The organism is Proteus sp. G2669 (genome assembly GCF_009915245.1).
GTDB lineage: Bacteria > Pseudomonadota > Gammaproteobacteria > Enterobacterales > Enterobacteriaceae > Proteus.
Window position 1 is genome coordinate 173,015 of record NZ_JAABLX010000050.1, and the last position, 115,343, is coordinate 288,357.

Sequence of the window (115,343 nt, forward strand, 5' to 3'; positions counted from 1 at the left end):
GCACTGGCTGAACCGTTCTTACTACAAAAGGTAAACTGGTAAAAGCCATCGCAACAGCGATACCAATCCATGTGTTAATTACTTTGATATCAAATTTATCTAACACAAAGCCATACCAACCTTGCGTTGAAAACAGAGTAGCGAGCGTTAATCCTGCAACCGCAGTAGGTAAAGCAAAAGGCAAGTCCATTAAACCATCAAGTAGTTGTCTACCTGGAAAACGGTAACGTGTAATGATCCACGCAAGCAACATGCCAAAAATAGCATTAAAAATACTGGCAACCGCAGCCGCAAGTAGTGTGACTTTATACGCGGCAACAATTTGGGGATGCGTTATGACGGCCCAATATTGCGCCCAGCTCATATCAGAAAGTTGCACAACCAGCGCACTCATTGGTAATAGTAAGATCAAGCAGGTATAAAACAGTGTTCCGCCTAAGCTTAATCCAAATCCCGGTAATACTCGTTTACTGGTTGTGGTAAACATTATTGACGTCCTTGCGCTAATAACTTGTCAAGCATGCCATCAGTTGTGAAATGCGTTTTCATCACGTTATTCCAGTCACCAAATATCTCTTCAACGGTAAATAAAGATGTTGCTGGAAATTGTGCTGCTTTTTGAGCCATAACAGCTTTATCATTCACGCGATAGTTAAATTGCGTGATGATCTCTTGTGCTTTAGGACTGTATAAATAATTGAGGTAAGCTTTTGCCAATGTTTCTGTGTCATTACGTTGCACATTTTTATCAATCCAAGCGACTGGAAACTCAGCTAGAATATCTACGGGTGGCACAATAACTTGATATTCATCTTCACCATATTGCTGGCGAATATTATTAACTTCGGATTCAAAACTGATCAGCACATCCCCAAGACCACGCTCAATAAAAGAGGTTGTAGCGCCACGCCCTCCTGTATCAAACACTTCAACATTTTTAAGGAACTTTTTCATTGCTTCTTGGGTTTTCTCATCATTACCATAGGCTTTTTCAAAAGCTCCCCAAGCAGCTAAATAGGTATAGCGCCCATTACCTGATGTTTTTGGATTAGGGAAAACCACTTTGACATCTTCGCGAGTTAAATCCTCCCATGTCGTAATATTTTTAGGATTACCTTTGCGCACTAAATACGCCATAGTGGAATAATAAGGTGAGCTATTATTAGGAAGACGTTGTTGCCAATCCGCAGGAATAAGCTTGCCTTTATCATGCAGAATTTGCACATCGGTCACTTGGTTATATGTCACTACATCAGCAGGTAGCCCTTGCAATATCGCAAGTGCTTGCTTAGAAGAACCCGCATGAGATTGTTTGATAGTCACTTTGTCATCAGGATGCTGTGCATCCCACTGAGTTTTAAAATCACTATTTAGCTGTGTGAATAACTCTCGCGCAATGTCATAAGAGCTATTAAGTAATTGAGCAGCCCCTGCATAACTGCTGACAACCAAAGACAATGCTGTAGTTGCTTGTAATGCAAAGGTTCTGATTGTGTTTTTCTTCATCAAAAGTACCCATCATTGTAAGTTTTATTCTAATGGTTACTTTATCGGCTTTATTTATAACAGTGTAGTTAGCTTTTGTTATTTGATATAACTGAAAGCTATTAAAATTGAGTAAAACGCAAGCTAATTAATTAAATTTACGTCAATAGGAATTAATGTGAAAAAAATTCAGACAAAAATGCCTGCGATTAAAGCAGGCATTTTATCAATAAAAAATTATTTAATGCTTGGCAATTTATAGTGCTTTTAAGACTTCATAAGATGGAGCAAAGTAATAACTTCCTGTAACAGGCTTACTCATACGTAATAAGTCATCGTGTTTACCATCTAATTCACCAAACATACTTAGTAATTGCTGTTCAATATTATATAAACGACCACAATAAGCTAAGAAATATAAACCATGTTTACCACTTGCAGTACCGTAAGGGAGGCTGTGACGTAAAATTGCTAACTCTTCGCCATCTTCTTCAATCACAACACGAGAAACATGAGATGTGACATTACGTTCTGATTCATCAAGTTCAACACTGTCTTTTTTAGTTCGACCGATCATTTTTTCTTGATCTGATTCACTAAAACGAGCCCATTTTTTTAGGTTATGCTCATAACGCTGAACTAAAACATAACTACCACCAGCATCTACACCATCATTAATCAATGCAACACCGTAGCGTTCATCATCTTGTGGGTTTTCAGTACCATCAATAAAACCACTTAAATCACGCTCTTCTATCCAACGGAAACCATGAATTTCTTCTTCAACTTTAATCACATCCCCAAAAGCTGCAATTGCCGCTTGTGCCAATGAAAAGTTCACATCATGGCGCATAGATTGAATGTGAATAAGCAGATCACGTTGTGTCGCTGGTGCTAAACCTTTACCTAATGGGCGAAAAGGTTTTAGCTCAGGAGCACTGTTTTCATCTGATAATTTTTTCCAAAGATCAGAGCCAAATGCAACAACTGCGCCTAATGACGCATCAGGAAATTGCTTTTGTAAATCAGATAATGATTGCATAAATTTCTGACATCCTTGACGCAGAAATTCTAATTCACCCACGACCATTGCTTCGATAAAAAGACCAAATTTACTATGTGCGACTAAAATGCCACTTTGTGCATGAGACATATTGCTTCCCTAATCAATAATCAAAACGCTCGGAATAATGTTAATTATATCGAATATTTTTTTCCGAAGATTTGCCTTTTAACAAATATCAGACAGTCTGATTATAAAATCTTCCATATATTATAGAGAATAGCGTGTAGGCGTTTTGTTCTGCCAAATAATTTGCGTTAACGTCCAATTTGATAAAACTTCATCCGGTGGCATCAATCCATCAGGACCATCCCATTGTCCACTAAAGACATAACTCACCGATTTAGCTTCTGTGGATTGACATAAAATTGTTCTCTGTTTTTCATCCTTAGGGCCTTTGCTGCATGCACCAAAGGCTTTTTTATAGATATCTTTAAATGGTGTACCAATAGTTGTACCCCAATCTGTCGTTGCCTTGGCATCAAAGACTTCTATTTTCTCTACTGTGCCTTTTTCTTTGCCGTAGAAAGCCACTTGAATTTTATTATCATCTAGGCCCTGAACAACGACGATAATATCATTGCCTTGCATTTCCATACCTTCACGATAATGAAAGCGACTTCCTAACTCATTCTTAATATCATTTTCTGTAATTTTTGTTGAGTTTGTAATATTACCTAATCCATTAGCGGAAACGGTTAGCGTATCATTTGAGAACCAATTCATCGGATTTAGTGCAGAAAAAGACATTCCTCCCATGGATGAACAGCCACTTAATAGCAAAACGCTTGTGCTTAAACACAAGGGTAACCAAAATTTAGGCATCATTTATTTCTCCGTTAAACTTTTTCATCACTCATTAAAATAGATATTGATGTCATTAGGCACACCTTATCTTACTCTTTACCGCACCTCAATCATCAGACTAAAACACCCACAATAAATTAGCATAACAAAGTATTACCTAATTTAACGTCGAATAATCTCATGAAAAAGAAAGCCTAGTTACGACCCTTTACATCACGGTTTGTTCCACAGAAAAAGCAATATCAGATTTTACGTATAAAATAAGGGAATAAAGTGTGGGATAAAAATAGAGAAACAGAAAAGGCAAACACAAAAGTAAGAGTAACCCTCAAAATATTGAGGGCTTATGTCATGTTAGAGATCAAAATCCTGATCGACAATTAATCGTTTAGTATAAGTTGTACTTTCTTGGTTTTGATCTTCATACAACAGCTTTTCAAACATAAAAATCGTTGCATCATTTTCTTCTGGTACAACTAATGTAATTTGTGGGCATCCTTTCGCGATCAGTTTTTTTTCTAATCGAGAGATCAATGCATTCGCAATGCCTCTGCCACGAAAGTCTGGGTGAACCCCTAAATAGTATAAAGATCCACGATGACCATCGTAGCCTCCCATTACACTCCCCACTAGTTCACCAGCCACTTCTGCAATCAGAAATAAATCAGGTGAATGGTTTATTTTTCTTTCAATATCAATTTCGGGATCGTTCTCTGGCGAAATTAAATCGCAACGTTCCCAAAGTGTAATAATTGCCTCAAAATCATCTTGGCGAAATACACGTATTTCCATGGTTTTGCCTGTTATTGTTCATACAAATCTGAATTTATTATCGCTTGTTTGGTTTATGAATCAACTTGAAAATGAGAACATAGACAATATGGAGTTCTATTTTTAATAAATATGATAAAAATTGTAGGTTATTATGAATTTACCTGATATTCATCGCGTTAAAGAATTTTTCTTATCACTACAAGATACGATTTGTCACTCTCTTGAAAACATAGACCAAAAAGCTACTTTTCAGCAAGATAATTGGGAAAGAAAAGAAGGTGGTGGTGGCCGTACTCGCATTTTAACCAATGGCGCACTTTTCGAACAAGCAGGTGTTAATTTTTCACATGTCTATGGTGAGTCACTCCCTAAATCGGCAACAGCACATCGTCCTGAATTAGCCGGACGCCGTTTCCAAGCAATGGGTGTTTCATTAGTTATTCACCCTCTTAATCCTTATATTCCTACCTCTCATGCTAATGTGCGTTTTTTTATTGCTGAAAAAGAAGGTGAAGATCCCATTTGGTGGTTTGGCGGTGGTTTTGATTTAACACCTTATTATGGATTTGAAGAAGACGTTATTCATTGGCATAAGGTTGCTAAATCTGTTTGTACCCCTTTTAGTGAAGATTATTATCCACGTTATAAAAAATGGTGTGATGATTACTTTTATATTAAACACCGCAACGAACCCCGTGGTGTCGGTGGGCTTTTCTTTGATGATTTAAATACACCAGATTTTGACCATTGTTTCGAGTTTGTTCAATGTGTCGGCCTTGGTTATATTGATGCTTACTTACCTATAGTTGAAAAACGCAAATCAATGCCTTGGGGAGAGCGTGAGCGCCAATTCCAACTCTATCGCCGTGGTCGCTATGTTGAGTTTAATTTAGTGTGGGATAGAGGAACTTTATTTGGCTTGCAAAGTGGTGGAAGAACAGAGTCTATTTTGATGTCTATGCCACCTTTGGTCCGTTTTGAATATGATTATTCGCCTGAGCCAGATACTCCAGAAGCAAAGCTATACAGTGACTTTTTGATCCAAAAAGAGTGGGTATAAAGAAAATAAATCATTAAAGGTACAGCCACACGCGACCGCCAAAATATAACGTGCTGATAATGACCTTAAACTATCAATACTTAAACGTTATATTGATGCGATAGGTAGCATGCTTACCATTGATATCACATTACTTAATGCTGAAAAAAACAACCCTGAATTTATTATAAATTCAGGGTGTTTAATTCATTTTTAACTTGTTTTGTTTAACTAACTAAAAGTCAATTAAACAAAAAGGCCAGTAATCCTGTAACTTTATTTTTATTTTCCCAGCCTTCTCCTCTCATACAGGTATTAAAATAATCCCTACGCTGCCATTCATTCGCATCTGAAGGAAAAGATGTCCCTGCCCCTGAAGTTGAAATATCTTTACCATTTATTTTCATTGGAGCAAAAGAAGGCTGACTTGAAGCCACATATCTCGCAGGATATCGTGCATTGGCTTCTTGCATACACATATTTTTAGCGATATCTAAAGGAGATGGTGTGCTGGTGTTTGCTTCCCATTTTTCAGGTGTTGCACAAGCAGAAAGCATAAAAATTGATGCAATGATAATTGTTTTTTTCAAAATAATAGCTCATTAAGACGAATAGGAATCAATTACATTTTAAATTATTATTTGAAAAATTAAATTAAGTTTTTATGAAAAACATATCATTATATGATAATTAAATTAAAAAAATTAATGAAATCAATATCAAATAAGGAGTAACACCTTGTTTAAATGATGCTTTTTTTATTCTTCAAATAACTCATCAGGGCAATCTGAAATAACATCAAAGCCTAAATAATAATATAAGTGATATTTTTTCAGATTATCTTTATTATAAATATGTATTCCCTCAGAGCTATAGCAATTCGTTATATTCACTTTGTTTTCATTAAAGGTAATTTCAACTTGCTTTAAAACACCTGTGATTTTAACTGCATTTTCTTGCTTAGGGTTATTAGGGTAAATAACAGATACTGACAACTCATCCATAAAATGTGCAAGTTGCATCGTTTTTTTATTATAAATAAATGTATAAGTTATTTTATCGTCAACAGGATCATAAACCACATTGTGCTTGTCTGAAATGGTAAAATCTTCACCTTTTAATGATAAGCAACGATCGTTGTTTTTATCTGTAAGATCATTAAAGCAAGTATAAACAGATTGCCCTGTAAGTATCGCTTTATCGGTGTATAAAAAAAGTCCATCTTCTTTATTAGAAACGAGTCCAATAGAAAAATCATCCGAACCATTGCTACTAAAAGCAACATGTTGATATCCCAAAAGAATAAAAAGAAGAATAACTCTAAGCATAGATATTTCTCAAAAATAAGAAAGGAACACCAGTTTTATAGCTGGCAGTGATAAATATTTTTATAAATAATAGAGACTAAATTATCTTAGCGATGTTAGCACGTCAATAATAGAAAGAAAGCAGCCAAAAATAATGCTTAGAGATAAAAAAAACTGAGTTCATTATAAATTGAACTCAGTTTTTATTTTGGTACTAAATTAACTTATTTTGATTTCTTCAAATGTGACATTAAACGCTTACGTTTACGCAACTGAGATTGTGTTAATTTATTTTTCTTATCCGCATAAGGGTTTTCACCCTCTTTAAATTGAATACGGATTGGCGTCCCCATAACTTGCAGAGTACGACGGAAATAGTTCATCAAATAACGCTTATAGCTATCTGGTAAATCAGTTACCTGATTACCATGAATAACTACAACAGGTGGATTATAACCACCAGCGTGTGCATATTTCATTTTTACACGGCGTCCACGAACAATTGGTGGCTGGTGATCATCTTCAGCCATCTTCATGATACGAGTGAGCATTGATGTACCTACGCGACGCGTTGCACAGACATAAGCTTCTTGAATAGATTCAAAAAGATTACCTACACCACTACCATGTAATGCAGAAATAAAGTGAACTCGCGCAAAGTCAACAAAGCCCAGTTTAAGATCAAGCATGGCTTTTACTTGTTCACGATCGTCTTGTGTCATGCCATCCCATTTATTAACAGCAATCACTAATGAACGACCCGCATTCAAGATATAACCTAGTAATGAAAGATCTTGGTCTGAGATACCTTCACGCGCATCAATAACTAACAATGCAACATTAGAATCTTCAATCGCTTGCAGCGTTTTGATAACAGAGAATTTTTCTACAGTTTCTTTCACTTTGCCGCGCTTACGAACGCCTGCTGTATCGATGATGATATATTCTTTATCATCTCGTTCCATAGGAATGTAGATACTGTCGCGGGTTGTACCGGGCATATCGTAAACAACAACACGATCTTCACCAAGCATACGATTTGTCAGCGTCGATTTACCTACATTAGGGCGACCAACAATCGCCAATTTTACAGGTAATGTAGAAGGATCGAAGTCATCTTCTTCCTCTTCTAATGCTTGTGCTTCTTGCTCAGCTTCTAATGCAGCCCAATATGCTGCATTCTCTTCTTCTTCAGTCAGCTCTTTTTCTTCTTCAACCACTTTTCCTGTAATCGGTAATAATGCTTGTTCAATTAATTGAGCCACACCACGACCATGAGAAGCCGCAATTGGGAAAATTTCACCTAAACCTAAAGAATAGAAATCAGCTAATGCTGTATCAGTATCAATACCGTCTGTTTTATTCGCAACTAGATATGTTTTTTTCTCAACACCACGAAGATGTTTGGCAATGCCTTGGTCTGCTGGCATTAAACCGGCACGTGCATCCACTAAAAAGAGTACAACGTCGGCTTCTTGAATTGCCTGTAATGATTGTGATGCCATATGGGTTTCAACACCCTCTTCAGCACCATCAATACCACCAGTATCAATAATAATAAACTCTTCGCCCTCTAACTCTGCACGACCGTATTTACGGTCACGAGTGAGGCCTGGAAAATCGGCAACTAATGCGTCTCTGGTGCGTGTTAGTCGATTAAATAACGTGGATTTACCCACGTTAGGGCGCCCTACTAAGGCAATAACGGGTATCATTTTTTGATGCCTCATAAAAATACAATCATAATTCTGATTGTATTTTACATGTAATTACTAAAAAGACGAAACGGCTCCTTTAAAGGAGCCGTAAAATAAATAGATTTGTCAGTAATTAATTACCGACTATAAAGATAAAGCTTACCGTCACGAGCTTGGATCATCAGTTTATCATTTACCGCTTGAGGACGACTTAATAAACCAGAGCTATTCACTTCGTTTTGTGCAATGAATTTACCTGTCGAAGTATCAATCCAATGGAGATAACCTTCTGCATCACCAACCACTAAATAGCCATCAAAAATAGCAGGTGCGGTTAAATTACGATGCAATAAATCTTCTTGTGTCCATAATGTCACACCATCAGATTTACGAACAGATAAAACTCGGTCATTTTGGTCAACAAGGTAAAGATTATCACCTAATAGCACCATATCATTGACTGAACCTAAATCGCGTTTCCAAAGAATTTGTCCAGAACGCATATCAAGGCTAACTAAGCTACCGTTATATGCCATTGCATATACTGTATTTTCATCAATAATAGGTGTCATATCCACATCATTTAATCGGCTAATTTCTGTTGAGCCTTTAATTTGTGAAATATTTTGTTGCCAAATCAGCTGTCCTTGAGAAAGGATAACTGCACTGACACGGCCATTATCTGCACCAATAATTGCAGCACCATAAGCGACAGCTGGCGCAGATTCACCACGAAGAGATAATGATGGGGTATCTAAATTAACTGTCCATGATATTTCGCCAGTTAATAAATCCAATCCTTGCAATAAGCCATTGCTGGTATGAATAAGCACTAATCCATCACTAACAACAGGTTTTGAAATGGCTTCCCCTGCAACATCGGTTTCCCAATCAATAGAACCATTATCAGTATTTAGCGCATAGACTTTGGCTTTTTCAGTTCCCACAAAAATACGAGTACCTGAAACAGTCAGCCCACCAGAAAGTAATGCGGATTCATTAGATGAAAGAAAACCGGTTTTAATAGAGAGATCTTGTGACCAAAGCTCTTTACCTGTTTCCAAATCTAACGCTTTAACTAAACCATGGCGATCAGCGACATAGACAACTGGGCCATCCCATGTTGGTGACAAGTGAGAATAGTATTTACCAATACCATTTCCAACTGATTTGTCCCAAACAGCTCTAGGTGTAAATTGGCTCTGCACCTCAGGTAATGGAGACATTGTCACATTATCCTGTTCACTAGAACACCCTGCCAATAAAGCAGATGCTAGTAGACCAACCAGGAGAGTTTTACGCAGTTGCATGTCTGAAGATCCCTTTAATTGGATAAATTATTGAGTTTAAGTTCAACCAGTGAGCGAATAGCACCCGCATTTTCATCTGTTAATGCGCTACGATAAGCCGTTGCTGCACCTGCATTATCGCCTTTTTTCGCTAATACATCACCACGGATATAATTTTTCATTCCATTCCATGCTTTGCCTTTCACTTGCTCTAACGAAATCAAAGCTGTATCAGTTTTATCTAATGCTAATTGTACGCGAGCTAAACGAAGATTAAGCATATCTGCAAATGCATCATTTTTTACTTTTGCAACAGCGGTTGTCAGATGACGCTCACCATTAACTAAGTCATTAGCATCAATAGCAATCTGTGCAAGTTCTAATGACGCTAATGCGCCATAAATATCATTTGTATCTGTAACAAATTTTTCGGCTAACGCAATATTTTCAGGGGTCGGTTTAGCGAGTGCTTCACTCACTGTTGCAAAAGCCCCTGCACTTTCTTGCAGGCGATTTGTTTGATGTGATTGCCAATATTTCCAACCAAACACACCACCAAAACCAATAACTGCAGCTAAAACAATGGTTAAACCGTAATTTTTTATAAACTGTTTAATTGCATCAACTTGTTCGTTTTCGGTGCTATAAACTTCCACAAGTCTCTCCTTAACCTAATAACAGAGTCAATTGCTGAGCTAGCTCATTACGAGCAACGATTGTTTGTTCTCCTGAACGCAAATCTTTCACTGCAACGGTGCCAGCATTAATTTCATCTTCGCCTAAAATCAATGCAATTTTAGCGCCTTGTTTATCGGCACGTCCTAATTGCTTTTTAAAGTTACCGTTACCGTGATTCGTCATTAGACGTAAGGTTGGTAATTGGTCACGAATTTCTTCAGCAAGCATTAATGCTGCGCTTTGGCTCTTCTCACCAAAAGAAGCAAGGTAAACATCAGCCACATTAGTGTCTGCAACAAATTCAGGGTTAACCGCTTGAACTAATAAAATCATGCGCTCCATACCCATTGCAAAACCCACCGCTGGTGTTGGATGTCCGCCAAGTTGCTTCACTAGACCATCGTAACGCCCACCGGCACAAACTGTGCCTTGTGATCCTAATGCGCTGGTAACCCACTCAAAAACAGTACGGTTATAATAATCTAAACCTCGCACTAAGCGCTGATTAACGCGGTAGGTAATACCCACAGCATCTAGTAATGCACAAAGACCATCAAAGTGCGCTCTTGATTCGTCATCAAGATAATCGAAAAGTTCAGGCGCATCATTCAATAAAGTCTGAATTTCTGGATTTTTTGAGTCTAAAACGCGTAATGGGTTAGAATACATACGACGTTTGCAGTCTTCATCTAGCTTATCTACATGCTGCTCTAAGAAAGCAACTAACGCTTCACGGTATTTAGCACGCGCTTCTAATGAACCAATCGAGTTAAGTTCTAATGTTACATGTTCTGCAATACCTAACGCTTTCCACCAGCGCGCAGTTAACATAATTAATTCCGCATCAATATCTGGGCCTTGTAGACCAAAGACTTCTGCACCTAACTGGTGGAATTGACGATAACGACCTTTTTGAGGGCGCTCATAGCGGAACATTGGCCCTAAATACCATAAACGTTGTTCTTGGTTATAAAGCAAACCATGTTCGATACCTGCACGTACACAGCCCGCAGTATTTTCTGGGCGTAACGTCAGGCTTTGCGCATCTTCACCACGATCGGTAAAAGTATACATTTCTTTTTCAACAACATCAGTGACTTCACCAATTGCTCGCTGAAATAGAGGGGTATGCTCTACGATAGGTGTTCTGATTTCACTAAAACCATAACCCGCTAAAATTTGTTTTAGCGTATTTTCGATTTTCTGCCATACACGAGTGTCAGCAGGTAGATAGTCGTTCATACCACGAATGGCTTGGATTTTTTGTGCCACTTTTCTTCTCTAATAGTTATTAGTTGATTGTTAGGCTGATTATAGAAGCGAAATCAATCAGTATTCAACGTGAAATCAATAGTAAAACTGGCTCATTGATTAATGAGCCAGTTTTTTGAGTGTTATTTATCCAATTGATTTATATTTATACGCATGCTGTCATCAAGCATTGACGCTTTAGCGCGGATCTTCGCTTCTAATAAATCAATCATATTACCATTATCAAGACGTTCTTTTTGTCTTACGCCATCTTCATAAAAACCACTGCGTGTTTTAGCACCAGTAACGCCTAAAGTTGATACCTCAGCTTCACCAGGGCCATTAACAACACAACCGATAATAGAGACATCCATTGGAGTGATAATATCTTCTAGACGTTGTTCTAATTCATTAACTGTTCCAATAACATCAAATTCTTGACGGGAACATGTCGGACACGCAATAAAGTTAATACCACGAGAACGAATACGTAATGATTTTAGAATATCAAAACCGACTTTAACCTCTTCAACAGGATCAGCCGCTAATGAAATTCTTAATGTGTCGCCAATACCTTCTGATAATAAGATCCCTAAACCAATAGCCGATTTAACTGATCCTGCTCTTGCTCCACCGGCTTCAGTGATCCCAAGATGTAAAGGTTGATCAATTTTTTTCGCTAATAAGCGATAAGAATCTACGGCAAGGAAAACATCAGAGGCTTTTACACTAACTTTAAATTGTTCAAAGTTCAGTCGATCGAGAATATCGACATGACGCATTGCTGATTCAACTAACGCTTCAGGTGTAGGCTCTCCGTATTTCTCTTGAATGTCTTTTTCAAGTGAGCCTCCGTTTACACCAATACGAATAGGAATATTATAATGGCGAGCACAGTCAACAACTTGACGAATACGCTCTTCACTACCAATATTACCTGGGTTGATACGCAAGCAATCAACGCCATATTCAGCGACTTTTAATGCAATACGATAGTCAAAATGAATATCAGCTACTAAAGGCACATTAACCTGTTGCTTAATTAATTTGAATGCTTCAGCAGCATCCATTGTAGGTACAGAAACACGAACAATATCCACCCCAACACGTTCCAGAGATTTTATCTGGCGAACAGTCGCTTCTACGTCTGTTGTTCGTGTATTCGTCATCGACTGTACAGCGATAGGTGCGCCATCGCCAACAGGAACATTACCTACATTAATTCGGGTCGATTTGCGACGAATAATAGGTGATTCTTTATGCATTGATTAATTCTCCCATGCTTCCATGCTTGCTCAAATGTGTAGTCAGATTAAGCGCTCGGTACTGTTATTTTTGCTATTTTTCCAGTAAAACGACTTAAATCAATTGATTCACCATTAAACTGTAAGCGAGTAACAGAAGGTGCGCCTATTTTTAGTTTATAAGGTTGCTCACCATCAAATTCCAAACGATCACCCGCTTTCTTAATACCATTAAATAAGATTTTATTTTGAGCATTACGAATTTCTAACCAACACTCACCATCAAACATTAACACTAATTGGTTTGCTATCTCAGGCGCTTGTGATGATGTTGATTCTTGTGTTGAATTTGCACGAGAAGTTGTTGATGTTGTTAACGGCGATACCGGTAATGGAACTGTTCTAACTTCTGTAGGTGCAGGTGTTGTCGTTTCAATTGTTGGTGACGTAGCAACATTACTCCCCTGAGTATCGACTAATGGCGATGCAGGTACTTGTAAATTATCACCTTCAGATGTTGACGTATTATCTAAGGTTGCTAATGGAGAATCTACCGTATTGGTGTTTTCTTGTGTACTATTTTGCCCTATGTCTTGTGATGCCATAGAGACTAATTCTTGTTGATCCGCCTGATGACCTTGCCACCACCAAACACCAACGAGTGCGACCATTACAATGACAATCACCCATGTGATTTTCATCAGCCAACCCTCACGTTTTTTGTGACGCTTACCTAATGAATAATTTTGTGTGGTTGTCATCCTAATTTGTTTCACCGGCGCTTGTTGGTCGATAAAACCAAGGATGTCTTTTTCAGGAACGCCAACTAATTTGGCGTAAGAACGCATATATCCGCGTAAGAAGGTTGGTGCAATATCAGAAGAAACGGAATCTGTTTCAATTTCGCGAACTGTTGATAACTTCAAACAAAGTCGATCAGCAACAGTTTGTTGTGTTAGCCCTACTTTTTCTCGTGCCTGACGTAAAAGTTGACCTGCTGTTAATTTCACTTCTTCGGTTTTGTTTTCAGTATTCATTAGCAATCTAGGCACTGTGGCTATTGGATGTTTAACATTGATGAACTCGCAAAAGCACAAAGTACTTTAGCGTATCACCGCGAATTTTTTGATATTTTATGAAAACTTTGCTGACAGACCAAATAATCTGGCGGTATATCCTCAATTAACACACTATTATTGTTTAATAGTTTTTGTTCACAAAGGAAATTACCATAAAGCCTTAATACATTAACATTTACTGGCTTCGACTTCATCGCTAATTTGTAATAATCTAACGCTTGAATAGAATTCCCTAGTAACTGCGATGTTAATGCCATTCCTAAATTAGCTTCAGGGTGATTTGGCATCACCGATAACACTTTTTGGAAATGATATTGTGCGGCTTGGTATTGCCTTTCAGCTAAGTAAGCATCACCTAATTGTAAACGTGTCAATACTGCAACACGTTCTTGATTGGCTGATGATTGACAACCTAGTGTCAATAACATCAAGCCAATAGTTATAATTACTGATGATATCCTTATCATCGTCATATTCCTTAAATATATTCATCCTTGTTCTCTCTACTTTGCAATTATGTAATACACTTCACAAAGAAAGAGATATCCAACTGTATCAGACTGCTTTTACTGAAATTAGTTCACCTTGTTGGCGTTTTTTCAGCGTACGTTTTGTGCGGTCAATAACATCACCCGCTAATTGTCCACACGCTGCATCAATATCATCACCACGCGTTTTGCGTACAATCGTTGTGAAACCATACTCCATTAATACTTTAGAGAAACGATCAATACGGCTATTAGAGCTACGTCCATATGGCGCGCCTGGGAACGGGTTCCATGGAATTAAGTTAATTTTACATGGTGTATCTTTTAAAAGCTCAGCTAATTGGTGAGCTTGTTCTGTGCTATCATTAATATGATCAAGCATGACATATTCAATAGTAACACGTCCCTGGTTCGCATTTGATTTAGCAATATAACGGCGAACACCTTCAAGAAACATTTCAATATTATATTTCTTGTTAATTGGTACGATTTCATCACGAATATCATCGGTTGGCGCATGTAATGAAATAGCTAACGCTACATCAACAGCATCACCTAATTTATCTAATGCAGGTACAACACCTGATGTAGATACAGTGACACGACGTTTAGATAAACCAAAACCAAAATCATCCATCATGATTTCAAGAGCTGGAATAACATTATTTAAATTCAGTAATGGCTCGCCCATTCCCATCATAACAACGTTAGTAATAGGACGACGCCCTGTCTCTTTTAATGAACCAATAATTTTAGCAGCACGCCACACTTGCCCAATGATTTCAGACACTTTTAGGTTACGGTTAAAACCTTGCTGTGCAGTTGAGCAGAATTTACACTCTAAAGCGCAACCGACTTGGGAGGAAACACATAACGTTGCACGATCATCTTCTGGGATATACACAGTTTCGACTTGTTGATCGCCAACTTTAATTGCCCATTTAATCGTGCCATCAGTTGAACGTTGTTCTTCAGAAACTTCAGGTGCTTTAATTTCAGCAATTTCTTTTAATTTATTGCGTAACACCTTGTTGATATCTGTCATTTGATCAAAATCGTCATAACAGTAGTGATACATCCACTTCATAATTTGGTCAGCACGGAAAGGTTTTTCGCCCATAGAGACAAAAAGCTCTCGCATCTGTTTACGATTTAAATCCAACAGATTAATTTTAGTTTTTTGATTCACAGTATTTTCTTTAGAAACAGCGACAGAAGCGCTTGGCGCTGGGGTGGTAGATTGGGTCATGACATTGCCTCGTTGTTACACTATGCGGCCTGCATTAGCATGGATGCTAATGGGATACTTATATATTTGTATAATTAAACAATAAATAAAAACGCCCTGTTAATAATCAAACAGGGCGTCGCATTGTACTGTTTTTCGCGTAGAGATGCTAATAAATTAGCGCGCGCAAACTTCGTTTTCAGTGAAGAAGTAGGCGATTTCACGAGCAGCAGAAGCTTCTGAATCTGAGCCATGTACCGCATTTTCAGTAAAGCTGTCAGCGTAATCAGCACGTAATGTGCCTGCTAATGCATTGTCTGGATTAGTTGCGCCCATCAGATCACGGTGACGTTGGATCGCATTTTCACCTTCTAACACTTGAACCATAATTGGGCCAGAAGTCATAAATTCAACTAAGCCATCAAAGAATGGACGGCCTTTGTGCTCTTCATAAAAGCCTTCAGCTTGTTCGCGAGTTAAATGCAACATTTTAGCGCCAATGATGCTAAAACCTGCACTTTCAAAACGGTGGTAGATAGCACCGATAACATTTTTTTTCACTGCGTTTGGTTTGATAATAGAAAATGTGCGCTGAATAGCCATGTCTTACCTCTAAATTATTTTATTAATGATAACTTTTGTTATCTCTTTTATCGCAAATCATGGAAAAACGAATCAAAAACCGCATTCCCTGCAAAAAATAAGGGCTCGATTATAGGAGGATAAAAATGAATTGCACAGATTGAATAGCCTTTTTTTTTAAAAAACTGTGGCAAAAAAGTTATAAATTATCGATCTAATCACATTTTTAACGTTTCCCATGCTCAAACTGAAAAATGATAATAAAAAAGAACCGTAATGAAACGCTATTAATCATCCTTTTATCTTTATTAAAAAGCGTATTTTAGTTAAAAATCACTCGTTTATCTCATCGTTTCAGTTTAACGGAATATAAAATTAACCATATCCGTTTGACCACTTAAATCAAGCACCGATAATTGGTATTTACCTTGTTTCTCTAGTAAATAAGAGAACGTTTCACCATTTTCAGTCTTCCCTATTTGTTCACCATTTAAAAACCACCATTGCATACCACTTCCACCTTGCGTAGAAACGGTTATTTCAAGATTAGTTTCACCAGGTAATGGTCTTAGTAAATCACCCGCACGAATACCCGAAATAAACAAGGGAATAATGTCCTCTTTAATTGGTGGACAAGTTTCAGAAATCAGTGGTAGTCGTTTTGCTCTATGCTCTTTTTCAGGCAACCATGCTTCTAATGCTATCGGCCATAAGGCGATATCTTTTAACTCTGCATTAGGGCAATTAGGCCCTGTGCGTTTACCTTCATTATCTAACCAAATTTTTTCGTTGATCCCCAAAATACCTTCTTGGTTATCATTTAATAAAGTTGGTGGAATGGTGTTATCTAAGATCCAACTTCGACGACTGACTCTACAATTGCTATCTTCTTTTGGTAGTGCCTTACCTGTTGGCCAACAAATGGTTGCCGCCGTTACACTACTAGGACGTAGATCTGTCGGTGGACGCTGTTTATTTTGATAGAAATAGCCTGTGAGTAAGTTATTGACTTGATTCATAATAGGTACCGCTGTTGCAAAACCAAATTGTCCTACAACCGGAGTGCCATCTGGCCTCCCCACCCAGACTCCAATGGTATAACGTGCATTTACTCCAATAGACCATGCATCACGATAGCCATAACTGGTACCAGTTTTCCAAGCCAAAGGAACAACGGGGGAAATAGTACTATCTGGACGAGGTCTGGCTTCTCCAGCCAAAATACGCCTTGTGATCCACGCAGAACCCGGTGACATTAATACCCGATTTTCGATTATCTGCTCTGGTTTAAAACGTAAAGGTGCTGTTTTTCCTTGCCTTGCCAACGCACTAAAGGCGGAAACAAGTTCATCCATACGTGTTGCTGTTCCCCCTAAAATCAGAGCTAAATTAGGTTCTGAACCATAAGGAAAGCGCATTTCAAGATGATTATGCCGCAATTTTGCTGCAAATTTCTTGGCACCATACACCTCAATAAGTTGTACTGCTGGTAGATTCAAAGAACGACTTAAGGCTTCGCTGGCACTGACTGCACCATTGAAACCAGAGTCAAAATTACCGGGGCGATAATTATCAAATCGACGAGGTACATCTTGTAAGAGTGATTCCGCATGAATAAGCCCTTCATCTAATGCAAGTGCATAAATAAAAGGTTTTAATGTTGAACCTGGCGAGCGCCATGCGCTGATCATATCAACATGACCAAAGCGCGAATTATCATTAAAATCCGCAGAGCCAACATACCCTTTCACACTCATATCCGTATGATCAACCACTAAGATGGCCAAGGATGTTTTATCGGCTAATTGATACTTCCATTGATTGGCAATATCTTCAAGTTGTCGTTGAATATTAATATCAATCGTTGTTGTAATAACAGGCTCTCGCTTTTCGTTATACATACGACGAGCAAGCAATGGTGCCAATTGTGGCGTCTGTCTTGGTGCTAATAAAACCTGTTCTTCTTTTATTTCATCAACTTTTTCTTGTGACCATATCTGATATTCTGCCAGCCTATCTAGCACTTTATCGCGAGCAGCTTGAGCTCGTTCAGGGTATCTATCAGGTCGCAAACGACTTGGTGCTTGCGGTAATACCGCCATTAATGTTGCTTCACCTGCAGACAAATCAGCGGGCGATTTACCTAAATAAGCCCAACTTGCCGCACCAATACCTTCTAAAGTACCGCCAAAAGGTGCTCTATTGAGGTAAATCTCCAAAATTTCGTCTTTTGAGTAATACCATTCTAATTGCAAGGTACGCCAAAGCTGTTTGATTTTTCCACTCAAAGTTCGAGAATGTGGATCAATCAGTCTAGCCACTTGCATTGATAATGTACTTCCCCCTGAGACAATCCTTCCTGAGCTCAAGTCTTGCCATGCGGCTCGTAATATTGCCATTGGGTTAACACCTGGGTGTTGATAAAACCAACGGTCTTCATAGGTGATAAGAGCATCTAAATATTCAGGAGAAACATCTGCAAGTTTGACATGATAACGCCACACCCCCTCTTTATCAGCAAAACGCCAAAGAGGTGTACCATCTTGTGCCGTGACAATAGTTGCTATTTGAGGTTCAGGATCAGGGAGAGGCCAAATTTTGTCTGCCATCCAGACTAAAATGGGGGTCACAAACAGAAAAATAATGATAACAGCAATAAGCCGTTTATATCCTAGTTTCATTCAATCACTCAAAGGAAAAAGCCCTTTCCGAAGAAAGGGCTACAAGATTTAAGGAACAATATCAATCTTGGTTTCTGTTGAACCTATTGCTCGCCAATAAGGCACATACATTGATTCAACTTGTGGAGGTGGTACTTGATAGCTACCCGGTGTAACTGCTCTTGCTAAATAGAGTAATGTTGTCGGACGATATCTATCTACAGAAACTGCGGCAACAAAGCGATCATCACGATATTCAAGGTGCTTAATATTCGCTTGCCCCATATCGTCGATAAACTCCTGTAAGTCGGCAGCACTATCACTCAAGCTTGCACTGCTTGATGCTAAGTTTTGGTTTTCGATTTCAAGACCTGCTGGTAATAAATCAACAACCAAAGCATCAGGTACATCTCTATCTGCTGAAACCTCTAGTTTCACGACCAGCATTTCACCACTTTGTAAACGATTTGGATGAACGCGATTTCCTTTTAAATCGTAGTAACTACGATGAACATTTAACACATTACTATAAGGTGCTGGAGCTACTTTTGGATAGCCTACGATATTCATGCGAGAATAAATCGCAGCACCACCACGGTTGTTTAATTCCAACCCTTCTTGTAATTGCGTTGATGTTAATGTTTCATTCACCGCGCGATCGCTACTGATTGCAGGGACTTGACGATTTACAGCGACTTCCCAAGGTTGCTCAGACATATTAATAAAGAAGCGACCCGCAAGATATAAAGAGTTGCTTTCTTGTGTTGAGAACCATTCACGACTCATTAAGTTATCTGATAACGTAATCATACTTGCATCACGAGATTGTGTTTCAAGATTATTTTCACTTAATAAAGCAATAATTAACGCTTGGTCACGAATAACACTACCGTAATCACCTAACCCATAATTATATTTACGAGTTGTTGTCACACCTTCTGCAATTAAACCTTCTGCACGGCTGTTATCACCCATCAGTTTCAACGCAATACCTAACTGAACTAACGCCAAACCACTACCGGCATCATTTCGTTCAAGGTAAAGACGACGTAATTCACCTAAAGGTGCTTTTTGCTGATTCGCTAATACAAGAGCTGCATATGCTCTGGCAGAGAAACGGGCAGCATCTTGGTTAACCGCATATTCATAGTTAACTAAGCTTTTATCTTGTAAATAGCGTAATAAGCGATCATTAGCACGTTTTAATGGTTCCGCCGGAACAGCATAACCTTGTTGTGAAGCGCGGAATAAGAAGTCAGTAGCATAGGCTGTTAACCAATACTCTTCACGCCCATCTTGGCTCCATAAAGAGAATCCGCCCTCTGCTTTTTGCATTGTCAGCAGGTGCGCAATACCTTTTTCAATTGCCAATTTTCTATCCGCATCAGTTTGCGTTTTAATTCCTAATTGCTTCAACTCTTTTTCTGTTGAATATAAAGAAGGATAAAGCCCACTGACGGTTTGTTCTAAGCAACCATAAGGGTAAGCAAACAACTCTCTTACATAACGTGAAATTTGTAATGGAGGACGACTTGTCAGTAATAATTCACCTTCAAGCGTTGAGTTATTAAAACGATTTAAAACGTCTGTTGGCAAGCGCCACGTCTCACCATCTTGTAACGTACTTGCATAATGAAGTGTTTCTGCCGGATAAGCAGGACGAACGCCTATATTCCATGTGTTGTGGTAAGGCTTAATTTCTTCACCGGGTACTTTAATACCATAAATAGACAGTGAGAATTCGCCTTGACCAAAGCCATGTTTTGCTTTTACTGGGATCTGAACTTGGGTACGTTCACCTTTCGTCAGCGATACTGTTTTACTTTCTGCACCACCTAATCCTACCAGACCAGAAGCGGTGTAATTTAACGTAATAGATTGTGCATCATCCGTTAGATTGGTTAAATCTAAAGATAACAGCGCATTATCACCACCCGCCATAAATCGAGGTAATGAAAGTTGAGTCACTAAAGGTGCTGCAATAACCACTTTACCTTCTTGACTACCGAATTTATCAGCTGTCCAAGCTTGCGCCATTAAACGAACTTCGCCATTAAATTCAGGAATAGGTAAAGAAACTTCACCCTCACCTTGGGCATTTAATTTTACAGGTGCTGTTTGTTGAGCAATGATTTGCACATCAGTTAATGGTTTTTTACCACCACGAGATAGCGCGGCAGCTTCACCACCATCACCACCAAAGCGTAAGTTCGCTAAACGACCCTGCCCTTCAATTAATTGTCCATAAACATCATATTGATCGATGCTGTAACGTTTACGACCAAAGAAAGCATCGTAAGGATCAGGTGTTTTATACTCTGTAATATTTAATACGCCCGTATCTACCGCAGAAACCAATACATTAATATTTTCAGGTAATGGCTGACCTGCAACTGGATTCGCTTTAATGCGGATTTTTAAATCTTGATTTGGACGAATTTTTTCAGGTGCATCAAGTGAAATATCAATACGGCGATTTTTATCCTGTAATGGTAAATGTAAAATACCAACAGCACGTTTTACAGTCGCTTGTTTTGACGTATCACCAGGTCTTACAACAACAGATGTCAGATAGAGATCGTGTCTTGCCCACTCTTTATTAATCGGCACTTCAACATCGAGTCCTTTTTCTGGCACATCAATTTCTTGCCACCATAAAGGCCCATTACTTGATTCTAATAAGACATAGCCTTTACCCGGATGAGGAGCAACAATATTTAACTTCACTTTCTCGCCCGGTAAATAACCGTCTTTATCCAGTTTAAGTTTAACTTGGTCAGGTCTTACTGCACCTGTTCCACCAGTGTTATCCATCCAAGAATAACCCGCCCAGAACCGTAAACTACTAACTAATTCTGTTTTAGGATCGACCACTTCAATACGATATGAACCCCATTCAACCGGGAAGGCCACTTTTGCTGTGCCATCTTTCGCAATCTTGATTGTTTGCTCATCCATTTGCAGATCTTTTTCGTTATAGCCAGATTCCCAGCCATTCGAACTAGACCAACGCCAGTAATAATCATGACGTTCATAGATAAACTTCACTTTGAGATCGTTAGCAGGTAGCTTTTTACCGTCTTGGTCTGTATAGACAATTTCAAATTCAGCCATTGAATTTTCATCAACGCTGTAACCTGATTTATATTTGTCTGTACGGTAGTCATAAACTTCTTTTTTAGGGAAGACTGGACGAATGCCAGCAAGATGAGTGGCTGGCCAAACAGCTTGTTGATAACGGCGAGTAACCGGACGGCCACCTGCTTCGAGCAAGCTTGCTTGTAAAATAATATTAATTGGTGATTTCAGTTCAGCATAGCGATCACTATCAACACTTAATTCACCTTGTCCATCAGAGTCTAAATTAAGTTCAAACTCATCCAATAAGCGACTGAAGTTTTCATCTTTTACGGCACCAAATTCATAGCCAGGTAATTTACTGACCGCTTCACGAGAGGCTTTTAAGAATACTTGCCCTTGTAAGCGATTATCGGCCGCTGGCGCGCCATAGAGATAACGCCCTTCAAGATCAAAATAAGCATCATTGCCACTAAGTAAAATGCCTTTTTTACCCGTAATAACTAATGCCATACGTTCTGGCATAAAATCTTCGACCTGAAATTCATAGAACCGAGGAGTACCATCGCCTACATCAAAACGTAAGGTACGTGTACCAGTATTTTCATCAGCAGGAATAGCTAATTTTAACTGGTAAAGTCCATTTTCAGGTTGCCATACAAAACTACGTGACACTTGGCCATCTGTTTTGAGTAAATCCACTTTAACGGGCTGCTCTTTAATTGGATTACCGTCGCCATCACGCAGTAATGCATTAACAATTAAAGTTTCACCTGGACGATAAAGATCACGAGGGCCAAAAGCAAAAAACTGTTTGCTATAACCTTGAGGGCCACCGATATCAAACTCAGAAAGATCAAGCGCAGGTTTACGCAAATCAATCATACTAGTTTGACCATCACGAATAGCCATTAATAAACGCGCTTTATCACTTTTCTCAAGTGTGGCATGTCCTTGGCTATCTGTTTGTGCTTTGGAGATTAAACCACCTTTTTCATCTAATAAGCGGATTTCTACTTTATTTAACGCAGAACCATTTTTAAGTGATTGGGTGAAAACATCTAACGAATCAAGGTAGCTGTGCATCGACAATCCGATATCACTAAAAGTGAATACCGTAGCCGGCACCGTATAAGAGTATTTACCGGCTTGTTGCATTACAGCAATATAGGCGCCTTCTTTTTTCAGGGCATCTATTGATTTTAACGGTAATAATACGTTTTCACGGGTATTTTTTTCTGTATTTAACTCAAAACGACCGGTATAAACCAAATCAGCTTGAGATAAAAATTCATCAGATTCCCAATAGTTAATGTTGGAACGACTTTCCCATTGCGTTAAGAATTGAGCCAATTGCTCGTCCTTTACACGGAAAAAGTTAACATCCACTTGATCTACATTTAAGGCAATAATAGGTAAGCCTTCAGCAGCATCAAATGGTAATAACGATCCTTTACTGGTAAATCCAACTGAAGGGAAAATTTCTTCTGTGGTTAATTTCTGGCTAAAAGGCGTTGTTAATGTACGCTCATTAATACCTTTGATTTTTTCATCAATGGTCAAATTCAATTCTGTTGATGGTGGTAAATGACGAAAACGCAACTCCATCAAGTTGTCTGATAACTCCCACGCTCCTTCCAGTTTTCCTTTTTTGGTATCAACAAGATGAATAACGTTATCAAACTTTTGGTCTGGATCAAGTGGTACAGAGAAAGTCACCACCATAGTACTTGCACCATCACGTTGCAGTTCTGATGCATCTAATACAGTGACATCTTTTCCTGCAAAACGCATAGCCAATTCATCACGAACTTCTTTGCTTTTTAATGCAGTTTCATTATTCGTTTTTGTTGTAACTGCTGATTTTTCGCTAGTTTGAGTGGCAGTATCTGGTGCATTTTGAGCTGTATTTTTTTGCTCAGTTGTTTGTACGTTTTGCGCTTTGTCTGTTGATGACGAGCTTTCATCAGCTTTGTCATCACACCCACTCAGTGCCAACGCAGACGCCAATACCACAGCAAGTGAGCACCAACGATAGCCTCTCTTTTCTGTATATTGTCTAAATTGGTTTTGATTCATATCCATTTCCTTTAAATTCAACCCCTGAATAATGCGATGTTTTATGCAGGCCGGGCAGAGATAATATAGATTTTTCTTTGTTCTAATAAGATAAAAAATAACAATATTGACTATATTTTATCGAAAATAATGAAGTTCTTTACAGGCAAAAGTCGCCCTATTTTTACATTAAAAATAAAGATCTGATAAAACAATGCGTTACATAAAAATGCAAACAATTTGCTAAATTAGTCAACTTTCTATTATAGGATAAAAAAAAGCGATATCTGATGAGATATCGCCTAAATTTAAAGGGCAAAATTAACTATCCAAATTCACTATCGGGATGCCTTTTCTTAAAAATCCCCCAAGTTTGCGTTGATAAAAAGGTGATACGTGATGGATCATAAAATGGCTCACACCTTTTTCCTCTTTATTCACAAAACAAAAATCTAAGGATTGCCCTTCTTCTAAATATTCAAAAGCTGATTCAGCCGCTTGTGGGAGTATCTGCGCAATCACATCTTCTTCGCCAGTTATCTCTAAACCAATAAGATAAAATTCCTCTTCATTATCTTGCTCCTGAGCATTAACAATAAAGGCACGGCGGATTGGTTTATGTTCACCAAAAAATTCGCTAAGTGCGGTTGTTAATTTTTCAGGTTGTGGTTCTAAAACACTTAACTTCAACGAAGAACCTTCAACAGAAACAATTTCTTGTGTCTCAAATTGTTCAGATACACCCATTACAAACTCCAAATCCAATAACGTTTATTATTTTGCTTTTGCTAATAACAGATTTGCGATAGAACGCACGCCATAACCTGTCGCACCGGCAGCCCATTGTTCTACAGACGATTTTCTGTAAGTTGCTGAACAGTCGATATGTACCCAACCTTTTTTATAGTTAGTGACAAAATGCGATAAGAAAGCCGCGGCTGTACTTGCTCCCGCAGTATGCGAAGGCGCTGCAATATTATTCAGATCAGCAAAGCTTGAAGGCAATTGGCTACGGTGAAAATCAGCTAATGGTAAACGCCAGAACAACTCATTTTCTTGTTCAGCACTTGTCAGTAATTCAGCCGCTAATTTATCATCGAAACTTAATACTGAATGATAGTCATTACCCACAGCAACTTTAGCTGCGCCTGTTAATGTTGCAGCATCAATGATCAGTTCTGGAGCAATATTACTTGCATCAATTAAGCCATCAGCTAGCACTAAACGGCCTTCCGCATCTGTATTCATGATTTCGACTGATTTACCATTACGGTAACGAATGATATCACCCAGCTTAAAGGCATTACCGCTAACCATGTTATCTGCGATACATAGCAGTAGTTTCACACGTTTATTTAAACCACGAGTAATTGCTAATGCTAAAGCACCCGCTAACGTTGCTGCACCACCCATGTCTGCTTTCATTGAATTCATAGATGATGAGGGTTTGATGCTATAACCGCCTGAATCGAAGGTGATACCTTTACCTACTAGACATGCAAATACAGGAGCATTGCTATCTTGAGTCGGATTAAAATCTAATGCTAAATAGACAGGATCACGAGAAGAACCGCGACCTACAGTATAAATTCCGGCATAGTTTTGATCGCGCAGATCGGCGCCTTTAGTGATCTTATAGCTGATGTCTTCTTTGCCAAGACCACAGAAAAGATCAACAGTACGCTGTGCCAGTTGCTCTGGGCCTAATTCTTCAGCCGGCGTATTAATTGTGTCTCTAACCCAATCAACGATACGAATACGTGATTCTAATTCGTGTTTATCCGCTTCGCTTAATTGTGGCCATTCGATAGAACGAGCGCCTTTAGGTGCTCTAAAACCTAACCAAAAAGCCCAGCTACGCTCTATATCCCAGCCTTCACCAACAAGAGCAACATTACGAATACCTTGGCTATCAACTTTACGTCCACCACGCTGAATCGCGCCTAAACGGTTTTCTTCCGTTAAATGGATTGTCATGCCTGTTTCGCTAGTGCTAATTAGTGCTTTATCACCCCAACATGCTGCTGCAGGTTCATTAGACAGCATGATAGGCATAATTTGTTTATTCATTTATTATCTCACTTATTATTACTGGTGACAGTTAACCTATTCAGACTACCAGATATTTACCTTTTAGCGTGATCAATTTACTGCAAAAATCCAGAGACCACTATCATCATCAATTTATATTAGGCTCTTGCATTGTCTTCTTCGGAATATCTCTCATAACAAAAACCCAAGGCATCCCTCTTTAGAGTTATTTATAACGTGATTAATCTATTCAATGCAGACGCCATAATGCAAAAAGACCAGCAATTAGCCAGTCTTTTCAATTTATAATGCAATCAATTATTCAAATTCATCAAGCCAAACAAGCAAAATGGCTTCAAGAATTTTTTCATTAGATTTTTGTGGATCATCATCAAAACCGTCTAAATTACAGATCCATTGATGCATATCTGTAAAGCGCACAGTTTTAGGATCAGTGTCAGGGTAAAGATCAAATAACGCTTCCCCTATTTCACGAGTATCACTCCATTTCATACTTGGCTCCTAAAATTAGTGCTCTCTTGCATGGTTAATCGAATATTTAGGGATCTCAACGACTAAATCTTCGTCAGTCACTTTAGCTTGGCAACTTAAGCGACTTTCAGGCTCTAAACCCCATGCTTTATCTAACATATCGTCTTCAAGCTCAGAGCTCTCTTCCAGTGAATCAAAACCTTCACGCACTACACAGTGACAAGTTGTACATGCACAAGACATTTCACAAGCATGTTCAATCTCAATACCATTGCGTAATGCAACATCTAGAATAGACTCACCTTCTGTTGCGTCAACAACAGCACCTTCAGGGCACAGTGTGCTATGGGGTAAAAATACAATTTTAGGCATAGTTATATCTCGTCCACAGAATGACCTGCCAACGCTTGACGAATAGATGAATCCATTCGACGCGCTGCAAAATCCTGAGTTTGCTTATCCAGTAGTTTAATCGCGTTTTCAATGGCAACAGGATCTGTTCCTTCAACGCTCTCTATTAAGGTATCTACAACTTTGTCGATAGCGGTTTTCTCATCTTCATTTAGCAGATGAGCATCTTCTTCTAATGCCGCGGTTAAACTTTCTAACACACGTGCTGCTTCGACTTTTTGCTCGGCTAGGCGACGAGCTTGTAAATCTTCTTGGGCATTTTCCATCGAAGATTGGATCATCTTAGCGATTTCAGTATCACTAAGACCATAAGAGGGTTTGACTTGTACTGAAGCTTCAACACCCGTTGATTTTTCCATCGCACTGACACTAAGTAAACCATCAGCATCAACTTGGAATGTCACACGAATATGAGCACCACCTGCAGCCATCGGCGGAATACCACGTAATGTAAAACGTGCTAGAGAACGACAATCACTAACCAATTCACGCTCACCTTGAACAACATGAACGCTCATTGCCGTTTGACCATCTTTGAATGTCGTAAATTCTTGCGCTCTCGCAACAGGGATCGTGGTATTACGAGGGATCACTTTCTCAACTAATCCGCCCATCGTTTCAAGACCAAGAGAAAGTGGAATAACATCTAGCAATAGCATTTCACTATCAGGTTTATTACCCACTAAAATATCAGCCTGAATTGAAGCGCCAATAGCGACAACTTTGTCAGGATCGATAGAGGTTAGTGGTTCACGTTTAAAATAGTCGCCAACCATTTGACGAACTAATGGAACTCGTGTTGAACCTCCAACCATAACCACTTCTAAAACTTCATCAATGTCAACATCTGCATCTTTTAAAGCACGACGAACAGACAACAATGTACGCTTCACCAACGATTGAATTAATGATTCAAACTCAGCACGAGTAATTTCACCTTTCCAACCATTAATATTGATATCAACAACATCATTATCACTTAATGCAATTTTAGTTTCTGATGCTACATCCAGCAGTTGGCGTTGTAATATCGCATCTTTTTGATGGCCAAAACCTGCGCGCTCTCTTATCCAATCCGCCAACATCATATCAAAATCATCGCCACCTAAAGCGGTATCACCGCCGGTTGCCAAGACTTCAAAAACACCCTTGGTTAAACGTAAAACGGAAATATCAAAGGTACCACCGCCCAAGTCATAAACAACAATGGTGCCTTCTTTTCCTGAATCTAAACCATAAGCAATAGCAGCGGCTGTTGGTTCGTTTAATAAACGTAAAACATGCAACCCTGCACGGCGAGCCGCTTCTTTTGTACCTTGGCGTTGAGCATCGTCAAAATAAGCAGGAACAGTGACCACAACACCATCAAGTTCACCACCTAATGATTGCGTTGCACGTTCTGCCAATGTTTTTAAGATGTCAGAAGAGACTTGAATAGGATCGACAATACCCGCTGCTGTTTTAATTAACGGTAAACCATTGTCATTTTCATGAAAGTGATAAGGAAGATTTGGATAACGGCTTGTCACATCACTTAGTGAGCGACCCACCATTCTTTTAATTGAACTTATCGTGTTAGCAGGATCTTTTTCTGCGTCTTTTTTAGCATTCCAACCAACGTTGATATTATCAACTTGATACTGCACAACAGATGGCAATAAATAGCGACCTTCGTTGTCTGAAAGCGCTTCGGCTTGCTCACTACGTACAGTGGCAACTAATGAGTGTGTCGTTCCTAAATCAATACCTGCGGCAAGTCTACGCTGATGTGGTGCAGGTGTTTGACCTGGTTCACTAATTTGTAATAATGACATAACAATTTCCCTTAAAAACCATCAAACAAGCGTTCTTCAAGTTGCTCTACTTGCTCTTTTAATTTTGCAAGAAAACGTAATTTTCTCACATTATCCGCAGCAATATCCCAAGTTTGGTTATCTAGCATTTTAACCATTTCATCATGGCGTAAAGTGTACATTTTCTCTAAACGCGCAGAAAAATCAGCTAACAAACTTTCGGCATCAGCACTGTGCTCAATGTTATCCAGCTCTTCACGTAATGAGAGTTGCTCCATTAAAAATGCAGTATCGTGCATTGTTTGTTGCTCATTGGCAATGTCGATACCGTGTAATGAGAGCATGTATTCAGCTCTAGAGAGTGGATTTTTTAAGGTTTGATAAGCCTGATTGATAGTCGAGGCAAACGAGATAGCTTGAACCTGTTCTTTATCAGATTTACCAGCAAAGCGATCTGGGTGATACTGACGTTGCATATCTTGATAACGTGTAGCAAGCTGCTGTTTATCAATATCAAAACGATTAGGCATGCCTAATAGTGTGAAATAGTCCATACATCTACTCTTGGATTAATTAACGTTAATACCGTGTTTTAACACAAATTACACGGTGAAGCTTTCACCACAACCACACTCATTGGATACATTGGGGTTGTTAAATTTGAAGCCTTCGTTTAATCCTTCTTTGACGAAATCAAGCTCAGTTCCATCTAAATAGACCATGCTTTTACCATCAATGATAACTTTCACACCTTTGTCTTCAAAAACAGTATCTTCGTCATTGATGACATCAGCAAATTCAAGAACATAAGCCATTCCAGAACAACCAGATGTTCTTACGCCTAAACGCAAACCTTCACCTTTACCGCGATTAGACAGGAAAGAGCGAACACGATTAGCGGCGGATTCTGTAAGGGAAATTGACATGGCACACCTCACTCATAAAGAACGAAAGCGGATACTGAAAAAAAGTTTCAGCATCCGCCAATATTTTATTTTTTTATTATAAAAGACAATTACTTGCCTTGGCGTTTGCTTTTATAGTCTGCAATCGCTGCTTTTATTGCATCTTCTGCAAGAATTGAACAGTGAATTTTCACTGGTGGTAATTCTAATTCTTCTGCAATTGCAGTGTTCTTGATGGATTCGGCTTCATCTAATGTTTTGCCTTTCATCCATTCTGTAACCAGTGAACTTGATGCAATCGCTGAACCACAACCATAAGTTTTAAAACGCGCATCTTCAATTACGCCGTTATCATCAACTTTGATTTGCAATTTCATGACGTCACCACAAGCAGGTGCGCCTACCATACCACTTCCTACAGAAGGGTCGTTGTTATCAAATGAGCCCACGTTACGAGGGTTTTCATAATGATCAATTACTTTATCGCTATAAGCCATGATTTAACTCCTGAAAACGTCTGATTAATGGTGAGACCATTCGATACTGTTGATATCAACACCTTGTTTATGCATATCCCAAAGAGGCGAAAGATCACGTAGGCGACCAATAGCACTGTGGATTTGTTTAATTGCATAATCTATTTCTTCTTCTGTTGTGAAACGACCCAGAGAGAAGCGAATAGAACTGTGTGCAAGTTCATCAGTTAACCCTAAAGCACGCAGTACATAAGAAGGTTCTAAACTTGCTGAAGTACAGGCAGAGCCTGAAGAAACAGCAAGATCTTTCAGTGCCATCATTAATGATTCGCCTTCAACATAGTTGAAACTTACATTAAGAATATTTGGCGCAGTGTGTTCTAAAGAACCGTTGATATAAACTTCTTCAATATCTTTAATGCCATTCCATAAACGTAAACGTAATTCGTTTAAGCGTTTAGTTTCATCAGCCATTTCTTCTTTCAAAATACGGTAAGCTTCGCCCATACCTACAATTTGGTGAACGGCTAATGTACCTGAACGCATACCACGTTCATGTCCACCGCCATGCATTTGTGCTTCTAAACGAATGCGTGGTTTACGGCGAACATAAAGTGCACCGATCCCCATAGGACCGTAAACTTTATGCGCAGAAAGAGAAAGTAAATCAACTTTTAACTTAGAAAGATCAATAGGTAACTTACCAACGCTTTGCGTTGCATCTACGTGGTAAATAATCCCTTTGCTACGGCATAGTTCACCGATAGCAGCAATATCTTGTACAACACCAATTTCGTTATTTACATGCATGATAGAAACTAAAATAGTGTCTTCACGCATTGCTTCTTCAAGTTCTTTCAGGTCAATCAGACCATCACTTTTTGGTGCTAAATAAGTGACTTCAAAACCTTCACGCTCAAGTTGGCGACAAGTATCTAAAATCGCTTTATGTTCGGTTTTTGAAGTGATGATGTGCTTACCTTTTTTCTGGTAAAAGTTAGCAACACCTTTTAGTGCGAGGTTATCAGCTTCAGTTGCACCTGATGTGAATACAATTTCACGAGGATCAGCACCGATTAAATCAGCAATCTGATTACGTGCAATATCAATAGCTTCTTCTGCTTGCCAACCAAAACGATGTGAACGAGAGGCTGGGTTACCAAAAATGCCATCAATAGTTAGGCATTGCATCATTTTTTCAGCAACTCGTGGATCAACAGGAGTGGTTGCTGAATAATCTAGATAAATGGGTAATTTCATTGCTCACTAACTCCAAAGACGACGGATCTTCTTTAATAATTTTGTTTTTGCCTACCTAGAGATCGCCGTTAAACTCGCATATTAACAATGGTTTCTTGTAAACGACCATTAATAGCATGGCGTTTTTCATTGTCTTGACGATCGGCGACATCCATAACCTCTTCGTTATTCACTAACTCTTCAAGGCTGATACTGCTTAGGAAACTGGTTATACGATCACTTAAATCACGCCACAAAGTATGAGTCAAGCAACGATCGCCACCTTGACAACCTTCTTTGTTACCCTGACAGCGGGTAGCATCGACAGATTCATCAACCGCAGAAATAACTTGAGCAACAAAAATTTGCCCAGCATCACGGCCTAATAAATAGCCGCCGCCAGGACCACGAACACTTGCAACTAATTCATTTTTACGCAAACGCGAGAAAAGCTGCTCAAGATAAGAAAGGGAAATCCCTTGACGCTCTGAAATATCGGCGAGGGGAACAGGGCCTTGCTGTGAATGCAATGCAACATCAAGCATTGCAGTAACTGCGTAACGCCCTTTTGATGTCAGTCTCATAACAAATACTCCGTGGTGAACAATAATCAAATTGTGTCATTCCCGAGTAATTTAGTCAACTATTTATCCGAGTGTTTTAGTCAAGTATTATACTCAGCCCAAAATTGACTTAAGTTAATCAACTTTGCCCTCTATTTCTTAGCCCATTTCTCAACTGACGTTAGAATACCACGTAAGATATGGAGCTCTTGTGTTTCTGGGCGTGCACGCGTAAATAGACGACGTAAACGGCTCATGACCTGTCCTGGATGTTTAGGGCGAATAAAGCCAGACTCGTTAAGCACCTGTTCTAAGTGAACATAAAAACGTTCAATATCATCTGCTGGTGGATAATCAATCTCTGATGGGTTATTTTCCTCTTGTTTTTCTTCTTGGGCAAGTGCTGCCATACGAATTTCATAACAAACAAGCTGAACTGCCATCGCTAAATTTAAAGAACCATATTCTGGATTAGTCGGAACATATAGATGAAAGTCACATTTTTGTAATTCTTCATTGGTTAAACCTGTGCGTTCACGACCAAAAATAACCGCAACTGGCTTATTTTTAGCTTCCATAACACAACGCTCACCACATTCACGGGGAGCAAGCATGGGCCAAGAAAGCGTACGACTGCGAGCACTTGTTCCAATCACTAAACCACAACCTTCAATCGCTTCATCGATACTATTAACAATACGTGCATTGCCAATAACATCACTTGCACCTGCTGATAGGGCAATAGAGTGTGAATCTGGTTTTTCTTTCGGATTAACAAAATAAAGGTTGGTCAATCCCATGGTTTTCATAGCTCGAGCTGTAGAGCCCATATTGCCTGTATGTGAGGTCTCTACAAGGATGATGCGAATATTTTCTAACATTGATTTCTTGTTAATTGCTTTGTGATCCATCTATTTTATCACAAATGTAGCCAGAAACACGAATGCCTGTTATACTCTCGCACGTTTTTTATCCCCGTTCTTTAACATCTTGTGGAAGATAACCATGCATCCGATGCTGAATATTGCCATACGTGCCGCACGTAAGGCTGGTAATTTAATCGCCAAAAATTACGAAAATCCTGAATCTGTAGAAACTAATCAGAAAGGTACCAATGATTTTGTCACTAACGTTGACCGTGACGCAGAACAAGCAATCATTGAAATCATCCGTAAATCTTATCCAAAACACACCATTATTACGGAAGAAAGTGGCGAGTTACTCGGTGAAGATCACGACATACAATGGGTTATTGATCCACTTGATGGCACGACTAACTTCATTAAACGTCTTCCACACTTCTCTGTTTCTATTGCTGTACGCATTAAAGGCCGTACTGAAGTGGCTGTTGTTTATGATCCTATGCGTAACGAATTATTCTCAGCCGTTCGTGGTCAAGGCGCTCAATTAAATGGTTATCGTCTGCGTGGCTCTAATGCCCGTGATTTAGATGGTGCTGTTCTTGCAACTGGTTTCCCATTCAAAAGCAAACAACATTCAGCCGCTTATATGAACATGTTAAGTAAACTGTTTGTTCCTTGTGCTGATTTCCGTCGTACAGGTTCAGCTGCATTAGATTTAGCTTATGTTGCCGCTGGCCGTGTTGATGGCTTCTTTGAAATTGGCTTAAAACCTTGGGATTTCTTAGGTGGTGAGTTAATTGCTCGTGAAGCAGGTGCTATCGTTTCTGACTTTACTGGTAATCATGGCTATCTCCAAACAGGTAACATTGTTGCTGGTAACCCTCGTGTTGTTAGAGCATTATTAGCTGAAATTCGTAGCGAACTCACAGATGCGTTAAAACGTTAATTTGTCAGTACAAATAACGATAAAAATATAACGAAAAAGGCCATCACTGAAATGTAATGGCCTTTTTTCTCACCTATCCATTTCTTATTATATTAATAATGCATTTACTGATAATTTGCTGATTTCTAGCGCTATCTTGTCCAGTAATTGCGATGTTATTTCTTGCTTATCAATACGTAATAAAAATGCTTTTCGGGCTATCACAAATCCTAGTATTTGCCCAATCATCGCATGAGCACGAATAGTAGTGGTTAATTTATCGCAATCTTTATCTATTAATTCAATAAGATGGGAAAGTCTTATATGAAAAGGTTCTATGAGATTATGATAAATTAATTCATAATTTTCAGTTGGTTCTAACTGTTCCCGTAAAATCAATTGACTATAATAATGGCGCTCTGGTGCTAATAACGCTCGCGCTAATCCCGTCATCAATAAAGGAATTAACTCAGCAAATAATTCATAATTAAGTTTATCTTCTTTTAATATACGCTGAAGTTTATTATCAAATTGGTCAAAATGAATTTCTGAGGCTAATTCTGTCGCAATATATTGAATAACAGCAGTATACACGCCAAGTTTCCCACCAAAATGATAAGGAATTGCTGACTGATTAACACCAGCATCCTGCGCAAGTTGTCGCGTTCTCAACCCGCTAATTCCATGTAGCGCAAAAAGTTTAATCCCTTCTTGTATTAACTTTTCTTGAGTCTGTTCTGTACTTATCGCGGTTTTACTGGTGTTTTTCATTATTTGTTAACTATTTTATATTTGGCTTATAGATCAGCACGCATTAATTGTGTTGAGTTTGAATTTAACTCAATCCCTTTACTTTTACCAACAACAACCGTACCACCTAAGTTACATAAGTGATGACCGAAGCCACAGTTAGGCTCAAACGCAAACGTCATGCCTTCTTGTAATACAAGCTCTCGTCCCGGATTTGGTAATCGTTCAATTTGTTTATAGCGACTCGCTAATGGCAATGATTCGATACCTGGAGCAGTACCAAACCCAATAGGTCCGTATGGATTGATACTATGGATAAGTGGATGCACATGCCATCCTCCTGATTTTAATAATGGTTTTTCCATTAAATCAACCACTTCACCAAAAGTAATCCCCGCCTTTAAATGTTCAACACCTATTTCATAGCATTCACGAGCAACCAAAGCGGCTTTTTCTAAGTTTTCGTGAATTTTACCTACGGCAACAGCAGCCTGATGTTGTGTTTCATACATTCCATATAAAGCAAAAATTTCTGATAACACAATATCACCAATTTGAATTTCACGAGGTGCTTGTGAACGATATTGCCAAGCTGGGGGCCCCCAACCGATATATTCAGAACCTGATCCCATTAGAATTTCAGCCGTAAATCCACCTCTTGATAAGCAAGTTGCAGTAATGGCGGCCGCAAGATCGGCTTCTGTCGCTCCAGGTCTAGTGGTGACTCGCATTGCTTCACTCATTGCTTCACCAATAGCGGCTGCATATCTTACATGTGTCAGTTCTTCTTCACTTTTAACCGATGCGCGCTTAAAGAAATCACGATACACACAGCTAAATTTCGCATGAGGGAATGCATCTTTAATACCGTTTAGAGTATTAAATGGCATTGCACCATCAAAATAGAATGGAGGATAAGGCTCTAAACCAATAACACCAATATGTGCATTTTGCTGTACACCCATTTCTTTCAGAAATTGAGCAATATTACGCCCTGTTTTTCCTACAACAAGATTATCTTCATCTATCCATTGCAAATCACCGCGTAATTTTGCCTGCATATGATCAGCGATCATCATTGGAGCAAAAGTGACAATTAAGGGTTTTTTATCTTCATGAAAAATAACAACTGAGCCTAGTCGATCATTTGTAAAATAGTGATCAATACAAAATGGTGCAGGTGCTGCGGATTCTCTATCACCATAGATAATCAATGTCTCTAACTGATTATCTTTCATAATATCTCTAGCTAATTGCCAGCGTCTGTCTCTTTCTTGTAAAGAAAAACTCGCTGGGATCACCGATTTATTGTTCATAATAATACTCTCTCTGCATTAATTCATTTGAATGAATTAAATTTAAACCTAATATTTGAAATGGTCAATTATTCTTTTGATCAAAAAATGCGCTTTTAAAAGGAGAAAAAAAAGATCTGCAATATCAGAAACATTACAGATCTTAATTTTTATGAAATAAAAGAATTAGGTATTTTGAGGTTGTACTTTGGGTCTGATAAACATCGCTGGGATCGTTAATGCTGCCATTAACCAAAAGATCAACGATTCTTGATTTGGGAGTTTTTCATATAGCCAGCCCGATATAATCGTCATAATGGCTATACTTCCTCCCATTGCTAAAGCGGAATACACTGCTTGCAGACGAATAATTTCGTGTTCTTGGCGGGCGCTAATAAAACGCATTGCAGCTAAATGACATACTGTGAACGTACCACTATGTAAGATTTGAACGACAATAAGTGCGGGTAATGCGGTAAAACTTCCCATTAATCCCCAACGTAAAAGCCCTGCAAAAGCAGAAAGTAGCAGTAGATCTCTTGCACTCCACCGGCGGAATAAACGGTGACTGAGCATAAAAACGATAACTTCAGAAACCACACCTAATGACCAAAGATAGCCAATTGTTGCAGTGTCATACCCAGCCTTTTCCCAATAAAGCGCGCTAAAACCATAATAGGCTGCATGTGCGCCTTGTAGTAGAGAAACACATAACAAAAAGCGCCAAACAGGCCCATCAGAAATGAGTTTCATAAAAGACACATTACTCTGTTTTGCTTTTTTGACCTTTCCTTGAGGCATGACTTTAGGACGAAGCATCGATGTAAGAAATAATGCGAGGGTACTGGCAATCAACCCATAAAGAATGATGGGATGCCCAAAAGCATCAATTAAAATCCCCAACAATGATGAACTAATAATAAAAGCAATAGAGCCCCAAACACGGATTTTTCCATAATCAAAGGGGAACTGTTTTTGCCAAGTTCCAGCCAAGGAATCCCCTAAAGGCACCATAGGTGAAAAGAATACGTTAAATCCAGTCATCACAAAGAATAGCCATGCCCAATGGCTGCCCATCATAAATGCAACAGTAAAGAGTAATGAGAGAAAGGCGAATAGTCGTAATGCTGTGATAAGTTTTGATGGATCTTTTACTGCAGGCGTTAAGATAAGGCTACCGACAAAACGTGCAGTTAAACCTACACCTAATAACAGACCTATCATCGCAGGATCGACACCCTCTCCTTTTAGCCATATTGACCAAAAAGGTAAAAAGATACCGTATGAGAAAAAATACGTAAAATAATCTAAGGCAAGCCACAGTGTTGATGGAATAACCATCCAATCCCCCATTTTTAAGATGCAAAAAAACCCGCCAAGAACAAGTTCTCGAAGCGGGCTTGTACAACGGGTTTTATTATATCGTTACAAACTTATGCGTAAACTGGAAATTTAGCGCAGATATCCAAGACTTTTTGTTTCACTTTTTCAATGTTCGCTTCATCATTGATATTATCAAGGACATCACACATCCAACCGGCTAATTCACGAGCTTCCGCTTCTTTAAAACCACGACGTGTAATTGCAGGAGAACCGATACGAACACCAGAAGTGACAAATGGGCTACGTGGATCATTTGGTACACTGTTTTTGTTAACAGTGATATTTGCACGACCGAGCGCTGCATCTGCATCTTTACCTGTAATATCTTTATCAACTAAGTCTAATAAAAACAGGTGGTTTTCAGTTCCGCCAGACACTACTTTATAACCGCGTTCTAAGAAAACGTCTACCATTGCTTTCGCGTTTTTAGCAACTTGTTGCTGATAAACTTTAAATTCAGGTTCCATAGCTTCTTTTAATGCAACCGCTTTACCCGCGATAACGTGCATTAAAGGGCCACCTTGAGAGCCAGGGAACACTGCTGAGTTCAGTTTTTTGTAGAACTCTTCATCTCCGCCTTTAGCAAGGATAAGGCCACCACGTGGGCCAGCTAATGTTTTATGCGTTGTTGTTGTAACAACATGTGCATGAGGAACTGGGTTAGGATAAACACCCGCAGCAATCATACCTGCAACGTGCGCCATATCAACAAACAGGTAGGCACCAATGCTATCTGCGATTTCACGCATTTTTGCCCAATCAACCAAACCAGAATAGGCAGAGAAACCACCAATAATCATTTTTGGTTGATGTTTTTTAGCTTGAATAGCGATATCTTCGTAATCAATTTTACCTGATTCATCAATACCATAAGGTACGATATTATATAGTTTACCAGAGAAGTTAACTGGTGAACCATGAGTCAAGTGACCGCCTTGTGCTAAGTTCATACCTAAAACAGTATCACCCGGTTTTAACAATGCCATATAAACAGCCGCATTCGCTTGTGAACCTGAGTGAGGCTGTACGTTAGCATAGTCAGCACCAAATAATGCTTTTGCACGATCAATTGCCAGTTGCTCTACAACATCCACATACTCACAACCACCGTAGTAACGTTTACCCGGATAGCCTTCAGCATATTTATTTGTCAGCTGAGATCCTTGCGCCTGCATAACACGAGGACTGGTATAGTTTTCAGAAGCAATAAGTTCGATGTGCTCTTCTTGACGAGTCACTTCACCTTCCATTGCATTCCATAATTCTGGATCGTAATCAGCAATATTCATTTCACGTTTTAACATTCAGATCTCCTGACTCAGCTAACTTCACTAAAGACAAACTCCCATACGGGAGAAAGAATGGCATACAGTGTAAACTCTTTTTCTTCATTGAGATAGCCCCTAATGAAAAAACACGCAATCGTTTGCCATTCAATTATAACAGCACCTTATTACTTTTTAACAACCTCATTTTATCCTGTGCTTATTCCTCTTTTTGAGGCACATCTCGCCTTATTATGCAAACACCCCGCATCATTCTCTAAGATTTGAGATTTTTTGTTAAAAAATAAAAACAGTTATTTACAAAATAATCAAAAAGCGATAAGTTGCATATAAAATGCAATTTATAAAAATTCACAATAAACTGAAAATTTTTCAGGAGCAATTATGTTAGATGCACAAACTATCGCGACAATTAAATCAACAATTCCTCTTATTGCTAAAACAGGCCCTGCATTAACCGCACATTTTTATGATCGAATGTTCTCTCGTCATCCTGAATTAAAAGATATCTTCACCATGAGTCACCAAAGTAGTGGCGCTCAACGTGAAGCCTTATTTAATGCGATATGCGCTTATGCAATTAATATTGAAAATTTACCTACAATTTTACCGGCAGTTGAAAAAATCGCACAAAAACACGTCAGTTTAAATATTCTTCCTGAGCATTATCCCATCGTAGGTGAGAATTTATTGGCTACAATTGATGAAATGTTTAATCCCGGACAAGAAGTGTTAGACGCTTGGGGCGCCGCTTATCAAGTGTTAGCAGATGTTTTTATTAATCGTGAAGAGCAAATTTATCAACAAAAAGAACAAACAAGCGGTGGTTGGAGAGGATTACGAGCTTTTAAAGTCACACATAAAGTAAAACAAAGTGATGTTATTACCAGCTTTGAATTAGCGCCTGAAGACGGCCTTGATATTACACCTTATCAAGCTGGGCAATATTTAAGTCTTTATATCCGTGATGAACGTCTTGAAAACCAAGAAATACGTCAATATTCATTAACTCAATCTTCAAATAATAAAACATACCGCATCGCAGTCAAACGCGAAGAGAAAGGTATTTTATCGAATTTTCTTCATGACCATATTCAAGAAGGGGATACTGTACAAGTCGCCGCACCAGGGGGGGATTTTTATTTAGAGGTATCACCAACAACACCTGTTACATTAATTTCAGCGGGTGTGGGTTTAACCCCCATGTTATCAATGTTACACACACTTTCTGCTCATCAAGCCAATGTTAATTGGTTACATGCTGCTGAACATGGAGGTGTTCATGCCTTTAAAAGTGAAGTTCATCAAGTCGGTAGTAAACTTCCACATTATCAACAAGCAGTTTGGTATCGCACACCACGACCTGAAGATGTACAAAATCAAGAATATCAATTTGAAGGTCTAATGACATTAAAACAAGTTGAGGATTGGATAAGCATTCCTGATATGCATTTCTATTTTTGCGGACCATTACCTTTTATGCAGTCTGTTGCAAAACAACTTATTGAATTAGGTATTAATCGTGAAAAATTTCATTATGAATGTTTTGGCCCTCATGCTGTTATTATGCAAGATTTATAATCAATAAATAATCAAACCATTAAAACAAAGCTTTAAAATAGAATAATGAAAAAGCGCTGATAGCATCATATTTATCAGCGCTTTTGTTATTTAGATCATACTATTTTTATGGTTGATATTTATTTTCAATCGTAGCAGGAATAACATGATCTTTAGCAGAAAAACCGTACCAAATAACACTAATTAGACAGAGTGTATAACCAAATAATTCAGATCCCTCTTCCACCATGTTTTTAACAGTGCGGTTATAATCCTCACCTAATAATTTAGACCATAATATTCCCATACCAAATAGACGAGAGAACAACAAAATACATAATAGGCCTGCAACTAACATTCCATGGCTTGGATGAGTAATAAAGTGAATTAAGCCTTTTAATGTTCTCTTACCTTCTCTGATCGCAATAGCAATACTAATAAACGTCACCGTTAGAGCAAACCAAACCCAAGAGCCGTGTGCAATCTGATCAAAAACACCATCTAACTCACGAATTAAAATACACAAGAAAAAGCCCATAATTAGAGTGAACGCTCCCCGTTGTTCACTGTCTTGATAGGCTTTAACAAAAAAGAATAAGCAAATCATTGCGACAATAGTTTCTTGGCCTAATTCAGTTACTGACGTTTCTGAAATACCATTATCAAAAACAAAAATATCAAGAAATATAAATCCCGTAGTGATAGCGATTAACACTGCTGCACATAAAAATAAAGCAAGACGCTTTAATAAATAATTAAACATTATTTTGCCCATACCTTAATGATTTTTAATGTCGATGATAATAGCTTTACTTAAAAGTTATTGAATAACATTTTGTGCCTTAGAATTTATAAAAAATAGTAAAATAAATTGTTAATAATCATCAATAGACTTGCATAAGATATAAATAGCATTTTAGGTAAAACATAAAAAAATTAATTATGCGCAAGAAAATGAAAAAACCCGATATTTTGATTAAAAAATATCAGGCTTTAATAAAAATAAATAATGTAACTAGTTAGCTTAAGTTTGAACAATAATTAAATAGCTTCTTCGTCTTGCTCTCCAGTACGAATACGAATAACACGATTCACATCAAAAACAAAAATCTTACCGTCACCAATTTTACCTGTTTGTGCTGTTGTCATAATTGTATCTACACAGGTTTCAACAATTTCGTCAGCAACAACAATTTCAATTTTTACTTTAGGTAAAAAATCGACCATGTATTCCGCACCACGGTAAAGTTCAGTATGCCCTTTTTGACGACCAAAACCTTTCACTTCAGTTACGGTCATTCCAGTGATACCCACTTCACCAAGCGCTTCTCTTACATCATCTAACTTAAACGGCTTAATTATCGCTTCAATTTTTTTCATCGTATTATCCTGCTATTACCAGTTGTGGCGACCAAAACCGCTTGTTATTGGGTATCTGCGATCTTTACCAAAATTACGACTTGTAATACGTGGCCCGACAGGGGCTTGACGTCGCTTGTATTCATTAATATCGACTAATTTTATCACTTTACGGACCGTTGCTTCATCAAATCCAGCGGCAACTAAATCAGAAACAGATTTATCCTGTTCAACATAACCTTCAAGAATAGCATCAAGAATGTCATAAGGTGGTAAATTATCTTGGTCAGTTTGCCCCGGCGCTAACTCTGCTGATGGTGGTCTATCAATCACACGTTGAGGAATAGCCGGTGAAAGTGTATTACGATATTTAGATAGTTCAAAAACTAATGTTTTAGGGACATCTTTTAACACATCAAAGCCCCCCGCCATATCACCATACAATGTGGAGTATCCCACAGCGGATTCACTTTTATTGCTTGTGGTGAGCACTAAACGACGGCGTTTATTTGACATCGCCATCAAGATCACCGCGCGACAGCGAGCCTGTAGATTTTCTTCTGTAGTATCAGCGGCAGTATCTTTAAACATAGGTGCTAACTGTGCCATAAAGGCATCAAACATGGGTTCAATAGATACCGTATCGAATTCGATACCTAATAAATCTGCTTGTTCTTTGGCATCATGAATACTCATTTCAGAAGTATAACGAAAAGGCATCATAACCGCTTGAACACTCTCTTTTCCTAATGCATCAGCAGCAATAGCAACCGTTAATCCAGAATCAATCCCTCCAGATAATCCGAGAATTGCCCCTTTAAAACCGTTTTTAGTGACATAATCACGCGTTGCAAGCACTAATGCTTGATACACTTGCGCTAAAGGTGAAAGTTCTGGTGCGGGATCTACCATTGGGATAATCGTTAATTCATCAAGCTCTACAACTGCGGTTTGCTCATCAAATGCAGCTAAACGATGAGTGATCGTGCCTCTTTCATCAAATACTTTAGAACAACCATCAAAGACCAGCTCATCTTGACCGCCAATTTGATTAAGATAGATCACTGGAAGATGCGTTCTTTGACAATGCTCTTTAATTAACTGTGTACGGACATGGGGTTTTTCACGGTTATATGGCGAGGCGTTAATAGATAAAACAAGATCTGCCCCTGCTTGTTTTAATGCATCGATAGGCTCATTAATCCAGATATCCTCACAAATTAACAAACCTAAGTGGTAACCTTTAAATGGCACAACACAACGTTCATTTCCTTGTTGGAAATATCGTTTTTCGTCAAACACACCGTAATTAGGTAATTGTTGTTTGAAATAACGTGCTTGTAACTCACCTTTATAGAAAAATGAGAGTGCGTTATAAATTTTGCCGTTTTGCCACCAAGGATGTCCAACAACAATTGCTGTTTTTTTACTTGCTTGTTCTAAACGCGTAAGTTGTGTTTCACAGCGTTGCTGGAAATCAGGACGAAATAGCAGATCTTCAGGAGAGTAACCGCATAACGCCAGCTCAGAAAACATGACCAAATCGGCCTCTTCTTGCGCTTTAACGGTAGATAACATGCGTTCACAGTTACCTTCTATATCGCCAACAACCCAATTGAGTTGAGCCATTGCGAGTTTTAATTTACGACTCATAAAAATTAGTCTCTCCGCTATCTTTCGCATTAAAAGAAAGCTAGTTTAAAAATATATTCGTTATCTGAAAAGGTTATTCTTTAAAATCATTCGCATCTAGCTCATGACGGGATAACAATTTGTAAAACTCAGTTCGATTGCGTCCTGCCATGCGTGCCGCTTGAGTCACGTTGCCTTTCGTCATTTGCAGTAACTTTCTCAAATAAGTCATTTCAAAATGCCCTCTTGCTTCAGCAAATGTGGGTAACGCGGTATTTTCACCCTGTAAGGCTTGTGTCACTAAAGCTTCACTAATAACTGGAGCTGTCGTTAAAGCGACGCATTGTTCAATCACGTTAACTAATTGACGCACATTTCCGGGCCAACTTGCTGTCATCAAGCATTTCATCGCATCAGTGGAAAAACTTCGGACAAAAGGCTTATGGCGTTTAGCTGATTCGCGTAATAGGTGATTTGCAAGCACAGGAATGTCTTCAGCTCTCTCACTTAATGTAGGAATTCGTAGATTCACCACATTTAAACGATAGAACAAATCTTCACGGAATTCATTACGCTCCATCGCTTTAGGTAAATCACGATGTGTGGCAGAAAGGATACGGACATCAATATCAATATCACGGTTGCTTCCTAATGGGCGAACTTTTCGCTCTTGCAAAACACGTAATAATTTAACTTGTAATGCCATTGGCATATCGCCAATTTCATCTAAAAACAGTGTACCGCCTTCAGCCGCCTGAAATAGACCTTCACGACTACTTACAGCTCCTGTAAAAGCACCTTTCGCATGACCGAATAGTTCAGATTCTAAAAGTTGTTCTGGTAAGGCGCCACAGTTAATGGCTATAAAAGGCTTTTTGGCTCTAGGACTTGCACGATGAATAGCTTGAGCAAGAACTTCTTTACCTGTACCACTTTGGCCATTAATAAGTACACTGACATCAGATTGTGCGACTAACTTTGCTTGCTCTAATAAACGTAGCATTTGTGGGCTACGCGTCACGATATCTTTTGACCACTCTTCATCTGAAACCGTGGTCACTAATTCCAGCGCTTCATCAATTGCCTTATAAAGTGCATCTCGATCAACGGGTTTAGTTAAAAAGCTAAATACACCTTGTTGTGTTGCTGCAACGGCATCAGGAATAGAGCCATGAGCAGTTAGAATAATGACTGGCATTCCGGGTTGCTGGCGCTGTATTTCAGCAAACAATGCCATACCATCCATTTCATCCATGCGCAGATCGCTAATAACAAGGTCTATTTTTTCTTTTAAGAGAAGTTTTAGTGCTTCTTGCCCACTTTCAGCGGTGAAGATATGAAAACCTTCACTTGTTAACCGCATACCAAGTAACTTTAATAACCCAGGATCGTCATCGACAAGTAAAAGATTTGCTGATTTATGGCCAGCCATGCACATTCTCCTTATTTAGATCCTGCTTCAGTCGGTTTAGCATCCTGTTTTTCTATTTCAGTTTTAACAGGCTCAGGTTTAACCACTTCAGGTTTTGCAGATTCTGGTTTTGAAGGTTCGGGTTTAACCGCTGTTGCAGAAGGTGTTTTTTCCTCACCCTTTGTTTTTTCTGTTATCGATTGTGTATGTGTAGAAGTAGACTTTTCAGTCGGTTTTTCAACGACTGGCTTTTCAACAACTGTTTTTTCTGTTTCAGGGGATGTGGTTGCTACACTCTCCGTTAAGTCTTCATTTTGTGATAACGAATCAACAGAGCCACTTTGTTTTCTATTCGATAACTGCCTTTCAATTTGGGTAAGGCTTTCAAGCTTCTTCAGTGTGATATTCAGTTCATGCTGTAATGCATTATTCTCTTTTCTTAGGGTATCTATTCTATTATCTGTTTCTGTAGTTAAACGACGATAACGATTTTTTTCTTCTGCTAAAGAGAGAATGAGTGTTTGATTTTCAATCCATGTTGATAATAAAACACGCATAGAACTTGGAAATTGTAGCTTATAGCTTTCTAGTAACACTAATTGTGTTCGACGATCAGCAATCGTCATACCAGCACGCTCTAATAAAATGCTTTTATAAAATGCATCATCCCAACCTGTAACGACAACACTATTTGCTTGGCGTTGTGCTTCTGTAGTCATAATGCGATTCGTACATTCAATTGTGCGTAACCAATAAAGTGCATTATTAATGCCTTCATCATAAAAAGCGCTTAATGTTTTACATTCAGCCCAGCGGTAATCAATTGTTCTTTGTTTAACAACGGGTACATCAGGCTCGGGTTCTAACGACGCAGTGAGCGACTTTGGTGTACAGCCCGAAAGAACCAGTGGAAGCATAATAAACAAGACACACTGTTTCCAATTTAATGCGATCTTTCTAGTTGATGCAGGAGCCATAGATAACGGTTCAATACCAAGCATCTGTTTATTTATTTTTTTATACTCATGATGAGGAGATGCTTGTATTAGTGACCTGATTTGCATTATTTATTCTCAGAAAGTAGCGGTAATTCAATACGAAAACAGACATCGGCATAGTCAGAAGGAACAACACTTAATTCACCTTCCATTCTTTTGATACAGTCATGAGCAATGCTTAAACCTAAACCACTTCCTTTTACAGCACCTTTGCGTAGTAAAGAACCTTGAAAAAAGGGCTCAAAAATCATTTTTTGTTCAGATTCAGGGATAGGCGTTCCTTTATTGGCTATATCAATCACTATCTTCTGTTCAACTTGATAACTAGAGATCCAGATATTACCTGATTCAGCACCATAGTGCACCGCATTCGAATAGAGATTGTCGATAACTCGTGATAATAATGTCGCTTCTGCTCGACATTTTGTCAGATTAAGTGAAATTATCGTTTTAATCTCTTTTGCTCTAGCAGGTAAGCTGTGTGCTAATACCACATCATTCACTAAATGAGTTAAATCGACCTCTTCAATTTGCTGAGGAACCTCAGAAAGTTTACGATTATAATCAAGTAGTTGTTCAATCAATAACTGTAACTGTTTACTACTATTATCAAGAATAGAAACCACTTCTTTTTGATCGAGCGTTAAAGGACCCGCAACTTCATCAGCTAATAATTCTGTACCTTCTCGCATACTAGCAAGTGGCGTTTTTAACTCATGAGAAATATGACGTAAAAACTCATGACGTTGTGATTCAAGCCATGCTAATCGTTCACTTAACCAAATAATACGTTGAGCTAACGATCGAAGCTCTCTAGGCCCTTGAAAAGAATCCAAATTGTTACTAAGCGTTCGCCCTTCTCCCAATCGATTGATCATCTTTTCAATTCCCTTAACAGGGCCGATGATCATTCGTGTAAATAGTGCGATGAGGATCAAACTGAATACGAACACAATAAGACTTTGCCAGCCGAAATAACGTCCTTTCTCAGCAATTGCCATTTGTAACTGTTCGCCACGGCTAAAGATAATCTCTTTTGTTAGCATTACTATACGATTATTGGCATAAGAGAACTGCTCAAGAGCTTGTTGCATATCTTTCGTAGGTTCACTGCTTTCACACTGAATAGACTTTAGCTTTTCAAGTGAAGAATTAAGCACGTCGGCTTCTTTAGATGAAGAAAGTGGAATTATGGTTTGTTGTAATGTTGAGAAGAGTTTGGTGTATTGCTGATAGCGTTGTTGGTACATATCATCATCAGTCTTATCACGTAAAACACAATAACGACGATAGTTTCCTTCCATCTCAATAGCTAAATTTCGCATAACTTCACTGCGTTCAGTATCAGCTAATGCATTTTTATTAGTAATTGCTGCTTGATTACTTAATTGATCGAGACTTTGATAAGCTTGATAAGCAAGGACAAGTAAAGGTAATAGCACCATCCAAAATGCCATTATCACGAGCTGTCTTAAAGAACGAGGAAAAATACGCCACTTTTTCAATGAAATCATCTCAACACCTATTAGAGTAATGCGATGCTACATGACTTGATAACAAGAAAAAAGTCCGACATTAGAAAATCAGGTGAGGATAACAAACACAAGCGAGAAAATATGACAGGCTCTAGAAGTGGGAGAGCGGAATATCTTACTGAGATATTCCGCCCGTCAAAATTTCATCTCTTTTCTCTCTAAAAGAGGATGAAGGTGGTGCCTCACTCCACGTGTCGCCCTGTGTTTGATAAGGTCCGAAGACGAGTATCATGATGTTGGACGGTAGGCACCTTACTCTGGCGTCATTCCTGGCTTATGTGGTATGTTCCCACCCATATTGTGGACCGACATAAAAAGTTGAATGAGCAACTGATTTATATAATGCACAACGCGTGCCAACTTTTCAAGAATAACATTAAGTAATTGAAAGCAAACAAGAAATAAAAACACCTCTATGATATTTTAATTACGTCTCTCTTTTATCTAGTTATAAAGTAACCAAGCTGTCTCCATATCCAGACAGAGTTACCCCATATTTTATAAATGCTTATATTTCAATGAATTAAGTGTCGCCAAAAAGAGACAAGCTAATGACTAAGTGTCGTTGTTTTTACACAATAAAAAATAATGCCTTTATTATCAATACAATAAAGCCTCTCACTAAGTAGAGGCTTTATGTATTTACTACTAAGATAATTTACTACTAATTAATCAAACTGCTTCCTTGCATTACGGAATAGTCGCATCCAAGGGCTATCTTCACCCCAGTTATCAGGATGCCAAGAGTTACTGACCGTTCTAAATACACGCTCAGGATGAGGCATCATAATAGTTGAACGTCCGTCCTTTGTTGTGACAGCCGTGATCCCTTTTACTGAACCATTAGGATTTAATGGGTATTGTTCTGTTGGTTGACCATAATTATCAACAAAACGTAATCCCACTAAATTTTGTGCCTCTAATTGTGCTAATTGTTCAGCATGACGAAATTCCGTAAAACCTTCCCCATGAGAAACAGCGATAGGCATTTGTGAACCCACCATGCCTTGTAGCAATAATGATGGGCTTTCTGTCACTTTGACCAAACTAAAGCGAGCTTCAAAACGCTCAGAACGGTTGCGAACAAAACGAGGCCATAAATTCGCCCCCGGAATAAGTTCAGATAATGTTGACATCATTTGACAACCATTACAGACACCAAGCGATAAGGTATCTTGGCGTTCAAAGAATTGAGTAAATTCATCACGTAAACGAGAATTAAATAGAATAGATTTAGCCCAACCTTCACCTGCACCTAATACGTCACCGTAAGAGAATCCTCCGCACGCCACCAGCACATCAAAATCACTTAATGAACGTCGTGACGAATGTAGATCACTCATATGAACGTCAATGGCATCAAAACCAGCTCGGTCAAAAGCTGCCGCCATTTCAACATGAGAGTTAACGCCTTGCTCTCTTAGTACAGCAATACGAGGGCGACTTCCTGTTGCAATATAAGGAGCTGCAATATCTTCGCTTGGATCAAAGGTTAAATGTACATTTAACCCCGGATCATTGATGTCCTGTTTTGCCTGATGTTCTTCATCAGCACACTCAGGGTTATCGCGTAAACGTTGCATTTGCCATGTTGTTTCAGCCCACCAAAGACGTAGCGTACTGCGTTTTTCATTATAAACTTCAGTTTCACGACTTTGAATTACAACGGCATCATCTTGTGTTGCTTGACCTAAATAGTGTAAGCAATCGGCTAAACCGCATTGGGTAAATAATGATTCAACTGCATCTTGATGTTGAGCACTAATTTGGATCACGCCACCTAGCTCCTCATTAAAGAGTCCCGCTAAGATATCTTCATCATAAGCACTAATATCAACATTTAACCCACAGTGACCAGCAAACGCCATTTCTGCAAGAGTGACAAATAAACCGCCATCAGAGCGATCATGATAAGCCAACAATTTGCCTTCATTGACCAATTGTTGCATCACATTAAAGAATTGTTTTAGCTGTTCTACATTACGAAGGTCTGCGGCTTTTTGACCTAACTGGCGATAAACTTGTGCTAAAGCTGTCGCACCTAATGCGTTATGTCCATTACCCAGATCAATCAGATATAAACGGTTACCTGATTGTGTAGATAATTCAGGCGTTACCGTTTTACGTACATCTTCAACGCGAGAGAATGCAGTAATAACTAAAGAAAGCGGAGAGGTAACTTCTTTGTTTTTTCCATCTTTATCCTGCCAACGTGTTTTCATTGACATAGAGTCTTTACCAACAGGAATAGTGATACCTAACTCTGGGCATAACTCCTCACCAATAGCTTTCACTGCATCATACAAACCTGCATCTTCACCAGGATGCCCCGCTGCCGACATCCAATTAGCCGAAAGCTTAATGCGATTAAGTGCTTCTACATCACAGCCAGCCATATTTGTTAACGCTTCGCCGACAGACATACGTGCAGATGCGGCAAAATCTAATAGTGCGATTGGCGCCCGTTCACCAATCGACATTGCCTCACCATAATAGCTATCTAATGTTGCTGTGGTAACAGCACAGTTAGCAACAGGTATTTGCCAAGGACCAACCATTTGATCACGAGCAACCATGCCTGTTACAGTGCGGTCACCAATGGTAATTAAGAAGGTTTTTTCTGCCACGGTAGGTAAATGAAGCACTCGATAAACAGCATCTTTTAAATCAATATCTTTACGATCTAGATACTCACCTTCTGTTTTTTGTGATTTCACATCACGTAACATTTTAGGCGCTTTACCTAATAATATGTCCAATGGCATATCAATGGGTTTATTATCAAAGTGTGTATCGTTTAATACTAAGTCACGCTCTTGCGTTGCTTCACCAATTACAGCATAAGGTGCTCTTTCACGTTGGCATAACGCATCAAACAGAGGCATTTTTTCTGGTGATACTGCCAACACATAACGTTCTTGAGATTCATTACACCAGATTTCAAGTGGGCTCATCCCCGGCTCATCATTTAAAACATCACGCAGTTCAAAACGACCACCACGACCACCATCATTGACTAATTCAGGCATCGCATTAGAAAGACCACCAGCCCCTACATCATGAATAAATAAGATAGGGTTATCATCACCCAACTGCCAGCAACGATCGATAACTTCTTGGCAACGTCGCTCCATTTCTGGATTGTCACGTTGAACAGAAGCAAAATCTAAGTCCGCATCAGATTGCCCTGAAGTCATAGAAGAAGCCGCACCGCCGCCCAGACCGATGTTCATAGATGGGCCACCTAATACGATCAACTTAGCGCCAACAGTGATCTCCCCTTTTTGAACATGGTCTTCACGAATATTACCAATGCCACCAGCTAGCATAATTGGTTTATGATAACCGCGAATTTCAACACCATTATGGCTATTAACTTGTTCTTCATAAGTTCTGAAATAGCCTAGTAATGCAGGACGACCGAACTCGTTATTAAATGCGGCACCACCCAGTGGACCTTCTGTCATGATGTCTAATGCATTAACAATACGCTCTGGTTTGCCAAAATCTTCTTCCCAAGGCTGTTCAAATCCTGGAATACGCAGGTTAGATACTGAAAATCCTACTAAACCCGCTTTAGGCTTAGCACCACGCCCCGTTGCACCTTCATCTCGAATTTCACCACCAGAGCCTGTTGCAGCTCCCGGCCAAGGTGAAATCGCTGTTGGGTGGTTGTGTGTTTCTACTTTCATCAAGATATGTACGGGTTCTTGATGATAATGGTAATGCCCTTTTTCAGCATCTGGATAAAAACGTCCAGCAACCGACCCTTCCATAACCGCCGCATTATCTTTATATGCCGACATGACATAATCAGGAGTTTGCTCAAACGTATTTTTAATCATTTTAAATAATGATTTATCTTGCGCTTTGCCATCAATAATCCAATCTGCATTAAATATTTTATGGCGACAATGTTCAGAGTTGGCTTGTGCAAACATATAAAGCTCAACATCAGTTGGATTACGCGCTAAACGATTAAAAGCATCGACTAAATAATCAACTTCATCATCAGCAAGTGCTAATCCCATTTCAATGTTTGCTTTAACAAGCGCATCTTTACCTTTAGCAAGCACATCTATCGTTTTTAATGGTGCTGGCGTTTGCTCTGCAAACAGTGCATTCACATCTTGATAATTTAAGAAAATGGTTTCCATCATTCGGTCATGAATCAAACCATAAAGCTGTTGCCATTGAGTTTCTGTCATCGTATCGCCTTCAATAAAGTAAGCGATACCACGTTCAATTCTGACCACCTTGGATAAACCACAGTTATGTGCAATATCTGTTGCTTTAGAAGACCAAGGTGAAATCGTTCCAGGGCGAGGTGTCACCACTCGCATTTCCCCAACAGGCTCATGCTCTGTTAATGAAGGCCCGTAATGTAATAATTGGCTTAATTTAATCTGGTCATCTTCAGATAACTGCCCTTCCACTTTTGCGAAATGAACAAATTCCGCATATATACCTTGTACAGGAAGGTCATTTTCCTGACATTGAGTGAGTAATTTATTAATACGAAACGCGGATAAAGCGGGGGAGCCACGCAGGATTTCCATAGTATTGAGTTCTCTCTTTTAGCAGCTAGCCTGATCAATCATTCAGGGGAAACGCGCCTAGTATAATAGAATAACCGCTCAGACGAAACCGTTTGCGTGAACAAAATAACGGCATTTAACTTAGTGTGTTTTAATGATTAATTGGTGTAATCAAGTTGCGTATTACCAATATGTTAAGCAAAATGCTCGATTACTGGAAATTTATCCATGTTAAGATAACGACTTTACACACAACAACAAACAACGTTAACGAGAAATAACCTATTGAATAATATAAGGATAAACTATTTCGTTATCGTTATCATAGCGCTCTTTTCAGCGGCAATTATTGCGTTGAATATTACTTGGCCCGATAGGCAAAAAGCGCAGATAAATAAGATTTTATCTCGTGGTGAGTTAAGAATTAGTACGATGCCGTCACCATTGATAACGATGAACGATAAAAAGGACCCCGTAGGTTTCGATTATGAATTAGTGAAACGCTTTGCTGATTATCTGGGCGTGAAGCTTGTCGTTAATATGCGGACAAATATCAACCAAATGTTTGATGATCTGGAGAACAATAAAGCAGACTTTATCGCAGCTGGATTACTTTACAACAAAGAGAGATTAGATACGACACGTAGTGGACCTGCTTACTTTTCAGTGTCTCAGCAATTAATTTACCGTAAAGGAACATTAAGGCCACGTAGCTTTGATGCTTTAGATGGACGCCTTGTCGTCACAGCAGGATCAGCCCATGCAAGCTTATTGCGTACACTAAAAGAAACGCAATACCCTGAGCTTGAGTGGGAAGAATCAGACAATCAAACAACCTCTCAACTACTTGAAGCGCTATCAGAAGGTAAAATTACCTATGTTTTAGCCGACTCAATCAGTGTTGCGGTACAACAACGTATTCACCCTAATGTTGCCGTAGGATTTGAAGTCACTGAAAGTCGTCCTCTGACATGGTATTTACCTGATAGTGAAGATAATAGTTTGTATGCCGCTATGCTAGATTACTTTAACCAATTATCTCAAGAAGATGTATTAGCACGATTAGAAGAAAAGTATTTTGGTCATGTAGGTTCATTTGATTACTTCGACACTATCTCTTTTATTACTGCAATTGATTCCATTTTGCCAAACTATCAACCTCTTTTTGAGAAATATGCGGATACCTTTGATTGGCGATTATTAGCAGCAATGGCATGGCAAGAATCACATTGGGATCCTCATGCAACGTCACCAACAGGCGTTAGGGGGCTTATGATGCTAACACGCCCTACAGCATCAAGTATGGGAGTCACTGATAGGCTTGATCCTGAAGAAAGTATTCGTGGTGGTGCTCAATATCTTAAACATCTTCTTTCTCGTTTACCTGAGTCTATCCCTGAAGATGAGAAAATTTGGTTTGCATTAGCCGCCTACAACATGGGCTTTGGTCATATGCTTGACGCCAGAAGGCTGACCGAACAACAAGGCGCAGATCCTGACAGTTGGTTAGATGTGAAATCAAGATTACCGCTACTTAGTCAGAAAAAATATTATGTTGACCTCCCTTATGGCTACGCAAGAGGACATGAAGCTTATCGCTACGTTGAGAATATTCGTCGATATCAACTGAGCCTTGTAGGCTATCTCCAAGCTAAAGAGAGTAAAAACAAGATCCTATCTAAAGACAAAGAAAGCACTGAAGGTGCGGATCAAGAGACATCATCATTAACATTAACGCAAGAATCATCTCGTTATTAATGATGTACTACATACCGTTCAGCCTCTTTTATAGAGGCTTATTCTAGGCTTAACACATTTACCCTGCCATTCCTGATATCCCATAGCAGATTTTCCCTCTCAATATCTCCTTAATATTTTCTTAATATTAAAAATTGTTACATTTTCCCCTACCTTTATTTAACCAAAGTTGGAAAAAAATCGTGTTAATGAATGGTAACACTCATTAGTTAAATCACTCACTCGATGAGTAAAATGTATCAAAAACAGCCCAACAAGTCTTTTTTTGACTATCAGAATAGGTGAAATATAAGAAAAAATTAACTTAAATACGTAGGAATTATCTCATTAGTTATTGTTCATTTTATGATTATTCTTTTTGGAAAACTTTTTTTTCGATAAAAATTAACCTAATATCTATGTTATTAACATATAACCCTTTGAATTGTATGCATTATGATAATCTATAATTGATTTTATTAATTTTCTTAAAGTAATGTTAATAATATCAATTTCTATAAAGTTAAAACAATGTTAATTATATTGTCTATTAAATTTATCTGCCTGATAAACTTTTTTACCCATAAATTGAGTAATAAAAAGAATAAATCTATATAAAATTCTATTAATGTGGAATAGGCCAGATTAAATCTGAAATTTGCGGAAACTGACAAAACGTTATATCAAATAGAATGCCTTTGTTGATATCATATAAACCAGTCATTATTCGAAACAACTCGAAATATAATGCAAATCAATTTTTATATTCCGACATTAATATTATTTTTTCATAAATAATAATACGCACGATCTTCAAGGGATTATCTATAATGAAACTGAGTAAAATTGCTTTAGCTGCTGCTTTAGTATTTGGTATTAATTCTGTTGCAACTGCTGAAACTTCTACACCAAAAGTTGGCGCAACTAAAGGCGAAATTCAATTAAAAGGTGAAATTGTTAATTCAGCTTGTGGATTAGCAGCTTCTTCAAGTCCAGTTATTGTTGATTTCAGCGAAATCCCAACATCTGCATTAGCAAATATGCAAAAAGCGGGTAACGTTAAAAAAGATATCGAATTACAAGACTGTGATACTACCGTAGCAAAAACAGCAACTGTTAGCTATACACCAAGCGTTGTTAATGCAACAAACAAAGATTTAGCATCTTTCGTTTCTGGCTCAGCTTCTGGTGCGGGTATCGGTTTAATGGATGCTGGTAGCAAATCAGTTAAATGGAATACAGCAACAACGCCAGTACAATTAGTTAATGGTGTTTCAAAAATTCCATTCGTTGCTTACGTTCAAGCTGAATCAGCAGACGCAGCTGTAACTCCGGGTGAATTCCAAGCCGTTATCAACTTCCAAGTTGATTATCAGTAATCGTTTTATTTATTTAAATTAATTAAATAATAAATTAATTACTGCATTAACGCAGAGGATTTCCTCTGCGTTAAATTTGATAAAACACTTCAATTTAATAAAAAATAAAAATAAAAAGTAATTAAATAAATATTCATTATTTAATTAATTAGTTTCTATTTAATTAATAATTAGGCGTTTATTCATGTTAATTTCTTATTTTCACAGCACAATATGGAAAAACATTTGTGCCATTTTGCTATTGTGCTTAGCGTTTTTCGCTCAAGCCGAGCAAGATGATTCTGTGGAATTTAACATTCACATGTTAGATGCTGAAGATAGAGATAATGTCGATCTGTCTCGCTTTGCAACTTCTAATTACATTATTCCTGGTATGTACTATTTGGATATCCGTATAAATGGACGTGATTTCCCTCGCCAAAACATTAATTATGTTGAAGTAAAACCTAATTATTCTGTTGCTTGTATTGACCCTTCTCTTCTAAAAAAATTAACCATTAACGAAGAAAATCAAAAATTTATCGAAGAAATTTCCCCTGATTGCTTCAATATCAATCAATTACCTGGTATCTCCATCAAAAATGATGGCGGTATTCTTGATATTGTTATTCCTCGTTCATTAATGAAATACGAAGATGCAGACTGGACTCCTCCCGAATTATGGGACCCAGGTGTATCAGGGGTGTTACTTGACTATACCTTAACAGGAACATCAACACGTCCTAATAAAGGTAACAATAACAACTCGCTGACAGGCTATGGGCAAGCGGGTATTAACTTTGGTGAATGGCGTTTACGCGCTGAATACCAAGGAAATTATTCATCTGAATACTCATCAAACAATAGCTTTGATTGGAATCAGATCTACGCCTACAAACCACTGCCCACTCAAGCAGCTAAATTAACGTTAGGTGAAACGTATTTAAATTCCCAAGTTTTTGATAGTTTTCGTTTTACTGGTGCCAATATCCAAAGTGATGAAAGAATGTTGCCACCATCTTTGCAAGGTTATGCACCAGAAATTCATGGTATTGCAAATACTAATGCTAAAGTTACCGTCACTCAAAATGGTCGCTTAATTTATGAAACCACTGTTCCTGCTGGCCCTTTTGTTATTAAACATTTACAAGATACGGTACAAGGTCAATTAGATGTTCGAGTGGAAGAACAAAACGGCAAAGTAAACGAATTTCAAGTGCAAACAGCTAATTTACCGTATATGACACGCCCTGGTTCAGTGCGTTATAACACATCAATCGGTCAGCCATCACTCAACAACCATAAAATGCAAGGCCCTATTTTTTATCAAGGTGATTTTTCATGGGGAATGAATAACACATGGTCACTGTATGGTGGTGTTTTATTAACAGCTAAAGATTACAATGCGTGGTCATTAGGTTTAGGTCACGATATGGGGCGCCTAGGTACGCTTTCTGGTGATGTAACTCAATCTTATAGCCAAACCTATGATAATGAAAATATCAACGGAATGTCATTCAAACTGAACTATGCGAAAACATTCGATGAATACCATAGTACAATTACTTTTGCAGGCTATCGTTTTTCAGAGAAAACATTCCGTTCTTTTTCTCAATATATTGATGAGCGTTACAACGCTATCAATAACAATGGTTATGAAAAAGAGATGTATACCATTACTGGTAACAAAACTTTCTGGGCTGATGATACTGAAAAATCAACAACACTTTATCTTTCTTATCGTCATCAAAATTATTGGGATAAAAATACACAAGAACAATATGGTGTAACGGTAAGCCGTAACTTTTCGATTATGGGTATAGAGCAGATTAACACTAACTTGTCTGCATTCCGTACTCAGCATAAAGGAAATACTGATGACAGTATTTCTTTCAATATTTCAGTTCCATTAGGTAGTGGCAAAAATATAGGTTATAGCCTGCAAGACAGTAACGGAAAAGTGAACCAAATGGCCTCTTATTCTGATAATAGCAATTATAATAATTTGTGGCGTGTCCGTGCGGGGTTAAGTTCAGACCATAAAGCCAATACTGATGGTTATTATCAACACCGTTCGCAATATGCTGAAATTAACGCTAATGCAAGCTATCAACAAGATAATTATGTTGCTGTAGGTGCGACAGTAAAAGGCGGATTTACAGCTACTCGTCATGGAGCTGCATTACATAGTAGCAGCATGACATCCAGTACAGCTCGAATGATGGTTGATACAGATGGCGTCCCAGGTGTGCCGTTTAATAACCAAAGTACGACAACAAATCTATTTGGTATTGGGGTAATTACTGACTTAACCAGCTATAACAACGTTGATGCGCGTATTGATGTTGATAAAATGGATTCAAATATTGAAACACATAAAGCCATCACCTCCACAACATTAACTGAAGGGGCTATTGGTTACTACACATTCCCAGTGCGTCAAGGTGAACGTCTAATGGCTATCTTACAAACAGCTGATCAAAAATATCCGCCGTTTGGTGCTGACGTCACTAATAAAGATGGTGAAAATATGGGAATGGTGATGGAAGAAGGCCTAGTTTATATTGCGGGTGTTAACCTCAATGAATCATTAAACGTGATCTGGGGTGGTAAAACCCAATGTACGATTACGATCCCGGCAACCATTAACGATCCACTAAAACGTGAATTGTTATTATGTCAGTGATTTTAATGAACAAAATGAATTACTAGAGATAAATGTATGAACTCATTCAACACACTTAAAACACTTTTTTGCGGTTCACTACTTGCATTAAGCATGGTGAATACAACACAAGCTGGTGTGTCATTAGATAGAACACGGATCGTGTTAACTGGTAGTGAAAATTCAGCCAGCGTAAATTTAAAAAATACTAGCCCTGATATTCCATTTTTGGCTCAATCATGGGTTGAAAATGAACATGGGCAAAAAATTGCCTCTCCTTTAGTGGCGCTTCCTCCTTTACAACGTCTTGATGGTGACCAAAAAGGGGTTGTAAGAATAACTAAAACTGCAGAGATTGGGCTTTTGCCACAAGATAGAGAATCATTGTTTTATTTAAACGTTCGTGAAATTCCACCAGCACCAAAACAAGCGAATGTGTTGCAAATGGCAATGCAGTCACGAATCAAATTATTCTATCGACCTACGGCTATTATTCCTGAAAAACCGGGCATGGTTTGGCAAGATCAGTTGGTATTTAAGAAACAAAATAATCAATTTATCGCAGAAAATCCAACACCTTACTACATCACTATTATTGGTCTTTCGAATAAATTAAATGGTGAAGATAGCGATAAGTTAACCACATTCCCTGGTTTAATGGTTGCACCTAAATCATCACTGGAAATTCCAGTTAAAACCAATGGCGTCAATCAATTTTATATGATGTATGTAAATGATTATGGTGGACATCCTGAATTGAAATTTGTTTGCCAACAAAACAGCTGCAAAGTGGCACCGAAAGAACAACAACCAAAATATTAATCAACTTGACGCCGGTAGGAATAAAATGAAACCAACAACAGCAAATTTTTATTTCAATACGCTAAAATTATTTTTTACTGGCGCAATATTATGTACTCCGATTGTGGCATCTGCTTATATTCATGGTGAAGTTCGCACTGTCGGAGGACCTAATATTTTTAGAGTTGAGTTAAATAACGCAACATTTCCTAATAACAGACCCGGTGAAACTGCCACAGTAAATTTTTCTTTACCTGATAGATATTTAGCAACGGTTTATTGTCCTAAAGATCCCTTAGTTCCGAATTCTCGCACTTATTATATGGCGAATTCTGACCTACGCTATTTAGGCAATAATTACTATGAACTTAATGAATACGTCGATGTTCAGATCAAGTTTTCTATTTGGGGCCCAGAAACACTTCCTACAGTTCCTTTTATTGAAAAGCCGAACAATCGAAATGGGCAACAAGGTTGTCGCGTTCCTGAATCACCAAAACCCAACATGTCATCCGGAAGTAGCGGTGTATTAGTATTTCGTCTGAAAAAACCGATTATTAATGGGGTTTCATTAACAGGGCAAGCTGTAGCGCAAATGTATGCCCGTGTAGGTAATGGCTTATATCAAGAGTATGGCCCTGAACCAATTTCAAAATTAGTGATTAGTTCAGGGATCTTAACCACTGAAGATAGATGCATATTTAATAATGGCTCTCCAATTACCTTTGATTTTGGCAATGTTGGTAATACTTCTGACTATTTAAATGGCCAAAACTATAAAATCACACGCAATATTCCAATAAAATGTGAAGGTGGTAGTTTTACTAACCCTAACAGTCGAATTATGTTTAAAATTCAAACAGGAAGCTCAGGTGTTGCCAGCTTTAATCCTAATTATCTTGGTACAACAGGACCTGTAGATAGAACGAATTTAGGTATTGTTTTAAGAGATAAATCAGGAACGATTGTGCCACCTAATAAATATTTTTCTGTCGGGAAGCTGAATAATTTTAAAGGTAATTGGGAAGTCACTGCTGCTCCGATTGCAAAGGCAGGGAGCAAAATCACAGAAGGTGAGTTTTCAGCACATGCCACATTAGTTGCGGAGTTTATGTAATGGAAAATCCAATAATAAAATCTGCTATTTTTCTTTTATTGTTACTATCACCTTCTACCTTTGCTGCGACAGAGCTGATTGGTGGTGATATGGAGTTTAAAGGCGTTGTGGTTGCACATGGTTGTACCATAGTTGCTGGTGATGAAAATAAGGTAATCGATTTTAAGCAGATATCCGCCAAAGATCTCTATACCTTTCAAAAAAGTGAACCCGTTGCTTTTAGTATTAGTTTAGAAAATTGCAGCCAAGATATTTATAAAAGTGTCACAATTACACTTGATGGGAAAGAGCATCCAACTATGTCGAATCATCTTGCCGTTGTTGGTACAGGATCTGAAGATCCTAAAAGTATCGGGATTGTATTTACTGATGTGCAACGCAATGTTATTCAATTAAAAAAGCCGAGCACAACTCGACTTCTTAATAATAAACGTATTCAGTTTAATTTTATGACGTATGTTGAGGCATCACCCTCTGCACTGAAAAATCAAACATTGCTAACAGGCCCTTTTCAAGCACAAGCAACCTATACCCTTAATTATCAGTAAACAGATATTTATTCTTTTGTAGCTTGTTCTGTATTGACTAAAACAGGGCTATTCTTTTGCTTTTTAAGTTGTTTCTTTTCAGCCCTTCTCATCTTAAAAAATTGGCTTAAAAGCTGTGAACACTCTTCACCTAATACACCTGACGTTATCTCAACTTTATGGTTCATTCCCGGATGCTGTAAGATATCAATAAATGAGCCAGCAGCACCTGTTTTTAGATCGGATGCACCATAAACCACGCGTTTTACACGGCTATGTACAATCGCTCCAGCACACATCACACAAGGCTCGAGAGTAATATAGAGAGTAGCATCAAGGAGACGATAATTTTGTAAATGCTTTCCCCCTTTGCGTAACGCCATAATCTCTGCGTGTGCCGTGGGATCGTTATCAATAATTGAATGATTCCATCCTTTAGCAATGATTTTATTATCAACGACTAATACAGCGCCCACCGGTATTTCACCGATTTCTTGTGCTTTTTGCGCTTGCTCAATCGCTTTATGCATCCAATAAATATCATCTTTAACTTTATTCACAAGGATATCTCTTCATTATCATATAGCGGGATATTGTACCCTGTTTTCTATTGATAACTAAAGAGATTGTCTTGAATTGTTTATGACAAAGATAGCAAGATAAAACTTTAGTTTACGCGCGCTTCTGTGGCTAATTTTATAGCTAAAGCCCCTAAGATTGTCGCCATAAACCAACGTTGAATTAATGCCCAGCGTGGTCTTTGCATAAAGAATCCAGCGATTGATCCCGCAGCAATAACAATCAAGGCATTCACTGTAATACTAATAATAATTTGGATACTACCAAGGACTAATGACTGATTTAATACACTACCATTCCCAATAGTTATAAATTGAGGTAGAAGTGAAAGGTACATCAATGCGATTTTAGGATTGAGAAGATTAGTGACAAATCCCATTACAAAAAGCTTTGTCGTATTACCTGAAAGGAGTTTTTTCGGATGAAAGATAGAGCGTCCACCAGGTTTAATCGACTGCCAAGCAATATAAAACAGATAAATAGCACCACAAATTTTTAATGTATCGTAAGCATAAGGTACCGCCATAAAAATAGCCGTAATACCAAATGCAGCTAATAACATATAAAAAATATAGCCAACAGCCACACCGATTAATGAAATAAATCCAGCTTTTTTCCCTTGAGAGATTGAGCGTGAAATCAGGTAAATCATATTAGGGCCTGGTGTTAATACCAAACCCAAGGACAAAAGCGCAAATGTCCACATATTAAACAGTGTTGGCATAATACACCCCTTATTTATTGCATTATTTAACATCAATAACAGAGTGTTAGGTGTGCGGGATACCACAAAAAATACTATTTTTTGTTATTTGTTTTCATTTTTCTATTTAGATAGTTTTGCTTTAAATATATATTACTGATATATTTTAGTAGCTTATAAGCTACATTTTGCCAATAAAAACTATCAAACATTATCTAACAATAGATGGCAAAGACTTATATGCCGACTATTTCAGAAAGATACGTGATCCTGTTGCTAAAGCCCAAATTGCATCGCGAGTAAATAGAATGGCAAGTGAATGTTTTGGCGATCATAAACCTTGTCGTGAAAGCATTTGGGAGCTACGAATTGATCAAGATGTGGATTATCGCGTCTACTATAGTTTAATCAATGGCGAAATTATATTGCTACTTCTAGCAGGAGATAAACGAACTCAGGATGCTGACATCAATAAAGCCATCCTATGTCTGAAGATTATTTAAAGAGGTAGATTATGCCAAAATCTCGTTTACACAATGACGCAATGATTGAGCTTTTGCGTGAAGATCCTAGTTTTGCAAAAGTATATTTACACCAAGCTTTTCTTGATATTGATGAAGATGGTGGGCAAGAAGCTTTTCTTATGGCATTACGCCATGTCGTAGAAGCTCGGGGCGGTATGGCAAAAATTGCCAAAAAAGCAGGAGTATCTCGAGAAACGCTTTATCGAACATTATCACCAACAGGAAACCCAACATTAAAAACATTACGTAATGTTATTAGTGCAACTGGCTTTCATTTCTCTTCATTAGCAAATATTTAATCTTTTATTTATACATTCTAATAAAGCATTTGAGCGATGCTACTTTAGGAAACTCACTATAAATGGTAACCTTACTCCCCCCTATACTTATAGTGCCTATTAAGCAAAAAGATTGGGGTAATATTCCTATTTGAATGATAAAACACTACTTTATCGGATATAGCGACACAAAACTGATAGATGGTAACATATAAGTGCAAGATATAAGTTACTGAAATTTAATAATTTATATATTAAGTGACTGATATGGCTTTACTAATTACGAAGAAATGCATCAACTGCGATATGTGTGAACCAGAGTGTCCAAATGATGCTATTTCAATGGGGGATGATATTTATGAAATTAATCCTGATCTTTGCACTGAATGTGTAGGACATTACGATAAACCAACTTGCCAATCGGTTTGTCCGATTACTAACACGATCATCATTGATCCTACTCATACTGAATCTCAAGATGAGTTATGGGAAAAATTCGTGTTGATCCACCACGCAGATAAGATCTAAACCTTATATCCATGATTTTGTGGGTGATAAATCTAAGAGAGCTATTTTTCTAAAATAACTGTCGCACAAGCATAGCGCTGTTCATCAGCAAGTGTCACGTGAATAGAGTTTATCCCCGCTTTCTCTGCCATTTCTTTTGCAACCGCTAAAAAATGCAATGTGGGTTTACCTAACTCATCATTACGTACTTCAAAATGATTAAAAGCCAATCCTAAACGAATACCTGTTCCTAATGCTTTTGCAGCGGCCTCTTTTACTGCAAACCGCTTAGCTAAAAAACGTATTGGCTGTTTATGGGATTGGTAAATTTCCCATTCTGCATTAGTGAGAATGCGACGAGCAAGGCGTTCACCAGAACGCCCTATAATTTCTTCGATACGCGATATTTCAACAATATCCATACCTAAACCAACAATAGCCATTAGCGGCGCGCTTCTCGCATTAAACGTTTCATTTCTTCAACTGCTGGCGCTAAACCACTAAATACGGCTCTACCAATAATGGCATGACCTATATTCAGTTCATACAATTCAGGTAAGGCAGCAATACGTTGTACGTTGTGATAATGCAAACCATGCCCTGCATTTACTTTTAAGCCTTTAGAGGCGGCATAAGTCACTGCATCACGAATACGTACAAATTCTTTTTCTTGAGCCATTTCATCTTCAGCGTCAGCATAAGCGCCAGTGTGGATCTCAATAAAAGGTGCGCCAACACGATCCGCCGCGTTAATTTGTTCATGGTCAGGGTCAATAAACAGAGAAACTTTAATACCCGCCAAAGATAAGCGTTTAATGGCATCAGCTATCTTTTCTTCATTAGCAACAACATCTAAACCACCTTCTGTTGTTACTTCTTGGCGTTTTTCAGGCACTAAACAACAAAAATCAGGTTGTGTTTGGCACGCGATCTCGATCATTTCTTCAGTGACAGCCATTTCCAGATTTAATCTTGTCTGAACTGTTTGGCTTATCAGCATTAAGTCACGATCAGTGATATGACGTCTATCTTCACGTAAATGAATAGTGATACCATCAGCGCCCGCTTGTTCTGCAACAAAAGCCGCTTGAACAGGATCGGGATACGTTGTGCCACGGGCATTACGAAGGGTGGCGATATGGTCAATATTAACGCCAAGTAGAATATCAGACATGCTCTTCTCCTGAAAAATAACGTTGCATTACCTTAGTTTACACATTCCATAGAGAAGAAAAAGACAATATTACTGTTCTACCATCAATGCTCTTTTCTTTGGGGCTTTTTTAATGGCAAATTGTCTAAAAAGTTCTCTACTTTTTAATGGTTTTCCACCTAAATAAGGCTTTAATGCCATTCTAGTAAACCTTTTTGCCGCTTTTAATGTTTCAACAGTAGGAAATTCGCGACTGGCTAAGGATTTTAATTCAAATCCAGTAAAACTATTATGATCAACCACTAAACTCGCAATAAAACCTTTTTCTTCTCGATAACGATAAGTCATCGAATCTGAAACAGGCTCTCCACTTCCTGCACAATGCAAAAAATCCAGTCCATAACCAAGTTGGGTTAATAGCGCCAGTTCAAAGCGTCTTAAGGCTGCTTCTGGTGTAGTGTCGCTAGCTGCAAGAATTTGTAAGCAAGAAAGATATTCAAAAAAAAGCACACTGTAAGAAGTGCCATTTTCCAAAACACGAGATAAGAGTTCGTTAAGATACAGGCCACTATAAAGAACAGAGCCTGTCAGCGGTAAAGCTAAAGAGATAGGTTCAGCATCACGAAGAGTTTTAACTTCTCCTCGCCCACTCCAACGAATGAGCAGAGGAGTAAAAGGTTGAAGTGCCCCTTTTAAGGGAGAACGACGGCCTCGCGCACCTTTTGACAATATGCGTACTCGCCCTTCATTTTCAGTGAAAAAATCGAGTAATAAACTCGTTTCACTGTAAGGTCGAGCATGGATAACGAATGCACGTTGCCAGCCATCCACTTCAGTTACCTACTTTAAATCGTCCACATAGCCAAGGCTACGTAAGGCACGTTCATCATCAGCCCAACCTGCTTTAACCTTCACCCAAAGTTCTAAGTGAACTTTGTTTTCAAATAGGTCTTCCATATCCATACGGGCTTCGGTGCCAATTTTCTTGATTTTTACGCCTTTATTACCAATAACCATTTTTTTCTGGCCTTCACGCTCAACCAGAATTAATCCGTGGATATCGTAACCACCGCGTTCATTAGTCACAAATTGCTCAATTTCGACAGTGACAGAATAAGGTAATTCTTCACCTAAGAAACGCATCAATTTCTCACGAATAATTTCTGACGCCATAAAACGTTGAGAGCGATCAGTAATATAATCTTCTGGGAAATGATGAATAGCTTCAGGCAGACATTTACGAACAATTTTTGCAATTGTATCGATATTCATGTCTTTTTCTGCACTGATTGGCACAACATCAAGAAAATCCATTTGTTGGCTTAAAAAGCCAATATGTGGAAGTAACTTGGTTTTATCAATGACGTTATCCACTTTATTAATTGCTAATAAAACAGGGCAACGCAATGATTTTAATTTGTTCAATACCATTTCGTCGTCAGGCGTCCAGTTGGTGCCTTCAACAACAAAAATCACCAGTTCAACATCACCAATCGAGCTACTTGCTGCGCGATTCATTAGTCTGTTGATAGCTCGCTTTTCTTCAATATGCAAGCCCGGTGTATCAACATAAATCGCTTGGTAAGCACCGTCAGTATCAATACCCATGATACGATGACGCGTTGTTTGCGGTTTACGTGATGTAATAGATACTTTCTGCCCCAATAATTGGTTCAGTAGTGTTGATTTTCCCACATTTGGGCGACCGACTATCGCAATAAATCCGCAATAGGTTTGTTCTTCGCTCATTCAAGCTCCAGTTGTATTAATGCCTGTTCAGCAGCGGCTTGTTCAGCTTTTCGACGGCTTGTACCCATCCCTTTGACAGGTTGATCGATACCGCTTATCTGACAATGGATCGTAAACTCTTGGTCATGGGCTTCACCACGAACCTGTACCACAATATAAGATGGTAGTGGTAGATGGCGCCCTTGCAGATACTCTTGCAGACGAGTTTTAGGATCTTTTTGCTTATCGCCTGGGCTGATTTCAGCCAAACGATTCTCATACCATTTTAAAATAATTTTTTCGATATTTTGAATATCACTATCAAGGAAAATAGCACCAATTAAAGCTTCCACCGTATCCGCTAAAATTGATTCTCGGCGGAAACCGCCACTTTTTAATTCTCCAGGGCCTAAACGCAGACATTCACCTAGTTCAAATTCACGCGCTAATTCAGCAAGTGTATTTCCACGAACAAGCGTTGCTCTCATTCGGCTCATATCCCCTTCATCAACACGAGGGAATTGATGATAGAGCGCGTTAGCAATAACATAGCTTAAAATTGAATCACCTAAAAATTCTAAACGTTCATTGTGTTTACTGCTTGCACTACGATGCGTTAAAGCCTGTAGTAATAATTCATTTTGCGTAAAAGTATAGCCCAGTTTCTTTTGTAACTGGTTTACTAATAAAGTATTCATGTGCGATCAAGTTCCATAACTTAATTTGAAGCACACGCAACAAATCTGTTTAAGACAACGAGAAATTATCGGGTTGGATAACAGAACTGTTGCGTTTGCACTGGCTCCTGTGAATAACAGGAGCCAATCATATTTAAAGAAGTGGCATATTCTACACTGAGATAGAAAGGAATGCTGTAGCTATTTTGTCAATAGTTACTTAATGCCACCGATACGACTGAGACGAACACCTGTAGGCCATTCATTCTCTACTTTTTCAAAGCTCATCCAGATTGTTGTCGCTTTACCGACTAAATTTTTCTCTGGTACAAAGCCCCAGAAACGACTGTCAGAACTTCCATCACGATTATCCCCCATCATAAAATAATGATCTTCAGGAACAATCCAAGTACCAACGGGTAATCCTGGTTGGATAAACTCAGGCATCGTCATATCACCAGGTATTGTCATAATACGGTGAGAGACTTTTCCTATCGTTTCTACGCGTTCTTCTTCACGTAGTTGAGTTGCTGTTGAAATAGGATCTTCAATCGGAATTGATTTCATGCCATTTATACGCTGACCACCCGGTACATTTTGTAACAACAGCGTCCATTCACTTGGATAAGCGGTACCATATGTCACCGAAATCTCATCGTTACAAATCGCTTTATTACAATTTGGGTAGATATGTATTTTTTTCGACATCATATCATAAACAATTTTATCGCCCGGTAATCCAATAACACGTTTAATAAAGTCAGTAGAAGGATCACGAGGATATTTAAAGACAGCAATATCACCTCGTTTTGGCTTTCCTGTATTTATTAACGTTGTTTGTGTTATTGGATCTTTTAATCCATAAGCAAACTTTTCAACCAAGATAAAATCGCCAACCAATAAGGTTGGCATCATGGAGCGAGAAGGTATTTGAAACGGCTCATACACAAATGAACGCAGAACCAAAACAATAATCAATACTGGAAAAAGAGAACCTAAGGTTTCAGCCCAGCTTGGTTTATTAATTGATTTTGCTAACTCTTGCTGATCCTCGGTCCCTTGCGTCATCTCTTGAAGACGCTTTAGTTTTGCTTTTCGGGCTGGCTTGAGCTTAAAGCGCTCAATTCCCCAAAAAACTCCCGTTATTAGCGTTGCCAGCGTTAGGATCAAGGCAAACGTGTTAGCCATGTTTTCTCCTTAAATTATTTATCTTTACCAACATGAAGGATGGCTAAAAACGCTTCTTGTGGTAGCTCTACGTTACCAATTTGCTTCATACGTTTTTTACCATCTTTCTGTTTTTGTAACAGTTTTTTCTTACGGCTAACGTCACCACCATAACATTTGGCTAATACGTTTTTACGTAACTGTTTAACAGTTGAACGAGCAATAATATGGTTACCAATTGCCGCTTGAATAGCGATATCAAACTGTTGACGTGGAATAAATTCTTTCATTTTTTCCACCAATTCACGGCCACGATAAGGTGCATTATCGTTATGTGTAATCAATGCTAATGCATCAACACGATCACTATTTATTAAGACATCAACACGCACCATGTTAGAGCCTTGGAAGCGGATAAAGTTATAGTCTAAAGAGGCATAACCGCGTGATGTGGATTTTAATCGATCAAAGAAATCTAAGACCACTTCAGCCATCGGAATTTCGTAAGTCAATGAGACCTGATTACCATGATAGACCATATTGGTCTGAACACCGCGTTTTTCGATACATAAAGTAATTACATTACCTAAGTATTCTTGCGGTAATAACATATGACATTCAGCAATAGGCTCTCTGATTTCTTCAATATTATTCAGTGGCGGTAATTTAGACGGGCTATCCACTAATACAATATCACCGCTCGTCATTTCAACTTCATAAACTACGGTTGGAGCTGTTGTGATCAGGTCAAGATCATATTCACGTTCTAAACGTTCTTGGATGATCTCCATATGAAGAAGACCCAAGAAACCACAACGGAAACCAAAACCTAACGCGGTTGAGCTTTCTGGCTCATAGAATAATGAAGCATCATTCAGGCTTAATTTACCTAATGCATCACGGAATGATTCATAGTCATCAGAGCTAATTGGGAATAAACCTGCATAAACCTGTGGCTTCACTTTTTTAAAGCCCGGTAATGGTTTATCTGCTGGTTTTTGGGCTGCTGTTAAAGTATCCCCAACAGGCGCACCTAAAATATCTTTAATACCACAAACAACCCAACCTACTTCGCCACAATTTAATTGTGTTGTATCAATTTGTTTTGGTGTGAAAATACCAATACGGTCAATGTTATAAACTTGACCAGTACTCATCACCTTAATTTTATCACCTTTACTCACTTTACCGTTTTTAACACGGATCAGTGAAACAACACCTAGGTAGTTATCAAACCATGAATCAATGATCAGTGCTTGTAATGGAGCATCGGGATCACCTTCAGGTGCTGGAATTTCTTTAACAAGGCGTTCGATAACTTCTTTAACACCAATACCTGTTTTTGCAGAACAACGAACTGCATCTGTGGCATCAATTCCCACAATGTCTTCAATTTCTTCAGCAACGCGCTCAGGTTCAGCTGCAGGTAAATCTATTTTATTTAAAACTGGAACGACGGTGAGATCCATGTCCATCGCCGTATAGCAGTTTGCTAATGTTTGTGCTTCAACCCCTTGTCCTGCATCAACGACCAATAAGGCGCCTTCACAAGCAGCAAGTGAACGAGATACTTCATAAGAGAAGTCAACGTGTCCTGGGGTATCGATAAAGTTAAGCTGATAAACTTCACCGTCATCTGCGGTGTAATTCAAGGTTACGCTTTGCGCTTTGATTGTAATACCACGTTCACGCTCAAGATCCATAGAATCAAGAACCTGCGCAGCCATTTCACGATCTGATAAGCCACCACAAATTTGAATAATTCGATCTGATAACGTCGATTTACCGTGGTCAATATGTGCGATAATGGAAAAGTTACGTATGTTTTTCATTCTGAAATTATTTTTCTCTATTGCTTTGCTCTATAAATCTGGCTTTGGAGTCATTCATGGACACAAAGCGAAAACTCTATATTGCAGGAGTTATTATTGATGACGCATTCTACACACTAGAGACATTATACTCAAAGAAACGTTCATCAAACACAAACATTTATGCTAAGACTTACATTTATTTGTGATTTTTTTGAGGTAATTTCCAGATATCGAAACGTGTTAATTTAAGATGAAAACGATAACAAAATTAACCAAGCAAAAATAATGGGGCTAATGCCCCATCTTTTTTATCTGTCAGCTACTCTTGAAATTGAACCTTAAGTTCATGAGGAGGAAGACCTATTTGTAATATAACAGGCTCAAACCCTTCGTCTTTACTCCACCATGTTGCCACTTTTTTTGCTAATAAAAAGCCAAGAAGGCCACCAGCAATACCACTACAAAAAATAGCAAATTCACTGGAAAACCAAAGGCTCGCAATACCCGCAACAATAAATAGACCAATAAGTGGCGTTAAATACACCAACATAGCCGAAAGGAGTAAATTATTTTCAGGGATCCCTACTTCCACTTTTTGCCCTTCAACTAAAGGTTGTGCAACAGGAAGTTCGAGTTGATGAACAGTTTCGGGCCCTATTTTATTTAATAAATAAGAGCCACACGCGGCACGAGCTTGGCAACTACCACAGCCAGAAGAGGAACCGTAGCGCAATAACGCTCTTCCTTCATGCCAATGTATAACTGTTGCCCACTCTTTAACCATAACTTATACCTTTTACTTTTTCGTAAATACAACACTGTTGACTATCTTCTGTGCCGTAGAAAATGGTAATTGACCAATAAAGGTAATTTCATTGCCTTCTTTGTCATAGGTATAAATTGTATTACGACCATACCTTAACATTTTATCGCGTTCGGGCGAATTTGTTTGCTGACCACTTTTATTAACATAAATAGAGAAGTCAAATAAGCCATCACTAAATAAAATAGACTGACTAAATTCAGTTTCAGAAATCTGATGATTACTACGTTTTACTTCTTTAAAACCATCAGGTAACTCGCTGACTGACCAGTTATAAACTAAAGATTTAGATTTAGGAATAAGTAACACTGGCGGCATATTAACCGTACGTAATGAATTCAATTTAGTTTCAACCTCATTGCCTTCATTCACCGTGATCACCCTAAATTGTTCAATAATGTCATTATTTTTATCTAAAAGATCCACTCTTAAAGGAAGATATCTTTCTTCATCAATAAACAGGACATAATCATAACGGTCATTATTTTTTGATAGCACACGCACAACGCGACTTGGAATATCACCGATATGTGTTCTACCTGCATCGATAAAGTTATAATATCCCGATAACTCATTGAAATCTTGGTAGATAATAGCTGGAATATAATCAACAATATGATCATTTCTCAAGCTAAAGGCATCTAATCCTGGCTCAAAATAACTAATTTCATTACCACGTTGAACAATTTCACGACGTGTACTGTCCATTTGCATTAGTTGTGCAAGGGGTTTGTCATCAATAAGAGTATGACGATAGCGAATAGGGACAATACCTTGAGAATTGATATTGATAAAAGATAATTCATAGGTAGAAGTTTGACTTGTATGACCCATCTTTTGCAACAAAGCCTCGACACTACCCGTTTGAGGTTGTGCCAAGGCTTGTATCGACATTGACAGGCTGCCCACCAATAATAAGGCGGATAACCATGATTTTTTCATTACGACTGTTTCATTCCCACACGTTATTTATACATTTACGTCGTTATTATTGCTGTGCAGCTACTGGTTGAGTGACACCTTGCTCATTCGCAGGTGCTTCATTTTGTGGTGCATTATAAATACGACGATCTAACTCGTACTGTTGCAACATTAAGCCAAGGCGCTGATTGCGCTCTTGTAAACGTGTTTGCTGGTCTTTGCCTAAAGTATCGTTTTGAAGATTTAAACTCACTGGCGCACCTGAACCCATAATAGGTTGGGTATTAAATACAGGAGTGTCTACTTGGAAATCTTCAGAACCATTCTTTCCATTATATTGCTGAACACCAACAATAACAGCTAATGAAACACAAGCCGCGACACCGATTTGAGTTAACTGACTTGCCCAAGGACGTAACGTTTGTAAGAAAGAGTGCTGACGCCATTGTGATGGCGCAGGTTGCTGCTCTCGTTGTTGTTCAGGACTTATGCGGACAGGCTCATTCTCTAAAGCGAGCGCAACGCGACTTGCGATATCAAAGTGGACTACTTCACCTACATCACCACGCATTGTGTCACGAATTAAATGGTAACGTTGCCATGTCTCTTTCATGGAGTCATCACGCGCAATTGTTCCCATTAATTCTTTATCAAGAACTTCGCCATCCATAAATGCAGAAAGTTTTTCTTTTTGCATGTAAAAGTACCCTTCAGTCAATGATGGTTCACCCACAATCAAAACTCTTGTATTAATGGTTGAACCTTATTATCAATAGCTTCTCGCGCCCTAAAAATACGTGAACGTACTGTTCCGACAGGGCAATCCATAATGACGGCTATCTCTTCATAGCTCAGTCCGTCAAGTTCCCGAAGTGTTATAGCAACCCTTAGATCTTCAGGTAATGACTCTATGGTGTGAAAAACCACTCTCCGTAACTCTTCAGACAACATTAAATTCTCAGGGTTCGAAATTTCTTTTAATGCGTTTGGTGATTCAAAATTTTCGACATCACTCGCATCTAAATCATTTGAAGGCGGACGTCGCCCTTGTGCCACCAGATAATTTTTTGCGGTATTCACCGCAATGCGGTAAAGCCATGTATAAAAAGCACTATCACCACGAAAAGAACCTATGGCTCGGTAAGCTTTAATAAAGGCTTCCTGCGAAACATCTGGCACATCACCCTGTGGTACATAACGGGAAATCAGGCTTGCTACCTTGTGTTGATAGCGGATAACCAGCAAATTAAACGCATTCTGGTCACCATTTTGTACCTTTTCAACCAACATTTGGTCCGTTAACTGCTCGCTCATTAGAGATGGACTCTCCCGAAGTCAAGCTTCGCACTATTTTTAAATGACTCCGTCATATTTACTCTCGTTATTCCTTCTCGTTTTTTATGAGCTACATGACTTAGAGCGTAAAAATAGTATGAAGTTCAATTCAATCATTATTTTAAGAGATGAATCACAAAAAAATTATCATGGTGATCACCAGCCAATATGCAATTTGCCAATAAAGAAACGATAACACAATGATATTATTTAGATATATACGATTACTTACAACAATATATATTATCTTAAACAAGGCATTATTAAATATAGATTTAATAATATAAATAAAAGTCAGTTACCCAAGATTGAAACTTATCAGTGTAATGACCTTCATTATGACGAATAATAAGCTCTTCTATATTACATCCAATGCAACTTTCACTTTGTCTTTGAAATGCTAACAATATTCGATGGTAGGGTTTGTCTGCGCTATCTTTGATATTCACTCGCTTGACAATATTCCACTCTTTTTTTTCTGCTATTTCAATAAATTGTTCACCAATAGCATAGGGCAACACAACACAAAATAAACCATCATCTGTAATAAGTGATTGCGCACTGTCCAATAATCCCTCATGCGTTAATGTTTTAGTATAACGAGCTTGTTCACGAACATCATTACGACAAGCAATTGCCGGCTCAAAATAAGGGGGATTACTGACAATTAAATCATACTTACCTTGTGTTTGTTCTGCATAATGATGAATATCACAATGATAAATATGAATTAATGAACACCATTGTGATGCTTGGGCATTGTCTGTAGCTTGTAATGCCGCATTTTCATCAAGTTCAATGCCATCAATACATTCAATTTGGTTAGCCCGTTGAGCCAACATTAAAGCAACTAATCCACTCCCCGTACCGATATCAAGAGCTCTTTTTACATTCTCGATAGGTGCCCAGGCTCCGAGTAAAACGCCATCTGTCCCTACTTTCATTTCACACTTATCATGAGCAACAAAAAATTGTTTAAATGTAAAACCACCTTTGCTTAATCCCGCTTTTTTCACTTTCTTTTGATTCATCTATAGGCTCTATTGATTCGTCTTACTATCTCTTTTTTATTACTTATCATTCATGTCATTGAAAAAGAGATATATGGTATGATAACGCTTCTGCAACCCCTATCTTAACATTAAACTATTTGTATACGATGCGCGCTTATTTAGATTAAGCCTAAAAACAACGAATACCTTCGTCTATCGGTAATATATAATGTGATAGCGGTAAATCCGCTGGCTTTTAGCAGGGGATAATGTCAAAATCCGCGCCCTAAACAGAGGTATACAATGACAGCCACGACATTTTCTAGTCTTGAACTTGATGAAAGTTTATTGACCGCATTAGAAGAAAAAGGATATCAACGTCCTACTGCAATTCAAGCAGATGCTATTCCAGCAGCAATGGATGGACGTGATATTTTAGGCTCTGCGCCAACAGGCACAGGGAAAACTGCGGCCTTTTTACTTCCGGCAATTCAACACTTGCTTGATTACCCACGTAAAAAATCAGGCCCGCCACGTATTCTTATCCTGACACCAACACGCGAACTTGCTATGCAAGTTGCCGAGCAGGCAAAAGAATTATGTGCGCACACACATTTAGATATCGCCACTATCACGGGCGGTGTTGCTTATATGAATCACGCTGAAGTCTTCAGCGAAAACCAAGATATCGTTGTTGCAACAACAGGTCGTTTATTACAGTACATCAAAGAAGAAAACTTTGACTGCCGTGCGGTAGAAATGCTGATTTTAGATGAAGCAGACCGCATGTTAGATATGGGTTTTGCTAATGATATTGAAACCATCGCGGGCGAAACTCGCTGGCGCAAACAGACATTACTATTCTCAGCAACACTTGAAGGTAATGCCGTCATTGATTTTGCACAACGTATCCTCAATGAGCCCGTTGAACTGAATGCTGACCCTTCACGCCGTGAACGTAAAAAAATTCAGCAGTTCTATTATCATGCAGATAATCTTGAACATAAAACAGCATTACTGGCCGCATTGCTAAAGCAAGACGATGTTAAAAAATCGATTGTCTTTGTGCGTAAAAGAGAGCGAGTAAGAGAGCTCGTTTCTGCGTTAGAAAAACAAGGTATTAAATGTAGCTATCTTGAAGGTGAGATGGCGCAAACACAACGTAATGATGCAATAAAACGATTAGAATCAGGCCAAATGAATGTATTGGTCGCGACAGATGTTGCTTCTCGTGGTCTTGATTTGGACGACATCACCCATGTGTTTAACTTTGATTTACCTCGCACTGCTGATGTTTATTTGCACCGTATTGGTCGTACAGGACGTGCTGGTCGTAAAGGTATCGCCATTTCATTGGTTGAAGCACACGATCACCCATTATTAGGCAAGATTGGCCGTTATGTTCAAGAGCCAATAAAATACCGTGTCGTCGCTGAACTACGTCCAACCACTAAAGCACCGAGTCAAAAAGCAACCTTTAAGCCATCTAAAAAAGTACTGGCTAAACGTAAAGCGAAAAAAGACGAAGAGAAAAAAACAGTCAAAGAAAAAGTACGCGCTCGCGATCGTAAAAATATTGGCAAGCGTCGTAAAACGGCCACCAATAGCGCGACAAAAAGTGCGTCACCAGTAAATTCAGCAAAAGAAACACTGACAGATAGCGAATAATCTGCATTATTTCTTCATTTATTTAGAACCGTAGCGAATTAATATCGCTACGGTTTTTTATTATTTAATAACACTTATTGTGCATAAAAAAAGCCCGATATTTTCATATCGAGCTTTATCATTAACTTATTACTTTAGTGAAAATTACAGGCTTTCGGTGAAAGTACGAGTAATAACATCACGTTGCTGTTCTGGAGTCAGTGAGTTAAAACGCACTGCATAACCAGAAACACGAATAGTTAATTGAGGATATTTCTCAGGGTTGTTAACTGCATCTTCCAGTGTTTCACGGCTTAACACGTTAACGTTAAGGTGTTGACCACCCTCTACACGAACAACCGGTTTAGATTCTACAGGCACTTCACGGTATTCGATATTGCCTAACTCTTTACGGTTAATCACTTGGCCTTCTTCAAAGCCTTTTTTAGCACAGATGCAACGAGCTTCGCCGTTTTCATCATCTAATAACCAGAAAGAGTGTAATAAATCGTCGTTATCAGCTTTAGTAATTTGGATACCAGTAATCATTTCGACCTCCAATATGGGCGCAAAATCAAATTCTAATCTCGTATCAGAACTTGGGTATTTGGTCTAACCAATGTTTCTGTCTACTTATATACCAGTATAAATGGCGTCATTCTTTGACTAATATCAATAAAATCCATAAGCACTTTATCAACCAAGGTGCAAAGTGTTGTTTTAAATCAACAATCGCCCTTTCTTGATTTGCAATTTTTTTTGTAAATTTTAAAAGAAAATTTGAATATTCAATTAATTCTAATTTTTAAACCGTTATATTTTCATTCATTCAATGAAATCTGTAAGCTTAGGCACTATAAGATATCAATAAGGATTTTATGTTATGACTACCGCATTAACTTGGCATGATGTAATAGGTGCTGAAAAAGAAAAGCCTTACTTTCATCAAATTATGTCTCAAGTCGCACAACAAAGAGAAGCCGGAAAAATTATTTATCCCCCTCAAGAAGACGTTTTTAATGCTTTTCGTTTTACGCCTTTTGAAAATGTGAATGTCGTTATTTTAGGACAAGATCCTTATCATGGCCCAAACCAAGCTCATGGACTCTCTTTTTCTGTACGCCCAGGTGTACCTGCCCCCCCTTCACTAGTTAATATGTATAAAGAGCTTGAAAAAGAATACTCTGATTTTAAGCGCCCTAACCATGGCTACTTAGAAAGTTGGGCAAAACAAGGTGTTTTATTGCTTAATACCGTATTGACCGTAGAGAAAGGCCAAGCACATTCTCACGCTAATTATGGTTGGGAAATATTCACAGATGCTGTTATTGAGCAGATTAATCAACGTAGAGAAGGGGTTATTTTCCTACTTTGGGGAGCCCATGATCAGAAAAAAGGTCGTTTTATTGATACAAATAAACACGTTATCTTAAAAGCACCTCACCCATCACCACTTTCAGCACATAGAGGCTTTTTAGGCTGTGGTCATTTTAAACAGGCTAATGATATTTTACAGCAACAAGGCCGAACACCTATCAATTGGTATCTTGACGCGATTGAGTAAGACCTGCCTTTAAAAAATATAAAACCGCACAATAACTTGAAGATTTATAAACTTCGTATTGTGCGGTTTACTTTATCTACACTGAATAAAACGTGTGATAACGAATACTTTTATTAATGCTATTTAGAAACGATAACCATAGCTGGACGTAATAAACGACCATTTAAGGTATATCCTTTTTGCATAACATCAACAACATGATTAGATTCATGTTCAGGACTATCAATCAATGTCATCGCTTGGTGAACATCAGGGTTGAATGCCACATTTTTTTCTTCAACGACTTCAATGCCAAATTTACGCACGGCATCTAAGAATGACTTCAGTGTTAACTCTAACCCTTCAATCATTGGTTTTTGCGATTCATTTTCATGATCAGCAGCAGATAAAGCGCGCTCTAAATTATCAAGTACCGGCAATAATTCATTAGAAAATTTTTCAAGTGCAAATTTATGAGCTTTCTCAATATCTTGTTGGGTACGGCGACGCACATTTTCAACTTCAGCCAAAGCACGAGCCATAGCTTCACGCTCTGTTTTTTGTGATTGCTCCAGTTGTTTTTCAAGAGAATCAATACGCGCTAATGCCTCAACTAATTCAGCTTGAGCATTAAAATCCGCTTGTTCTTCTTCGGTCATTACCTGTTCTTGAGATTCATCCATTACCGATCCCATTCCTTCTTTTTCTTTTGAGACTTGCTCTTCATGTACATTTTGTTCTTTACTACTCATGAACATCTCCGCGTAGTTTTGGTATTCATCTTCATATTTAGTTTATTATGGGGATCAATAAACGGGTTTCAAGGAATTGGCGCAAAACGAGGGTAAAAAAATGCCAGATAATACCGTAACGGAAAAAAAACACTTTAAATGTATTGGCATTGTCGGCCATCCTCGCCATCCAGAGGCACTTTCAACACATGAAATGCTTTATCATTGGCTACAAGCTCAAGGCTATGATGTTATTATTGATACACAAGTCGCTCATGAGCTAAAACTTGAAAATGCACAAACGGGTGATTTAACACAAGTGGGTAAAGTCGCTGATCTCGTGATTGTCGTCGGAGGTGATGGCAACATGCTCGGTGCTGCGCGAGTGTTATCTCGCTATAATATCAAAGTAATTGGCGTTAACCGTGGTAACTTAGGTTTTCTTACTGATCTTGATCCTGATAATGCCTTACAACAATTAACTAATGTCTTAGCAGGACACTATCGTGAAGAAAAACGGTTCTTACTTGAAGCTCGAGTCTGCGCTGAAGGTCAAAGAACACGTATTGGTACAGCAATAAATGAAGTCGTGCTTCATCCTGGTAAAGTGGCTCATATGATTGAGTTTGAGGTTTATATTGATGATCGCTTTGCCTTTTCACAGCGTTCTGACGGCTTAATTATAGCTACCCCCACAGGTTCAACCGCCTATTCATTGTCTGCTGGCGGCCCTATTTTAACGCCCAATCTTGATGCTATTGCGCTTGTACCTATGTTTCCCCATACCTTGTCAGCACGCCCTTTAGTTATCAGTAGTGATAGTCAAATTCGTCTAAAATTCTCACAAACGAATATCGATTACGAAGTAAGTTGTGATAGCCAATTAGTATTACCTATTAAAGAAGGCGATGAAGTTATCATTAAACGTAGCCGTCAAAAACTCAATTTGGTTCATCCGACTGATTACAATTATTTTAATACACTCAGCTCAAAATTAGGTTGGTCAAAAAAAATGTTCTAATTTTTGTGCCTCACTACTTTACTGTATAAAAAACCAGTTTATACTGTATGTAATTACAGATATGTTTTTATACACAGGAGAGGCACTATGCTGACTCAATTAACTATTAGTCATTTTGCCATAGTCCGTGAACTTGAAATCGATTTTTCTGGCGGCATGACGACCATTACGGGTGAAACTGGTGCCGGTAAATCTATTGCCATTGATGCACTAGGTTTATGCTTAGGTAACCGTGGTGATGCTAATATGGTGCGCCCAGGTGCAGCTAGAGCTGATTTATGCGCACGATTCTCACTCTCTGACACGCCATCAGCACAACGTTGGCTTGAAGAACATCATCTTGATGATCATAACGAATGCCTATTAAGAAGAACCATCTCCGCTGATGGGCGTTCTCGTGGTTTTATCAACGGTACTTCCGTGCCCCTTTCACAATTAAGAGAGCTAGGTTCTTTACTTATCCAAATTCATGGGCAACATGCTCATCAGCAACTTTTAGAACCTCGTTATCAAAAACAACTGCTTGATATTTATGCTCATGAGCCTGCTTTATTAAAAAGCATGAAATTAGCCTATCAAACATGGCATCAAAGTTGTCAGACATTGGCCTCGTTTCAACAACTTTCCCTAGAAAGAGAAGCAAGGAAACAACTGGTTGATTATCATTTAAAAGAGCTTAACGAGTTTCAACCAGTACAAGGTGAATATCCTGAATTAGATCAAGAATATAAACGCCTATCTAACTGCGGACAATTTTTGACCTTAAGCCAAAATAGCTTACAACTCTTAAGCGACAACGAAGAACAAAATATTTTAAGTATGCTCAATGTCGTTAAACATGAAATTGCAGAGCTCACCTCTATGGAGAGTCAATTTAATTCATTGTTAGAGATGCTAGAAGAAGCCTCAATCCAAATTAGTGAAGTGAGTGACGAACTTCGCCACTATAGTGATCGTTTAGAAATGGATCCTAATCGCTTATTTGAAGTTGAAAAACGCATGTCTAAATACATTAGTTTGTCACGTAAACATCGCGTAGCACCTGAAGAATTATATGATCTTCATCAGCAATTAATTGAAGAGAAAAATGCCTTACTTCGCCAAAATGATGATTGTGAAACGTTAATCGAACAAGTAAAGGCAGATCATTTAATGGCGTTAGATGTTGCTAAACAATTACATCAAGTTCGCCAACAATATGCTAATGAACTAAGCCAACTTATCACAAACAGTATGCATCAGTTATCAATGCCTCATGGTTATTTTACTGTTGATACTTACTTTGATGACAGTTCACTGCAAATCGATGGCGCCACAAAAGTTGAATTTAATGTCACTACTAATCCAGGACAACCTCACCAAGCGCTTTCTAAAGTGGCTTCTGGTGGTGAGTTATCTCGCATTGCGCTAGCAATACAAGTGATCACAGCGAAAAAAATGGATACACCAGCTCTAATTTTCGATGAAGTAGATGTGGGGATCAGTGGCCCTACAGCCGCTATTGTAGGTAAATTATTGCGAGAATTGGGTGAATCAACTCAAGTAATGTGTGTTACTCACTTACCTCAAGTCGCGGGTTGTGGACATCAACACTATTTTGTTAATAAAGAAACCAACGGTGAAGAGACAGAAACCACAATGAAACTATTATCGAAAAAAGAACGATTACAAGAGCTCGCCCGTTTATTAGCAGGAAGTGAAGTCACCAAAAATACCTTAGCAAATGCGAAAGATTTGTTGGCTGCATAACGATTAACAAACTTTTATTGATATTTAGGGTCATAGGCAGAGCGTGAAAGGTTTTCAATTGCTGCGTTGTCGATTATCATCGTCACTATGACCCTAAAAGGAATGTAATAACCATGCGTTTTAAACTGTTAAAAGTTGCCGCCTTATCTTTAGTCGTAATGACTTCAGGTTGCTCTATGTTCGAGAGACTGGTTTATCACCCAGATATCAATCAGGGAAATTATTTAACACCAGCCGAAGTCGCAAAAGTTCAGCAAGGAATGACACAGCAGCAAGTTCAATTTGCCCTTGGTACGCCAATGCTTAAAGATCCTTTCGGAAGCCAAACTTGGTATTATGTTTTCCGTGAGGAGCCAGGTCACCAGGAAGTACGTCAAGAAACGCTGACACTAACTTTTGATAGCAATGGCATACTGACTAAGATTGACAAGCAAGGCAATATGCCTAATTTCTCAGCACCTGCAACTAAATCGTAATGTGATTACAGTGCTAAGAAAGCTTAGTTTTATATAAGATTGGCAAAAGCGAATTGCACCCCATACGTTAAATTTGACGTTGGGGTGTGTTTTTATAAAGAGAAATTACTTTATAGCAGTGTTATCTTTTATTGTATCTGTCTGTAATCAAGCGCCTATCAATGCAGTATGTAGCGCCCCTATATTGGGCAAAAGCATGATGTTAATCCGCTTTTTGTCGTGCTTTTTCAGCACGCTTACGACGCACTTCTTTAGGGTCGGCAATTAAAGGTCGATAAATTTCAACTCTATCACCGTCTTTCACATTATCACTTAGCTTTGCTGGCCGACTATAAATGCCAACTTTATTCTTAGTTAAATCAATATCATTACAAATAGTTAAGATATTTGAAGCAATAATGGCTTGTTCAACAGTGTCCCCTAGCGTTAGTTCTACAGGGATAAGATACTGTTTATCAGGCAACGCATAGGTTACCTCTACCCATATTTTAGTCACGATAGATCTCTTTCGCTCTGTGAGTAAATGCTTGAACCATATTGTTCGTTAAATCTTTAAAAATACGGCCAAAAGCTAACTCAATTAATTTATTAGTGAACTCAAAGTCTAGCTGAAATTCTATCTTACACGCATTATCATCAAGTGCGGTAAACACCCATCCCCCAGTCAATTTACGAAAGGGGCCATCAACAAGACGCATATCAACACGTTCATTAGTCTTTAAAAAGTTATGGGTAGTAAATGTTTTACTAATTCCCGCTTTTGAGACATTTATTGATGCAATCATTTCTTCTGGTGTACTTTTGATCAGTTTACTTCCAACGCATCCTGGTAGAAAATCAGGATAAGTAAGAACATCATTAACCAGTTTAAACATTTGCTCTGTGCTAAAAGGGACGAGAGCAGATCGACTAATCTGAGGCATAGTTATTCCTGTACGACAACACTGTGTGGATCATATCATTGAACAGTGACTAATTAAAAATCTAATGGAATATAGCTTAAGTTTTATGCAATTGAAAAGAAAACAGTCGGTTAAATGATTTCTTTCTATTGCTCATACAGTATAATGTGGACATTATGACAAAGAAAAAATCACACAAACCTGGTTCCGCGACCATTGCGTTAAACAAACGTGCTCGCCATGAATATTTCATCGAAGATGAGATTGAAGCGGGTCTGTCGTTACAAGGCTGGGAAGTTAAATCACTGCGTGCCGGTAAAGCAAACATCAGTGATAGCTATGTTATCATGCGTGATGGCGAAGCTTATCTTTTTGGTGCAACCATTACTCCTTTAAATGTTGCATCAAGCCATGTCGTTTGTGACCCGACTCGTACCCGTAAACTATTATTAAAACAACGCGAATTAGATTCACTTTACGGTCAAATCAATCGTGATGGATACACCGTCGTTGCTCTTTCTCTTTATTGGAAGAATGCATGGTGTAAAATTAAAATTGGCGTAGCCAAAGGTAAAAAAGATCATGATAAACGCGATACCATTAAAGATCGTGAGTGGAAATTAGACAAAGCACGTATCATGAAAAATGCTAACCGCTAAATTTCGTTAAGTACTAGCAATTACAAGTATTTTTCTGATATACTCGCTTTCAACAACTTGGGGCTGATTCTGGATTCGACGGGATTTGCGAAACCCAAGGTGCATGCCGAGGGGCGGTTGGCCTCGTAAAAAGCCGCAAAAAAGATAGTCGCAAACGACAATCAGTACGAAGCACTAGCAGCTTAATAACCTGCTTAGAGCCCTCTCTCCCTAGCTTCCGCTCTTAAGACGGGGATCAAGAGAGGTCAAACCCAAAAGAGATCGCGTGGAGACCTAGCTTGGGGTCAAAGCGTTAAACTTAATCAAGCTAGCTTATTCATGGCGCGTCTGTCCGCAGTGGGTAAGTGAAATTAAAGATAGACTAAGCATGTAGTACCGAGGACGTAGAAATTTCGGACGCGGGTTCAACTCCCGCCAGCTCCACCAAATTTGGTGGGTCAGTGATAGGACAACGGTTTCAAAAACAAGAAGTTAGCGAAATCGATAGGACTACACACTGACAACAGTAGGACTATGAAGTGCACGCGAAATGCACGTGCATTTGAAAATAAAACCCTGAGGGTCATTCCTTGGGGTTTTCTATTTGTAACAAAGTGTAATAAATTATTTCTTTCAATCCCTACATTAAAAAGAACTCTAGAACAATATTAATTCATTAATTTTGAAATAATATGCATGTCATCTAACTCCCTTACTCAACATACTGGAAGGCAGCCTCTTTTATTTATATCTCCCTCCGGCTCCTTATTGTAGGATAGATATAACCCACGATAAGGAATATTAAAAATGAGAATGACTGCACGTAAAAAAGAGATAATGGAATTATTTAAACCCGACAATCTTGAATGGGTAACGGGTGAAATTGGCGCACCACCTTTTGATGTTTCAGGTGTAGCTTATATGCTTAAGGGAATGGATTCTTTTAACAAGAAAAGCATTCTTGAATCTACTCGTAGAACATTAGATAGCATGGTTAAAGATGGCTTGTTAGAAAAGGTATCTAGCTATGAGAGGCGACAAAACAAACACCAAGGCTCAAGCAGTTCTCCTGGTGTTCGTTGCGTCGTCACTCGATATGGTTTATGTGGGAAATGTCGTCTTGTGAAATACGAAAATGACGGAGAGGATTTTATTAAAGGTGAGTGTGTTAAGATTGATTAAATAACCAATTCATCTAAGTCACTAATTAAAAAGATAAAAGCCACATTTAAGAGGCTTCTATCAATTAACAAGAGCAATAGTTAACCTTTTTTAAATCCTGGCTTACCATTCTGAGCTCTCCATTTTTTAACTGTGTTCAAAATCCCTGCTGGTGAATCATCTTCACCATCTTTAGGATAATAGATCAAACCGTTACCACGAGGATGCTCTGATAATTTAACAAAATGTCTAACCCATGATTTATGTTCTTCTTCATTAGAAGTTGTTACATTACAGATTCCCTGTAACAATTTCAAAAACTCAGCTTCAGTATAATCACTGATACTATTTTTCAGTTCCATGATTATTGTCCTCTATGAATGTCAATGTGTCGTTTAGGAGTAATAACATGGATATTATCCATATCATAAACTCCACCATCTTCAATAATAGGCTTAACATGATGAAGCTCAAATGTTTCCCTACCTCCAACTTGCTCTTCAGGGATCGGATAAGGTGCATTACCGTTTTTTATCAATGTTTGATTACTTTTACTAAATTGCTTTAACAATTCGGGATCTTTTGACACTTCTTCCCAGAATTGCTTCCGGAAGTCATCGAAGTTATTAAATTTCTTATCCCGCAGTTTATCCGCAATCCGGTCAGGGATTGGCACACCGGATTCTTTGCTTGCATCATGAAGCCATTTATCACCTACTTTTTGCCCTTTACCCGTAGCCTTTCCTGGTTGATAGCGTTTATTTTCTTTTTTAACCTTATCTTCAGCAGATTTTTTCTTTTCTTCTGCTTTTTTGCGATTTTCCACCGCAATCAATAGTAATGTTTCAGCTTCAGCTACCTGACTCTGAATATTAATAAGTTTATTACGAACAAACTCAACATCACTATGCAGAGCTGATACTCTTTGATTAAATTTATTTGCCTGATCTGTATCAGTAATTACTCCAAACCAATTATTTACCACCATGATATAAGCAGATAACGCTTCAACCCCCTGCTCGCTTAATATCATTGTTAATTCATCGGGTGTTTCTATATAGGCTTTTTGATAATAATAAGGTGATTTTACTGGATCTAATAACGTTTGATATTCTTTAGTTTGCTTCGCTGAATATATAATTTTTTGATACTTTTCAACTAATTGCTTTTCTTTCTCCAGTTGATTATTTGCTTGTTCTAACTCGTATTTAGCAAATTCAAGTGGATACAAAGAACTCCATTCAGCTAGAGTGGTCTCAATTACATTCTTATTTTCTTTGGGATTTTGCGAAATAGACACATAAACAGGATCATGAGAATCATCAAAATAGACTACAGCATGGTGTGTTTCCACTCCTTTAATTGCTGAAGCAATAGGCAATACATAATCGACTTTCGGTTTTGTATTTGCTTTTGTATTTTTTGTATTATCAGATTTAGTCTGATTAACTTGAATTTGTACCGGTTTCATTCCCGGTATAATTTGTGCTGTATAAACATCACGTTGTTTAGTTTTTTGAGCTTGAACAACAGAAACCATAGTTGAAATTGTCTGTTATGTAATAGCTACTTCCCGTTTCTTAGTATCTAAGCTAACAACAGGCTCTGCCAGCACGCTAACAGGAACAACTTTGCTCTTTGAAATCTGATTGGCAGGAAGAGTGGTAACAGCGCTACTCGGTAAACTAACAATTTGATATGGCTTCGTTTTATCAAGAAAATTAGCACCTCGATATTGATCTAGCAAAGCCTGTTCTCTAGCTTCTGACATAATTGTTTGGCTAGGATATAAAGCTCCGACTAAAACACCAGCGGTCAACCCACCAGCATAAGGCAATGCTTTACTTAAAACATTAACTCCCTGAACCAAGGCTGCATCGATGGCTCCCCAATTAATTGTGAAACCCAAAACTCCATTAATTGGATATGCTGTCATTGGAATGGCGGCATAAGACATCACAGCCATTGCTTCAGGTGTTTCTTTTAGATCAATGTCAGACCATGACGAGTGATTCCCACCGCTATTTCGATCTTCATTGTCATTATCTGTGTAATTTGAATTATCATCTTCGTCATAATCATAGTAATCATGACTATTGACGCCATCGGTTATTTCAATCCGAATATCTCTATCTTCATTATCGCTCATATAAATTCCTTTTTATATTTAACAGCACACGATCACTGTATACAAATACAGTATAATCAATGGTAGTCGTAAAACAATCGTCTTATTTCGGCTGTATTAGGAATGATTATCATTATTATTTAATTCTTCCTTGAATTAAATGCATTTGATTAATTATCAATTTCTGGTGTCTTATTGGTGTTCTGATTATTAAAGTAATACATCATTTTCACCTAACCCGAATTGCGCTTTCATCTCCTCTTCTTTTTGTCTACGCTCCTCTTCCACTTTCTGCGCCTCTTCCATCTCACGCATTCTCACGTTATAGATTGATTGCTCTGGCATCTGTACACGTACAGAAATAAAACGACCATCAGGGATATCAATTGGGTCGCCATCGTTGAAGCCGTCAATATCATTACGGGCAAACTCAGGCGCGTTAGGATGAGTGCGGTGATACGTTTTAACAAGAATAGAGCCGTCTTTGTTAACTTTGGAGTCTACCCAAATAAGGGGTTGTTTATTTACATCAAGTGGAATTTCAATACCACCATCAACACCGCCCCATTCTGCGTCTGAGTTAAAACCCAATACACCTTCGATAAGATATTCACCCTGCCCTAATCGAGTAACCGTAGCGCCTTCTGATTCGTCGTTAGTAGTGAATGTGCCATCAGGGTTGATGTCAATGATTGGAGAGGCTTTTTTGATGAAGCCGTTGCTATCTATGGTTGTATTTCTTGTTCCCCATAGAACATTACGGCGTTGATTCCCAGTATTTAAACACTCAGCAATTACAGCGCCATCTCCCATAATAAAAAGTTTAAATGATATGCTATTGTCATATTTAATTGAAAGACCAGAGCCATACCCACCGAAATAATTACTACCAACAGCGGCCTCCTGAGAAAAGAAATTAGTTCCTTTCGAGTTATCTTTTACATCATTATCAGTAAAATAAGGCGCATTCGCACCTATCCCATAATCCCCCCCCTATTCCTCGGACGCTGTTAGTATTCTTTCCGCAGCACCAATATTTCTCTTTATACAAAATAACCTTAGCTTGTAGCTTTGCATTATTTTGTGGGTACCAAGCTAACTTTTTATTTAAAACACCAGTAATGAACTGATCTACTGAAACCGAGAATTGAGGCAGATAGTAATTATTATTTTCGTCTTGTAGCATACCGAACATTGGTAAATCGTTGGATATACAAATATCACGAAAATAAAATTCTTTACCTTTTCTCAATTTGTGTAACCAAAGAACTCTATTAATGCCTGACGCTATGTACTTAGCCTGTCGTTCTTTGAATACTGCCACGCAGTTGATTAGCGATATCCCAAAGGGTTTCTTCAAAGCCTTTCGTCGGTTTTTTCGCGGGTGATTTAGCCATGTAGATAGATTCTCTTTTCTTATCAGTTATTATCGGCAAGCGCAGAGTTAGTGTCAGTTATTTTTACGCTAACTGCCGATAATGTATACAAAATAAGTTTAGGTAAGATTATCGTATAAAAATCAGGTGGGTTTGAGCGGCTAAAGCTAACATTATATCAACCTATATAGCCCAATACTTATTGCTTAAAGTTAGGAGGAGAAAACTGATAATCAACAATGTATGCACCAATAGGTCCTGTTTTTGTTGTAACCCACACTGTTCCCGTATTTTCCTTTGTTTGCGATTTTGGATCGCTAATGCACCATAAACCCCATTCTCCTGTATAGATTTCTTTTATCCGTATACCATATTCACATTGAGGGGATTTAAGGCGCGGAGGCCCTGGCGATACGATGTCATATTCTGTTTGGTATTGAATTGTTTGGTCTAATGATAAATAAACAAGCACATTGAAAGTTGGAATAATAAACATAAGTCCAAGAAAGGCGCCCCAATAATAATCAATGATTACATACTTTGATGGGCGAAAGAAGGGCTGCCATATTCCTCCAATAATCCCTGTAAAAATGGCAAAAACAATAATAATCGTCCATTTAGGAAACCATTCAAATAATACAATGTTATCGCCTAAATAAAACGACAAAAATAGATAAACTAACCAAGAGCCGTAAAGGATAATAAAAATGTAAGTAGGCAATGATTTTTTCTTACTACCTTTACTGTATGATTTGAATTGATATTCCATAGAAACCTTAATTATTTCCCTAAATTAATTATTTATAGTTCAGATTGGCTACCTATTTACTAACCATAACCTTCCGTGAAAATAATGAGAACCATTATTTTAAACTCTAAAGTGACATCAATTTGCTGATTGATTACATAAATAATACTGGTAAGTATGATTTTTCAATGTCAAATAAAGTAAAAAGTGTGTGACTGAACGCTAAAAACTATAATAAATCAGATGAAGAAACTCTACATCTACTTGTTCGGGAACTACAGTATTTTGGTAGTAGAACATTAGCGAATACGATCCGTCGTAACGGTATTAAATACGCCGAAATTGTAGACGATGTGGCCAAACAGCTTAAGATTAAATGTCCAAAATCCACCACAGTTGAAGAAAAAGAAGTACTGATTATTGACTGAATAGCCACTGTCTCATTAGTCCACAACCCAACTAACAGTAAGTATTGCTTCAATCAGAATTCATTAACATATGAACTAAACCAAACTGCATTAATGGATAGATTTGGTGGCGATTTAAATCGCCACTGGAACATGGTTATATATTTATATCTACGCTACAAATCGTTAATAACCCCTAAAATTATATTAAAACAGTTCGAGTTCCATTATGATCAGGAATACTTATTAATCCTTGCATTTCTAGCTGCTCTACAATCATTGCACTTCTGTTATATCCAATTCTAAATTTTCTTTGAATACCTGATATAGAAACTCTATTTGTTTCTGCGATAAACTCAACAACTTCATAAAATAAAATATCTAACTCATCAAAATCGCTATTTTTTAATAAATAATCAGTTTTAGAGTTTAAATTAATATATTCAGCCCTTTCCCATTTTAAAGTGTAACCTATTGCTTGCCATATATCTTCATCAGTAACAAATGCACCTTGAATACGCTCTAACCTTTCAAGATAAGGTGATAAATAAAGCATATCGCCATTTCCAAATAATTCTTCTGCACCATTTTGATTTAAAATAGATCGTGATTCCTTTTTAGAAGGCATAGTAAGAGAGATACGAGTCGGTATATTAACTTTCAGTTGATTATCTATGCTCGATGATAATAGATTTCTTGTAGATAAAATAAGGTGTATTCCAACTATATTTGCTGATTGACTTAAGGTAATTAACTTATGACCAATTTCATTATTATAAGATATAAATTGAATATAATCGTCCATGACAACCATTATAGGAGTCATAACTTTCAGAAAAGGCATTGAAACATCATTAATATTAGCGGGCTTCCAAAAAGGATCTGGAATTGATCTATTGAATTTTTCTGCTTGGATAATTTTTTCATTATAATTATCAATACTTTTAACACCTAAAGCACTAAACAATTTATAGCGTTTATTCATTTCAGCTATAATCCAATCTAATGCTCTGATAACTTCAGACATATCATCAACTATTGGAAACATTAAATGAGGAAGATTAAAATAAGGAGTCAGTTCTATTCCACTTGTATCAAATATAATCAGTCTAATCTCTTTAGGAGATAGACGATATATTATACTCATAATAATAGAATGAATTAATGTTGATTTTCCTGAACCAATAGAACCTGAAATTAATAAATGTGGGCATGGGATCAAATCAATACCGATAGGCTCCCCTATAATATTTTCACCCAACATAATCGATAATGGAGAAATATTTTTCTGTTTTAACCATTGATTAAAACATGATGAAAAAGGAATTAATCGACGATATTTATTCGTTATCAGTAATCCGATATAGGGTGTTCCTGGTAAAAAATCAATTACTTTAATATTAATAACATTAAGGGCTCGACATAACTCAGTTATCAATGATTTAACATGCATTCCTCGTATTTTAGCATCAACTTTTAATCTAAAAAGAGTAAATGATGACCCCATGAAATAATCAACCACTGACACATTTACTTTATAAATAAGTAGGCATGATTCGATAGAATGAGACATCTCATCCAATTCCTGACGTGTCCAGCAAGATCCTATTTCTTGTTTTATTAATTGATACATTGCATTATCCAAAAGTATAAATACCATGTAAAACATAAAGTTAAATCAATTAAAAACAACTATTTTTAATCTTATAAAAAGTCTACCATTTATTAACAACAAATGCTTACTTACATTTAAAATAAAAAGTAACTGTTATTATGAAAGAACAAATAAGTCATATTGATTATCAATTTACATCAATAACTTCCGATTATGAAGAGAGCAATTTATTTGAAATTAAAGGTGGTATTTATAACTATGAAGAATTTGATGAAGACACCATTATCGGAAAATTAATATTATATTCTTAATGCAGAGGAATTAGGTATTTACGTTGGTGATTTATTAGATATATAACAATAAATCTGTGTTTATTGGCAATTTTCACAATAAAAATGGTCACACACTAAAAATAAAGAAATTATTGAAGATGGAATTAGACACTTTGGCAAGAATATAAGTCTCCTTAAAGTATCATTACATGTAAAACCATAATTAAGAATTGAATGGTGTGAACTGATAATCAACAATATATGAACCAATAGGACCAGTCATTGTTGTGACCCATAGTGTTCCTGTATTTTTCTGAGTTTTCGATTTTGGATCACTAATACAAAATAATGCCCCTCGTTCAGTATAGATTTCTTTTATCCATATACCGTGTTCACATCGACCAAATCTGTTGGTTCTAGGGCCTGGCGATGTAATTTTATATTCTGTCTGATAGCGAATTGTATTCGCTGATAATAAATACGTCAGCACATCAAATGCAGGTACTATTAATACAAAACCAGCAAACCCAGTCGAGAGGAAATTTTTAAATGCATGTTTTATTGGGCGACGAAAAATACTCCAAATCCCCCCAATCATTCCTAAAAAAACAGCAAAAGTAATAGAAATAGTCCATTTGGGAAACCATTCAAACATCACGACTCTACGGTGTAAACTTATTGACCAACCCATGTAAGCTATCCAGAGAACAAAAGGAATAAAGATAAGGTAAATAGGCAGTGATTTTTTCTTGCTATTCTTACTATATGATTTGAATTGATAGTCCATATAAACCTTATACCAGTTAAAAAATTTTTCGCAGAACATTTATCTATTAGTTTTATATTAAAACTAATTTAGTGCTTAAAAAGCCGTATGCTATACATACTTACTTTCTAATAAATATTAGTTTATAACAATCAATCCTTTATTTCAGTCTATATTTTTTCTCTCGATATTGTATATAGTTTTCATGTTATAAATTATTTTTAATAAAATATTATTAAAGATGATTAAACAACATTAAAGCAATACTATTTATAAATAGAAAAAAGATGCTGTAAATTAGCATCTTTTATTATTAAAAACATTTACTTAATAAGTATGTGAATAGTTTTTATATCTATATCCTTGAGATTTCATACACTCAGCTATTAGTTCTGGCTTTTCATTTATATTTACTTTAGCGATACCAATATCATATTTACACTTCGCCAATATATCTTGAGAGTTTTCATAGCTTACTCCTTCCTTATACCAACCTGGGCCAACAACACACCCACTCAATATAAATATGGATATAAATAAAAAACATTTAGTATTTATTTTCATGATCTTTAAAAAATATATGATAGGCCAATTATATTTACTAATCCGTATTTCTGTTTTGTGATCGGGCTGTCTGCCATATCACCAAACAAGTAATAACCACCCGATTTTAAATTAACAAAAAAACCTTCACTTATTTTATAATTTATTCCAATTAAAATACCGGCATCTTTAATTCCAGAATTTGGTGTATAAATAGAATAATCAGTATTAAGTGCCTGTTTTTCTGTGACACCAAAATAAGCCTGACTATAGTTTTTGTTTACATATCTTGTGGATATATTCGAATCAATAGACCAATTTTTATTTATATCGAAATGCGAATTAATACCAAACTCGAACCGAGTGGCATTATCAATATTTTTACCACCATAATCTCTATGACCAATAGCAGTCAGCGAATTTATATAAAAAGAATGGCCAATAATATTATAACTTAGTTCAACACCTGTACCAGCGGCTCCTTTTAGATCTCCCATTCCTTTTAAATCTTTATTTTTACTACCAGAAAAGCCTATTTCTTCTTTACGACCCTGCATATACGTTCCAAGCAGAGCAATATGAATATTATCAAAAATATTAAATTGCCATTTTGCTCCACTGGTGCCCAGACTAAATAAACCAAAACTATTTGTTTCTGTTGTATATTGCAGCATAGCATCTGGAATTAAAATATACTTATCCGATCCTTCGTATGGCGAAGACATGCCAATGCCTGCGCCTATTTTTAATTCATCTGCATAAGAATTTGAGCAAACAAAAGCACCAAAAATGGGGAGTAAATATTTTAATGACATATATATTCCATTCTTTATTAAAAGTTATTTGTTTAATTGGTTTATTAAGGATATTCTTGATTTTTCAACATATTGTTTAAGGCCATTAGCATCATAAAATGCCTTTTCATTTCCATTATTTAAATCTTTAATTTTATCTAATAAATTGAATCGATCTCCTTTACTCGCAATAAATATATCCACCTTTTGATTATTTAATACTTGATAACTGTAATGAAGATCATTAACTATCTCTGGATAATTAAGGTTATTAACCAAATAATATCCTGGTGTCGCTAAACTATCCGCATAAATAAGTATGTCATTGTTATTTAACTTTACTTTCCATGACGTACTACCTGGTAAATGCCCTGGCGTTAGTAAAGCTGTAAACATCACACCAGAAAGCTCAAATGATTCATTATCGTTTAATATAAGATCTACTTTCACTGGCGGAAACAATAATGCATCACCTAAAGCAAAATCATTCGCTCCACCTAACGCTAGTTGTTCTGCATTTATTTTATTTGAGATAACCTGTGCACCACTTATTTCTTTTAATTTTGTTATTCCACCAGCTTGATCTAATCTCGCATGGCTATTCAGAATATATTTAACATCCTTAATATTAAATCCTAATTTTTCAATATTACTTTGGATTAGTTCTGCACTTTCATTTAAGCCTGCATCAATAAGAACATGGCCTTTATCTGTAGTGATCAGTATAGAAGTTAAATTCTCTGTTCCTACATACCAAACTTGAGGTGCTATTTTAAAAGACGTTATAGGTTTGGCCCATTGTGTAAATACACTTTTCGGCGGTACTGTTGATAACGGTTGTTCTGGGTGCAATGATGCATAAACCGTAGTTGGCATAGCCAATCCTTGCATACAAAGCAATGCAATTAATGTTAACTTTTTCATATATACCATTATTTGTTTGTCGTTAAGCTGAGATAATAGTATAAGTAAATTGAATTCTGCTCATTTATAAAGAGACAAAATGAATCTTGCTCAATTTGATTTTAATCTTCTCAAAGTGCTCTATGCCTTGCTTTTGACTGGAAGTACTAAAGAAGCAGCTCATAAACTGGGTATTTCGCCTTCTGCGGTAAGTCATGCACTAAGTAGACTACGCTTAACACTGGGCGATCCTTTATTTAAACGAGAAAATAATATTCAAGTCCCAACACCATTTGCTTTAACACTAAAAGCAAAATTAGTTCCTCTTTTTATTTCTTTAAATGATGATCTATTTACCGATACTTTTGATGGTTCAAGAAGTTTTAAAGTGGTTTGTCCCCCTGCGTTAATGAACATTATTACCCCAACACTCTCTGAACTCTCTTTTGAGTTGAACGTCTATGCGGAATGTATTCCATACCAACGTCGCTCTTGGCGAGAAGAAGTACTTGATGGCACTGTAGACTTAGTCTTTGCTGTTGGTGGAGATCAAAACCCAGTATCGTCTTTAAAATTTGAAACTATAGGTAAAAGTAGGCTCGTTATTATTTATGGAGAGCCATTAAGATCATCTTTAAAAAATATTGACGATTTTAGTCTTGAACAATTGGTTTCTTATAAACATGTTTATTGTTTACCTTGGTCTCAAGATGATAATGAACTTGATAGGCAATTACGTAGAAGAGGACTATTTAGAACGATCGGATTTAAATGTCCTGAATATGCACAAGTTATACCCGCTATTAATAGCAGCCCATATATAGCTGTTGTGCCTGAACCATGGCTAGAATATCAATCACTCAAACATACCGTTTATAAAATTAAGCTCGTTGATAGCCTTGCTGTAGGGCATTTATTTATGATGAATAGAAAATCAATGTTGCCGTGGAAGAAAAAAATTGTATCGTCACTTAAAGCGAAAGTTGCGGTGTACTATAAACCGACTGATCAATAACAATATGTAGAGATTTTACAAAAAAATTCACATACTAGGCAAAAGATAAAAGTCGTTATTTAACGACCTTTATTAACTATAACTACCCATCCTCATTTAATTACTCCTTATCACAATTAATACTATTTGTGTTTATACATAATAAATTTAATAGGCCTTACCACAATCGTCCGACACATCATTTAACCCTTGTTGTCTTTGTTCAAAGATGATACTTTTTTTATCACCCTCTCGGATTATTTTTAAGATATAAATACTATCAAAATCACTACTCTTCCATTTAGGGATTAATTTAGGATCTCCCCCTTCTTTCTTTATGATATCTCGTGCCACTTTGACTAAATTATCATGCTCCCATGCAATAAAAATAACTGAGTTTTCATATTGCTGGCTTAACAGGGCTTCACGTAGCTCTTTTATCTCTTTAGCATGATAATGAAGATGGATAGGTAATGACATTTTAATAGCAATAGGAGAGATAGTTTGAAGTGAACGTAATGAATTACCTAACTTACTTTGTTTAGGCGCCGCCGCGAATAATGCGTCAGGTTTGCCAAATTGATTGATAAGTACATCAGGTAAAGCGAGGGCTCTATTTAATCCTTTACAGGTCAGTTGCCCACTTTCATTATCAGGTTTTTCACCATGTCTTATAAAAACGAGTGTTTGATCTGAATACGCCATATGACTAAACCCTAAAATAAATACGCTCAAAAATATAAATACACTGCGCATACAGCGTTACCTTTAAGTCAGTTAAGTATAAGAAGTATGGAGAGTTATATATTTAACACTAGCCATACACTTACCTGTGCGGCTCACTCAGTTTATCATAGCCGAAAATTTTTCAGAGACGATATCTTCTTAATCTTCAAGATCAAATTAACATACATAAAAACAAGGCAAACAATTGTTAACAAAAAATAAAGAATATCTTGAGCTCTTATTAATTAACTCTCAATTTTATAAAATTGAATGAAAATTAAATACTAAGCACATTTAGATAAAAAAAGGGAGGAAATCTCTTTTTCACACTAAAAATAGTGTGTTAAAAATCAATGCAAGTCTTTTTATCTGCCTTTATTTCGTTTAATGACTAAAGTTCTGTCACTGCTTACCGATACTGTCTTTTCTTCAATAAGTTACTAATACTTATTAATTATTATTTATCCAGGGTTAAGCATGTTCTTTAAAAACGTTAAAATTCGTACCAAGTTAACTATCGCATTTACAACATTGGTAATGTTAATTATGTTAGGTTCTAGTTTTGCATTAATAGGATTGAATAGTGCAAATCAAGATATTCATGATGTCGTTGACGATATCTATCCAGCCACAGTAAAAGCCAATTTGCTAATTAATAATTTCAATGAATTTATTATCTTTCAGCAACTCACCATGCTAGATGAGCAAGGAAGTTTAGCCTCTGAACAAGAGAGTAAAAAAGCTGAGATCACCGCCAAAGTTGCTCAATTACTAAAAGAGTTAGAAGAAACGGCTCACGATGATGAGTCAAAAAAAATACTCGCTGAAGTTTATGAGATCCGTCAGAAATATATCACCTCTCAAAATTTTGTAGTAAAAGCATTTAACGAAAATAATCGGCACGCCGCTGTTAATGAATTAATCACCAAAACAGCAGGTATTCAACTTATGTATCGCGATAAACTTTTGGAATTTATTGCGTTACAAAATCAAAAAATGAATGCGGCAGGTGAAGCTGTTGAACGCGATTTTATTGAGAAGAGAGTATTTTTAGTATTATTAACACTTATTAGCATTATTTTGGGTAGTGTTTTAGGGTGGTTTATTACGAAAGGCATTACTCGCCCGTTAGATGAAGCTGTGAACTTTGCTAAAGCGATTGCTAATGGTGATTTAACACAAGAAGTAAACACTAATTATCATGATGAAGCAGGAATGTTATTGCAAGCGCTTGCTGAAATGAAAAAACATCTATTAGATGTTGTGCAAAATGTACAAAACGGTGCTGAAAACATTTCATCTGCCGCTGAGCAGATCACAGCAGGTAGCCAAAATTTAGCAGCAAGAACAGAAGAACAGGCAACTTCCGTAGAAGAAACGGCAAGCTCAATGGAGCAAATGACGTCAACGGTTAAAAATACTGCAGAGCATACTCTTGATGCGATTAATGTTGCTGAAAAAACAGAAATTGCCGTCCATCATAATGGTGAAATGATGCTTCAGTTAACGGAAAAAATGAGAGCAATCAATAATTCATCATCTCAAATGACAGACATTATTAACTTGATTGATTCCATTGCTTTCCAAACAAATATTCTTGCACTTAATGCTGCGGTTGAAGCGGCAAGAGCTGGCGAACATGGTAAAGGTTTTGCCGTTGTCGCAAGTGAAGTCAGATTACTAGCACAAAAAAGTGCTGATTCAGCAAATGATATACGTACACTGATTGAAAATTCATCAACCCAAACACAAGAAGGGATGGATTTAGTGGAACAAGCCGAATTACAGATCCAAAAAATGATCACAGATGTTGAAGAAATCAGTGCATTATTACGAGAAATTGGACAAGCAAGTAATGAGCAAAGTGATGGTATTTCACAAATCAACAATGCCGTAAGCCAGCTTGATTCAACAACGCAACAAAATACAGGATTAGTGGAAGAGTCGGTTGCTGCCGCGGGTTCACTCAATGAACAGGCGCTCAATCTTAACAAATTAGTGAACTACTTCCAGATCACTCGCGCCTAATTCACGTTTATATTAACTTCATATAAAGGTCACTTAACGTCATATTTAAGTGGCCTTTATATCAACGCTCCTCTCAAGCAACCGTACAAAAATAATAAATTATTACTACAAGGCATACTTATTAGACACAACTGCCATGTAAAAATAGCCATTACACAGCTTCGATCCATCTTTAATTCCAATTTACAGTAACTAAAAAAGGAACCTAGCTCACACTTTGGTTCTTTTTTTATTTGTCATTTTATCAACGATGAAATACAGACAATTTTCCTAATATCAGACAGGTTGTTGTTAACTTTCCCATTCTTTTAGAAAAAAAATACGGTCTCAAATGTTAAATCCTAAAACATCACTAACATAATCGCTGATTTTTGTTATCAAAATAGGGCTATTTGATGATGGGTAGAATCTTTTCATCATTAATATTCCCACAATTAATTACCCACAATAATGCCATTAGTTGTGAAACAAATACTGATAACGAAAAAGGAAAAAAAGGAGCTATGGTTACTTTCCATCAAAAGAAAATACCTCATTAGAGATTATTACGTAGTTAACGCTACAATGATTATCTGTACACTCATTTTCGGTCACCTTTTTTCATCTTAATTATTTGTATGACAATTACCAAAGTGAAATTTGTATCTCTTCAAAAAATGAGCCCAATAACTTCAAAAATATTTCATTTTTTCCCTTTTCTTTAAAAATCCATTAAAACTCTCTAAAATGGTAAACAAACTGGTTTAATAAGGCATTCCCTATTATTAAAAATAAATATATTGTCTATTTTTTTGTGATAAAAAAATAAAAAATATAGTTATACCTTTTTTTCTATATGATCAAGATCACTCTATCTATACTATTATGTGAGTGAATTTAAAAAGAATCATTCTCATTTATTAATTATTCTTCTCATCAAGTATTTGTTATCTCTATGATTTGTATTACAAATAAAAATCTCATAAAACTGAACAATCATGCGACTTAAGCATCAAAAAGAAGTTAATCATTGATTATAAATTTACATTAAAAATTATTTAAACAGTTAATGCAAAAATATAAAATAAGTATAATTAAAAATAAAATAATAAATTAAAAAATAATTAAAATAAAAGCAAATAATATAAATAACTTTTAATTTAAAAATTAAACAATATAAAATAATAAAAATACAAATAAAAAACACTAAAAATTAAAAACAAAACAAAACAAATAATAAAAATAGAGTCATTGATAAAATCAAAATAAAAAACAATTAATATTTAACTTCAAACTATCACTAATAACGAAAAAATAAAATAAAAAAAAACAAAAAAACAATATTAAATTTATTACGAATGAAATTTAAACACTTTTAAAATAATTAAACAAAGAAAATTTAAAAAACAAAAAATAAATGAAATATAAATAAAAGATAATTTTTATTTTATTTACTAATAAAGTAAACACAATTACAATACATTAATTTATTTTAATATTCAGCGTGGTTATTATAGTTGTTTTTATCATAAAAAATGACATTTGCTGTCTACTTTCACTGTTCTGTTACATGACTGGAACCATCAATATCGTTCTTTTTTTCATCAAAAACCAATTTGATAACAACATTAATAACTCAATTACATTGATGAACATCAAAAAACTCGACAATTAACAAGCAAATAATGAGAAAAAAGGAATTTTTTTATATTTGTCACACAATTGATTTTATTCTATTACATCTCAATAAATATTCCCTACAATAGCCAACTAATCTAACCTGACAATTTCCTAAGTAATGATATCTTTCATTGTTTAGGTTAGTAACTATCTTTTTTTATTTATGATTTATCGTTTCAGCAAAGTAGAGCATTAATAAAACCTAGTACCCTACACAATTATATAATGACCAACTTATAGGTTTGCCAACGCAGTTATAAACGATAAAAATTGCAAACTTAAGGATAAAAATAATCATGTCAGACTATCTCTCATTCTTATTAGGTATAGTACCTTTAGCGGTTTTGATTTTTATGATCTTAAAAATGAAATCAGCCGTTCATCATGCCGTACTAGTTTCTTTAGTGATAACTGTTGCACTTGCTATTTTCCATTGGAACAACACCATTCAATTTGCCTCTGTTTCTGTGCTTTATGGCGCAATAAAAGGATTGTGGCCAATCATTATCGTGATCCTTGCTGCTATTTATAGTTATAACCTAATGTTAAAAACAGGGGGGATGGAAGTACTTAAAGATGTGCTTGCAGGAATAAGTGATGATAAACGAGTGCAAGTTTTGCTTATCTCATGGTGCTTTGGGGGATTTCTTGAAGCGGTTGCGGGGTATGGTACTGCAGTTGCCATTCCTATCGGTATTTTAATTGCACTTGGATTTGATCCTTTTAAAGCCGCTGTTGCCTCTTTAGTTGCCAATACCGTTCCTACTGCTTTTGGTGCAGTGGGTATCCCAGTTTCTATTTTGGCGCAAAACACTGGGCTTGATGTATTAGTGTTGAGTAAAACCATCATTATTCAGTTGGGATTATTCAATATCCTTTTACCTTTTGTCATCGTAGCCATTGCGGGTGGTGGCATTAAAGCAATTAAAGGTGTCGGATTTATTACCTTAATGTGTGGTATCAGTACACTAATCCCTCAATATATCGTTGCAGCCAATTTAGGTGCTGAATTACCGGCGTTTGCAGGTAGCTTAGTCAGCTTAATTGTCGTTATTTTCCTTGCTAAACGCATGAAAAACAGTGGTGACAAACAAAAAAATGTCAAAAAGCACACTGGAAAAGAGTTGTTAGTAGCAAGTTCTATTTATCTGTTTACCTTTATCTTTATTTTAGCATGTTCACCTTTATTTCCTGCGATACAAAGTATGGCGGGGGCTATTTCCACCAAGATCCCGTTTGTATTAAGTGAAACACAAACTGAATATCAAACCATTGCTTGGTTAAGCACACCAGGTGTGTTGATTATTTTAGCTAGCTTTGTAGGGGGAACCATTCAAGGTGCTAGCGTTTCAACACTTATCTCTGTGCTTGTTAAAACAACTATCCAACTGAAAAACTCGATTATTGCTATCACTGCAATTGTGGCAATGGCAACAGTCATGGATTTCAGTGGCATGATTGGCAGTATTGCTGAAACCTTGGTCGATTTTACAGGTGCAGGATTTATCTTTATTGCCCCAGTGATCGGTGCATTGGGAACATTTGTAACTGGCAGTGACACTAACTCCAACGTGCTATTTGGTAAATTACAAACCAGTGCTGCAGCTAAACTTAATATTGACCCATTCATTCTGGCTGCCGCCAATACCTCTGGCGCAACAGGCGGTAAGATGATCTCACCTCAAAGTATCGCCATCGCTGTTTCAGCGACAAAAATGGATGGCCAAAGCAGTGCCATTATGCGTGAAACCTTAAAATATTGTATCGCCTATATCGTTATTCTTGGGGCTAAGATCGGCATTATTTATCACTTAATGAACTAATTAATAAGGAAAAGGGAATGAGCTTATTCCATTCCCTTCTCCTCTTATAACGAAGCAATAAAAAGAATTTTATCTTTAGTAAAAATGACAACATCTGAGCGATGTTTTGGAGTTCGATTAATGAAAGTTAATTTTTATGCGACCTGTCTTGGTGATGTGCTGAAAGCAGATTCAGCCAGAGACACCGTCTTGTTACTTGAGAAATTAGGTTGCGAAGTACTATTTCAAGAGCGCCAAGGTTGCTGTGGTCAACCCGCACTTAATAGCGGTTATGTCAATAACGCAAAGCCTGCCATGAAATCGTTAATTGAAACATTAGAAGTAAATGACTACCCGATTATTTCCCCCGCTGGCTCCTGTACTTATGCCATAAAAGGCTACCCAACTTATCTTGCTGATGAACCACAATGGGCATTACGAGCACAAGGTGTTGCCGATCGTCTTATTGATTTAACCAGTTTTATTGTTAATACCTTGGGTGTTGTCGATGTTGGTGCCCGTCTTCCGGGTAAAGCGGTTTATCATCCATCATGCAGTTTAACCCGAAAACTGGGTGTTGTTAGTGAGCCTTTAACACTATTAAAACACGTTGAGGGTCTTGAAATGTTACCTTTTGCTAATTCAGAAACCTGTTGCGGTTTTGGTGGAACATTCTCTGTAAAAATGTCTGAAATTTCAGGCGAAATGGTAACCGAAAAAGTAAAACATATTATGGATGTTAGTCCTGATTATGTCATTGGTGCAGATACGAGTTGCTTAATTAACATACAAGGCCGTCTAAGCCGTGAAAAACGCCCTGTAAAAGTGTTGCACATTGCACAAGTTTTAATGAGCCAATAAGGGAGCCTGCTATGTCTATCAAAACCAGTGATATCGATTTCAGACCTCGCCTAGAACATGAAATGAAAGACACAATCATGCGTAATGCGGTCGTTATGGCACAAGAGCGCATTGGGGCTAACCGTCAAATCATGGTCAAAGAGCTGGGGGATTGGGAAGAATGGCGAGATCGCGCTGAACAAATCCGTAACCATGTTCTTGAAAATTTAGATGCTTATCTCTATCAATTATCTGAAAAAGTAACAGAAAACGGAGGTCATGTTTATTTTGCTAAAACAGCAGAAGATGCCTCTCGTTACATTTGTGACGTTGCCAAAAAGAAAAACGCGAAGAAGATCGTAAAATCTAAATCAATGGTCACCGAAGAAATTGGGATGAATAAAGCCTTACAAAATGAAGGCATTGAGATCATCGAAACTGACCTTGGCGAGTATATTCTTCAATTAGATAACGATCCACCATCTCACATCGTCGTTCCAGCAATCCACAAAGATCGTTATCAAATTCGCAAAGTCTTAAATGAAAAACTCAATTATGAAGGCAGTGAAACGCCTGAAGATATGACACTTTTCATTAGACAACGTATAAGACAAGATTTCCTCTCTGCTGATATTGGCGTTACTGGTTGTAACTTTGCGGTAGCTGAAACAGGCACAGTCTGTTTAGTCACCAACGAAGGTAATGCCAGAATGACCACCACGTTACCTAAAACCCATATTGCTGTTATGGGTATGGAGCGTGTGGCACCGACATTTGAAGAAGTTGATCCATTAATTACGATGTTATGCCGTAGCGCAGTTGGTTCTCGTTTAACCAGTTATAACACTTGGGTGACTGGTCCTCGTGAAGCCGGCAATGTTGATGGTCCTGAAGAATTCCATTTAGTAATTGTGGATAATGGCCGTTCTGAAATTTTAGGCTCACAATTTAAAGATATTTTACGCTGTATCCGTTGTGGTGCTTGCCTTAATACGTGCCCTGCTTATCGTAATATTGGTGGCCATGCTTATGGTTCAATTTATCCAGGTCCAATTGGTGCGGTCATTTCTCCACTACTAGGGGGTTATAAAGATTTCCACGATCTCCCTTACGCTTGTTCATTATGTAATGCATGTAATGTGGTTTGCCCAGTCAAAATTCCTTTAGCTCAGTTAATTTTAAAACATCGTCGAGTGATGGCTGAAACCGGTTTAACACCGAAAGCAGAACGCCGAGTCACAGGTATGTTTAACTACCTCAATTCACACCCCGCACTTTGGAAAGTGGGAATGAATGTTGGTGCGAAAATGGCGGGATTAATGATCAAAAATGGTTCTACACCAATCAAAATCAGTGTTCTTAATGATTGGATGGAGTCACGAGATCTCCCTAAACCGGATGGCTATAGCTTCCGTAGTTGGTTTAAACGCCATAAAGCAGAAGGAAAAAAATAATATGTTAAACGAACAAAACCGTAATGAATTTTTGCAAACTATTGCTGAAAAATTAGGGCGTCCAATTGCGCATAAACCGCAACCACAACCAACTCCAGTGAATAATTTAGCTAAAACACGTTTAGCTAATCTGAGTCAAGATGAATTGTGCAAAGAATTTACCGATTTTGCACAAACCCAAATGGTGAAATGTGTTGTTAGTAAACCAGAAGAGCTCATCAATAGCTTAATTGATCTCTGTGAAAGCTATGATTGTAAAGGCTCAGTGGTAATAAGTGGTGATGATCGCCTAAATGCACTAGGTGTAACAAATGCTATTAGTGAAAAATACGAAACCTATATTTGGAACCCAGAACTTGGTCATGAAAATATTATTCATGCGGAACGCTCTCAAATTGGAATTGTATTTGCAGAAGCGGGTCTGACTGAATCTGGAGGGATTGTCTTATTTTCTTCACCAGAAAAAGGACGTGCTGTTAGTTTATTACCTGAAACATCAATTGTTATTCTACGTAAAAGTGATATTTTGCCTCGAGTAGCTCAAATTGCTGAACGTTTACATAAAATGGCACAAGAAGGCGTAAGAATGCCGTCTTGTATCAATTTAATTGGTGGTGCAAGTTCTACAGCAGACATTGAATTGATTAAAGTATGGGGGGTTCATGGCCCTGTTCATGCGGCTTATTTGATCATAGAAGATTGTTAATTCAATATAAATCAACAATAAAAAGTACGATAACTAAATAACTTAAAGTCATGGTCAAAGGATTGACCAACATAAAAAGGTATATAACACCTTAGAATTACTGATAAAGTTCCCATTTTCAGATGGGAACTTTGATCTACACAATCAATGTGAATAACTTTTCTCAATTTTTTCAGCTCAATACATCACCTTCAACAACCCAATTTTCAAAGAATTTTCAATATTATTGACTGATAAGTTAATATCATATTAATACAAGTGTTACATCCTCCCTTTAATACTGATAAAAAATTCTTTCAAAAAAAGCTTATTATTTTAATATTTATACTATTAAAAAACATAAAATAATGTCTAGTTTGAAATCTGATATTAATAAAAACCACCTATTTATAATATTAATAATACTCTTGTTTTATTTATTCCATCATTAATAAAACATAAAGATATTTTAACTTTCAAAATATAAAAAGGTATTAAAAAATGAGAATATCACAAATAAATCAATCCCCTAGCATCAAAGACCCAGAAACGACAAAAACGACAAATATATTAATAAAAAACACTAATTTAAAAATGGGGAGTAATCAACAAAAAATAGAAACATTACGAGAGAAAATATTGTTAGATACCGAGCTAAGTAAAGAGATAATCAATGTCTTAGTTAATCATCTTATCGAAATTACAAACCAACAAATTAAGAACGAAAAAACAGAAGCTAATCTCTATTCAGAAAAACAAATCAAACTCTTAGGCACCAAAAAAAATAGTATTGATAATAACTTTAAGAAATTAGAAGAAAAACACCAAAAAGCATTTGAATTTACCACACAAAATACAGATGAAATCATACCTAAAATGAATAAAATTCATGACGAAACAATAAAATTAAAAGAAAAAATTATTGAAGAAGTTGATATTTATTTTAGCTCTGATGATAAAACTCTTCCAGATAGACTTGGAATTCAGAACTTATCAATGACCAAAATAAATAATTTATTAACAGCTACCAAAAATAAAGATAATTAATTTAAATAGTCGTTATCTTATTATTTCAATAAAGAAAGGTTAATAACCTTTCTTTATTTTAAATAGTATTTAATAATTTAAGTAATTACTCGACTATTTAATAGTTCAATGTCTTTTCTTTAAGATAAAATAATCTCAATGTAAATTACACCATTTTCCTTATCATACTGATAGAAAACCCGCTTTTTTTGCAGTAATCTCATGTCATTCTTATTGGCAAAATCGCCAGAAAATCATCCAATGGTATGAGCATAATGTTCTACAAATTTACACCTATCATTCTTCTGATAATTTCTAATATTTTTATGACGTTCGCTTGGTATGGTCATCTAAAATATGGCAATAAACCTCTGATCATCGTCATTCTTCTAAGCTGGTTGATCGCATTTGTTGAGTATTGTTTTGCTGTGCCTGCAAATAGAATTGGCCATAATTACTACAGCGCAGCAGAATTAAAGACCATACAAGAAGTGATCACATTAACGATTTTTGCTATTTTTTCTGTCACTTATTTAGGCGAAAATTTCACATTAAATCACTTTATTGGTTTTCTTTTAATGGGTGCAGGCGCCTTATTTATTTTTAAAGGCCCTTTTTAAGTCCCCTCTATAAATAAACAATATAGCTCATTTTTCAACCTTATTTGTCTATGCTTTTTTATGCCTTATCAAAAATGATAGGGCTTCTTTTTATTTAAAACCTCAATTTTTGATTATTTTTAATACTATCTGGGATGTGCTTTTTACAAGTGTTAAATAATAAAATCACTTATCATTAAGTCATATAGTCTACATAGCTATTTTTTACAAAATAATAGTCTATTTTGAAATAAATATATTCTGCATACAGAAACATTTCTCTTGAAAAATATTTTTCATTCGGCGCATAATGATTGCTCTAGGAGAAGCATCGTTTCTCTACCTTTATTTTTGCTTCTCTTAAACGACGGCACCTTTAAAACGTGCTTTTTGTCATTTTAACGTCAGATAAAATGGTATCTGGTATGAGCAAACATTCTAATGATTTTATTTATATGCAGGATAATCCCTGTATGCATTGTGGCGCTTGTTGTGCCTATTTTAGAGTTTCGTTCTATTGGGCTGAAATGGTGAGTGGAGGAGGAGTTGTTCCTGATGAGTTAACTGAGCCACTTACTCCTTTCCTCTCTTGTATGAAAGGCACAAATTCTAAAAAACCGCGCTGTGACAAACTTATTGGAGAAGTGGGTGAGTGTGTAAGTTGTTCTATTTACGAACAGCGCCCTTCCCCTTGTCGTGAGTTTCAACAATCTTGGGTAAATGGTGTTCCTAATGAAGCATGTGATCGTGCTAGAGCTGCTTATGGTCTACCACCATTAACACGCACTACGTTACCTCACTCTGCGTAAGACATCAGAGGGGTTAAGCCCCTCCTGATCATTTAACACTATCCAATCTATTTGTTTTTATAAAAAATAAAATTACATCACAAAAAATCATTATTAAATAATACGTTAGTTTGACTTTATTTTTAAATAACCTAATATATAAGGTAATGAATTAATAACGTGTCTTTTGTGAGGTTTTTTATTTAAAAATAGCAATAAATTTGGAGGGCATTATGATCAGTAGCTCTTTTTTTATCCTTTTCCTTTCTTTTATCTGTTCTACTGCTGTCGTTAGTATGTTACTCGGTGGCTTAGAGGAATAATTATGAATATTTCTGATGAAAATATTCTTTCCCAGAAATAATGCCCATACTTTACATAAAATTAGTATGGGCATTATTTTACTTATCGTTTAGTTTTTAGATTTATTTTGTTGTTATTACTTCTATTTTATTTTTTATAAAAATTAAAAGTTTCTATTTTCTCTAATACCTGTTTTTATTTAGTAAACAAAATGCCCCGTTATTTTCCATGAAAATAAAACATCTTCGGCAACTTGTCCAAAGCCAATATTATGCATGACAAGATAACGTTGATTGTCCCAACTTTTTTTATTTACCACGATACCAATATGAGGACGACCGTTGTCTAAACGCCAACTAACGATATCACCGGGTACATAATCTCCTGCATTTTTGGTAATAGGCTTTACTTTGCCTTTTCGTGAGAAAAAAACCTCCAAATTAGGCACTCTACGGTGATCTATATTTGTATCTGGCTTATTCAATCCCCACATCCGTTTACTCGGATAAGCTGAAAAATTTGCCTTAATATCTTCATGCAGTAATTTTTGTAGATCGATATCAATTCCACGATAACTACGAATAATAACGTCGCTACAAACCCCTTTATAAGCAGGAACATCACCATTTGGGTAATCTATTTTGCGATAATCAGAGTCATAGATTACGGCTCTTGGTAAATCAGCGGCATATTCCACCAGCTTTTTATTTTGCTCTGCCGTTATTGCTTTGGCACTTGAAAAAGGAATAATCAATAGAAGCAAAAAGCTGGGTACCGTTATTTTCATTATATAATCTCCATGAAAAGTTAAATCCATTATCTTTAAAGAAGGGATTGGGTGATCTGTTTATACTGATAAAACACAGTATAAAAATATAAGTGGAATCTTAATTCATTTTTAAATATAACATAAAAAAACCGAGCTACTTTTTACAGTAAGCTCGGCTGATAATAAAATGAAAGAGAAAAAGATCAAAGTAAGAGAAATTGTTAGTTCAACACAATATGGCTTTTGCGCCGTAAGCTGGCAAAAAGCATATAAATCGCTGTCACTAATAACACCACAAAGAAGAAGTTCATAATGCCATTATTAGCAGCTTGAGCCATAAACATTCCTGCACCTAAAGGTCCAATGGCAGAACCAATGCTATAACTTAATAACATGACTTGTGTGATTGCAACAATATAGCTTGCATTAACATGATCACACGCCAAAGTGATAGCGATAGGATAAAGTGCAAAAGAAGACATTCCCAATAACGCCAGTGCTATTATAAGCACCATATAATCGTTAGAAAGATAAGTCAGCCCCATAGCAAACACGCCCACTAAACACATCATCGCTAATAACAACGTTTTGCTGATAGCCACAGACAACTTACTAATAACAGGCTGAATTACCATTCCACCTAAAATAATTGCTGCCATCAACACACCTATTTGGTCTGTTGTAAATTGCCCTTGGTTTAATGCTAAGGGCATCATGCCATAAATGCTGCCCATCACCACACCAGAGACCATACAGCCCACTAAAGCGGCTTTATTTAAACGGCGCATTTGTTTAAGTGATAAACTTTTATGGTCATGCCCTTGGGGTTGCCCTTGTTTAAAAAACAGAGGCGGCAATACTGCAATTAATAACAAGGCTAATACCGTCATAAACGGAATTGCACCTTGTGTGCCAATTGCACCAATCGCTAACTGTCCTAATGTTGTGCCACCATACAGCGAGGTCATATAAAAACCTAAGCGTTTAGCCCGCTCTTTAGGATTATCGCCAATTAATAACCATGACTCGACCACAACAAAAATACCAGCAACCGCCATACCACCAATAAAACGAAAAACCATCCATGCTGATAAATAAGGCATTAAAGGTAATATACCGACAGTCACTGCCAGTAATAATAAAAATACGACGAAAGAAAGACGATGCCCTATTCTTGCAATAATAGGTTCTATCATCACTGAACCTATTAATAATCCGATAAAATAAATACTTGCTAACCAGCTAGCATAGAGTGTATCCATTCCAAAACTGTCCATAGACAGTGGAATTAAACTCATTAAATAGCCTGACGCGATAGCAAATACCGTTAACCCAGCTACAGGTACTAGTGTACTGTCGCCTTGATGTACCAAAGTAGTGTTCTGTTTCACTACCCTCGTCTCCACAATCAAAACGGTTGATAATGCGCTGTTTTCTCGATGCCTGATAGAGGCAATTCTTTTATCTAGGAAAGATAAAAGAAACTAAGGTGAAAACAGTGGATGGCGTCCCTAAATTCAGGAGACGCGAATATAGCGCTTAAACTGCCATAAATAAAATTATAAAATCTAATGCCAACAAACAATTTTATTTATATCAATCACGATTATCGTCTTTTCCTACAAAAAAGAAATAGCTTGGTTAAGATATTTATTTTAATAAAAAGATAAGTCTTTTTTATTAAAATTATTACGGATAAATACGTATTCGGTAAAATAAAAAATTGTTATAGCTACCCTATTGTTATCGAATAGGATAGCTAAACTTAAAGAAGTTATGGTGTTTATTTCATGCTTTTTTCTAAAGCAATATTGATGGCATCAGGAATTGAACCACCATGGCCTTTACCTTCAAATAGATAAAATTCACACTGTTTTCCTTCATCCAATAAATATTGGCATAACTGGCGTTGCGTTAACCAACTACTGCGCTCTTGATAATTTTTTTGTTGTTCTTCACTTAATTTACTTAAATCTGGTTTTTCTTCTCTTTCACCTAGCGTTATTGCAATGGAAATGTCATTAGGAATAGCCTGCCATTGCTCTTTTTTTACCCACTCACCGTTTCCCCACCATAAAGAAGGGCTTGCTGCTATATAACGTTGAAATGTATCTGGATGATTAAATAAAACGTACAACGTAAATACACCACCAAAAGAGTGACCAAAAAGAGATTGCTGGGTAACTGAAATATTCTCTTTCGCAAGTTGTTCAAACACATAAGGCCTGACTTGCGCTAGGATAAAATGATAAAAACTCTCTGCATTTCCACCACCGCCAAATGCCTCACCTTTTACACTTGGCGTATAATCATGCGTTCTTTCTGTAATAAAATAGGCCTTATCTCCCACATAGCCCACACTAATAATCGCAGGTAATGGGCTATTTTTTTGTTTTATGGCTTCATTGACCATCAATGGAAATTGCGCATTACCATCAACACCATAAATTAATGTGGTCTTTGTTGTATTTTTAGGTACAGCAAGAAAAAGGCGATATTGTTTGCCTTCATAAGCGACTTCTTTTTGTGTGATTTGATAATAAGATTGTGCTTGATCTTCAATCTTAGGCACTTCTTGGTTTGGTCTGGCTTGAGCAACCGCAGATAACATAATCATTCCACATAACATTAGTATTCGCATAAATCAGATACTCTGTCAGTAATATAAAAAGGTGAACAGTTAAACTGAAAATAATAGAAAGTGATAAAAAAATAAACCCCATATAAATACGGGGTTTATTTCAATTTAGACTCAATTAGAAACTATATTTAATGTTCGCCCAATAACGACGTCCTTCATCAACTACCCAGTTACCGCCTTTATCATTCACAGCAGGGCCTGTTTCATCTGTAATATTTAATACCGCAAAGTTAAACATGGTATTTTTATTAAAGTTGTAGGTCATCCCTAAATCAAAGGTTGTGTAGCCACTACGATAACGCGCACCTGTGTAACCATTACGTTGAGCTGCCCAAATTTGTTTGCCCGTATAAGCCGTATTGGCATAAAAACTGGTCGCTTCATCAAACTGCCAATCAACACGCGCGTTGGCACTGTGTTTAGGTGTTAAATCTAATGGATAGCCTTTTAGTGATTCACCAGAGCCTAGTTTTTCATCATCACTTTTACGTTCTGAATCAATATAGGTGTAGTTAGCATTGACATGCCAGCTTTCTGTAATTGGGAAACCAACCGCAGTTTCAATCCCTTTAATATTGGCTTTACCCACATTATCGTATTGGTACAGTTTTAAACCTGTAATTGGATCTATTTCACCTGAGTCATAGTTCGTTAACTTATCTTTAAAATCAGTATTAAAGAAAGTCACACTCGCAGTCACACCATCCCCATTATCATAACCAATACCAATTTCTTGGCTGACTGATGTTTCAGGTTTTAAATCACGATTACCGTACATAATTGCACGGCCTTTTTCTGTTGAAGTGCCATATTCAGGGCTAATTTCACGCAGGCGTGGCGCTTTAAAAGCTTTCGCCACGCCCCCTTTTAAGGTGAATTCATCCGTTAAATGATAAACGGCATAGGCTCTTGGGCTCCAATGATTACCGTAATACTCGTGATCATCAAGGCGCACACCGCCGGTTAACGCGAGATTGTCTGTTACGCTATATTCATCTTCAAGGAATAACGCTTTTTGATCCGCTGTAATAGTGGATTGTTTAATGCCTGAGCCAGTAGATGATTCATCTTTTAAGCGCGAGTATTGATATTGACCACCAAAGGTCATCACGTTATCAGGTAAAAATGCAGTAAATTTCGCATCAAAAACGGTGTTAGTGATTTCAGGACGACGATCTTCGTAATACTCTTCACGCTCCTTCGTCGTTTTATCAATCATTTCTGTTTTGGTAATACGCTTAGTTTGTTCTTGATACACACTTAATTCTGAATGCAGAATATCAAACTGATTTTTATAAGTTAATGCCCAGTGATTACGGTCATTATTGGTTTCTAACATTTTATTTTCATCCGCTTTGTCACCACGGATAGTAAATTCACTCATGGATTTACCCGGAGTCGTTGTACGTTGTAACGTATTGCGGCCTGCTTCTAATAAAATGGTTTGATTATCAGTTGGTGTAAATGCCAATTTCGCCGTAATGTTTTTATTGTCATTACGACCTTGGCCATAAGTAATTTTATCTTCTGCACGTAAGTAGCTACTGCCGTAAAGCTGTAAGCCTAGTTTATCTTCAATTAAAGGCCCTGAAAGATAAAAATCACCATTAATAGAATCGCCAGCATCACGGTTATGTTGCAACGTACCGCCAAGTGCAACAGAGCCATGCCACTCTTTTGTTACTGGTTTGGTGATGATATTGATAACACCACCCATTGCATCAGAGCCATATAGTGATGACATTGGTCCGCGGATAACTTCTATGCGTTCGATCGCATCTGCGGGTGGAATAAAGCCACCTTCATAACCACCACTCCCATTTGGGCGCGACTCGCGGCTATTTTGACGGCGGCCATCAACTAAAATAAGCGTGTATTCACCTGGCAAACCACGCATCGTGATTTCTTGTTTATTGGCATTACCGTTAATGCTAACACCTTCAACCCCTTTTACAGCATCAGCTAAATCATGAACCGGTTTCTTTGCAAGTTGTTCTTTGCTAATCACGGTGATACTTGCTGGTGCATCTGTAATTTGTTGAGCAAACCCTGATGCTGATACAACAAGTTTTTCTTCTTTATTTTCTTGTGCATACAGCGGGTAAGAGGCAGATAAAATACAGGCTGTTAAAACACCCATTTTAAAGTTCATAGTGGTTCCCTGAAATTATAACAGTTATAGTAATGAGAATGATTAATATTATCTTAATCAAATATTCATGAGAATGATTTTCTTTTCATATTTAGTGTTTTTTTTTAATCTGTATCAAAGTAAATCAGCACCATTTTCGCTAGGCCACTTTGTAAACAATTTCAGATGTAAAAAAGCAGAAGGTATTAACCCTCTGCTTTCTTCTTTTGTAGGATATTTTTAGATTTAACGGATCAACAAATCATCACGCTGTTATTACCAGAACACAGCATAAAGTACACATAATATAACCATGATGGCATAGGAAGCGATGTTGAATCCGCTTTGTGTTTTAAAGGTTTTATCTGTTAATGCAATCGCCCCTACGCTGTCATCTGTTTTCGTTGAGGTTAAGCTCACTAAACCAATCACGACAGTTGTAAACATAAAGGTGTACATCATTTGATCAAGGAATGGCATACCTAAAGGCATTAATTTTAGGAATAGAGCAAATGGTATAGATAAAACCACACCAATAATTGCACCTTTTGCGTTTGTTTTTTTCCAGAATAAGCCTAATAGGAATACAGCTAAAATACCTGGGCTTACTAAGCCAGTATATTCTTGAATATATTGGAATGCCTGATCGATACCACCCAATAATGGTGCGATAAAACAAGCAATAATCAGAGCAACAACCGCACTAATACGCCCCACATTCACTAAGCGTGTTTCAGAAGCTTTAGGTCCAACATATTCTTTATAAATATCCATCGTGAAAATAGTCGCGATAGAGTTAAGCATGGATGCTAAAGACGAAACAATAGCCGCCGCAAGTGCTGCAAAAACAACGCCTTTTGCACCTACAGGCAAGAACTGTGTTAACCAAGGATAGGCTTTGTCAGCTTGTGCTAGCGTTGGAATATGCTGTGGAGCCATTGTGCCTAACCCTGCCATTAAGTCTGGATTAGTAGTAATAACAAATGCAGCAATCCCCGGAACAACGACAAGAACAGGAACAATTAATTTTAAGAATGCGGCAAACACTAGCCCTTTTTGCGCTTCATTTATAGATTTAGCAGCCAAAGCACGCTGAATAATGTATTGGTTAAAACCCCAATAATAAAGGTTAGCAACCCATAAACCACCAATTAGCACAGCAATACCCGGTAAGTTCATAAACTGCGGATTATCTTTTTCTAAGATCATTTTAAAGTGATCGGGCGCGGCTTGTGTCATTTTACTTAAGCCTTCCATGATCCCGCCATCACCACCGATATAGCTGACAGCTAATACCGTAGTAAATAAACCACCGAGAATAAGGAAGAATACTTGCACCACGTCTGTCCACGCAACGGCAGAAAGGCCACCATAAAGTGAATAAACAACGGCAAATAATGCCAAACCAATAATGGCATACATCATTGGTACACCTAAAATGGTTTCTAGTGCCAATGAGCCTAAATAAAGTACAGATGTTAAGTTAACAAAGATAAATAATGCGAGCCAGAATACTGCGAGGATCGTTTTTAGGTTACGGTTTTTAAATCGATTCTCAACAAATTCAGGAATGGTATAAATACCTTTTTCGATAAATACAGGTAAAAAATACTTCGCCACAATAATCAGTGTCAGTGCAGCCATCCATTCATAAGAAGCGATAGCAAGACCAATGGAGAAACCAGAACCTGACATACCAATAAATTGTTCTGCTGAAATATTAGCGGCAATAAGCGAAGAACCAATTGCCCACCAAGGAAGGGTTTTACCTGCTAAGAAATAGTCCTTTGTTCCTTTTTTCTCACCATCCTTTGAACGAGAAACCCACAATCCTAGACTAATAATGATGACAACATAGAGGGCAAAAATTGCATAGTCTATTGTGCTTAATCCAACACCTTCTGTATGCATAATATTTTCCTTTCAGACCCATAGAGAGAATAGATTTTTAATGTAAACGTTTTCACAATCTTTTTCCGTTACTCCCTTCACAATTTTGTCGCTTATGTTACGTAAATGCATCTAAAAATAAAAAACAAACGATTACCATGACGAGTAAAGCCAAATTTTCACTAAAAACCCTCTCTTAATATTTATCCAAGAAGAAAGTATCTTAAAATAAAATTTAAAAAAACATTAAAATGATAACGATTACACAGATTAAGTAAGAATGGCTTTTAAGGTGATGATGATCCTCATTAAGAGGATCGACAATATTATAAAAATAAGTGGTGTGGTTAAGAGAGATGGCTAAGATTAAAAACAGAATTACGTTGAACTAAAGTAGGTGAAAAAATACGTTGTTTTTGTTCGAGGACTTCACCTTTAGATAGTCTAATAGCCAACGTAGCAGCCTGTTCGGCCATCATTTGTACCGGATAACGCACGGTTGTTAAGCGAGGATGGATATAACGAGCAATTAATACATCATCAAAACCAATAACAGAGATTTTTTCAGGTACAGGGATCTCATTTTCATCGAGAACAGACAAAGCACCAGCAGCCATAAAATCGTTGTAAGTCACTACGGCTGTAAAATCGATTGATTTCGTTAACAGGTGCATCATTGCTTTTTCACCGCCTTCACCTTCAGGCTCACCATACTCAATATAACTTTCGGGCAATATGATGTTATTGGCTTCAAGAGCAGCCTTATAACCCGCAAGGCGTTGAGTAGTATCCTCAATATGATGCGTGGAAGAGATATAAGCAATCTTGGTGTGCCCTTGGCGAATAAGATGTTCTGTTGCCATCCATGCCCCTTTGTAATTATCTAAAGCGACACAGCGTTCCGCAATTTCAGGAATAAAGCGGTTAATCAGTACCATACTTTTGACTTCATGAGCATAAGCTAGTAATTCTTCATCAGAGAGTGCTTTTGAGTGGATCACTAAACCATCACAGCGACTATTAATTAGCAACTCTATAGATTGACGTTCGTCTTGTGCATCATGATAGCCATTACACACCAAAATATGTTTTCCCGCTTGTCTTGCCACATTATCAACCGCTTTCACCAATGTGCCAAAAAAGGGATCAGAAACATCATGGACTAAGACACCTAAAGTTTGTGTACTTTGACTGACCAATGCTCTAGCCGCTGCATTAGGTCGATAACCTAGTTTTTGCATTGCCGCATTAACTGTTTCTACTGATGTCTTACTTGCTTTCGGCGAGTTATTAATGACTCTTGACACCGTAGCAACAGAAACTCCCGCTTCTTTTGCTACATCTTTGATAGTCGCCATATCCACCTCATGGATCACCTTTCTTCATTATCAAAAAATAACGGGTTGTTAATCTAAGACTAAAGAAAAAAGGAAATAATAAAATTTAAGTGGCTTGATTATCAGCGAAGAAGTGAAATTTAAAAAGTAAAAAGATCAAATAAATAGTGAAAAGGAAAGCGTTTACACTTTCCTTTTATTGTTAAGAGTAAAACTTATAGATAGTTTGGCTATTCCATGGCGTATTCGCAGGTAAAACACCTTGATTTTCATGCCATTCAGGATGATTCGGCCCATCAGGAAAGTATTGTGTCTCTAAAGCTAATCCAGAATAATTACCATAACGGCGACTTTTTCCTTTTATTCCAGCTAAAAAGTTACCTGTATAGAATTGAATAGAAGGCAGAGTAGTAAAAACATCCATTTTAAGCTCGCCTTCAGGTGCAATGACTGTTGCAATAGGTGCTTTATCGTCGATAGCCTGTTTATCTAAAATAAATGCATGATCATAACCACTCGCTGCTTTTTGACACTCATCAACCATAAAATCAAGACCAATGCGTTTTAATTTACCAAAATCAAATCCTGTTCCTACAACGCTCACAAACTCTCCAGTAGGAATATTGCCTTCGCCATTTTTCAAATAATGAGAAGCGCAGATTTTTAAATCGTGCTCAAGCGCTGTGCGTTCAGTGTGTTCACCTGCAAGGTTAAAATAGGCATGGTTAGTTAAACTAAGTGGCGTGGTTTTATCACTTATTGCCTGATAATCGATACAAACTTCATTATTATCAGTGAGTGTATAAGTCACACTAGCTTTGAGTGTACCGGGAAAACCTTGGTCACCATCATTTGAAATCAATGAAAAGGTCACTGATTGAGATGATTGTGCCGTGATCCCCCAACGACGATGACTGAAGTTTTGTTTACCACCATGTAATGTGTTTTTACCTTCATTAGCACTGATTTGATATTCTTGCCCTTCTAATACGAATTTTGCACCAGCAATACGATTGGCAAAACGCCCTACTGTGGCCCCCAAATAAGCTGTTTGCTGTTTATGGGTATTCATATCTGCAGAGCCTAACAAAACATCTCGACGGTATCCATTAACAGGTACAATACAAGTTAACCAAGTCGCACCAATATCCATTAAAGAAATCGACATACCAAAACGATTTTTAAGCACGACCACTTGTGCAGGATTTCCGTCTGATGCAGGTTGTGCAGTCATTTGTTCTGGCTCTAGAAATCGAATTTCATTAGTCGCCATTATTTTGCCTCCGAATAGCCCGCCCCTTGGCTTGCAGAGCAGACATAAATAGTTTCTTTCAACCCTGTTAAGGCTTCATATTGCGCTTTAACAGAGTCAACGACCTTATCCACTAAATCTGGTGTCACTAATGCTACGACACAACCGCCAAATCCACCACCAGTCATTCTCACACCACCACGATCACCGATCACCGATTTCACGATTTCAACCAATGAATCAACCTCTTTGACTGTGATTTCAAAATCATCACGCATTGAGTGATGTGATTGCATCATTAATTGACTCAATGTGGTTAAATCACCACGACGTAAAGCTTC

Annotated in this window: 104 protein-coding genes, 1 other RNA gene and 1 pseudogene (2 of these 106 running past the window's edge); 30 read left to right on the top strand and 76 right to left on the bottom strand. The window is 37.4% G+C overall.

Going from position 1 to position 115,343, the window contains the following annotated elements; all coding sequences use genetic code 11:
- From cysT to GWI68_RS14805, 5 genes are all read right to left on the bottom strand, one after another.
- On the bottom strand, positions 1-487 hold the 5' portion of the coding sequence (gene cysT / locus GWI68_RS14785; RefSeq protein WP_072068681.1) for a sulfate/thiosulfate ABC transporter permease CysT. The gene continues 347 nt to the left of window position 1, outside the view; 487 of the gene's 834 nt are visible here — the first part of the coding sequence; the start codon lies at positions 485-487; its stop codon lies beyond the left edge, outside the window.
- Entirely contained in the window at positions 487-1,506 is a 1,020-nt protein-coding gene (gene cysP, locus GWI68_RS14790; protein ID WP_166540771.1) for a thiosulfate ABC transporter substrate-binding protein CysP, read from the bottom strand. Before cysP ends, cysT begins: the two co-directional genes overlap by 1 nt.
- Before the next feature lie 235 nt (positions 1,507-1,741).
- Complete coding sequence (locus tag GWI68_RS14795; protein WP_166540772.1) at positions 1,742-2,638, bottom strand: Dyp-type peroxidase; 897 nt, start codon at positions 2,636-2,638, stop codon at positions 1,742-1,744.
- Positions 2,639-2,758: 120 nt separating this feature from the next.
- A complete protein-coding gene (locus tag GWI68_RS14800; protein WP_227335758.1) occupies positions 2,759-3,376 on the bottom strand; it encodes an RpoE-regulated lipoprotein in 618 nt (205 codons plus the stop codon).
- A gap of 333 nt (positions 3,377-3,709) precedes the next feature.
- Complete coding sequence (locus GWI68_RS14805) at positions 3,710-4,147, bottom strand: GNAT family acetyltransferase (RefSeq protein ID WP_166540773.1); 438 nt, start codon at positions 4,145-4,147, stop codon at positions 3,710-3,712.
- Between the two features lie 133 nt (positions 4,148-4,280).
- Between GWI68_RS14805 and hemF the strand changes: the two genes are divergently transcribed.
- Positions 4,281-5,189, top strand: a complete 909-nt coding sequence (hemF, locus tag GWI68_RS14810; protein WP_166540774.1) for an oxygen-dependent coproporphyrinogen oxidase — start codon at positions 4,281-4,283, stop codon at positions 5,187-5,189.
- A gap of 221 nt (positions 5,190-5,410) precedes the next feature.
- Here the strand turns inward: hemF and GWI68_RS14815 are convergent, their stop codons facing one another.
- From GWI68_RS14815 to trmJ, 24 genes are all read right to left on the bottom strand, one after another.
- Positions 5,411-5,758 (bottom strand): hypothetical protein, encoded by a 348-nt coding sequence (locus GWI68_RS14815; RefSeq protein WP_227335759.1) that lies wholly within the window; start codon positions 5,756-5,758, stop codon positions 5,411-5,413.
- Positions 5,759-5,926: 168 nt separating this feature from the next.
- On the bottom strand, positions 5,927-6,496 hold the full coding sequence (locus GWI68_RS14820) for a hypothetical protein (RefSeq protein WP_166540775.1): 570 nt from the start codon (positions 6,494-6,496) through the stop codon (positions 5,927-5,929).
- 203 nt (positions 6,497-6,699) lie between these two features.
- Positions 6,700-8,190, bottom strand: coding sequence for a ribosome biogenesis GTPase Der (gene der, locus GWI68_RS14825; protein ID WP_109407312.1), 1,491 nt, complete (start codon positions 8,188-8,190; stop codon positions 6,700-6,702).
- A gap of 119 nt (positions 8,191-8,309) precedes the next feature.
- A complete protein-coding gene (gene bamB / locus GWI68_RS14830) occupies positions 8,310-9,482 on the bottom strand; it encodes an outer membrane protein assembly factor BamB (RefSeq protein WP_166540776.1) in 1,173 nt (390 codons plus the stop codon).
- Between the two features lie 14 nt (positions 9,483-9,496).
- The gene (locus tag GWI68_RS14835) at positions 9,497-10,117 is read right to left on the bottom strand and encodes a tetratricopeptide repeat protein (RefSeq protein ID WP_166540777.1); all 621 of its coding nucleotides are present in this window, start codon (positions 10,115-10,117) and stop codon (positions 9,497-9,499) included.
- A gap of 10 nt (positions 10,118-10,127) precedes the next feature.
- The gene (gene hisS / locus GWI68_RS14840) at positions 10,128-11,411 is read right to left on the bottom strand and encodes a histidine--tRNA ligase (RefSeq protein WP_036912557.1); all 1,284 of its coding nucleotides are present in this window, start codon (positions 11,409-11,411) and stop codon (positions 10,128-10,130) included.
- A 122-nt stretch (positions 11,412-11,533) separates the two neighbouring features.
- Positions 11,534-12,655 (bottom strand): flavodoxin-dependent (E)-4-hydroxy-3-methylbut-2-enyl-diphosphate synthase, encoded by a 1,122-nt coding sequence (gene ispG, locus GWI68_RS14845; protein WP_166540778.1) that lies wholly within the window; start codon positions 12,653-12,655, stop codon positions 11,534-11,536.
- Between the two features lie 47 nt (positions 12,656-12,702).
- Positions 12,703-13,671: a cytoskeleton protein RodZ gene (gene rodZ, locus GWI68_RS14850; protein ID WP_166540779.1), complete on the bottom strand. Its 969-nt coding sequence runs from the start codon at positions 13,669-13,671 to the stop codon at positions 12,703-12,705.
- A 74-nt stretch (positions 13,672-13,745) separates the two neighbouring features.
- Positions 13,746-14,180: a hypothetical protein gene (locus GWI68_RS14855; protein WP_166540780.1), complete on the bottom strand. Its 435-nt coding sequence runs from the start codon at positions 14,178-14,180 to the stop codon at positions 13,746-13,748.
- An 88-nt stretch (positions 14,181-14,268) separates the two neighbouring features.
- On the bottom strand, positions 14,269-15,450 hold the full coding sequence (locus GWI68_RS14860) for a bifunctional tRNA (adenosine(37)-C2)-methyltransferase TrmG/ribosomal RNA large subunit methyltransferase RlmN (protein WP_109407318.1): 1,182 nt from the start codon (positions 15,448-15,450) through the stop codon (positions 14,269-14,271).
- Positions 15,451-15,606: 156 nt separating this feature from the next.
- A complete protein-coding gene (gene ndk, locus GWI68_RS14865) occupies positions 15,607-16,032 on the bottom strand; it encodes a nucleoside-diphosphate kinase (protein WP_023581630.1) in 426 nt (141 codons plus the stop codon).
- Between the two features lie 338 nt (positions 16,033-16,370).
- On the bottom strand, positions 16,371-18,692 hold the full coding sequence (gene pbpC, locus GWI68_RS14870) for a peptidoglycan glycosyltransferase PbpC (RefSeq protein WP_166540781.1): 2,322 nt from the start codon (positions 18,690-18,692) through the stop codon (positions 16,371-16,373).
- Between the two features lie 48 nt (positions 18,693-18,740).
- Positions 18,741-23,834 carry an alpha-2-macroglobulin gene (locus GWI68_RS14875; protein ID WP_166540782.1) on the bottom strand — a complete coding sequence of 1,698 codons (5,094 nt, stop codon included), beginning with the start codon at positions 23,832-23,834 and terminating at the stop codon, positions 18,741-18,743.
- A gap of 294 nt (positions 23,835-24,128) precedes the next feature.
- Positions 24,129-24,554 (bottom strand): enhanced serine sensitivity protein SseB C-terminal domain-containing protein, encoded by a 426-nt coding sequence (locus tag GWI68_RS14880; protein ID WP_109407321.1) that lies wholly within the window; start codon positions 24,552-24,554, stop codon positions 24,129-24,131.
- A 27-nt stretch (positions 24,555-24,581) separates the two neighbouring features.
- Positions 24,582-25,877: an aminopeptidase PepB gene (gene pepB, locus GWI68_RS14885; RefSeq protein ID WP_109407322.1), complete on the bottom strand. Its 1,296-nt coding sequence runs from the start codon at positions 25,875-25,877 to the stop codon at positions 24,582-24,584.
- A gap of 279 nt (positions 25,878-26,156) precedes the next feature.
- Positions 26,157-26,351, bottom strand: coding sequence for a Fe-S cluster assembly protein IscX (iscX, locus tag GWI68_RS14890; RefSeq protein WP_072068697.1), 195 nt, complete (start codon positions 26,349-26,351; stop codon positions 26,157-26,159).
- Between the two features lie 15 nt (positions 26,352-26,366).
- Positions 26,367-26,702, bottom strand: coding sequence for an ISC system 2Fe-2S type ferredoxin (gene fdx / locus GWI68_RS14895; protein WP_006533442.1), 336 nt, complete (start codon positions 26,700-26,702; stop codon positions 26,367-26,369).
- Between the two features lie 2 nt (positions 26,703-26,704).
- On the bottom strand, positions 26,705-28,555 hold the full coding sequence (hscA, locus tag GWI68_RS14900; RefSeq protein WP_166540783.1) for a Fe-S protein assembly chaperone HscA: 1,851 nt from the start codon (positions 28,553-28,555) through the stop codon (positions 26,705-26,707).
- Between the two features lie 11 nt (positions 28,556-28,566).
- Positions 28,567-29,088 (bottom strand): co-chaperone HscB, encoded by a 522-nt coding sequence (hscB, locus tag GWI68_RS14905; RefSeq protein WP_109407324.1) that lies wholly within the window; start codon positions 29,086-29,088, stop codon positions 28,567-28,569.
- 48 nt (positions 29,089-29,136) lie between these two features.
- Positions 29,137-29,460 (bottom strand): iron-sulfur cluster assembly protein IscA, encoded by a 324-nt coding sequence (iscA, locus tag GWI68_RS14910; protein ID WP_036935396.1) that lies wholly within the window; start codon positions 29,458-29,460, stop codon positions 29,137-29,139.
- Positions 29,461-29,549: 89 nt separating this feature from the next.
- Entirely contained in the window at positions 29,550-29,936 is a 387-nt protein-coding gene (iscU, locus tag GWI68_RS14915) for a Fe-S cluster assembly scaffold IscU (RefSeq protein ID WP_036935393.1), read from the bottom strand.
- Between the two features lie 24 nt (positions 29,937-29,960).
- Positions 29,961-31,175 (bottom strand): IscS subfamily cysteine desulfurase, encoded by a 1,215-nt coding sequence (locus GWI68_RS14920; RefSeq protein WP_072068700.1) that lies wholly within the window; start codon positions 31,173-31,175, stop codon positions 29,961-29,963.
- 68 nt (positions 31,176-31,243) lie between these two features.
- Complete coding sequence (iscR, locus tag GWI68_RS14925) at positions 31,244-31,738, bottom strand: Fe-S cluster assembly transcriptional regulator IscR (RefSeq protein WP_006533450.1); 495 nt, start codon at positions 31,736-31,738, stop codon at positions 31,244-31,246.
- A gap of 131 nt (positions 31,739-31,869) precedes the next feature.
- On the bottom strand, positions 31,870-32,598 hold the full coding sequence (gene trmJ / locus GWI68_RS14930) for a tRNA (cytosine(32)/uridine(32)-2'-O)-methyltransferase TrmJ (protein ID WP_166540921.1): 729 nt from the start codon (positions 32,596-32,598) through the stop codon (positions 31,870-31,872).
- A gap of 124 nt (positions 32,599-32,722) precedes the next feature.
- Between trmJ and suhB the strand changes: the two genes are divergently transcribed.
- Positions 32,723-33,526, top strand: coding sequence for an inositol-1-monophosphatase (suhB, locus tag GWI68_RS14935; RefSeq protein WP_166540784.1), 804 nt, complete (start codon positions 32,723-32,725; stop codon positions 33,524-33,526).
- An 87-nt stretch (positions 33,527-33,613) separates the two neighbouring features.
- On the opposite strand, the gene GWI68_RS14940 is transcribed toward suhB, so the two are convergent.
- The 4 genes from GWI68_RS14940 to glyA all read right to left on the bottom strand — a co-directional run bounded on the left by GWI68_RS14940 (position 33,614) and on the right by glyA (position 38,237).
- On the bottom strand, positions 33,614-34,276 hold the full coding sequence (locus GWI68_RS14940; protein WP_166540785.1) for a CerR family C-terminal domain-containing protein: 663 nt from the start codon (positions 34,274-34,276) through the stop codon (positions 33,614-33,616).
- A 26-nt stretch (positions 34,277-34,302) separates the two neighbouring features.
- Positions 34,303-35,571, bottom strand: a complete 1,269-nt coding sequence (locus GWI68_RS14945; RefSeq protein ID WP_166540786.1) for a M24 family metallopeptidase — start codon at positions 35,569-35,571, stop codon at positions 34,303-34,305.
- Between the two features lie 165 nt (positions 35,572-35,736).
- Complete coding sequence (locus tag GWI68_RS14950; protein WP_166540787.1) at positions 35,737-36,891, bottom strand: 3-phenylpropionate MFS transporter; 1,155 nt, start codon at positions 36,889-36,891, stop codon at positions 35,737-35,739.
- A 92-nt stretch (positions 36,892-36,983) separates the two neighbouring features.
- Positions 36,984-38,237 carry a serine hydroxymethyltransferase gene (glyA, locus tag GWI68_RS14955; protein ID WP_164526493.1) on the bottom strand — a complete coding sequence of 418 codons (1,254 nt, stop codon included), beginning with the start codon at positions 38,235-38,237 and terminating at the stop codon, positions 36,984-36,986.
- A gap of 366 nt (positions 38,238-38,603) precedes the next feature.
- On the opposite strand from glyA, the gene hmpA reads away from it, so the two are divergent.
- Positions 38,604-39,800 (top strand): NO-inducible flavohemoprotein, encoded by a 1,197-nt coding sequence (hmpA, locus tag GWI68_RS14960; protein WP_166540788.1) that lies wholly within the window; start codon positions 38,604-38,606, stop codon positions 39,798-39,800.
- A 106-nt stretch (positions 39,801-39,906) separates the two neighbouring features.
- Here hmpA and GWI68_RS14965 read toward each other — a convergent pair whose 3' ends face one another.
- The 7 genes from GWI68_RS14965 to purL all read right to left on the bottom strand — a co-directional run bounded on the left by GWI68_RS14965 (position 39,907) and on the right by purL (position 51,273).
- Complete coding sequence (locus GWI68_RS14965) at positions 39,907-40,554, bottom strand: hypothetical protein (RefSeq protein ID WP_166540789.1); 648 nt, start codon at positions 40,552-40,554, stop codon at positions 39,907-39,909.
- A gap of 266 nt (positions 40,555-40,820) precedes the next feature.
- Positions 40,821-41,159 (bottom strand): nitrogen regulatory protein P-II, encoded by a 339-nt coding sequence (glnB, locus tag GWI68_RS14970; RefSeq protein WP_109392985.1) that lies wholly within the window; start codon positions 41,157-41,159, stop codon positions 40,821-40,823.
- A gap of 15 nt (positions 41,160-41,174) precedes the next feature.
- Positions 41,175-42,791 carry an NAD+ synthase gene (locus tag GWI68_RS14975; protein ID WP_166540790.1) on the bottom strand — a complete coding sequence of 539 codons (1,617 nt, stop codon included), beginning with the start codon at positions 42,789-42,791 and terminating at the stop codon, positions 41,175-41,177.
- Between the two features lie 73 nt (positions 42,792-42,864).
- Complete coding sequence (gene glrR / locus GWI68_RS14980; RefSeq protein ID WP_087803278.1) at positions 42,865-44,202, bottom strand: two-component system response regulator GlrR; 1,338 nt, start codon at positions 44,200-44,202, stop codon at positions 42,865-42,867.
- Between the two features lie 11 nt (positions 44,203-44,213).
- Positions 44,214-45,245, bottom strand: coding sequence for a two-component system QseEF-associated lipoprotein QseG (qseG, locus tag GWI68_RS14985; RefSeq protein ID WP_243733410.1), 1,032 nt, complete (start codon positions 45,243-45,245; stop codon positions 44,214-44,216).
- Positions 45,245-46,693, bottom strand: coding sequence for a HAMP domain-containing sensor histidine kinase (locus GWI68_RS14990; RefSeq protein WP_162556961.1), 1,449 nt, complete (start codon positions 46,691-46,693; stop codon positions 45,245-45,247). The genes qseG and GWI68_RS14990 overlap by 1 nt, the downstream gene beginning before the upstream one ends.
- 689 nt (positions 46,694-47,382) lie before the next feature.
- Entirely contained in the window at positions 47,383-51,273 is a 3,891-nt protein-coding gene (gene purL, locus GWI68_RS14995; RefSeq protein WP_166540791.1) for a phosphoribosylformylglycinamidine synthase, read from the bottom strand.
- Between the two features lie 264 nt (positions 51,274-51,537).
- Here purL and mltF point away from each other — a divergent pair, with 264 nt between their 5' ends.
- From mltF to GWI68_RS15025, 6 genes are all read left to right on the top strand, one after another.
- A complete protein-coding gene (mltF, locus tag GWI68_RS15000) occupies positions 51,538-53,010 on the top strand; it encodes a membrane-bound lytic murein transglycosylase MltF (RefSeq protein WP_166540792.1) in 1,473 nt (490 codons plus the stop codon).
- Between the two features lie 809 nt (positions 53,011-53,819).
- The gene (locus GWI68_RS15005) at positions 53,820-54,368 is read left to right on the top strand and encodes a fimbrial protein (RefSeq protein WP_166540793.1); all 549 of its coding nucleotides are present in this window, start codon (positions 53,820-53,822) and stop codon (positions 54,366-54,368) included.
- 184 nt (positions 54,369-54,552) lie between these two features.
- Positions 54,553-57,033, top strand: a complete 2,481-nt coding sequence (locus GWI68_RS15010; protein ID WP_166540794.1) for a fimbria/pilus outer membrane usher protein — start codon at positions 54,553-54,555, stop codon at positions 57,031-57,033.
- A gap of 36 nt (positions 57,034-57,069) precedes the next feature.
- Positions 57,070-57,834 (top strand): molecular chaperone, encoded by a 765-nt coding sequence (locus tag GWI68_RS15015; RefSeq protein ID WP_166540795.1) that lies wholly within the window; start codon positions 57,070-57,072, stop codon positions 57,832-57,834.
- Between the two features lie 25 nt (positions 57,835-57,859).
- On the top strand, positions 57,860-58,930 hold the full coding sequence (locus GWI68_RS15020; RefSeq protein ID WP_109407338.1) for a fimbrial protein: 1,071 nt from the start codon (positions 57,860-57,862) through the stop codon (positions 58,928-58,930).
- Complete coding sequence (locus GWI68_RS15025; protein WP_166540796.1) at positions 58,930-59,478, top strand: fimbrial protein; 549 nt, start codon at positions 58,930-58,932, stop codon at positions 59,476-59,478. The genes GWI68_RS15020 and GWI68_RS15025 overlap by 1 nt, the downstream gene beginning before the upstream one ends.
- A gap of 8 nt (positions 59,479-59,486) precedes the next feature.
- Here GWI68_RS15025 and tadA read toward each other — a convergent pair whose 3' ends face one another.
- Both tadA and GWI68_RS15035 read right to left on the bottom strand, forming a co-directional pair.
- Positions 59,487-60,017 carry a tRNA adenosine(34) deaminase TadA gene (tadA, locus tag GWI68_RS15030; RefSeq protein WP_109407340.1) on the bottom strand — a complete coding sequence of 177 codons (531 nt, stop codon included), beginning with the start codon at positions 60,015-60,017 and terminating at the stop codon, positions 59,487-59,489.
- A 107-nt stretch (positions 60,018-60,124) separates the two neighbouring features.
- Entirely contained in the window at positions 60,125-60,760 is a 636-nt protein-coding gene (locus GWI68_RS15035; RefSeq protein ID WP_166540797.1) for a LysE family translocator, read from the bottom strand.
- Between the two features lie 173 nt (positions 60,761-60,933).
- On the opposite strand from GWI68_RS15035, the gene GWI68_RS15040 reads away from it, so the two are divergent.
- The 3 genes from GWI68_RS15040 to GWI68_RS15050 all read left to right on the top strand — a co-directional run bounded on the left by GWI68_RS15040 (position 60,934) and on the right by GWI68_RS15050 (position 62,069).
- The gene (locus GWI68_RS15040; protein ID WP_166540922.1) at positions 60,934-61,242 is read left to right on the top strand and encodes a type II toxin-antitoxin system RelE/ParE family toxin; all 309 of its coding nucleotides are present in this window, start codon (positions 60,934-60,936) and stop codon (positions 61,240-61,242) included.
- Positions 61,243-61,253: 11 nt separating this feature from the next.
- On the top strand, positions 61,254-61,562 hold the full coding sequence (locus tag GWI68_RS15045; RefSeq protein ID WP_166540798.1) for an addiction module antidote protein: 309 nt from the start codon (positions 61,254-61,256) through the stop codon (positions 61,560-61,562).
- 246 nt (positions 61,563-61,808) lie between these two features.
- Complete coding sequence (locus GWI68_RS15050) at positions 61,809-62,069, top strand: YfhL family 4Fe-4S dicluster ferredoxin (protein WP_072068718.1); 261 nt, start codon at positions 61,809-61,811, stop codon at positions 62,067-62,069.
- Between the two features lie 41 nt (positions 62,070-62,110).
- On the opposite strand, the gene acpS is transcribed toward GWI68_RS15050, so the two are convergent.
- The 12 genes from acpS to GWI68_RS15110 form a co-directional block, all read right to left on the bottom strand.
- Complete coding sequence (gene acpS, locus GWI68_RS15055; RefSeq protein ID WP_072068719.1) at positions 62,111-62,491, bottom strand: holo-ACP synthase; 381 nt, start codon at positions 62,489-62,491, stop codon at positions 62,111-62,113.
- Positions 62,491-63,222, bottom strand: coding sequence for a pyridoxine 5'-phosphate synthase (gene pdxJ / locus GWI68_RS15060; protein ID WP_109407343.1), 732 nt, complete (start codon positions 63,220-63,222; stop codon positions 62,491-62,493). The genes acpS and pdxJ overlap by 1 nt, the downstream gene beginning before the upstream one ends.
- A 69-nt stretch (positions 63,223-63,291) precedes the next feature.
- Positions 63,292-64,032, bottom strand: a complete 741-nt coding sequence (gene recO / locus GWI68_RS15065; RefSeq protein ID WP_088495032.1) for a DNA repair protein RecO — start codon at positions 64,030-64,032, stop codon at positions 63,292-63,294.
- A 9-nt stretch (positions 64,033-64,041) separates the two neighbouring features.
- The gene (era, locus tag GWI68_RS15070; RefSeq protein WP_036935334.1) at positions 64,042-64,950 is read right to left on the bottom strand and encodes a GTPase Era; all 909 of its coding nucleotides are present in this window, start codon (positions 64,948-64,950) and stop codon (positions 64,042-64,044) included.
- On the bottom strand, positions 64,947-65,627 hold the full coding sequence (gene rnc / locus GWI68_RS15075; RefSeq protein ID WP_166540799.1) for a ribonuclease III: 681 nt from the start codon (positions 65,625-65,627) through the stop codon (positions 64,947-64,949). Before rnc ends, era begins: the two co-directional genes overlap by 4 nt.
- Before the next feature lie 195 nt (positions 65,628-65,822).
- The gene (lepB, locus tag GWI68_RS15080; RefSeq protein ID WP_166540800.1) at positions 65,823-66,794 is read right to left on the bottom strand and encodes a signal peptidase I; all 972 of its coding nucleotides are present in this window, start codon (positions 66,792-66,794) and stop codon (positions 65,823-65,825) included.
- A gap of 14 nt (positions 66,795-66,808) precedes the next feature.
- Positions 66,809-68,605, bottom strand: a complete 1,797-nt coding sequence (gene lepA, locus GWI68_RS15085; protein WP_166540801.1) for a translation elongation factor 4 — start codon at positions 68,603-68,605, stop codon at positions 66,809-66,811.
- Positions 68,606-68,906: 301 nt separating this feature from the next.
- A complete protein-coding gene (gene rseC / locus GWI68_RS15090) occupies positions 68,907-69,371 on the bottom strand; it encodes a SoxR-reducing system protein RseC (RefSeq protein WP_166540802.1) in 465 nt (154 codons plus the stop codon).
- A gap of 12 nt (positions 69,372-69,383) precedes the next feature.
- Positions 69,384-70,352, bottom strand: a complete 969-nt coding sequence (rseB, locus tag GWI68_RS15095) for a sigma-E factor regulatory protein RseB (RefSeq protein WP_166540803.1) — start codon at positions 70,350-70,352, stop codon at positions 69,384-69,386.
- Positions 70,353-70,398: 46 nt separating this feature from the next.
- Complete coding sequence (rseA, locus tag GWI68_RS15100; protein WP_208105208.1) at positions 70,399-71,028, bottom strand: anti-sigma-E factor RseA; 630 nt, start codon at positions 71,026-71,028, stop codon at positions 70,399-70,401.
- Between the two features lie 38 nt (positions 71,029-71,066).
- Entirely contained in the window at positions 71,067-71,645 is a 579-nt protein-coding gene (rpoE, locus tag GWI68_RS15105; RefSeq protein ID WP_023581594.1) for an RNA polymerase sigma factor RpoE, read from the bottom strand.
- A 296-nt stretch (positions 71,646-71,941) separates the two neighbouring features.
- Positions 71,942-72,697 (bottom strand): tRNA1(Val) (adenine(37)-N6)-methyltransferase, encoded by a 756-nt coding sequence (locus GWI68_RS15110; protein WP_166540805.1) that lies wholly within the window; start codon positions 72,695-72,697, stop codon positions 71,942-71,944.
- Positions 72,698-72,961: 264 nt separating this feature from the next.
- On the opposite strand from GWI68_RS15110, the gene srmB reads away from it, so the two are divergent.
- Positions 72,962-74,326: an ATP-dependent RNA helicase SrmB gene (gene srmB, locus GWI68_RS15115; RefSeq protein WP_166540806.1), complete on the top strand. Its 1,365-nt coding sequence runs from the start codon at positions 72,962-72,964 to the stop codon at positions 74,324-74,326.
- A gap of 144 nt (positions 74,327-74,470) precedes the next feature.
- Here srmB and grcA read toward each other — a convergent pair whose 3' ends face one another.
- Positions 74,471-74,854 carry an autonomous glycyl radical cofactor GrcA gene (gene grcA, locus GWI68_RS15120; RefSeq protein ID WP_023581591.1) on the bottom strand — a complete coding sequence of 128 codons (384 nt, stop codon included), beginning with the start codon at positions 74,852-74,854 and terminating at the stop codon, positions 74,471-74,473.
- A gap of 334 nt (positions 74,855-75,188) precedes the next feature.
- Here grcA and ung point away from each other — a divergent pair, with 334 nt between their 5' ends.
- Positions 75,189-75,869, top strand: a complete 681-nt coding sequence (gene ung, locus GWI68_RS15125) for a uracil-DNA glycosylase (protein WP_166540807.1) — start codon at positions 75,189-75,191, stop codon at positions 75,867-75,869.
- Between the two features lie 119 nt (positions 75,870-75,988).
- On the opposite strand, the gene grpE is transcribed toward ung, so the two are convergent.
- Positions 75,989-76,600, bottom strand: a complete 612-nt coding sequence (grpE, locus tag GWI68_RS15130; protein ID WP_166540808.1) for a nucleotide exchange factor GrpE — start codon at positions 76,598-76,600, stop codon at positions 75,989-75,991.
- Positions 76,601-76,700: 100 nt separating this feature from the next.
- On the opposite strand from grpE, the gene nadK reads away from it, so the two are divergent.
- The 3 genes from nadK to bamE all read left to right on the top strand — a co-directional run bounded on the left by nadK (position 76,701) and on the right by bamE (position 79,825).
- On the top strand, positions 76,701-77,600 hold the full coding sequence (gene nadK / locus GWI68_RS15135) for an NAD(+) kinase (protein ID WP_109407352.1): 900 nt from the start codon (positions 76,701-76,703) through the stop codon (positions 77,598-77,600).
- Positions 77,601-77,687: 87 nt separating this feature from the next.
- Positions 77,688-79,349 (top strand): DNA repair protein RecN, encoded by a 1,662-nt coding sequence (gene recN / locus GWI68_RS15140; RefSeq protein WP_166540809.1) that lies wholly within the window; start codon positions 77,688-77,690, stop codon positions 79,347-79,349.
- Between the two features lie 113 nt (positions 79,350-79,462).
- Entirely contained in the window at positions 79,463-79,825 is a 363-nt protein-coding gene (gene bamE, locus GWI68_RS15145; protein WP_088495022.1) for an outer membrane protein assembly factor BamE, read from the top strand.
- 202 nt (positions 79,826-80,027) lie between these two features.
- On the opposite strand, the gene GWI68_RS15150 is transcribed toward bamE, so the two are convergent.
- Together GWI68_RS15150 and GWI68_RS15155 are read right to left on the bottom strand one after the other, a co-directional pair.
- A complete protein-coding gene (locus GWI68_RS15150; protein ID WP_166540810.1) occupies positions 80,028-80,321 on the bottom strand; it encodes an RnfH family protein in 294 nt (97 codons plus the stop codon).
- Positions 80,314-80,748: an SRPBCC family protein gene (locus tag GWI68_RS15155; RefSeq protein ID WP_006533588.1), complete on the bottom strand. Its 435-nt coding sequence runs from the start codon at positions 80,746-80,748 to the stop codon at positions 80,314-80,316. Before GWI68_RS15155 ends, GWI68_RS15150 begins: the two co-directional genes overlap by 8 nt.
- Positions 80,749-80,903: 155 nt before the next feature.
- Between GWI68_RS15155 and smpB the strand changes: the two genes are divergently transcribed.
- From smpB to GWI68_RS15170, 3 genes are all read left to right on the top strand, one after another.
- Positions 80,904-81,386 (top strand): SsrA-binding protein SmpB, encoded by a 483-nt coding sequence (gene smpB / locus GWI68_RS15160; protein WP_109407355.1) that lies wholly within the window; start codon positions 80,904-80,906, stop codon positions 81,384-81,386.
- Positions 81,387-81,445: 59 nt separating this feature from the next.
- Positions 81,446-81,812: a transfer-messenger RNA gene (gene ssrA, locus GWI68_RS15165) on the top strand.
- A gap of 360 nt (positions 81,813-82,172) precedes the next feature.
- Positions 82,173-82,547 (top strand): hypothetical protein, encoded by a 375-nt coding sequence (locus GWI68_RS15170; RefSeq protein WP_166540811.1) that lies wholly within the window; start codon positions 82,173-82,175, stop codon positions 82,545-82,547.
- Positions 82,548-82,627: 80 nt separating this feature from the next.
- Here the strand turns inward: GWI68_RS15170 and GWI68_RS15175 are convergent, their stop codons facing one another.
- The 6 genes and pseudogenes from GWI68_RS15175 to GWI68_RS15200 all read right to left on the bottom strand — a co-directional run bounded on the left by GWI68_RS15175 (position 82,628) and on the right by GWI68_RS15200 (position 88,818).
- On the bottom strand, positions 82,628-82,888 hold the full coding sequence (locus GWI68_RS15175) for a bacteriocin immunity protein (protein ID WP_166540812.1): 261 nt from the start codon (positions 82,886-82,888) through the stop codon (positions 82,628-82,630).
- A gap of 2 nt (positions 82,889-82,890) precedes the next feature.
- Entirely contained in the window at positions 82,891-83,559 is a 669-nt protein-coding gene (locus GWI68_RS20680; RefSeq protein ID WP_347877538.1) for an HNH endonuclease signature motif containing protein, read from the bottom strand.
- A 249-nt stretch (positions 83,560-83,808) separates the two neighbouring features.
- Positions 83,809-84,675: pseudogene (locus tag GWI68_RS20685) on the bottom strand (colicin-like bacteriocin tRNase domain-containing protein); the annotation flags it as partial.
- A 189-nt stretch (positions 84,676-84,864) separates the two neighbouring features.
- Positions 84,865-85,467 (bottom strand): hypothetical protein, encoded by a 603-nt coding sequence (locus GWI68_RS15190; RefSeq protein WP_166540815.1) that lies wholly within the window; start codon positions 85,465-85,467, stop codon positions 84,865-84,867.
- 762 nt (positions 85,468-86,229) lie between these two features.
- Entirely contained in the window at positions 86,230-86,799 is a 570-nt protein-coding gene (locus tag GWI68_RS15195; protein WP_166540816.1) for a hypothetical protein, read from the bottom strand.
- 588 nt (positions 86,800-87,387) lie between these two features.
- Positions 87,388-88,818, bottom strand: coding sequence for a DNA translocase FtsK (locus tag GWI68_RS15200; protein ID WP_166540817.1), 1,431 nt, complete (start codon positions 88,816-88,818; stop codon positions 87,388-87,390).
- Positions 88,819-88,958: 140 nt separating this feature from the next.
- Here GWI68_RS15200 and GWI68_RS15205 point away from each other — a divergent pair, with 140 nt between their 5' ends.
- Positions 88,959-89,111 carry a hypothetical protein gene (locus tag GWI68_RS15205; RefSeq protein WP_166540818.1) on the top strand — a complete coding sequence of 51 codons (153 nt, stop codon included), beginning with the start codon at positions 88,959-88,961 and terminating at the stop codon, positions 89,109-89,111.
- A 184-nt stretch (positions 89,112-89,295) separates the two neighbouring features.
- On the opposite strand, the gene GWI68_RS15210 is transcribed toward GWI68_RS15205, so the two are convergent.
- The 3 genes from GWI68_RS15210 to GWI68_RS15220 form a co-directional block, all read right to left on the bottom strand.
- Positions 89,296-89,763 (bottom strand): hypothetical protein, encoded by a 468-nt coding sequence (locus tag GWI68_RS15210; protein WP_227335811.1) that lies wholly within the window; start codon positions 89,761-89,763, stop codon positions 89,296-89,298.
- A gap of 644 nt (positions 89,764-90,407) precedes the next feature.
- Positions 90,408-91,196, bottom strand: coding sequence for a MipA/OmpV family protein (locus tag GWI68_RS15215; RefSeq protein WP_166540820.1), 789 nt, complete (start codon positions 91,194-91,196; stop codon positions 90,408-90,410).
- 24 nt (positions 91,197-91,220) lie between these two features.
- A complete protein-coding gene (locus GWI68_RS15220; RefSeq protein ID WP_243733433.1) occupies positions 91,221-92,066 on the bottom strand; it encodes an HARLDQ motif MBL-fold protein in 846 nt (281 codons plus the stop codon).
- Positions 92,067-92,178: 112 nt separating this feature from the next.
- Between GWI68_RS15220 and GWI68_RS15225 the strand changes: the two genes are divergently transcribed.
- The gene (locus GWI68_RS15225) at positions 92,179-93,093 is read left to right on the top strand and encodes a LysR family transcriptional regulator (RefSeq protein WP_166540822.1); all 915 of its coding nucleotides are present in this window, start codon (positions 92,179-92,181) and stop codon (positions 93,091-93,093) included.
- 147 nt (positions 93,094-93,240) lie between these two features.
- On the opposite strand, the gene GWI68_RS15230 is transcribed toward GWI68_RS15225, so the two are convergent.
- Positions 93,241-93,828 carry a histidine phosphatase family protein gene (locus GWI68_RS15230; RefSeq protein WP_166540823.1) on the bottom strand — a complete coding sequence of 196 codons (588 nt, stop codon included), beginning with the start codon at positions 93,826-93,828 and terminating at the stop codon, positions 93,241-93,243.
- A 447-nt stretch (positions 93,829-94,275) separates the two neighbouring features.
- On the opposite strand from GWI68_RS15230, the gene GWI68_RS15235 reads away from it, so the two are divergent.
- The 8 genes from GWI68_RS15235 to GWI68_RS15270 all read left to right on the top strand — a co-directional run bounded on the left by GWI68_RS15235 (position 94,276) and on the right by GWI68_RS15270 (position 104,700).
- The gene (locus tag GWI68_RS15235; RefSeq protein WP_166540824.1) at positions 94,276-95,826 is read left to right on the top strand and encodes a methyl-accepting chemotaxis protein; all 1,551 of its coding nucleotides are present in this window, start codon (positions 94,276-94,278) and stop codon (positions 95,824-95,826) included.
- Positions 95,827-97,781: 1,955 nt separating this feature from the next.
- Positions 97,782-99,308, top strand: a complete 1,527-nt coding sequence (locus GWI68_RS15240; RefSeq protein ID WP_109407390.1) for an L-lactate permease — start codon at positions 97,782-97,784, stop codon at positions 99,306-99,308.
- Positions 99,309-99,428: 120 nt separating this feature from the next.
- Positions 99,429-100,148: a (Fe-S)-binding protein gene (locus GWI68_RS15245; RefSeq protein ID WP_099659343.1), complete on the top strand. Its 720-nt coding sequence runs from the start codon at positions 99,429-99,431 to the stop codon at positions 100,146-100,148.
- An 11-nt stretch (positions 100,149-100,159) separates the two neighbouring features.
- Positions 100,160-101,581, top strand: a complete 1,422-nt coding sequence (locus GWI68_RS15250; RefSeq protein WP_166540825.1) for a LutB/LldF family L-lactate oxidation iron-sulfur protein — start codon at positions 100,160-100,162, stop codon at positions 101,579-101,581.
- Between the two features lies 1 nt (position 101,582).
- Complete coding sequence (locus GWI68_RS15255; protein WP_166540826.1) at positions 101,583-102,287, top strand: lactate utilization protein C; 705 nt, start codon at positions 101,583-101,585, stop codon at positions 102,285-102,287.
- Between the two features lie 480 nt (positions 102,288-102,767).
- A complete protein-coding gene (locus tag GWI68_RS15260) occupies positions 102,768-103,313 on the top strand; it encodes a hypothetical protein (RefSeq protein WP_166540827.1) in 546 nt (181 codons plus the stop codon).
- Positions 103,314-103,567: 254 nt separating this feature from the next.
- A complete protein-coding gene (locus tag GWI68_RS15265) occupies positions 103,568-103,912 on the top strand; it encodes a DMT family protein (protein WP_166540828.1) in 345 nt (114 codons plus the stop codon).
- Between the two features lie 404 nt (positions 103,913-104,316).
- Positions 104,317-104,700, top strand: a complete 384-nt coding sequence (locus GWI68_RS15270; protein WP_109407394.1) for a YkgJ family cysteine cluster protein — start codon at positions 104,317-104,319, stop codon at positions 104,698-104,700.
- 481 nt (positions 104,701-105,181) lie between these two features.
- On the opposite strand, the gene GWI68_RS15275 is transcribed toward GWI68_RS15270, so the two are convergent.
- The 8 genes from GWI68_RS15275 to galK all read right to left on the bottom strand — a co-directional run.
- Positions 105,182-105,769 carry a DUF1287 domain-containing protein gene (locus tag GWI68_RS15275; protein WP_243733412.1) on the bottom strand — a complete coding sequence of 196 codons (588 nt, stop codon included), beginning with the start codon at positions 105,767-105,769 and terminating at the stop codon, positions 105,182-105,184.
- 203 nt (positions 105,770-105,972) lie between these two features.
- On the bottom strand, positions 105,973-107,142 hold the full coding sequence (locus GWI68_RS15280; RefSeq protein ID WP_166540830.1) for an MFS transporter: 1,170 nt from the start codon (positions 107,140-107,142) through the stop codon (positions 105,973-105,975).
- Between the two features lie 392 nt (positions 107,143-107,534).
- The gene (locus GWI68_RS15285; RefSeq protein WP_227335818.1) at positions 107,535-108,392 is read right to left on the bottom strand and encodes an alpha/beta hydrolase-fold protein; all 858 of its coding nucleotides are present in this window, start codon (positions 108,390-108,392) and stop codon (positions 107,535-107,537) included.
- A 115-nt stretch (positions 108,393-108,507) separates the two neighbouring features.
- Positions 108,508-110,544 (bottom strand): IreA family TonB-dependent siderophore receptor, encoded by a 2,037-nt coding sequence (locus GWI68_RS15290; protein WP_166540831.1) that lies wholly within the window; start codon positions 110,542-110,544, stop codon positions 108,508-108,510.
- A 255-nt stretch (positions 110,545-110,799) separates the two neighbouring features.
- A complete protein-coding gene (locus GWI68_RS15295) occupies positions 110,800-112,434 on the bottom strand; it encodes a sodium/sugar symporter (RefSeq protein ID WP_166540832.1) in 1,635 nt (544 codons plus the stop codon).
- Positions 112,435-112,760: 326 nt separating this feature from the next.
- Positions 112,761-113,771: a substrate-binding domain-containing protein gene (locus tag GWI68_RS15300; RefSeq protein WP_109407551.1), complete on the bottom strand. Its 1,011-nt coding sequence runs from the start codon at positions 113,769-113,771 to the stop codon at positions 112,761-112,763.
- A 181-nt stretch (positions 113,772-113,952) separates the two neighbouring features.
- A complete protein-coding gene (galM, locus tag GWI68_RS15305) occupies positions 113,953-115,023 on the bottom strand; it encodes a galactose-1-epimerase (protein ID WP_166540833.1) in 1,071 nt (356 codons plus the stop codon).
- On the bottom strand, positions 115,023-115,343 hold the 3' end of the coding sequence (gene galK, locus GWI68_RS15310; protein WP_166540834.1) for a galactokinase. The gene runs 840 nt beyond the window's last position; only the last 321 of its 1,161 coding nucleotides appear in the window; the start codon falls outside the window, past its right edge — the gene reads right to left on this strand; its stop codon occupies positions 115,023-115,025. Before galK ends, galM begins: the two co-directional genes overlap by 1 nt.

What these genes read in the sequence shown, in the direction of transcription:
- cysP (WP_166540771.1), bottom strand. Translation starts at nt 1,506, where the DNA reads ATGAAGAAAAACACAATCAGAACCTTTGCATTACAAGCAACTACAGCA.
- GWI68_RS14795 (WP_166540772.1), bottom strand. Translation starts at nt 2,638, where the DNA reads ATGTCTCATGCACAAAGTGGCATTTTAGTCGCACATAGTAAATTTGGT.
- GWI68_RS14800 (WP_227335758.1), bottom strand. Translation starts at nt 3,376, where the DNA reads ATGATGCCTAAATTTTGGTTACCCTTGTGTTTAAGCACAAGCGTTTTG.
- GWI68_RS14805 (WP_166540773.1), bottom strand. Translation starts at nt 4,147, where the DNA reads ATGGAAATACGTGTATTTCGCCAAGATGATTTTGAGGCAATTATTACA.
- hemF (WP_166540774.1), top strand. Translation starts at nt 4,281, where the DNA reads ATGAATTTACCTGATATTCATCGCGTTAAAGAATTTTTCTTATCACTA.
- GWI68_RS14820 (WP_166540775.1), bottom strand. Translation starts at nt 6,496, where the DNA reads ATGCTTAGAGTTATTCTTCTTTTTATTCTTTTGGGATATCAACATGTT.
- der (WP_109407312.1), bottom strand. Translation starts at nt 8,190, where the DNA reads ATGATACCCGTTATTGCCTTAGTAGGGCGCCCTAACGTGGGTAAATCC.
- bamB (WP_166540776.1), bottom strand. Translation starts at nt 9,482, where the DNA reads ATGCAACTGCGTAAAACTCTCCTGGTTGGTCTACTAGCATCTGCTTTA.
- ispG (WP_166540778.1), bottom strand. Translation starts at nt 12,655, where the DNA reads ATGCATAAAGAATCACCTATTATTCGTCGCAAATCGACCCGAATTAAT.
- rodZ (WP_166540779.1), bottom strand. Translation starts at nt 13,671, where the DNA reads ATGAATACTGAAAACAAAACCGAAGAAGTGAAATTAACAGCAGGTCAA.
- GWI68_RS14855 (WP_166540780.1), bottom strand. Translation starts at nt 14,180, where the DNA reads ATGATAAGGATATCATCAGTAATTATAACTATTGGCTTGATGTTATTG.
- GWI68_RS14860 (WP_109407318.1), bottom strand. Translation starts at nt 15,450, where the DNA reads ATGACCCAATCTACCACCCCAGCGCCAAGCGCTTCTGTCGCTGTTTCT.
- ndk (WP_023581630.1), bottom strand. Translation starts at nt 16,032, where the DNA reads ATGGCTATTCAGCGCACATTTTCTATTATCAAACCAAACGCAGTGAAA.
- pbpC (WP_166540781.1), bottom strand. Translation starts at nt 18,692, where the DNA reads ATGAAACTAGGATATAAACGGCTTATTGCTGTTATCATTATTTTTCTG.
- GWI68_RS14875 (WP_166540782.1), bottom strand. Translation starts at nt 23,834, where the DNA reads ATGGATATGAATCAAAACCAATTTAGACAATATACAGAAAAGAGAGGC.
- GWI68_RS14880 (WP_109407321.1), bottom strand. Translation starts at nt 24,554, where the DNA reads ATGGGTGTATCTGAACAATTTGAGACACAAGAAATTGTTTCTGTTGAA.
- pepB (WP_109407322.1), bottom strand. Translation starts at nt 25,877, where the DNA reads ATGAATAAACAAATTATGCCTATCATGCTGTCTAATGAACCTGCAGCA.
- iscX (WP_072068697.1), bottom strand. Translation starts at nt 26,351, where the DNA reads ATGAAATGGAGTGATACTCGTGAAATAGGGGAAGCGTTATTTGATCTT.
- fdx (WP_006533442.1), bottom strand. Translation starts at nt 26,702, where the DNA reads ATGCCTAAAATTGTATTTTTACCCCATAGCACACTGTGCCCTGAAGGT.
- hscA (WP_166540783.1), bottom strand. Translation starts at nt 28,555, where the DNA reads ATGTCATTATTACAAATTAGTGAACCAGGTCAAACACCTGCACCACAT.
- hscB (WP_109407324.1), bottom strand. Translation starts at nt 29,088, where the DNA reads ATGGACTATTTCACACTATTAGGCATGCCTAATCGTTTTGATATTGAT.
- iscA (WP_036935396.1), bottom strand. Translation starts at nt 29,460, where the DNA reads ATGTCAATTTCCCTTACAGAATCCGCCGCTAATCGTGTTCGCTCTTTC.
- iscU (WP_036935393.1), bottom strand. Translation starts at nt 29,936, where the DNA reads ATGGCTTATAGCGATAAAGTAATTGATCATTATGAAAACCCTCGTAAC.
- GWI68_RS14920 (WP_072068700.1), bottom strand. Translation starts at nt 31,175, where the DNA reads ATGAAATTACCCATTTATCTAGATTATTCAGCAACCACTCCTGTTGAT.
- iscR (WP_006533450.1), bottom strand. Translation starts at nt 31,738, where the DNA reads ATGAGACTGACATCAAAAGGGCGTTACGCAGTTACTGCAATGCTTGAT.
- trmJ (WP_166540921.1), bottom strand. Translation starts at nt 32,598, where the DNA reads ATGTTAGAAAATATTCGCATCATCCTTGTAGAGACCTCACATACAGGC.
- suhB (WP_166540784.1), top strand. Translation starts at nt 32,723, where the DNA reads ATGCATCCGATGCTGAATATTGCCATACGTGCCGCACGTAAGGCTGGT.
- GWI68_RS14940 (WP_166540785.1), bottom strand. Translation starts at nt 34,276, where the DNA reads ATGAAAAACACCAGTAAAACCGCGATAAGTACAGAACAGACTCAAGAA.
- GWI68_RS14945 (WP_166540786.1), bottom strand. Translation starts at nt 35,571, where the DNA reads ATGAACAATAAATCGGTGATCCCAGCGAGTTTTTCTTTACAAGAAAGA.
- GWI68_RS14950 (WP_166540787.1), bottom strand. Translation starts at nt 36,891, where the DNA reads ATGGTTATTCCATCAACACTGTGGCTTGCCTTAGATTATTTTACGTAT.
- glyA (WP_164526493.1), bottom strand. Translation starts at nt 38,237, where the DNA reads ATGTTAAAACGTGAAATGAATATTGCTGATTACGATCCAGAATTATGG.
- hmpA (WP_166540788.1), top strand. Translation starts at nt 38,604, where the DNA reads ATGTTAGATGCACAAACTATCGCGACAATTAAATCAACAATTCCTCTT.
- GWI68_RS14965 (WP_166540789.1), bottom strand. Translation starts at nt 40,554, where the DNA reads ATGGGCAAAATAATGTTTAATTATTTATTAAAGCGTCTTGCTTTATTT.
- glnB (WP_109392985.1), bottom strand. Translation starts at nt 41,159, where the DNA reads ATGAAAAAAATTGAAGCGATAATTAAGCCGTTTAAGTTAGATGATGTA.
- GWI68_RS14975 (WP_166540790.1), bottom strand. Translation starts at nt 42,791, where the DNA reads ATGAGTCGTAAATTAAAACTCGCAATGGCTCAACTCAATTGGGTTGTT.
- glrR (WP_087803278.1), bottom strand. Translation starts at nt 44,202, where the DNA reads ATGGCTGGCCATAAATCAGCAAATCTTTTACTTGTCGATGACGATCCT.
- qseG (WP_243733410.1), bottom strand. Translation starts at nt 45,245, where the DNA reads ATGCAAATCAGGTCACTAATACAAGCATCTCCTCATCATGAGTATAAA.
- GWI68_RS14990 (WP_162556961.1), bottom strand. Translation starts at nt 46,693, where the DNA reads ATGATTTCATTGAAAAAGTGGCGTATTTTTCCTCGTTCTTTAAGACAG.
- purL (WP_166540791.1), bottom strand. Translation starts at nt 51,273, where the DNA reads ATGGAAATCCTGCGTGGCTCCCCCGCTTTATCCGCGTTTCGTATTAAT.
- GWI68_RS15005 (WP_166540793.1), top strand. Translation starts at nt 53,820, where the DNA reads ATGAAACTGAGTAAAATTGCTTTAGCTGCTGCTTTAGTATTTGGTATT.
- GWI68_RS15010 (WP_166540794.1), top strand. Translation starts at nt 54,553, where the DNA reads ATGTTAATTTCTTATTTTCACAGCACAATATGGAAAAACATTTGTGCC.
- GWI68_RS15015 (WP_166540795.1), top strand. Translation starts at nt 57,070, where the DNA reads ATGAACTCATTCAACACACTTAAAACACTTTTTTGCGGTTCACTACTT.
- GWI68_RS15020 (WP_109407338.1), top strand. Translation starts at nt 57,860, where the DNA reads ATGAAACCAACAACAGCAAATTTTTATTTCAATACGCTAAAATTATTT.
- GWI68_RS15025 (WP_166540796.1), top strand. Translation starts at nt 58,930, where the DNA reads ATGGAAAATCCAATAATAAAATCTGCTATTTTTCTTTTATTGTTACTA.
- GWI68_RS15035 (WP_166540797.1), bottom strand. Translation starts at nt 60,760, where the DNA reads ATGCCAACACTGTTTAATATGTGGACATTTGCGCTTTTGTCCTTGGGT.
- GWI68_RS15045 (WP_166540798.1), top strand. Translation starts at nt 61,254, where the DNA reads ATGCCAAAATCTCGTTTACACAATGACGCAATGATTGAGCTTTTGCGT.
- GWI68_RS15050 (WP_072068718.1), top strand. Translation starts at nt 61,809, where the DNA reads ATGGCTTTACTAATTACGAAGAAATGCATCAACTGCGATATGTGTGAA.
- acpS (WP_072068719.1), bottom strand. Translation starts at nt 62,491, where the DNA reads ATGGCTATTGTTGGTTTAGGTATGGATATTGTTGAAATATCGCGTATC.
- pdxJ (WP_109407343.1), bottom strand. Translation starts at nt 63,222, where the DNA reads ATGTCTGATATTCTACTTGGCGTTAATATTGACCATATCGCCACCCTT.
- era (WP_036935334.1), bottom strand. Translation starts at nt 64,950, where the DNA reads ATGAGCGAAGAACAAACCTATTGCGGATTTATTGCGATAGTCGGTCGC.
- rnc (WP_166540799.1), bottom strand. Translation starts at nt 65,627, where the DNA reads ATGAATACTTTATTAGTAAACCAGTTACAAAAGAAACTGGGCTATACT.
- lepB (WP_166540800.1), bottom strand. Translation starts at nt 66,794, where the DNA reads ATGGCTAACACGTTTGCCTTGATCCTAACGCTGGCAACGCTAATAACG.
- lepA (WP_166540801.1), bottom strand. Translation starts at nt 68,605, where the DNA reads ATGAAAAACATACGTAACTTTTCCATTATCGCACATATTGACCACGGT.
- rseC (WP_166540802.1), bottom strand. Translation starts at nt 69,371, where the DNA reads ATGGTTAAAGAGTGGGCAACAGTTATACATTGGCATGAAGGAAGAGCG.
- rseB (WP_166540803.1), bottom strand. Translation starts at nt 70,352, where the DNA reads ATGAAAAAATCATGGTTATCCGCCTTATTATTGGTGGGCAGCCTGTCA.
- rseA (WP_208105208.1), bottom strand. Translation starts at nt 71,028, where the DNA reads ATGCAAAAAGAAAAACTTTCTGCATTTATGGATGGCGAAGTTCTTGAT.
- rpoE (WP_023581594.1), bottom strand. Translation starts at nt 71,645, where the DNA reads ATGAGCGAGCAGTTAACGGACCAAATGTTGGTTGAAAAGGTACAAAAT.
- GWI68_RS15110 (WP_166540805.1), bottom strand. Translation starts at nt 72,697, where the DNA reads ATGAATCAAAAGAAAGTGAAAAAAGCGGGATTAAGCAAAGGTGGTTTT.
- srmB (WP_166540806.1), top strand. Translation starts at nt 72,962, where the DNA reads ATGACAGCCACGACATTTTCTAGTCTTGAACTTGATGAAAGTTTATTG.
- grcA (WP_023581591.1), bottom strand. Translation starts at nt 74,854, where the DNA reads ATGATTACTGGTATCCAAATTACTAAAGCTGATAACGACGATTTATTA.
- ung (WP_166540807.1), top strand. Translation starts at nt 75,189, where the DNA reads ATGACTACCGCATTAACTTGGCATGATGTAATAGGTGCTGAAAAAGAA.
- grpE (WP_166540808.1), bottom strand. Translation starts at nt 76,600, where the DNA reads ATGAGTAGTAAAGAACAAAATGTACATGAAGAGCAAGTCTCAAAAGAA.
- nadK (WP_109407352.1), top strand. Translation starts at nt 76,701, where the DNA reads ATGCCAGATAATACCGTAACGGAAAAAAAACACTTTAAATGTATTGGC.
- recN (WP_166540809.1), top strand. Translation starts at nt 77,688, where the DNA reads ATGCTGACTCAATTAACTATTAGTCATTTTGCCATAGTCCGTGAACTT.
- bamE (WP_088495022.1), top strand. Translation starts at nt 79,463, where the DNA reads ATGCGTTTTAAACTGTTAAAAGTTGCCGCCTTATCTTTAGTCGTAATG.
- GWI68_RS15155 (WP_006533588.1), bottom strand. Translation starts at nt 80,748, where the DNA reads ATGCCTCAGATTAGTCGATCTGCTCTCGTCCCTTTTAGCACAGAGCAA.
- smpB (WP_109407355.1), top strand. Translation starts at nt 80,904, where the DNA reads ATGACAAAGAAAAAATCACACAAACCTGGTTCCGCGACCATTGCGTTA.
- GWI68_RS15170 (WP_166540811.1), top strand. Translation starts at nt 82,173, where the DNA reads ATGAGAATGACTGCACGTAAAAAAGAGATAATGGAATTATTTAAACCC.
- GWI68_RS15175 (WP_166540812.1), bottom strand. Translation starts at nt 82,888, where the DNA reads ATGGAACTGAAAAATAGTATCAGTGATTATACTGAAGCTGAGTTTTTG.
- GWI68_RS20680 (WP_347877538.1), bottom strand. Translation starts at nt 83,559, where the DNA reads ATGATATTAAGCGAGCAGGGGGTTGAAGCGTTATCTGCTTATATCATG.
- GWI68_RS15190 (WP_166540815.1), bottom strand. Translation starts at nt 85,467, where the DNA reads ATGGGAGATGGCGCTGTAATTGCTGAGTGTTTAAATACTGGGAATCAA.
- GWI68_RS15195 (WP_166540816.1), bottom strand. Translation starts at nt 86,799, where the DNA reads ATGGAATATCAATTCAAATCATACAGTAAAGGTAGTAAGAAAAAATCA.
- GWI68_RS15200 (WP_166540817.1), bottom strand. Translation starts at nt 88,818, where the DNA reads ATGTATCAATTAATAAAACAAGAAATAGGATCTTGCTGGACACGTCAG.
- GWI68_RS15205 (WP_166540818.1), top strand. Translation starts at nt 88,959, where the DNA reads ATGAAAGAACAAATAAGTCATATTGATTATCAATTTACATCAATAACT.
- GWI68_RS15210 (WP_227335811.1), bottom strand. Translation starts at nt 89,763, where the DNA reads ATGGGTTGGTCAATAAGTTTACACCGTAGAGTCGTGATGTTTGAATGG.
- GWI68_RS15215 (WP_166540820.1), bottom strand. Translation starts at nt 91,196, where the DNA reads ATGTCATTAAAATATTTACTCCCCATTTTTGGTGCTTTTGTTTGCTCA.
- GWI68_RS15220 (WP_243733433.1), bottom strand. Translation starts at nt 92,066, where the DNA reads ATGCAAGGATTGGCTATGCCAACTACGGTTTATGCATCATTGCACCCA.
- GWI68_RS15225 (WP_166540822.1), top strand. Translation starts at nt 92,179, where the DNA reads ATGAATCTTGCTCAATTTGATTTTAATCTTCTCAAAGTGCTCTATGCC.
- GWI68_RS15230 (WP_166540823.1), bottom strand. Translation starts at nt 93,828, where the DNA reads ATGCGCAGTGTATTTATATTTTTGAGCGTATTTATTTTAGGGTTTAGT.
- GWI68_RS15235 (WP_166540824.1), top strand. Translation starts at nt 94,276, where the DNA reads ATGTTCTTTAAAAACGTTAAAATTCGTACCAAGTTAACTATCGCATTT.
- GWI68_RS15240 (WP_109407390.1), top strand. Translation starts at nt 97,782, where the DNA reads ATGTCAGACTATCTCTCATTCTTATTAGGTATAGTACCTTTAGCGGTT.
- GWI68_RS15245 (WP_099659343.1), top strand. Translation starts at nt 99,429, where the DNA reads ATGAAAGTTAATTTTTATGCGACCTGTCTTGGTGATGTGCTGAAAGCA.
- GWI68_RS15250 (WP_166540825.1), top strand. Translation starts at nt 100,160, where the DNA reads ATGTCTATCAAAACCAGTGATATCGATTTCAGACCTCGCCTAGAACAT.
- GWI68_RS15255 (WP_166540826.1), top strand. Translation starts at nt 101,583, where the DNA reads ATGTTAAACGAACAAAACCGTAATGAATTTTTGCAAACTATTGCTGAA.
- GWI68_RS15260 (WP_166540827.1), top strand. Translation starts at nt 102,768, where the DNA reads ATGAGAATATCACAAATAAATCAATCCCCTAGCATCAAAGACCCAGAA.
- GWI68_RS15265 (WP_166540828.1), top strand. Translation starts at nt 103,568, where the DNA reads ATGTTCTACAAATTTACACCTATCATTCTTCTGATAATTTCTAATATT.
- GWI68_RS15270 (WP_109407394.1), top strand. Translation starts at nt 104,317, where the DNA reads ATGAGCAAACATTCTAATGATTTTATTTATATGCAGGATAATCCCTGT.
- GWI68_RS15275 (WP_243733412.1), bottom strand. Translation starts at nt 105,769, where the DNA reads ATGAAAATAACGGTACCCAGCTTTTTGCTTCTATTGATTATTCCTTTT.
- GWI68_RS15285 (WP_227335818.1), bottom strand. Translation starts at nt 108,392, where the DNA reads ATGCGAATACTAATGTTATGTGGAATGATTATGTTATCTGCGGTTGCT.
- GWI68_RS15290 (WP_166540831.1), bottom strand. Translation starts at nt 110,544, where the DNA reads ATGAACTTTAAAATGGGTGTTTTAACAGCCTGTATTTTATCTGCCTCT.
- GWI68_RS15295 (WP_166540832.1), bottom strand. Translation starts at nt 112,434, where the DNA reads ATGCATACAGAAGGTGTTGGATTAAGCACAATAGACTATGCAATTTTT.
- GWI68_RS15300 (WP_109407551.1), bottom strand. Translation starts at nt 113,771, where the DNA reads ATGGCGACTATCAAAGATGTAGCAAAAGAAGCGGGAGTTTCTGTTGCT.
- galM (WP_166540833.1), bottom strand. Translation starts at nt 115,023, where the DNA reads ATGGCGACTAATGAAATTCGATTTCTAGAGCCAGAACAAATGACTGCA.